Origin of the sequence: Citrobacter sp. Marseille-Q6884, from assembly GCF_945906775.1 — a bacterium.
GTDB lineage: Bacteria > Pseudomonadota > Gammaproteobacteria > Enterobacterales > Enterobacteriaceae > Citrobacter.
In genome coordinates, this window is record NZ_CAMDRE010000001.1 from 1,902,474 (window position 1) to 2,017,816 (window position 115,343).

Genomic DNA, 115,343 nt, shown 5'->3' on the forward strand with positions numbered 1-115,343 from the left:
CGTTAACGGGGCATCGCGCTGGATTGCGCTGGGACCGTTGCGTATTCAGCCTGCGGAATTTACCAAGCTGTCATTGTTTTGTTATCTCGCCAACTATCTGGTGCGTAAAGTTGATGAAGTCCGTAACAACCTGCGCGGCTTCTTAAAACCGATGGGCGTGATTCTGGTACTCGCGGTTCTGCTGCTGGCGCAGCCTGACCTCGGTACGGTGGTGGTACTGTTTGTTACTACGTTGGCAATGTTGTTTCTCGCCGGTGCGAAATTGTGGCAGTTCATCGCCATCATCGGCATGGGGATCTCAGCGGTCGTGCTGCTGATCCTCGCCGAACCGTATCGTATTCGCCGCGTAACCTCTTTCTGGAACCCATGGGAAGATCCATTTGGTAGTGGTTACCAGCTCACACAATCTCTGATGGCCTTTGGTCGTGGTGAGGTTTGGGGGCAAGGGCTGGGTAATTCGGTACAAAAGCTGGAGTATTTACCCGAAGCGCACACCGACTTTATTTTCGCCATTATTGGGGAAGAGCTGGGTTATATCGGTGTGGTACTGGCACTTTTAATGGTATTCTTCGTCGCTTTTCGCGCGATGTCGATTGGCCGTAAGGCGCTGGAAATTGACCACCGTTTTTCAGGCTTCCTGGCCTGCTCTATCGGGATCTGGTTTAGTTTTCAGGCGCTGGTAAACGTCGGCGCGGCGGCAGGTATGTTGCCTACGAAAGGTCTGACGCTACCGCTGATCAGTTATGGTGGTTCCAGTTTGTTGATCATGTCGACAGCCATCATGTTTTTGTTACGTATTGATTATGAAACGCGTCTGGAAAAAGCCCAGGCGTTTACACGAGGTGCACGATGAGTGGTCAACCGAAGCGGTTAATGGTGATGGCGGGCGGTACCGGTGGACATGTGTTCCCGGGACTGGCGGTCGCACACCATTTAATGGCCCAGGGCTGGCAGGTTCGTTGGCTCGGCACCGCCGATCGTATGGAAGCGGACTTAGTGCCGAAGCATGGCATTGACATTGATTTCATTCGCATCTCCGGTTTGCGTGGAAAAGGTATCAACGCGTTACTGGCCGCGCCAGTGCGTATTTTTAATGCCTGGCGACAGGCTCGCGCCATCATGAAGCAGTTTAAGCCTGATGTGGTGCTGGGTATGGGCGGTTATGTGTCTGGTCCTGGCGGCCTCGCAGCCTGGTCATTAGGTATCCCGGTGGTGCTGCACGAACAAAACGGCATTGCAGGCTTAACCAATAAATGGCTGGCGAAGATCGCAACGACGGTGATGCAGGCATTTCCTGGCGCCTTCCCAAATGCGGAAGTGGTGGGGAATCCGGTGCGTACCGATGTTCTGGCGCTGCCATTACCTGAGGTGCGCCTGGCTGGACGTGAAGGTCCGGTTCGCGTGCTGGTGGTCGGTGGTTCTCAGGGCGCGCGCGTACTGAACCAGACAATGCCGCAGGTTGCTGCAAAGCTTGGCGATGCGGTGACTATCTGGCATCAGAGTGGGAAAGGCGCGCAGCAGACGGTGGAACAGGCTTACGTCGAAGCCGGACAGCCGCAGCATAAAGTCACGGAATTTATCGATGATATGGCTGCCGCTTACGCCTGGGCTGATGTGGTGGTTTGCCGTTCAGGCGCACTGACGGTAAGCGAGATTGCCGCTGCAGGTTTACCGGCGCTGTTTGTGCCATTCCAGCACAAAGACAGGCAGCAGTACTGGAATGCGTTGCCGCTGGAAAAAGCGGGCGCAGCCAAAATTTTAGAGCAGCCGCAGTTTACTGTGGATGCCGTCGCCAGCACCCTTTCCGGGTGGTCGCGAGAAACTTTATTAACCATGGCAGAACGTGCGCGCGCTGCATCCATACCGGATGCCACTGAGCGTGTTGCAAACGAAGTCAGTCGGGCTGCCCGGGTGTAATTGTGGCGATGCCTTTTGCATCGCAGGATATTTCGAAGTTAATGGCGTAAAGAATGAATACACAACAATTGGCAAAACTGCGTTCCATCGTGCCCGAAATGCGTCGCGTTCGGCACATTCACTTTGTCGGCATCGGTGGTGCTGGTATGGGCGGTATTGCCGAAGTTTTGGCCAATGAAGGTTATCAGATCAGCGGTTCTGACTTAGCGCCAAATCCGGTTACGCAGCAGTTAACGAGCCTGGGTGCCACTATTTTCTTTAACCATCGCCCGGAAAACGTGCGTGATGCGAGTGTGGTGGTGGTTTCCAGTGCCATTTCAGCGGATAACCCGGAAATTGTTGCGGCGCATGAAGCGCGTATTCCGGTGATTCGCCGTGCTGAGATGTTGGCTGAATTAATGCGTTTTCGTCACGGTATCGCCATTGCCGGGACGCACGGTAAAACCACGACCACTGCGATGGTCTCCAGCATCTACGCGGAAGCGGGGCTGGATCCAACCTTCGTTAACGGCGGTCTGGTGAAAGCGGCAGGCGTACATGCGCGTTTGGGCCACAGCCGTTATTTGATTGCCGAAGCGGATGAGAGCGATGCGTCGTTCCTGCATTTGCAGCCAATGGTGGCGATTGTCACCAATATCGAAGCTGACCATATGGATACCTACCATGGCGACTTCGAAAATTTAAAGCAGACGTTTATTAATTTCCTGCATAACCTGCCGTTTTATGGTCGTGCGGTGATGTGTGTAGACGATCCGGTGATCCGCGAATTGTTACCTCGTGTCGGTCGCCAGACCACAACGTATGGTTTTAGCGATGATGCTGATGTGCGCGTTGAGGATTATCAGCAAATCGGTCCGCAGGGACACTTCACGCTGGTGCGTCAGGGGATGGCCGAACTGCGCGTTACGCTGAATGCGCCGGGCCGTCACAACGCGTTGAACGCGGCGGCGGCTGTTGCGGTAGCAACCGAAGAAGGGATTGAAGACGACGCGATTTTGCGCGCGCTGGAAAGCTTCCAGGGCACCGGACGTCGCTTTGACTTCCTCGGGGAGTTCCCGCTTGAAGCTGTGAACGGAAAAGCGGGCACGGCAATGCTGGTCGATGACTACGGTCATCACCCTACGGAAGTGGATGCAACGATTAAAGCGGCACGCGCGGGTTGGCCGGATAAAAATTTGGTGATGCTGTTCCAGCCGCACCGTTTCACACGTACCCGCGATCTGTATGACGATTTTGCTAATGTACTGACGCAGGTCGATTCACTGCTGATGCTGGACGTCTACGCAGCGGGCGAAGCCCCGATTCCAGGCGCTGACAGCCGTTCACTGTGTCGTACGATTCGTGGTCGCGGTAAGATCGACCCTATTCTGGTCTCCGATCCGGCTCAGGTTGCCGAAATGCTGGCGCCAGTCTTAACGGGCAACGACCTGATTTTGGTACAGGGTGCTGGAAATATCGGCAAAATCGCGCGTTCCTTAGCTGAAATCAAACTGAAGCCGCAAAACCCGGAGGAAGAACAACATGGCTGATAAAATCGCAGTCCTGTTGGGGGGAACCTCCGCAGAGCGAGAAGTTTCACTGAATTCCGGCGCAGCGGTACTGGCTGGTTTACGTGAAGGTGGTGTGGATGCGCACCCGATTGATCCGAAAGAGGTCGATGTCACCCTTTTGAAATCAATGGGTTTTAAGAAGGTGTTTATTGCGCTGCACGGCCGTGGTGGTGAAGATGGTACCCTGCAGGGCATGCTGGAGCTGATTGGTCTGCCGTATACCGGCAGCGGCGTCATGGCTTCCGCCATCTCAATGGACAAACTGCGCAGCAAATTGCTGTGGCAGGGGGCGGGTTTGCCCGTTGCGCCATGGGTCGCATTGACCCGCACTGAGTTCGAAAAAGGCCTGAGCGACGAGATAACGAAGAATATTTCTGCGCTAGGTTTACCGCTGATTGTGAAGCCAAGCCGTGAAGGTTCCAGCGTAGGAATGTCAAAAGTTGAAGAAGAAAATGCTTTGCATGCTGCATTAGCATTGGCTTTTCAGCATGATGAAGAAGTACTGATCGAAAAATGGCTAAGTGGCCCGGAATTCACAGTTGCGATGCTTGGCGAAGAAATTTTACCGTCAATTCGTATCCAACCGGCGGGAACCTTCTATGATTATGAGGCAAAGTATCTCTCTGATGAGACACAATATTTCTGCCCGGCAGGTCTGGAAGATGAACAAGAGGCCGCTTTGCAGGCTTTAGTCCTGAAAGCGTGGACTGCGTTGGGTTGTGAAGGTTGGGGACGTATCGACGTCATGCTGGACAGCGATGACCAGTTTTATCTGCTGGAAGCGAATACCTCTCCGGGTATGACCAGCCATAGTCTGGTGCCGATGGCGGCGCGTCAGGCGGGCCTGAGCTTCTCGCAACTGGTGGTACGAATTCTGGAGTTGGCGGACTGATATGTCGCAGGCTGCGCTGAACACGCGAAACGGTGATGAAGAAGAGGTTCTCTCCTCACGCCGCAATAATGGAACGCGTCTTGCAGGAATACTGTTTCTGCTGACAGTGCTGTGCACCGTGTTTGTGAGCGGCTGGGTTGTGTTGGGATGGATGGAAGATGCGCAGCGTTTACCTTTGTCGAAACTGGTGTTGACCGGTGAACGGCATTACACGCGCAATGACGATATTCGTCAGTCCATTCTGGCGCTGGGCGCACCGGGAACCTTTATGACTCAGGATGTGAACATCATCCAGAGCCAGATTGAACGGCTCCCCTGGATCAAGCAGGCGAGCGTCAGAAAACAGTGGCCCGATGAATTGAAGATTCATCTGGTTGAATATGTGCCGATAGCGCGTTGGAATGACCAACATATGGTGGATGCTGAAGGGAATACGTTCAGCATACCGACCGGTCGGGCTAACAAGCAGGTATTACCCATGTTGTATGGCCCGGAAGGCAGCGCAAGTGAAGTGTTGCAAGGGTTCCACGATATGGGGCAGGTGCTGGCTAAGGATAGATTCACCCTGAAGGAAGCGGCAATGACCGCTCGTCGTTCCTGGCAGTTGACGCTCAATAACGACATTAAGCTGAATCTGGGCAGGGGCGATACGATAAAACGTTTGGCTCGCTTTGTGGAACTCTACCCGGTTTTACAGCAGCAGGCGCAAACCGATGGCAAACGGATTAGCTACGTTGATTTGCGTTATGACTCAGGAGCGGCAGTAGGCTGGGTTCCCTTGCCTCCTGAGGAATCTAATCAGCAACAGAATCAGGCACAGGCAGAACAACAATGATCAAGGCGACGGACAGAAAACTGGTAGTTGGACTGGAGATTGGCACCGCGAAGGTAGCCGCTTTAGTAGGGGAAGTTCTGCCCGACGGTATGGTCAATATCATTGGCGTGGGCAGTTGCCCATCGCGAGGTATGGATAAAGGCGGGGTGAATGACCTTGAGTCAGTGGTGAAGTGCGTACAACGCGCCATTGACCAGGCTGAACTGATGGCAGACTGCCAGATTTCCTCGGTGTATCTGGCGCTTTCTGGTAAACATATTAGCTGTCAGAATGAAATTGGTATGGTGCCCATTTCCGAAGAGGAAGTGACACAGGAAGATGTGGAAAACGTTGTGCATACCGCGAAGTCGGTACGCGTACGCGATGAACATCGTGTTCTGCACGTTATTCCGCAAGAATACGCCATTGACTACCAGGAAGGCATTAAAAACCCGGTGGGGCTTTCCGGTGTGCGGATGCAGGCAAAAGTACATCTGATTACCTGCCACAACGACATGGCGAAGAATATTGTCAAAGCCGTTGAACGTTGTGGCCTGAAAGTTGACCAACTTATCTTTGCCGGGTTGGCAGCCAGTTATTCTGTTTTGACGGAAGATGAACGTGAACTGGGTGTCTGCGTGGTCGATATTGGTGGTGGTACAATGGATATCGCCGTTTATACTGGCGGGGCATTGCGCCATACCAAAGTGATCCCTTATGCAGGGAATGTGGTAACCAGCGATATCGCGTATGCCTTTGGTACGCCGCCGAGCGATGCCGAAGCCATCAAAGTTCGCCATGGTTGCGCGCTGGGTTCTATCGTGGGTAAAGATGAGAGCGTTGAAGTGCCAAGCGTGGGCGGTCGTCCGCCGCGTAGTCTGCAACGTCAGACGTTGGCTGAGGTGATTGAGCCGCGTTATACCGAGCTGCTTAACCTGGTCAACGAAGAAATTTTGCAATTACAAGAACAGCTTCGCCAGCAGGGTGTGAAACATCATCTGGCGGCGGGGATTGTGTTAACCGGTGGTGCAGCGCAAATTGAAGGCCTTGCTGCCTGCGCTCAACGCGTGTTCCATACGCAGGTGCGTATTGGTGCGCCGCTGAACATTACCGGTCTAACAGATTATGCCCAAGAGCCGTATTATTCAACGGCGGTAGGGTTGCTTCACTACGGGAAAGAATCCCATTTAAGTGGTGAAGCTGAAGTTGAAAAACGTGTAACGGCTTCAGTTGGCTCGTGGATCAAACGACTCAATAGCTGGCTGAGAAAAGAGTTTTAATTTTTATGAGGCTGGCAAAAATTACGGCCTCAGGCGACAGGCGCAATACACAAAGCTCTTCAGGTTGCATTGAAGTGGCTTAAAGAGTGAAGTGTAAAACGGAGAGAGAAACTATGTTTGAACCTATGGAACTAACCAACGACGCGGTGATTAAAGTCATCGGCGTCGGCGGCGGCGGCGGTAATGCTGTTGAACACATGGTGCGTGAGCGCATCGAAGGTGTTGAATTCTTCGCGGTGAATACCGACGCGCAGGCGTTGCGTAAAACAGCGGTTGGACAGACCATCCAGATTGGTAGCGGCATTACCAAGGGATTGGGTGCGGGCGCAAACCCGGAAGTCGGTCGCAATGCGGCTGATGAAGACCGTGAAGCCCTGCGCGCGGCGCTTGAAGGCGCAGACATGGTGTTTATCGCAGCGGGCATGGGTGGCGGTACCGGTACCGGTGCGGCACCAGTTGTTGCTGAGGTAGCAAAAGATTTAGGTATCCTGACCGTTGCTGTCGTGACCAAGCCTTTCAACTTTGAAGGCAAGAAGCGTATGGCATTCGCGGAGCAGGGTATCACCGAGCTGTCCAAACACGTGGACTCTCTGATTACAATTCCGAACGACAAACTGCTGAAAGTACTGGGTCGCGGTATCTCCCTGCTTGACGCGTTTGGCGCAGCAAACGACGTGCTGAAAGGCGCGGTCCAGGGTATCGCTGAACTGATCACCCGTCCAGGCCTGATGAACGTTGACTTTGCAGACGTGCGCACCGTGATGTCCGAAATGGGCTACGCGATGATGGGTTCTGGTGTGGCGAGCGGTGAAGATCGCGCAGAAGAAGCGGCTGAAATGGCTATCTCTTCTCCGCTGCTGGAAGACATCGATCTGTCTGGCGCGCGCGGCGTACTGGTCAACATTACTGCGGGCTTCGACCTGCGTCTGGATGAGTTCGAAACCGTGGGTAACACGATCCGTGCCTTTGCATCGGATAACGCGACTGTGGTTATCGGTACTTCTCTTGACCCGGATATGAACGACGAACTGCGCGTAACCGTTGTTGCTACTGGAATTGGTATGGACAAACGTCCTGAAATCACTCTGGTGACCAACAAACAGGTACAGCAGCCCGTTATGGATCGCTACCAGCAGCACGGTATGGCGCCGTTGACGCAAGAGCAGAAACCGGTGGCTAAAGTGGTTAACGACAATACGCCGCAGACGACAAAAGAGCCGGATTATCTGGATATCCCCGCATTCCTGCGTAAGCAAGCTGATTAAGAATTAGCTGGAATTTGGGAATTGTGGCTCTTTGTGCTAAACTGGCCCACCGAATGTGTAGTACACTTCGGTTGGATAGGTAATTTGGCGAGATTATACGATGATCAAACAAAGGACTCTTAAACGTATCGTTCAGGCGACTGGCGTCGGTTTGCATACCGGCAAAAAAGTCACCCTGACATTACGCCCTGCGCCGGCCAACACCGGGGTCATCTATCGTCGCACCGACTTGAATCCTCCGGTAGATTTCCCGGCCGATGCCAAATCTGTGCGTGATACCATGCTCTGTACGTGTCTGGTCAATGAGCATGATGTACGGATTTCAACCGTAGAGCACCTTAACGCTGCTCTGGCTGGACTGGGTATCGATAACATCATTATTGAAGTTAACGCCCCGGAAATCCCGATCATGGATGGCAGCGCAGCTCCGTTCGTTTACCTGCTGTTAGATGCAGGTATTGAAGAACTGAGAAGCGCGAAGAAATTTGTACGCATCAAAGAGACCGTTCGTGTTGAAGATGGCGACAAGTGGGCTGAATTCAAGCCGTACAATGGTTTTACGTTGGATTTCACCATCGACTTTAACCACCCGGCAATTGACTCCAGCACCCAGCGCTATGCGATGAACTTCTCTGCGGATGCGTTCATGCGTCAGATTAGTCGCGCTCGTACTTTTGGCTTCATGCGTGATATCGAATATCTGCAGTCCCGTGGCCTGTGCCTGGGCGGCAGCTTCGATTGTGCCATCGTTGTTGACGATTATCGCGTACTGAACGAAGACGGCCTGCGTTTTGAAGATGAATTCGTTCGTCACAAAATGCTCGACGCGATCGGTGACTTGTTCATGTGTGGTCACAACATTATTGGTGCATTTACCGCGTATAAATCCGGTCATGCGCTGAATAACAAATTGTTGCAGGCCGTCCTGGCAAAACAGGAAGCCTGGGAATTTGTGACCTTCGAGGACGATGCAGAACTGCCGTTGGCGTTCAAAGCACCTTCGACTGTACTGGCATAACGACACACTCTGTCGCATAAATTCGACTGGTAAATCTGGCACTCTCTCCGGCCAGGTGAACCAGTCGTTTTTTTATCTACCGATTGATCTCCGTTTTTCCCGACGCTATTTTCCGCAGCTGTTAACGAAAAATACAGTGCGACTGCTGCTTTCTTAAGCATATTTACCCGCGACTTATCGTCATTACTGCTGTGGAGCGTACGCTTTAATGATAATATTTGTGCGCAAAAGATGTTTTGCATTCGTAACCCCAAACGCAGGGTATATCAGGTGGCAATAACGTGAGTGGAATACTGACGCGCTGGCGACAGTTAGGCAGACGGTACTTCTGGCCGCATCTCCTGTTGGGGATGGTCGCGGCGAGTTTTGGCCTGCCCGCGCTCGCGAATGCTGCTGAACCGAATACGCCCGCGAAGGCGACTGCCAGCAATCACGATCAATCTGCGAAGGTTAACTTTAGCCAGCTTGCTTTGCTGGAGGCGAGCAATCGCCGCCCGAATTTTACCGTCGATTACTGGCATCAACATGCTATCCGTACGGTTATTCGCCATCTTTCCTTTGCAATGGCTCCCCAGGCGCTGCCCGTTGCTGAAGAACCCTTACCGATTCAGGCGCATCATCTTGCTTTACTGAATACGCTTAGCGCGATGCTGACGCAGGAAGGCAGGCCGCCAGCAACCGTAAGTCGCGTGACGTATGCGCATTTTACTTCTCAAGCCGCGTTTAGCATCCCTGTCTGGATTAGCCAGCAGCAGGGGATCCGCGCTGGCCCTCAACGCCTCAGCTAAAAAAGAACCTTCTAACTTATAATTTTTTGACTCCGCAACGCGGGGCGTTTGAGATTTTATTATGCTAATCAAATTATTAACGAAAGTATTCGGTAGCCGTAACGAGCGTACGCTGCGTCGTATGCGTAAAGTGGTCAACGTCATTAACGCGATGGAACCGGAGATGGAAAAACTCTCCGATGACGAACTGAAAGCGAAGACCGCTGAATTTCGCGCACGTCTGGAAAAAGGCGCAAGTGTTGAGAGCCTGATCCCGGAAGCGTTTGCCGTTGTTCGCGAAGCCAGTAAACGTGTGTTCGGCATGCGTCACTTCGACGTTCAGTTACTGGGCGGCATGGTACTGAACGATCGCTGCATTGCAGAGATGCGTACGGGTGAAGGTAAAACCCTGACCGCAACCTTGCCTGCGTACCTGAACGCGTTAAGCGGTAAAGGTGTGCACGTGGTCACCGTCAACGACTATCTGGCGCAGCGTGACGCCGAAAATAACCGCCCGCTGTTTGAATTCCTCGGCATGACCGTCGGCATCAACATGTCTGGTTTGCCTGCGCCAGCGAAGCGTGAAGCTTATGCAGCAGATATCACCTACGGTACCAACAACGAATACGGTTTTGACTACCTGCGCGACAACATGGCGTTTAGCCCGGAAGAGCGCGTTCAACGTAAACTGCACTATGCGCTGGTGGATGAAGTTGACTCCATCCTGATCGATGAAGCGCGTACGCCGTTGATCATTTCCGGTCCGGCTGAGGACAGCTCGGAACTGTACAAAAAAGTGAATAAAATCATCCCTCACCTGATTCGTCAGGAGAAGGAAGACTCTGACACTTTCCAGGGCGAAGGCCACTTCTCTGTTGATGAGAAAGCGCGTCAGGTTAACCTGACAGAACGTGGTCTGGTGCTGATTGAAGAACTGCTGGTGAACGAAGGCATTATGGATGAAGGCGAGTCTTTGTACTCACCGGGCAACATTATGCTGATGCATCACGTTACCGCCGCGCTGCGTGCTCATGTGCTGTTCACGCGTGATGTTGACTACATCGTGAAAGACGGTGAAGTTATCATCGTCGATGAACACACCGGACGTACCATGCAGGGGCGTCGCTGGTCCGATGGTCTGCACCAGGCGGTGGAAGCGAAAGAAGGTGTGGATATCCAGAACGAAAACCAGACGCTGGCATCCATCACCTTCCAGAACTACTTCCGTCTGTATGAAAAACTGGCTGGTATGACCGGTACCGCAGACACCGAAGCATTTGAATTCAGCTCTATCTACAAGCTGGATACCGTTGTCGTGCCGACCAACCGTCCGATGATCCGTAAGGATTTGCCGGATCTGGTGTACATGACCGAAGCGGAAAAAATTCAGGCAATCATTGAAGACATTAAAGAGCGTACCGCAAATGGTCAGCCAGTGCTGGTCGGTACTATCTCCATTGAAAAATCTGAAGTGGTCTCTAATGAGCTGACCAAAGCTGGCATCAAGCACAACGTGCTTAACGCCAAGTTCCACGCTAACGAAGCCGCGATTGTCGCGCAGGCGGGTTATCCGTCAGCGGTCACTATCGCGACAAACATGGCGGGTCGTGGTACGGATATCGTGCTGGGTGGTAGCTGGCAGGCAGAAGTCGCCGAGCTGGAAAACCCGACTGAAGAGCAGATAGCGAAGATTAAAGCAGAGTGGCAGGTTCGCCATGATGCGGTATTGGCTTCTGGTGGTTTGCACATTATTGGTACCGAACGACACGAATCACGTCGTATCGATAACCAGTTACGTGGCCGTTCTGGTCGTCAGGGTGACGCAGGCTCTTCACGTTTCTACCTGTCAATGGAAGATGCGCTGATGCGTATTTTTGCCTCCGATCGTGTGTCAGGCATGATGCGTAAACTGGGTATGAAGCCGGGTGAAGCCATTGAACACCCATGGGTGACTAAAGCGATTGCGAACGCCCAGCGTAAAGTAGAAAGCCGTAACTTTGATATTCGTAAGCAACTGCTTGAATATGATGATGTTGCTAACGATCAGCGTCGTGCTATCTATACTCAGCGTAACGAACTGCTGGACGTAACAGATGTCAGCGAAACCATCAACAGCATCCGCGAAGATGTGTTTAAAGCGACAATCGATGCATACATTCCGCCTCAGTCTTTGGAAGAGATGTGGGATATTCCGGGTCTGCAGGAACGTTTGAAAAACGACTTCGATCTCGACATGCCGATTTCCGAGTGGCTGGATAAGGAACCTGAGCTGCACGAAGAAACGCTGCGTGAACGTATTCTGGCGAATGCCATTGAAGTTTATCAGCGTAAAGAAGAAGTTGTGGGCGCAGAAATGATGCGTCACTTCGAAAAAGGCGTGATGCTGCAAACCCTCGATTCCCTGTGGAAAGAGCACCTTGCCGCGATGGATTACCTGCGTCAGGGTATTCACCTGCGTGGTTATGCGCAGAAGGATCCGAAACAGGAATACAAACGTGAGTCCTTCTCCATGTTTGCCTCAATGCTGGAATCGCTGAAATATGAAGTGATCAGCACGTTGAGCAAAGTTCAGGTACGTATGCCTGAAGAAGTGGAAGCCATGGAACAGCAGCGTCGTGAAGAAGCTGAGCGTTTAGCGCAGATGCAGCAGCTGAGCCATAAAGGTGATGATACTGCAGCCGCAGAAGAGTTGGCGGCACAGACTGGCGATCGTAAAGTAGGTCGTAACGATCCGTGCCCTTGTGGTTCTGGTAAAAAATACAAACAGTGCCATGGCCGTCTGAGCTAAGAAAATAACGTATTGAAAAGGCGCAGAATTCTGCGCCTTTTTTATGGACGATGAAGATGAAAATACTGCAAATTGCCGTTGGGATTATCCGTAATAAGCAAAATGAGATTTTTATTACTCAGCGTGCGGCTGATGCCCATATGGCGAATAAGCTGGAATTTCCTGGCGGAAAAATAGAAGCGGGCGAAACGCCAGAACAGGCGCTGATCCGTGAGTTACAGGAAGAGGTGGGAATTACTCCGGTTAACGCCACTCTGTTTGAGAAACTGGAATATCAGTTTCCTGACCGGCATATCATGCTGTGGTTCTGGTTAGTCGAAAGCTGGAAAGGTGAACCGTGGGGAAAAGAAGGGCAACCGGGTGAATGGATTGCCGCAGAGGTGTTGAACGCGGAAGACTTCCCGCCAGCCAATGAGCCCGTGATAGCGAAATTAATGCAAACTCCGTAGGCCGGACAGGGCGTTTACGCCGCCATCCGGCACATCATGGCGTGGGCGCGGCCTATTCTTTCTCTTCGCTCCAGTCGTCGCTTTCTGAGAGGTCGCCACTGCTTGGGATGCGTTTCTCTTCGGCGGCCCACTCACCCAAATCGATCAACTGGCAGCGTTTGCAGCAGAAGGGGCGGAACGGACTCACTTCTGCCCACACGACAGGTTTACCGCAGGTTGGACAGTTGACGATGGTTTGTTCAGACATGTTCACTCCTTAACAGCATGCAAGGTCAAAATCGAGGCGCTCGGGTATCTGGCCATTCTCGCTATCCAGCGGCATAAAACGAATGGCAAAACGGCTCTTATGACCTGAGATCTGCGGATAAAGCTGAGAGTCGAGTGGCAACTGCAAACGCAGCAAATCAGCATCTTCACCGTTGTCCTGGTAAAAGCCATTTAAACTGGTTTGCTTGCGAAACGGCGCGGAGTTACGGATTAAATCGAGAACGAGCGAGAGTGCCTGATTGAGCGGATTAAGGCTGGCAATCCAGGATTCGACCTGCGCATCGCGCTGTGATTGCGGCATATGCAACCAGATATGCAGCGTGGGTAAGTCGAAACTGCAGCACCCGCCAGGAATACTCAAACGTTGGCGCACCAGACCGATAAGACGATCTTCACGCAGCGTTTGCCCGATGCGTGGCGCTGAAATCAAAATACTGCCGGCGCTTTTTAACTGCTGGCGCAGAGAATCAATTCTGCTTTGATCGACACCGGGAACTTCAACCCAGGCCTGAAGTTTACGCTGTTGTCGCTCAAGCTCTTTCAGGAGTTCGGTACGGACTTCGCCGCGTTCGAATACATCCAGTAAATCTCCAATATTGCGGAAAAAATGCAGTGCGCCTGCATGGTCTGCAATGGGTAAATTCACGGAGAGTTGCTGAATCAGAAACTCAATACGCAGCCATGTACGCATCTTCTCATTGAGAGGGTGTTCAAAAAGGACCTGGGTGTGCATTACGGTTTTTCCTGTGAGACAAACTGCGACGCGTATTGCAAATAGAGCGCGTGCAGGCGAGCGACATCCGGGATGATGTCATCCGGTGCGCCATTATTATCAATAACATCGTCTGCCACGGCAAGACGCGCTTCACGCGTAGCCTGAGCAGCCAGAATTTGTTCTACATGTTCGCGAGTGACATCGTCGCGCTGCATGGTTCGTCTGAGCTGTGTCTCGGGAGTGACATCGACCACGAGCACACGATCGGCTTTTTTATACAACGCGTTTTCAACCAGCAATGGCACCACCCATAACAGATAAGGTGAAGTCGCTTGTTGAAACTGGCGTTGAGTCTCCTGCTGAATGAGCGGGTGGAGCAGGGCGTTCAGCCAGGCTTTTTCATCAGGAGCGGAAAAAATACGTTCACGCAAGATTCGCCGTTGTAGTGATCCATCTGCGGCAATAAGTTCAGAACCAAAATGTTCCGCGATTGCTTTTAAGGCTGGCATACCCGGTTCAACGACCTGGCGCGCAATAATATCGGCATCAATGATGTTTATTCCGAGGTCAGCGAATGCATTTGCAACGGTACTCTTACCACTGCCAATGCCGCCGGTTAAGGCTACTGTATACCTCATAGAACCCGATCCTGGAGTTTACGTTTGATTATCAAACAGTTAAAAGTTAAGCACGCGAAGGCGAGGCTGCTGCAGGATTAACCTACTATTCGCCAGGTAAATTTATGGGATTGTAGCGTAAAAAAAGAGAATTTCGCAGTCTTGCGCGGCATTGATTAGTGCGTATGATAGCGTCACTGGAGTTGTGAGTTTCGATTTTTAGCCATTAACCCCAGGAATCCGCACATGCGTATCGAAGAAGATCTGAAGTTAGGTTTCAAAGACGTTCTTATCCGCCCTAAGCGTTCTACTCTCAAAAGCCGTTCCGATGTTGAGCTGGAGCGTCAATTTACCTTTAAACATTCAGGTCAAACCTGGTCCGGCGTGCCTATTATCGCCGCGAATATGGACACTGTCGGGACGTTTGCAATGGCAACGGCGCTTGCCTCCTTCGACATCCTGACCGCTGTGCACAAACACTATTCTGTCGAAGAGTGGTCTGCTTTCATCGCGGGCGCATCTGCTGATGTTCTAAAACACGTGATGGTTTCTACCGGAACTTCTGACGCTGATTTCGAAAAGACCAAACAGATTCTGGCACTGAACCCAGGCCTGAACTTTGTTTGCATCGACGTGGCGAATGGTTACTCAGAACATTTTGTACAGTTTGTATCGAAAGCGCGTGAAGCCTGGCCGACCAAAACGATCTGTGCGGGTAATGTGGTTACCGGTGAAATGTGTGAAGAGCTGGTGCTGTCAGGTGCTGATATTGTCAAAGTGGGCATTGGCCCGGGTTCTGTTTGCACCACGCGTGTGAAAACGGGCGTTGGCTATCCTCAGCTTTCTGCCGTCATTGAATGTGCGGACGCTGCACATGGTCTGGGCGGTATGATTGTCAGCGATGGCGGCTGCACGATGCCAGGCGATGTGGCAAAAGCATTTGGCGGCGGCGCAGACTTTGTGATGCTGGGCGGTATGCTGGCCGGTCACGAAGAAAGCGGCGGTAAAGTGGTTGAGGAAAATGGTGAGAAATTCATGCTGTTTTACGGCATGAGCTCTGAATCCGCGATGACGCGTCACGTTGGTGGTGTCGCGCAGTACCGTGCTGCAGAAGGCAAAACCGTTAAGCTGCCGCTGCGTGGCCCGGTTGATAATACTGCACGTGATATCCTCGGTGGCCTGCGTTCAGCCTGTACTTATGTGGGGGCATCGCGTCTGAAAGAGCTGACCAAACGTACAACGTTCATCCGTGTCCAGGAACAAGAAAACCGCGTTTTCAATAGCCTGTAATTCACGATCGCTGGCGCAGCTTCATGCGCCAGCGTTATCCCATCCCACTCATTGCATCCCCCAAATGGAAGATCGGTAAATACATCGCGACGACCAGCGTACCGATAATCAGCCCCGTAATAACAAGCAGTGCCGGCTCAAGTAGCGCAGCCAGATTCTCAGCCTGAGACAGGGTGTTTTCGTTATGATGCCGGGCCAGATTATGCAGCATCACATCCAGTGAACCGGACGCTTCGCCTGATCTTACCAGCTGTAAACACAATGGACTGAATTCGCCGCTATTTTTCAGCGCCAGCCAGATCGGCTTACCGGCACTGATGTCGTCATGTGCCTGCGTTAAACGTGAGGACCAGAAGGGGCAGGCTAGCGTTTCTGCGACACTCTCCAGACCTTGTAAAAACGAAATACCTGCACTTTGCGTCAACGACAGGACGGTGAAGATCTGCGTGAGTTTTTGTCCCCTGACCAACGGTCCTGTGATCGGACAGCGCAGCAGAAGTCGCTGACGCAGGATAAGCCAGTACGGTTTTTTCTTTATCAGGTTGTACGTGACCCCCAGTGTCAGACTGAACGCGCCTACCAGCCATCCCCATTGGCTGCTGGAGTGCGCAAGGGCAATTATCCACTGAGTGAGCGCCGGTAGCGGAGTATTGAACGTACGATAGATGGCGGCAAACTCAGGGAGGACAAAGTGCAACATCGCGAGCACGACCATAACTGCCATCGCGAGGATGATAATGGGGTAACGCAGCGCTTTTTTAACTTTACTGGCAAGCTGCTGCTGATCTTTTTGCTGACGGGCGAGTGCGAAGCAGCAGTCGTCCAGCTTACCTGTGAGTTCCCCCGTGCGGATCATCGTCTGGTATAACGGTGGAAAAACGTGTTGCCATCGCGCCAGTGAAGTAGAAAGTGACATCCCCTGTTCCATATCGTCGGCAAGCGAGCGTAGTAGCGCCTGCCACTGACTGCTGGGGTGTTGCTCAGCCAGCAGAGTCAATCCTTCGCACAGCGTGAGTCCTGCCTTAAGTAATGTGGCCAACTGGTCAATCACTTCTGTGCTTCTTTCTCTGCGCCAGTGTGAGGTTTTTACGCACATACGTTTGATACGTATCGGCGTAATATGCCGGTGCGCCAAAGCCAATGTCAGTGACGGGCGACTCTCTGCCCAGAGAGCGCCTTCCATTGCCTGACCGTCGTGGCTTACGCCATGCCAACGCCAGAGTTGTTTACCTGGCATGGGGCATACCCAGTACGCGAATAAGCTCTTCAACGGTGGTCAGTCCTTGCTCTACGGCAAGGCATCCATTCGCAAAAAGCGTGCGCATTCCTGCCTGCTGAGCATCTGATTCCACCTCGTCTGCAGATATGCCGCTGGCAATGCGCTGACGCAATACGGGTGTGATGGGCAGAACTTCAAATAATGCGGTACGACCATAATACCCGTGATAACAGTGGTCGCAGCCGGGGGCTTGCCAGTGCGGAAGAGGCGTGGGCCAGAGTGTTTTTGGGAGTGTGAAGGTCGCACCAGGAGATTGCCGACAATGGGGGCACAGTTTTCGAACGAGTCGCTGTGCAATCACGAGCGTTAAAGCAGAGGCGATCATCCAGCGGGCAACCCCCATTTGCTGCAGGCGCACCAGTGTTTCACTGGTGGAGTTAGTGTGCAGCGTGGAGAGAACCAGATGCCCTGTTTGCGCCGCTTTAAGCGCAATTTCCGCTGTTTCGCCATCGCGAATTTCCCCGACCATGATAATGTCGGGATCTTGTCGTAGCAGTGCGCGCAATACGCCCTGGAAAGTGAGGCCGGCGCGTGGGTGAATTTGCGTCTGGTTTAGCCCCTCGATCGGAATTTCTACAGGATCTTCCACGCTACAGAGATTCACGTCAGGGGTATTTCGGGTTTGTAGCGCGCTGTAAAGCGTGACCGTTTTACCACTTCCGGTAGGTCCCGTTACCAGAACCAGTCCCTGAGGCTGCTGCAATGCCTGGGAAAAGGCTTCCAACTGCGCGTCCTGCATGCCCAGCGCTTTAATTTCCAGTGCTTGTTCAACCTGATGCAGTAATCGCAGCACCACTTTCTCACCGTATCGACAGGGCAGTGTGGAGATGCGAAAAGAGAGGGGCTCCCCGGAAATCTCAACGGTAAATTGCCCATCCTGCGGAAGTCGGTGTTCGGCTATATCCAGACTGCCTAACACTTTTAACCTGGCGGTAAGGGCAATGCCTGTCTCTTTAGGGATGTCTGGCAAGGTGTGAAGTACACCGTCTACACGTAATCTTATTCGATAACGATGCTCTGCAGGCTCAATATGAATATCTGACGCCCGTTTTGCCAGGGCGGATTGTAACGTCTGATTCAGCAACCCCGCCGTTGTGGCGCTATTTTCCGGTATGGCTGTCGCATGCTTTGGCTGTGATTTACGTGAGTAGGATTCCATTTGCTGGGGAGTCCAGCACTCAATATCGATGCGTTTTGTGGTCGCAAAATGCAGTGCGTCCAACAGTTCGTGGGATGGCGCGTCCAGGACGGCGATATGAACCGCGTCATTATCCGCATCCAGCAGTATTCCCTGATAACGATGACACAGCGCCGTCAGTTGTGTGGTGTTCATCTCTTTTCCTTAGTTTGCATCGAAACGGAACACGTCTTCACAGGCCTGTTGCAGGGCGCTGTCATTTTGAATGTTGCAACGACGATTCCAGCCGGTAATGCCGTTGGCATTTTCCCATCGTGGCGTCATGGTGATGCTGAGTCCGTTGAGGCTTTCCTGCCCGGTGAGGCTGACGACGCCTTTTTCAATACTCATGCCGGAGACATAGCGGGTCGTTGTGGGAGAGGGGATCCCATTGCTTCCACCATCACAGGTATTCGTACCGCCGTGCTCCAGCGCACAGAGTTCGACAGCCGTGCGATAGGGGATAAAGGTCTGCAGCATGTCGGTTAATGCGGCTTTGCGCAGGTAGTTTTGGTATGCAGGAATACCGATGGCGCTGAGTATGGCAATAATGCCAATGACCACCATCAGTTCAATAAGCGTAAAGCCCCGTTGCTTGTCCATCATTCGCTCCTTGAGTTAGCTGGCGCTACTTTGACAAACGAACGGGATCGCGGCGAGGGGCAAACAAATGAATGGGAAGGTAGGTTCAGAAGAGTTTAATCGGGTTGCATAATCTGAAGGCAGAATTGCGAGGCGCTACGAAAGAATGTGCCGGATAGTGGTGTAACCGACTGATCCGGCAGGGGGAGGCACTCAAGTCTGCCCGATAAAGATATGTTATCGGGCAATGCAGTCAGGTGTTAACGAAAACGCATGGAGAGATCGAGGGCGCGAACATGCTTTGTCAGTGCGCCAACGGAGATGAAATCCACGCCGGTTTCGGCAAATTCGCGCAGCGTTTCATGAGTAACGTTGCCGGAAACTTCCAGACGAGCCTGACCATTGGTGCGTTTAACGGCTTCGCGCATCTGATCGGTCTCGAAGTTGTCCAGCATGATAATGTCAGCGCCGGCCTTCAATGCATCGTCCAGTTCCTCCAGGTTTTCCACTTCGACTTCTACCGGAACATCCGGGTGCAGCCAGAACGCTTTTTCGACGGCCTGACGAACCGAACCGGAGGCAATAATGTGGTTTTCTTTAATCAGGAAAGCGTCAGAAAGCCCCAGACGATGATTCGTGCCGCCACCGCATAACACCGCATATTTCAGTGCCGTACGCAGTCCTGGCAGCGTTTTACGTGTATCGAGCAATTGGGTTTTTGTCCCGGCCAGTAAGTCCACGTATTGGCGTACTACGCTTGCAACACCGGAGAGCGTCTGCACAAAATTCAGTGCGGTACGTTCGCCTGTTAGCAGTACGCGGGAAGGACCGTCCAGCTCAAACAGCGGCTGATTTGCCTTAATGCTGTCGCCGTCTTCAACATGCCAGGTGACGCGTACGTCATCGCCAGCCAACTGGATAAAGACCTCTTCTACCCAACGTTTTCCGCAAAAGATGCCATCTTCACGGGTAATGACGGTAGCGTGGGAACGCATATTTTCGGGTAAAAGTTGTGCGGTGATATCGTTATTGGCATCAACTTCTCCGCCTAAATCTTCGCGCAGTGCCTGAGCAACAGCGGCAGGGATATCCAGATTTATACGTTCCAACAGCGCGTCACGTCGGTAGTCAGGGTTATAGCGGCGAGGCGGCATGATAAAACTCCAAATAGCTAACGAATCATAAGGTAGAAACATGCTACCCTGAACCTGATATAAGCACCACCAAAAGGAGATTCAGCATGTTGTTAGACGAGGGCTGGCTGGCTGAGGCACGACGCGTTCCCTCCCCACATTTCGATTGCCGCCCGGATGACGAAATCCCTTCTTTGTTGGTGGTGCATAATATCAGTCTGCCGCCAGGTGAATTTGGCGGCCCGTGGATAGATGCATTGTTCACGGGAACTCTTGATCCCAACGCTCACCCTTTCTTTGCAGAGATCGCCCATTTGCGCGTTTCTGCGCATTGCCTGATCCGCCGCGACGGTGAGATCGTGCAGTATGTTCCTTTTAATAAACGTGCCTGGCATGCCGGTGTGTCGAACTATCAGGGGCGTGAGCGCTGTAATGATTTTTCTATTGGTATTGAGCTGGAAGGAACGGATACGCTGGCCTATACCGATGCGCAGTACCAGCAACTGGCGGCCATCACGCAAGTATTAATTCAGTGTTATCCGAAGATTGCCAATAACCTGACTGGGCACTGCGATATTGCACCTGAGCGCAAGACCGATCCCGGTCCCTCTTTTGACTGGGCGAGATTTCGCGCGCTGGTCACCCCCTCGTCAAGCAAGGAGATGACATGACGCTGTTTACAACATTATTGGTGTTGATGGTTGAACGCCTGTTTAAGCTGGGTGAGCACTGGCAGCTTGATCACCGGGTTGAGGCTTTCTTCCGCCGGATAACACATTTTTCCATGGCGCGTACGCTGGGCATGGCCGCTATCGCGATGGCGGTGACCTTTCTGCTGTTACGTGCGCTGCAGGGGCTGTTGTTTAATGTCCCGCTGCTGGTGGTGTGGATCCTGATTGGCTTACTGTGCATTGGCGCAGGCAAGATACGCCTTCATTATCATGCGTACCTGAACGCCGCGTCACGTAATGATGCGCATGCACGTGAGGCGATGGCCAGCGAGCTTACGTTGATTCATGGCGTTCCACCGGATTGTGACGAGCGTGAGTTTTTGCGCGAACTACAAAATGCGCTGTTATGGAATAACTTTCGCTTTTACCTGGCGCCGTTGTTCTGGTTGATTGTCGGCGGTCCGTGGGGGCCGGTAACGCTGGTGGGGTATGCTTTTCTACGAGCATGGCAATCCTGGCTGGCGCGCTATCAGACGCCGCATCAACGTTTGCAGTCGGGTATTGATGCCATTCTGCATGTTCTGGACTGGATACCGGTTCGCCTGGTTGGTGTGGTGTATGCGTTGCTGGGACATGGTGAGAAAGCGCTACCGGCCTGGTTTGCCTCGCTGGCCGATCTGCATACTTCACAATATCAGGTGCTAACACGTCTGGCGCAGTTCTCGCTGGTGCGTGAGCCGCACACCGATAAAGTCGAAACGCCAAAAGCGGCGGTTTCTATGGCGAAGAAAACCTCGTTTGTGGTGGTGGTGGTTATCGCGTTGCTGACCCTTTATGGCACGCTGATCTAACGCTACGACACCTTGTCGTTTGAGAGAGTAGGGAATAGAGCGGGATTATCAGTAGACGGGATGCCTGAATCAGGCATCCCGTTTTTGTTCCTGCGTGATACAGGCGGGGATTAATGCGCTTTAACGGCTTTGGCTGTTTTTTGCTTGCACAGATAGCCGATGCCAAGAATCGCAATCCAGACTGGGATCAGGTAAACCGAGATCGCCATGCCGGGTGTCATCAGCATAATGACCAGCACTGCAGCCATGAAAATCAGGCAGACCCAGTTACCCAGCGGATAGAACAGTGCCGGGAAGCGGGTGACGACGCCCTGCTGTTGCTTCGCTTTGCGGAACTTCATGTGCGCAAGACTAATCATCGCCCAGTTGATGACCAGTGCAGAAACGACCAGTGCCATCAGTAAGCCAAATGCCGATTCCGGCGCCAGATAGTTGATCAGTACACACAACGCCGTCACCAGGGCAGAGACCAGAATAGTGTTGACCGGTACGCCACGCTTATCCACACTCATCAGCGCTTTTGGCGCGTTACCTTGCTGCGCCAGGCCGAACAGCATACGGCTGTTGCAATATACGCAGCTGTTATAAACAGACAGTGCAGCGGTCAGTACCACGACGTTCAGCGCATTCGCAACAAAGGTATCGCCCAGTTCGTGGAAGATCAGGACAAACGGACTGGTATCTGCGGTGACACGCGTCCACGGCATCAGAGAAAGCAGAACGGCCAGAGAACCCACATAGAAAATCAGGATACGGTAAATAACCTGGTTGGTTGCTTTGGGAATGCTCTGCTCCGGGTTATCGGCTTCTGCAGCGGTGATCCCGACCAGCTCCAGTCCGCCGAAGGAGAACATGATGATGGCCATCATCATGACCAGACCGGTAAAGCCGTGCGGCAGGAATCCACCCTGGCTCCATAAGTTACTGACGCTGGCCTGTGGGCCACCGTTGCCACTAAACAGCAACCAGCCGCCGAACAAAATCATTGCCACAACCGCGATGACTTTAATAATGGCAAACCAGAACTCCATCTCACCGAACACTTTAACGTTGGTCAGGTTGATGGCGTTGATAACAACGAAAAAGACCGCTGCTGAGGCCCATGTTGGGATTTCCGGGTACCAGAACTGGATATATTTGCCGACCGCGGTGAGTTCCGCCATGGCAACCAGCACGTACAGCACCCAGTAGTTCCATCCAGAAGAGAAGCCAGCGAACCCGCCCCAATATTTATAAGCAAAATGGCTGAAGGAGCCTGCAACCGGCTCTTCAACCACCATTTCACCTAACTGACGCATAATCAAAAAGGCGATAAAACCGGCGATCGCGTAACCCAGAATAATACCCGGCCCTGCAGACTGGATAACGGATGCGCTGCCGAGGAATAACCCGGTGCCTATCGCGCCACCCAGCGCGATAAGCTGTATATGGCGGTTTTTAAGGCCGCGCTTTAGCTGATCGCCATGCTGTTGACTTTCCATCATGAAACCTCGTGTGTGGTTTTACTCTTATATTCGAGTACTTATTTTTTGAACTACGCAGTAACGCGTGTGTAAGTTTGCAATTCCGTTTGTTGTATTAATTTGTTTACGGCAGTGGTCAGTAAAATGTTGCCTAAGTACTTTTGTCTTGATCAGAATAATGTTATGCGAGCGCGAATGCACTTGCTTTATGAAGGGAGGATGACGAGTTGAATAAAAAGAAACCATTTGTAAATACGGGATTATCTACCATATTATTCCTGGTATGAATTTTTATTCGATAAATATGAATGGAAAGTTGATAAATAACGAGTTGAATCGGTTCAGATGATATATTTTTTCGTTTCAATTACGTTAAAACTACTCCCTGGTGGGTAAATTTAACATTTGTGCATAGTTACATGTTTGAAACGTTATTTCTGTAATGTTGTTAAAATGTGCCCGCTTTACTGATTTCAATCAAAACCTGTATGGACAGAAGGTGAATACTTTGTTACTTTAGCGTCAAGAACATGAAATTGGTAAGACCAATTGACTCCGGGCAAATGGCTTAAGACAGGAAATCATGGCCTACAGCAAAATCCGCCAACCAAAACTCTCCGATGTGATTGAGCAGCAGCTGGAGTTTTTAATTCTTGAGGGGACACTTCGCCCCGGAGAAAAACTCCCACCGGAACGCGAGCTGGCAAAACAGTTCGATGTTTCCCGCCCCTCCTTACGCGAGGCGATCCAACGCCTTGAAGCGAAGGGCTTGCTGCTTCGTCGTCAGGGCGGTGGCACTTTTGTTCAGAGCAGCCTGTGGCAGAGCTTTAGCGACCCACTGGTAGAGCTGCTCTCCGACCATCCTGAATCCCAGTTTGACCTGCTTGAGACACGCCATGCGCTGGAAGGCATTGCCGCATATTACGCCGCATTGCGCAGCACGGATGAAGACAAAGCGCGAATCCGTGAACTCCACCATGCAATTGAGCTGGCCCAACAGTCCGGCGATCTGGACGGCGAATCTGATGCGGTTCTCCAGTATCAAATTGCTGTCACTGAGGCGGCACACAATGTGGTGCTGCTCCATTTGCTAAGGTGTATGGAGCCGATGCTGGCCCAGAACGTCCGTCAAAACTTCGAATTGCTGTATGCGCGTCGGGAGATGCTGCCGTTAGTAAGCAGCCACCGCACCCGTATTTTTGAAGCTATTATCGCCGGGAAGCCGGAGGAGGCGCGTGAAGCCTCGCACCGTCACCTGGCGTTCATCGAAGAGATTTTGCTGGACAGAAGCCGTGAGGAAAGCCGTCGTGAACGCGCCTTACGCCGCCTGGAGCAACGAAAGAATTAGTGATTTTTCTGGTAGAAAGTTAACCAGAAGATGTTGTAAATCAAGCGCTAACCAAAAGCGCGGCAACTAAACGCAGAACCTGTCTTATTGTGCTCTCTCGAACGAGAACACAATGGGACAGGTTCCAGATAACTCAACGTATTAGATAGATAAGGAATACCCCCATGTCAGAACGTTTCCCAAATGACGTGGATCCGATCGAAACTCGCGACTGGCTACAGGCGATCGAATCGGTCATCCGTGAAGAAGGTGTTGAGCGTGCTCAGTATCTGATCGACCAACTGCTTTCAGAAGCCCGTAAAGGCGGCGTGAAAGTAGCGGCAGGTGCAGGGGCCAGCAATTATGTCAACACTATTGCCGTTGAAGACGAACCGGAATACCCGGGCAATCTGGAGCTGGAACGTCGTATTCGTTCTGCTATCCGCTGGAACGCCATCATGACCGTACTGCGTGCGTCTAAAAAGGACCTCGAGCTGGGTGGCCACATGGCATCCTTCCAGTCCTCCGCAACGGTATATGATGTTTGCTTCAACCACTTCTTCCGTGCGCGCAACGAGCAGGATGGCGGCGACCTGGTATACTTCCAGGGTCACATCTCCCCGGGCGTGTACGCACGTGCTTTCCTGGAAGGTCGTCTGACTGAAGAGCAGATGGACAACTTCCGTCAGGAAGTTCATGGCAAAGGCCTGTCTTCCTACCCGCACCCGAAACTGATGCCGGAATTCTGGCAGTTCCCGACCGTATCAATGGGTCTGGGTCCAATCGGTGCGATCTACCAGGCTAAATTCCTGAAATATCTGGAACACCGTGGCCTGAAAGATACCTCTAAACAAACCGTTTACGCCTTCCTGGGCGACGGTGAGATGGATGAGCCGGAATCTAAGGGTGCTATCACCATTGCCACCCGTGAAAAACTGGACAACCTGGTCTTTGTTATCAACTGTAACCTGCAGCGTCTTGACGGCCCGGTCACCGGTAACGGCAAGATCATCAACGAGCTGGAAGGCATCTTCGCAGGTGCTGGCTGGAACGTGATCAAAGTGATGTGGGGCGGTCGTTGGGATGAGCTGCTGCGTAAAGACACCAGCGGTAAGCTGATCCAGCTGATGAACGAAACCGTTGATGGCGACTACCAGACCTTCAAATCCAAAGATGGCGCATACGTACGTGAGCATTTCTTCGGTAAATATCCGGAAACCGCTGCACTGGTTGCTGACTGGACTGACGAGCAGATCTGGGCACTGAACCGTGGTGGTCACGATCCGAAGAAAGTCTACGCTGCACTGAAAAAAGCGCAGGAAACCAAAGGCAAAGCAACTGTAATCCTCGCTCATACCATTAAAGGTTATGGCATGGGTGACACCGCCGAAGGTAAAAACATCGCTCACCAGGTTAAGAAAATGAACATGGACGGCGTGCGTTACATTCGCGACCGCTTCAATGTTCCGGTAACCGATGAGCAGGTTGAAAATCTCTCTTACATTACCTTCCCGGAAGGTTCTGAAGAGCACACCTATCTGCACGCTCAGCGTCAGAAACTGCACGGTTATCTGCCGAGCCGCCAGCCGAACTTCACCGAGAAGCTGGAACTGCCGGCCCTGGAAGACTTCGGCGCGCTGCTGGAAGAGCAGAACAAAGAAATCTCCACCACTATCGCTTTCGTTCGTGCCCTGAACGTGATGCTGAAAAACAAGTCGATCAAAGATCGTCTGGTTCCGATCATCGCCGACGAAGCGCGTACTTTCGGTATGGAAGGTCTGTTCCGTCAGATCGGTATCTACAGCCCGAACGGCCAGCAGTACACCCCGCAGGACCGTGAGCAGGTTGCTTACTACAAAGAAGACGAGAAAGGCCAGATTCTGCAGGAAGGTATCAACGAGCTGGGCGCAGGTTCTTCCTGGCTGGCCGCTGCAACCTCTTACAGCACCAACGATCTGCCGATGATCCCGTTCTACATCTACTACTCCATGTTCGGGTTCCAGCGTATTGGCGACCTGTGCTGGGCAGCAGGTGACCAGCAGGCGCGTGGCTTCCTGATCGGGGGTACTTCCGGTCGTACTACGCTGAACGGCGAAGGTCTGCAGCACGAAGATGGTCACAGCCATATTCAGTCTCTGACTATCCCGAACTGTATCTCTTACGATCCGTCTTACGCGTACGAAGTTGCCGTCATCATGCATGATGGTCTGGAGCGTATGTACGGTGAAAAACAAGAGAACGTTTACTACTACATCACCACGCTGAACGAAAACTACCACATGCCGGCAATGCCAGCAGGTGCCGAGGAAGGTATCCGTAAAGGTATCTACAAACTCGAAACCCTCGAAGGTAGCAAAGGTAAAGTTCAGCTGCTGGGCTCCGGTTCTATCCTGCGTCACGTCCGTGAAGCAGCGCAGATCCTGGCGAAAGACTACGGCGTTGGTTCTGACGTTTACAGCGTGACCTCCTTCACTGAACTGGCACGTGATGGCCAGGATTGTGAGCGTTGGAACATGCTGCACCCGATGGAAACTCCGCGTGTTCCGTACATCGCTCAGGTGATGAACGACGCGCCGGCTGTCGCATCTACTGACTATATGAAACTGTTTGCCGAACAGGTTCGTACTTATGTACCGGCTGATGATTATCGCGTACTGGGTACTGACGGCTTCGGTCGCTCTGACAGCCGTGAAAACCTGCGTCACCACTTTGAAGTTGATGCTTCCTACGTGGTTGTAGCGGCACTGGGCGAACTGGCTAAACGTGGCGAAATCGATAAGAAAGTGGTTGCGGATGCAATCGCCAAATTCAACATCGATGCAGAAAAAGTTAACCCGCGTCTGGCGTAAGAGGTAAGAGAATAATGGCTATCGAAATCAAAGTACCGGACATCGGGGCTGATGAAGTTGAAATCACCGAGATCCTGGTCAAAGTGGGCGACAAAGTTGAAGCTGAACAGTCGCTGATCACCGTAGAAGGCGACAAAGCCTCTATGGAAGTTCCGTCCCCTCAGGCAGGCATCGTTAAAGAGATCAAAGTCTCTGTTGGCGATAAAACTGAGACCGGTAAACTGATCATGATTTTCGATTCCGCCGACGGTGCAGCAGCTGCTGCACCTGCTCCGGCAGAAGAGAAGAAAGCAGCCGCTCCGGCCGCTGCTCCTGCTGCTGCGGCGGCAAAAGACGTACACGTACCGGACATCGGCGGTGATGAAGTAGAAGTTACCGAGATCATGGTTAAAGTGGGCGACACCGTTGCGGCTGAGCAGTCTCTGATCACCGTAGAAGGCGACAAAGCCTCTATGGAAGTGCCTGCGCCGTTCGCGGGTACCGTGAAAGAGATCAAAATCAACACGGGTGACAAAGTGTCTACCGGTTCCCTGATTATGGTCTTCGAAGTGGCTGGCGCAGCGCCTGCTGCTGCGGCACCGGCTCAGGCTGCGGCTCCTGCTGCTGCGGCGGCTCCGGCTGCTTCTGGCGCGAAAGACGTTAACGTGCCGGACATCGGCGGCGACGAAGTAGAAGTCACCGAAGTGATGGTTAAAGTGGGCGATAAAGTTGCCGCTGAGCAGTCACTGATCACCGTAGAAGGCGATAAAGCCTCTATGGAAGTACCGGCACCGTTCGCGGGTACCGTGAAAGAAATTAAAATCAGCACCGGCGACAAAGTGAAAACCGGTTCTCTGATTATGGTCTTCGAAGTGGAAGGTGCAGCACCGGCTGCCGCTCCGGCACAAGCCGCAGCGCCGGCTCCGACCGCAGCACCTGCACAAGCGGCCGCTCCGGCTCCGGCAGCGAAAGCGGAAGGCAAATCTGAGTTTGCTGAGAACGACGCCTACGTCCATGCGACTCCGCTGATTCGTCGCCTGGCGCGCGAATTCGGTGTGAATCTGGCGAAAGTGAAGGGCACTGGCCGTAAAGGTCGTATCCTGCGCGAAGACGTTCAGACTTACGTGAAAGACGCTATTAAGCGTGCTGAATCTGCACCGGCAGCTGCGGCTGGCGGCGGTATCCCGGGCATGCTGCCTTGGCCGAAAGTGGACTTCAGCAAGTTTGGTGAAATCGAAGAAGTTGAACTGGGCCGTATCCAGAAAATCTCTGGCGCGAACCTGAGCCGTAACTGGGTGATGATCCCGCACGTTACGCACTTCGACAAAACCGATATCACCGATCTGGAAGCGTTCCGTAAACAGCAGAACGCTGAAGCTGAGAAGCGTAAACTGGACGTGAAATTCACCCCAGTGGTCTTCATCATGAAAGCGGTTGCTGCGGCGCTTGAGCAGATGCCTCGCTTTAACAGCTCACTGTCCGAAGACGGCCAGCGTCTGACGCTGAAGAAATATATCAACATTGGTGTTGCGGTTGATACGCCGAATGGTCTGGTTGTTCCGGTCTTTAAAGACGTGAACAAGAAGAGCATTACCGAGCTGTCTCGTGAACTGACGACGATCTCCAAGAAAGCGCGTGATGGTAAGCTGACGGCTGGCGAAATGCAGGGCGGTTGCTTCACTATCTCCAGCATCGGCGGCCTGGGAACTACCCACTTCGCACCGATTGTGAACGCGCCTGAAGTGGCTATCCTCGGCGTGTCCAAGTCGGCTATAGAACCGGTGTGGAACGGTAAAGAGTTTACTCCGCGTCTGATGATGCCGATTTCTCTCTCCTTCGACCACCGCGTGATTGACGGTGCTGATGGTGCTCGCTTTATCACCATCATCAACAACACGCTGTCTGACATTCGCCGTCTGGTGATGTAAGCGAAAAAGCCGGCCCGACGGCCGGCTTTTTTCTGGTAATCTCATGAAGTCTGTGAGGTTATTGTGCGAAAGACAAATCGGTTGCCGTTTGTTGTTTCAAAATTGTTAACAATTTTGTAAAATACGGGCGGATAGAACGACCCGGTGGACGACGGGTATAAATTAAGAGGTCATGATGAGCACTGAAATCAAAACTCAGGTCGTGGTACTTGGGGCAGGCCCGGCAGGTTACTCTGCAGCCTTCCGTTGCGCAGATTTAGGTCTGGAGACCGTCATCGTAGAACGTTACAGCACCCTTGGTGGTGTTTGTCTGAACGTCGGCTGTATCCCTTCTAAAGCACTGCTGCACGTAGCAAAAGTTATCGAAGAAGCCAAAGCACTGGCTGATCACGGTATTGTTTTTGGCGAGCCGAAAACCGATATCGACAAGATTCGTACCTGGAAAGAAAAAGTTATCACTCAACTGACAGGCGGTCTGGCCGGTATGGCCAAAGGCCGTAAAGTGAAAGTGGTAAACGGTCTGGGTAAATTTACCGGGGCAAACACCCTGGAAGTTGAAGGTGAAAACGGCAAAACCGTTATTAACTTCGACAACGCTATCATCGCGGCGGGTTCCCGTCCGATCCAGCTGCCGTTCATTCCGCACGAAGATCCGCGCGTATGGGATTCTACCGATGCGCTGGAACTGAAATCCGTACCGAAGCGTATGCTGGTTATGGGTGGCGGTATCATCGGTCTGGAAATGGGTACGGTGTACCATGCGCTGGGTTCAGAGATCGACGTGGTTGAAATGTTCGACCAGGTTATCCCGGCTGCCGATAAAGACGTAGTGAAAGTCTTCACCAAGCGTATCAGCAAGAAATTCAACCTGATGCTGGAAACCAAAGTGACTGCCGTTGAAGCGAAAGAAGACGGTATTTACGTTTCCATGGAAGGTAAAAAAGCGCCTGCTGAAGCACAGCGTTATGACGCAGTGTTGGTCGCTATCGGTCGTGTACCGAACGGTAAAAACCTCGACGCAGGCAAAGCGGGCGTTGAAGTTGATGACCGTGGCTTCATCCGCGTGGACAAACAGCTGCGTACTAACGTACCGCACATCTTTGCAATCGGCGATATCGTCGGTCAGCCAATGCTGGCACACAAAGGTGTTCACGAAGGTCACGTTGCCGCTGAAGTTATCGCCGGTAAGAAACACTACTTCGATCCGAAAGTTATCCCATCCATCGCATACACTGAACCAGAAGTTGCATGGGTTGGCCTGACTGAGAAAGAAGCGAAAGAAAAAGGCATCAGCTATGAAACCGCCACCTTCCCGTGGGCTGCTTCTGGCCGTGCTATCGCTTCCGACTGCGCAGACGGTATGACCAAACTGATTTTCGACAAAGAATCTCACCGTGTCATCGGTGGCGCGATTGTCGGTACCAACGGCGGCGAGCTGCTGGGCGAAATCGGTCTGGCGATCGAAATGGGTTGTGACGCTGAAGACATCGCGCTGACCATCCACGCGCACCCGACTCTGCACGAGTCTGTGGGCCTGGCAGCAGAAGTGTTTGAAGGTAGCATTACCGACCTGCCGAACCCGAAAGCGAAGAAGAAATAATCTTCTTACTTTTGTGAAAACGCCTCTTCGGAGGCGTTTTTTTTGCGTGTCGTTATCTGTCCTACGGGGCTACTGGTTGCCAGGTTTTATCCGGGTGATATGCAGTTAACGCTTCTGCTTTTTGCTGTGATTCCGCACCGAGATCCGCCTGATAGACCTTGTCATCGCCGTTAATCATAAAACTCATCACCCCAGTGTGATCGTAGCTAACAGGCCAGGCCACCATCGCAAAGCCGCTGGTTTTGTCGGGAAGGATGCGGAAATGATAGCCGTGATACCCCGTGCCAGGTTCCTGCGGGCTGAAGGCCGGGCCAAGCGGACTTGGCGCTTCGCCGGGTGAAACCGGCCAGTACAGGCCATCTTTTTTCCCTTCAGAACTGACAATCTTTTGCGCGTATTTCTGGTTCATCGCGAAATAGCTCTGCTGAGCATCCACATAGGCGTGTAATGCCTCGATGGCCGCGAGCTCGTTGCGCCCGATCTCACGGGTCAGGATTTCATCAGCTGCCTGCTTAATGTCAAATTGCCAGCCGGACGCGGTTTTGATCACCGGGATTGGCAACTGCCAGTCGCTGTCCCCGACAACAAGGTGCGCCATATTGCCGTTGACGACAGTGTTATGGCGGACCTTCCAGTCGCGCAGGAAGCGATCAACCGCATCAGGATCGACGCCTTCTGGCGGCAGAAAATCACGCCAGTTTTCCCCGAGCAGGGTGTTCATCGCACTTTCATTTTGTTCACTGATAGCGCTTGCCAGCGCATCGGTGGCTTGATCGGGGGTGCTGAAGGATTGCTGTGCCATCGCGGTGGCCGAAACCATGAACAACACCATTCCACTGAGTAGTTTATTTTTCATGTCGGTTCCCTTAACGATGACGTAATTCACGGTGTTCAGCACGGCCGCCAGATGGCTGACGTGATGGCTGGTTGCGAGCTATCTGTCGGCTCTGGGCTCCTCGCTGCTGTTGCGACTGCCAACTGCCTGAACGGCTGTCGTTACCACTCAGCGCATTGGCGCGCGGCTGACTGGTTCGCTGTTGAATGTTGCGCTGTTGGACATTGCGTTGCTGCGTGGGTTGCGAAACCCGTTTCTCCTGTCGCTGGGTAGCGACCTGGCGATTCTCTCGTTGCTGAGTGTTAGCCCGTTTTGCCGTTTGCGGTTTGGTATCGTAACCGCGGTAGTTGTTACGCTGGGAAATTTGCTTCAACTGTTGATTCGATGCCTGACGTTGGGCGTCTTTCGTTCCCGTACGTGCCGTCTGCGGGAATGTTTTCCCCGTCGATTTCTCCATTTGGTTCATGGCTGCCTGACGCTGGCTATCACGGTTGACCGGTCTTTGTTGCTGGGTTGAACTTAATCCCGTCGCCGTATTCGTGGAGTGGAAGCGATTGTTGAGCTGGTTATTGGGGTACGGCACACCCTCACGGTAGGCCGGGTTATGCTGCCAGGTACGGTTGGCGTCCGTCAGGCGTTGCCCGCTGATTTTATTGAAGTTATCAACGTTGATATTGATGTTGTTATCACCGTTGCGGTTATAACCGCCATGGTTATCCCAGTCATCATTATGATGGTGGTCCCAGTCGTCGTCATCATCATCCCAGTCGATGTTACTGAAGATGGCATACGTTGTGGCGACACCCAGGCTGAAGCCTAAACCGTTCACGAAGCTGCTACCAAACTGCTCGCCAGGGGTAGGGGGCAGATAGGTTGGCGGATAGGCGGTGTTGGGCCAGGTACCGTACACCGTATTCGGGTTATAGGTGGGGACGTACACCACCTGCGGATCGGCGGATTCAATCTTGATAACTGTTGGACTTGTTGTGGCGGTTGTAGCGGTCGTAGTGGTGGAACTTGTCGTCGAGCCGCTGGTAACGGTTTTAGCCGGCGCCGCTTTTGCCACGGTGGTGACGGTCTGTTGCGGTGTTGATTGCAACGCTCCGGTTTGCTGCGCCAGTACACGCAGGCGTTGAACGGAATCCATAACGTCTTTCGGTTGTGCGAGGAAAGCATCACCCAGGCTTTGTACCCACGGCGGGTTCTCCCCCATCAGCGACATCAACTGAGGAAAGGCAACCAGTGATTTCACGCTGGGATCCCAGGGTTGGCTGGCAACGGCCTGAATAGCGGGATCACCCTGCATTTTGGGATTGTCTTTTGACCACTGCGCGGCCTGAATGACGTTGGCCGGGTAGGTCGATGCCATCAAAATTTGCGACAACAGCGAGTCCGGGTAGAGCGCGATAGGCGCAACCCACTGATCGATTTGTGCTGCCGTGTACGTTGGCGCAGGTGCAGGTGCAGGCGCCGGTTGGTCGGCCGGTGCTGGGGCTGCTACGGGAGCGGGCGCCGGTGTTGACGGTTGTTGTGCGATGGGGGCCGGAGCGGCAGGCTCCGTTGCGCGAATTTTAACGAACATCACGCCAGAGGCGGCAAACAGCCCGGCACTGCACAAAAGGACAAGCAGATGTGGCTTAAAGGGCAACTTCATAAAATGACTCCAACGAGACAAGCGCTGTGCCGTGAGGCGTTTCTGTTGCCGCGAGTATTATTCACCCGTGTTTGACAGTTTTGACTTTTATTGGGGATTCACCCGCCAGGTCTGGGAAAAGAGTGTGAACATTTATTACACAATTATATCTGATGGCTGAAAAGCCGCTGGAATATTCAGAGTGTCGCGCTTGCACATCGGGGCGGTATCGCGGTTTTTTGCGCGCGAATTTTGCGCTTTCTTGCCGCTATACCATTCTTAACGATTCAGCCAATTTTTTATGTTACTTTTTTGTAAACAGATTAACACGTAAAGAAATTCCTGTTATTGTGCCTTATGCGGTACCGGGCATTTACCCTACAAACTGCTGTCTCACAGGAGCGTGAAGAGAATCGCCTACCGCATATGACAATGAGAGCGAGGAGATACCGTCGTGCTAGAAGAATACCGTAAGCACGTAGCTGAGCGTGCCGCCCTTGGGATTGTGCCAAAACCTTTAGACGCAACCCAAATGGCCGCACTTGTCGAGCTGCTGAAGACCCCGCCTGTGGGCGAAGAAGAATTCCTGTTAGACCTGTTGATCAACCGCGTTCCTCCTGGCGTAGATGAAGCCGCTTATGTCAAAGCCGGTTTTCTTGCCGCCGTCGCGAAAGGCGACACAACCTCCCCGCTGGTGACGCCAGAAAAAGCCATTGAACTGCTGGGTACCATGCAGGGTGGTTACAACATTCATCCGCTGATTGACGCGCTGGACGATGCGAAACTGGCGCCGATTGCTGCCAAAGCGCTCTCTTCAACGCTGCTGATGTTTGATAACTTCTACGACGTAGAAGAGAAAGCCAAAGCTGGCAACGAATATGCGAAGCAGGTGATGCAGTCCTGGGCCGATGCCGAATGGTTCCTGAGCCGTCCTGCGCTTGCTGAAAAAATTACCGTGACCGTCTTCAAAGTGACGGGCGAAACGAATACCGATGATCTGTCTCCGGCACCGGACGCATGGTCTCGCCCGGATATCCCGCTGCATGCGCTGGCGATGTTGAAAAACGCCCGTGAAGGTATTGAGCCGGATCAGCCGGGTGCGGTGGGTCCGATCAAACAGATCGAGCGGCTTTCGCAAAAAGGTTACCCGCTGGCTTACGTGGGTGACGTTGTGGGTACCGGTTCTTCCCGTAAATCCGCAACGAACTCCGTCCTGTGGTTCATGGGCGATGATATTCCTCATGTGCCAAACAAGCGCGGCGGCGGCCTGTGTCTGGGTGGCAAAATTGCGCCTATCTTCTTCAACACCATGGAAGATGCGGGCGCTCTGCCAATTGAAGTGGACGTAACCAACCTGAATATGGGCGACGTGATTGACGTTTACCCGTTCAAAGGCGAAGTGCGCAACCACGAAACCGGTGAACTGCTGGCAAGCTTTGAGCTGAAAACCGATGTATTGATCGACGAAGTGCGTGCCGGTGGCCGTATTCCGCTGATTATCGGTCGTGGCCTGACCACCAAAGCGCGTGAAGCGCTGGGCCTGCCGCACAGTGACGTATTCCGCCAGGCGAAAGACGTGGCGGAAAGCAACCGTGGCTTCTCGCTTGCGCAGAAAATGGTTGGCCGCGCGTGTGGCGTGAAAGGCATTCGTCCGGGGGCGTATTGCGAACCGAAGATGACTTCCGTTGGTTCTCAGGATACCACCGGTCCGATGACCCGTGATGAGCTGAAAGACCTGGCGTGCCTGGGCTTCTCGGCTGACCTGGTGATGCAGTCATTCTGCCATACCGCTGCTTATCCGAAGCCGGTGGACGTGACCACACACCACACGCTGCCAGACTTTATTATGAACCGTGGCGGCGTATCGCTGCGTCCGGGCGATGGCGTTATCCACTCCTGGCTGAACCGCATGCTGCTGCCTGATACCGTTGGTACAGGTGGTGACTCCCATACCCGTTTCCCAATCGGTATCTCTTTCCCGGCTGGGTCTGGTCTGGTGGCGTTTGCGGCCGCAACCGGCGTGATGCCGCTGGATATGCCGGAATCCGTTCTGGTACGTTTCAAAGGTAAAATGCAACCGGGCATCACCCTGCGCGACCTGGTGCACGCGATCCCGCTGTACGCCATCAAACAGGGTCTGCTGACCGTTGAGAAGAAAGGCAAGAAGAACATCTTCTCTGGCCGTATCCTGGAAATCGAAGGTCTGCCGGATCTGAAAGTCGAGCAGGCGTTCGAACTGACCGATGCTTCTGCTGAACGTTCTGCTGCCGGTTGTACGATCAAGCTGAACAAAGAGCCAATCGTTGAATACCTGAGCTCTAACATTGTTCTGCTGAAGTGGATGATCGCGGAAGGGTACGGCGATCGTCGTACGCTGGAACGTCGTATTCAGGGCATGGAAAAATGGCTGGCTGACCCGCAACTGCTGGAAGCCGATGCTGACGCAGAATACGCGGCAGTGATCGACATCGATCTGGCGGAGATCAAAGAGCCTATTCTGTGTGCGCCGAACGATCCTGACGATGCACGTCTGCTGTCTGACGTTCAGGGTGAGAAGATTGACGAAGTATTCATCGGTTCCTGCATGACCAACATCGGTCACTTCCGTGCTGCGGGTAAACTGCTGGATGCGCACAAAGGCCAACTGCCGACCCGTCTGTGGGTGGCGCCGCCAACCCGTATGGATGCCGCGCAACTGACTGAAGAGGGCTATTATAGCGTCTTTGGTAAGAGCGGTGCGCGTATCGAGATCCCGGGCTGTTCACTGTGCATGGGTAACCAGGCGCGTGTGGCTGACGGTGCGACGGTCGTTTCTACTTCTACCCGTAACTTCCCGAACCGTTTAGGTACGGGCGCTAACGTCTACCTGGCTTCTGCGGAGCTGGCGGCGGTTGCGGCGCTTATCGGTAAGTTACCGACGGCAGAAGAGTATCAGACCTATGTGGCGCAGGTGGATAAAACGGCTGTGGATACTTACCGCTATCTGAACTTTGACCAGCTTTCTCAGTACACCGAAAAAGCGGATAGCGTGATTTTCCAGACCGCAGTGTAATGCACTAACCGTTTTGCCTAAAAACGCATCAATGCCCGAGGAAGCTGACTTCTCCGGGCATTTTTATTTCCATTCCTTATACCCGTCCCGCTTTTTTTCTGCCGCACTGCTGCGATAATTACAGCAAGGCGCAATGCGGTATTGGCGCATTGCCGGGAGCAGAGGAAGACGATTATGGATTACGAATTTCTGCGCGATATTACCGGAGTGGTAAAAGTGCGTATGTCCATGGGCCACGAGGTGGTGGGGCACTGGTTTAATGAAGAAGTGAAAGAGAACCTGGCCTTGCTGGATGAAGTGGAACAGGCAGCGCGTGCGGTAAAGGGTAGTGAACGCTCCTGGCAGCGGGCAGGACACGAGTACACGCTCTGGCTGGACGGTGAAGAAGTTATGGTACGTGCCAACCAGCTTGAATTCACGGGCGATGAAATGGAAGAAGGCATGAATTATTACGATGAAGAGAGTTTGTCGCTGTGCGGCGTAGAGGACTTTCTTCAGGTGGTCGCGGCCTACCGCGAATTTGTACAACAGGGTTAAGCAATCTTATCCGATCTACGCAAGTGAAGGTTACCCGTAGGTCGGATAAGGCACTGAGCCGCCATCCGGCGCATCGATGATTATTTGACGTAAGCCAGCAGACTTAGCGAGTCGCGCGCCAGCGCTTTGCATTTTTTCGCGACCGGAATACCAATGCCGCTCAAATCGCGATAGCTGTCTTCACCGAGTGATTTCATATCGAAGGTGTCGTAATTACTGAGGTCCCACTGGTTCTGTTGAGCAAAAAAGACCAGTGCGCGACGGATCTGCCCGTTGGGCAAATTCTGGTATCCGCAATCATTTTTCAGAAAGACAAAAACTGCCGTTAAATCGGCCATATCTTCGGCTTCGGACTCGCTAAGCGCGTAGCTGTTTGCGCATACGGCCATCAGGCTGCCGAATAACACTGTTCTGAAAAACGTCTTCATTGTTTCTACCACTACATTACGGAAATTAAACGTTAGCACACTGTGAGCGAAGCGACGACCTTTATTATTTGTCGTTGACTTGACCTTCCTGTAAGGGGAGGGCTTATGCTTAAAAGATCGCCTGCTTAAGCTGCTGAATATAAGGAAATGATTATGCAACGTCGTGACTTTTTAAAATACTCCGTAGCGCTGGGGGTTGCGTCAGCTTTACCTCTGTGGAGCCGTACTGTTTTTGCGGCCGAACGCCCTGCATTGCCCATTCCAGACCTGTTAACTGCGGATGCTTCCAGTCGCATTCAACTGATCGTTAATGCCGGAAAATCGACCTTTGCGGGGAAAACGGCGACGACCTGGGGATATAACGGTGATTTGCTCGGGCCTGCGGTGAAACTGAACAAAGGTCAATCGGTGACGGTGGATATCCATAACCAGCTTGCTGAAGAGACCACGCTGCACTGGCACGGGCTGGAGATACCCGGCGAAGTCGATGGCGGGCCACAGGGGATTATTCCTGCGGGCGGTAAACGTTCTGTGACCTTCACCCCGGAGCAACGGGCTGCAACCTGTTGGTTCCATCCACATCAACACGGAAAAACCGGTCGTCAGGTGGCGATGGGATTGGCTGGGCTGGTGTTGATTGAAGACGATGACATTCGCAAACTGATGCTGCCCAAGCAATGGGGTATTGACGATGTTCCGGTCATTATTCAGGACAAACAATTTTCCGCGGACGGACAGATCAACTATCAACTGGACGTGATGACCGCTGCGGTCGGTTGGTTTGGCGACACATTGCTGACCAACGGTGCCATTTATCCGCAGCATGCCGCACCGCGTGGCTGGTTGCGTCTGCGGCTGCTGAATGGCTGTAACGCTCGCTCACTGAACGTGGCGGCCAGCGACAACCGTCCCCTGTATGTGATTGCCAGCGATGGCGGGCTGCTGCCTGAGCCCGTTAAAGTGACGGAACTGCCGATGTTGATGGGCGAGCGCTTTGAAGTGCTGGTGGATATCAGCGACGGTAAAGCTTTTGATCTGCTGACCTTGCCCGTGAGTCAGATGGGAATGGCGGTTGTGCCATTTGATAAACCGCATCCGGTGATGCGTATTCAGCCATTGATCATTACGGCGTCGGGAGCGTTGCCGGATACGTTGACAACAATGCCTTCACTGCCTTCGCTGGATGGCCTGACGGTGCGCAATCTGCAGCTGTCGATGGACCCTATGCTCGACATGATGGGGATGCGCATGTTGATGCAGAAGTATGGCGACCAGGCCATGACAGGGATGGGGATGGGGCATATGGATGGCGGCAGCATGAATCATGGCAACATGAGCCACGGCAATATGAATCATGGCAGTATGAATCACGGCGACATGAGCAATATGAAACACGGCGGGACGTTTGATTTCCATAATGCCAACCGGATTAATGGCCAGGCATTTGACATGAACAAGCCGATGTTTGCCGCGACGAAAGGTCAGCATGAACGCTGGGTCATTTCCGGGCAAGGCGACATGATGCTGCACCCGTTCCATATACACGGTACGCAGTTTCGTATTTTGTCTGAGAATGGAAAAGCACCCGTCGCGCACCGTGCGGGATGGAAAGATACAGTGCGTGTAGAAGGGGGCGTTAGCGAAGTGCTGGTGAAGTTTGACCACGACGCGCCAAAAGAGCATGCCTACATGGCGCACTGCCATCTGTTAGAGCATGAAGACACCGGAATGATGCTCGGATTTACCGTGTAATCGCTGAATTGCCGGATGGGATGCCCCTCCGGCGCTTAACTTACCGACAATCCTGTTAACTATCAGAGGAACGTGGCTTCTTTACTGGTATACTTCCCTCACTGAATTGTTTGTATGCTGTCGCAAGTTTTGTGGTTAGTGCGAGCCACCGTCTGTCTGTCGGTGTATCAATATAAGCGCTTTCTTTCGATTTGCATGATGTGTCAACTGATAAAAATCAGTGAGTTATAGAGTTTATGAAACATACTGTAGAAGTCATGATCCCGGAAGCGGAGATCAAAGCGCGTATTGCTGAGCTGGGACGTCAGATTAACGAGCGTTACAAGGACAGCGGCAGCGACATGGTGCTGGTAGGGCTGTTACGCGGCTCATTTATGTTTATGGCGGATCTGTGTCGTGAAGTGCACGTCCCCCACGAAGTAGATTTCATGACCGCCTCCAGCTACGGCAGCGGTATGTCCACCACGCGCGATGTTAAAATCCTCAAAGATCTGGATGAAGACATTCGCGGCAAAGATGTGTTGATCGTGGAAGACATTATCGACTCCGGCAATACGCTGTCCAAAGTGCGTGAAATCCTGAGCCTGCGCGAACCGAAATCCCTGGCGATCTGTACGCTGCTGGACAAACCGACCCGTCGCGAAGTTGATGTTCCGGTCGAGTTTGTCGGGTTCTCTATTCCAGATGAGTTTGTGGTGGGTTACGGCATCGACTACGCTCAGCGTTATCGCCATCTGCCGTATGTTGGCAAAGTTGTGCTGCTGGACGAGTAATTCTGTGGACGTGCCTGATGGCACGTTGCTTATCCGGCCTGCACGGTAAAAGCCTGTAGGCCGGGTAAGGCGTCGTCGCCGCCCGGCAGTATCACGTTATTTATGGTTACTGTGTTTCTGGCTCAGGTTAGACAGCCCCTGCCGATAGCGTTGTTCCAGCGTCTCACGGCTGGTGGCAGTGACCTCCAGATCGCGAAGCAGGCCATCATGAATACCGTAGGCCCATCCGTGAATCGTGACTTTCTGACCACGCTTCCAGGCTGAGCGCATAATGGTTGAGTGGCCCAGGTTGTATACCTGCTCCATAACATTCAGTTCGCACAGCGTATCAATACGACGCTCCGGCGGCATCTCACCCAGTAGAGAACTGTGTTTAAACCAGATATCGCGGATATGCAGCAACCAGTTATCAATCAGCCCCAGTTCTGTATTTTCAATCGCAGCCTGTACACCGCCGCATCCATAGTGACCGCATATAATAATGTGTTCCACTTCCAGTACATCAACCGCATACTGAACCACAGAGAGGCAGTTCAAATCGGTATGAATAACCAGATTGGCGACATTACGGTGAACAAATAATTCGCCCGGTTCAAGACCGGTTAAACGTTCCGCAGGAACGCGGCTATCGGAGCATCCAATCCAGAGAAAGCGCGGATTCTGTGCTTGCGCCAGTGTTCCAAAAAATCCGGGGTCCTCTTCTACCAGCATCTTTGACCATAGTGCATTGTTGCTGATGAGTGTATCTATGTCTTTCATGGAGATTTACGACCCGATGCCAGATAAATGCGATGGGCTAATATAGGGTAACTCCGGGATTAATTAAACTATATATAAAATGTCAGAACGTAAGGTAAGTAAAAAACCATGACTATTGCTCTGGAACTTCAACAACTTAAAAAAACCTATCCCGGTGGCGTTCAGGCGCTGCGCGGCATAGATTTGCAAGTCGAAGCAGGGGATTTTTATGCGCTTTTAGGCCCCAATGGCGCAGGGAAATCCACCACTATCGGGATTATCAGTTCGCTGGTGAATAAAACCTCCGGGAAGGTCAGCGTCTTCGGATACGATCTTGAAAAAGATACGGTCAATGCTAAACGCCAACTCGGACTGGTGCCGCAGGAATTTAACTTTAACCCGTTTGAAACCGTGCAGCAGATCGTGGTGAACCAGGCGGGTTACTACGGCGTTGAACATAAAGAGGCGGTAAAGCGCAGCGAAATCTATTTAAAGCAGCTCGATCTGTGGGAAAAGCGTAATGAACGTGCGCGCATGCTCTCCGGTGGGATGAAACGCCGCCTGATGATTGCCCGCGCCCTGATGCATGAACCAAAACTGCTGATCCTTGATGAGCCTACCGCCGGGGTGGATATTGAACTGCGTCGTTCAATGTGGGGCTTTTTAAAGGATTTGAACGACAAAGGCACGACGATCATTCTGACGACGCACTATCTCGAAGAGGCGGAAATGCTGTGCCGCAATATCGGCATTATTCAGCACGGCGAGCTGGTGGAAAACACGTCGATGAAAAACCTGCTCTCCAAACTGAAATCGGAGACTTTTATTCTCGATCTGGCGGCGAAAAGTCCGCTGCCCAAACTGGAAGGGTATCAATACCGTCTGGTTGATACCTCGACGCTGGAAGTGGAAGTTCTGCGTGAGCAAGGGGTGAACAGTGTGTTCTCGCAGCTCAGCGCGCAGGGGATACAGGTATTGAGTATGCGTAACAAAGCGAACCGACTGGAAGAGCTCTTTGTGTCTCTGGTTCATGAAAAACAAGGAGATCGCGCATGATGCAGCTTTACTGGGTCGCGCTGAAAAGCATCTGGGCGAAAGAGATCCACCGCTTTATGCGTATCTGGGTTCAGACGCTGGTTCCCCCGGTCATTACCATGACGCTCTATTTTATTATCTTTGGTAATTTGATCGGCTCGCGTATCGGTGAAATGCACGGTTTTAGCTACATGCAATTCATCGTGCCGGGGCTGATTATGATGGCGGTCATCACCAACTCCTACGCTAACGTGGCGTCGTCATTCTTTAGCGCCAAGTTTCAACGTAACATTGAAGAACTGCTGGTCGCACCGGTGCCGACGCACGTGATCATCACCGGGTTTGTTGGCGGCGGCGTGGCGCGCGGTCTGTGCGTAGGGATTCTGGTGACAGCAATTTCGCTGTTCTTCGTCCCGTTCCAGGTGCATTCATGGGTGTTTGTGGCGCTTACGCTGGTCCTGACAGCCATTCTGTTTTCGCTGGCGGGTTTGCTGAATGCAGTGTTTGCCAAAACCTTTGACGATATCAGCCTGATCCCAACCTTCGTGCTGACGCCGCTCACCTATCTGGGCGGGGTTTTCTATTCGTTAACGCTGCTGCCGCCATTCTGGCAGGGTCTGTCGCACCTCAACCCGATTGTTTACATGATCAGCGGATTCCGGTACGGCTTCCTGGGCATCCACGATGTTCCGCTGGTCACTACGTTTGGTGTGCTGGTGGTCTTTATCGCCGTGTTTTATTTATTGTGCTGGTATCTGATTCAGCGTGGACGCGGGCTTCGCAGCTAATTCTTTCTTCCTCTCCCTTATCAGGAGAGGAAGACTTTTGATGCCTGTCACCGTTAGATATTTATCACACTGATAAACTACTTGCCTGCTAAGGAGGTGGGCAATGTTAGGTTGGGTAATTACCTGTCACGACGATAATGCACAGGATATGCTGCATCGTCTGGAAGAAAAGCACGGTCCGCTGGCGCAATGCCGGGCGGTGAGTTTTTGGCGTGGTCTAAGTTCAAATATGTTAAGCCGCATGATGTGCGATGCACTGCATTCGACTGACTCGGGTGACGGCGTGATATTCCTGACGGATATCCCCGGTGCAGCGCCTTATCGTGTCGCGTCGTTAATGAGCCATAAGCATTCCCAGTGTGAAGTGATTTCCGGTGTGAGTTATTCATTGCTGGAGAAAATGCTTTTATCGCGGGAGTCGTTGAGCAGTTCCGCGTTTCGCGATCGGATCGTGACGCTTGGCGGACCTGATGTTTCGAGCCTCTGGCATCAACAACAGAAAAACCCTGCCTTTGTGTTGCTGCATGATTTGTATGAGTATTAAGCATTGGTATTGATCGTGCTTTTGCTACAATAGCCGGGGTTTCTCGCCTCGGTTATTACTCATGGTTATGCGCGCTCTGCTTGTCTTGTTGCTTTTTATTTCTGCTAGCGTTGTTGCGGCTTTGCCAGCCCGCTATATGCAAACGACGGAGTCTGCGGCTGTTTGGGCGCAGATAGGCAACAAAATGGTAACGGTCGGGAATATTCGCGCAGGTCAGATCCTCGCCGTAGAGCCCATTGCGGCTGACTACTACGAATTTACCTTTGGTCTGGGTACCGGGTTTATTGATAAGGGACACCTGGAGCCGGTGCAGGGGCGACAAAAAGTTGACGATGGCCTGGGTGATCTCAACAAACCCCTGAGCAACCAGAACCTGATAACCTGGAAAGATACGCCCGTTTATAACGCCCCGGATGTCGGTAGCGCGCCGTTTGGCATGCTGGCGGACAATCTGCGCTATCCCATTATCAGTAAGCTGAAAGACCGGCTCAATCAGACCTGGTTTCAGATCCGCATTGGCGGCAGGCTGGCGTATATCAGTGCGCTGGATGCGCAGGAAGACCACGGCATCCCGGTGTTGACCTACCATCATATTCTGCGCGATGAAGAGAACACCCGGTTTCGGCACACATCAACGACGACCTCCGTGCGTGCGTTCAGTAACCAGATGGCCTGGCTACGCGACCGTGGCTACACCACGTTGACGATGTATCAACTGGAAGGCTACCTACGCAATAATATGAATCTCCCCGCGCGCGCGGTGGTGCTGACATTCGATGATGGTCTGAAATCGGTCAGCCGCTACGCTTATCCGGTTCTCAAGCAGTATGGGATGAAAGCGACGGCGTTTATTATCTCGTCGCGTATCAAGCGCCATCCGCAGAAGTGGGACCCGAAATCGCTACAGTTTATGAGCATCTCTGAACTGAATGAGATCAGAGACGTCTTTGATTTCCAGTCGCATACCCATTTTTTACATCGGGTTGATGGTAATCATCGGCCGATCCTGCTTAGCCGCAACTATCACAATATTCTGTTTGATTTTGCGCGCTCACGTCGGGCGCTTGCGCAGTTTAATCCGCATGTTCTTTACCTTTCGTATCCGTTTGGCGGCTACAACGCCACGGCGGTAAAAGCGGCCAATGACGCAGGCTTCCACATGGCAGTGACCACTGTGCGAGGGAAAGTGAAACCGGGGGATAATCCGTTCTTATTGAAAAGGCTTTATATTTTAAGAACGGATTCGCTGGAGGCGATGTCGCGGCTGATCAGCAATCAGCCGCAGGGATAGTGGCAATTATGCAACCTGTACCGGAATCGCCTTCGCGGTACGCTTCATTTCATTGTCGCCTTCAAAATAGGCCACTTTCGGTCGCCATGTACGGGCTTCTTCATCAGACATGGTGACGAAGCTGGCGATAATCACAATGTCGCCAACAGCCGCACAATGCGCAGCCGCGCCGTTCACCGAGATGATTTTGGAGCCGCGTTCAGCCGCAATCGCATAGGTCGAGAAACGTTTACCATTGGTCACGTTCCAGATATCAATGGCTTCGTTTTCAAGGATCCCGGAAGCATCAAGGAAATCCTGATCAATGGCGCAGGAACCTTCATAATGCAGGTCCGCCTGCGTGACTTTTACGCGGTGGAGCTTGCCTTGCAGCATTGTGCGAATCATAACTTCTATACCCTGTCGTTTACCGTAGCTAAGCAGGCATGAATGTCTGCTTTGAGAAATTTCTTAGGCAGTATTGCCCTATTTTTAACCCCTGTCTACTGGGCTAATGTAACGCTTTGATTATCGATTAGACGTGCCTGACCCAGCCAGGCGGCGACAAGAATGACCGCGCGTTTGCTGGTTTCGGTCAGCTCAAGCAGCGTGTCAGCGTCGCGAATCTGAATGTCGTCGGCTCGGAAGCCTTTTTCATTCAGCTCTTGTTCTGCCAGCGCGATAATCTCTTCCTGATCACGGTTACCCGCCTTCAGCTTTTCAGCGATACCATTCATGACTTTGCTCAGGCCTGGGGCAATTTTTCGCTGTTCTGCTGTCAGATAACCATTGCGCGAACTCAGGGCTAAGCCGTCTTTGGCGCGAATAATAGGGACGCCGACGATCTCGATGTCATAGCCCATATCTGCCACCATTTTGCGGATCAGCGCAAGCTGCTGGAAATCCTTCTCGCCAAAGCAGGCGATATCCGGCTGGATCAGATTGAACAGTTTGCTGACGATGGTGGCGACACCGCGAAAATGCCCAGGGCGGCTGGCGCCTTCCAGCATGGTAGACAACCCAGGAACCTCTACGTAGGTTTGGGTTTCGGTACCCTGCGGGTAGATATCCTGCATTGTAGGGGCGAAGACATAATCGACTTTGCGCTTGTTCAACTTCTCGCAGTCTTCCTGCAGCGTGCGCGGATAACGCACCAGATCGTCCGGTCGGTCAAATTGCATCGGGTTAACAAAAATACTGACCACCACGACATCTGCCCGGGCCCTGGCTTCATCGACCAGCTTCATATGGCCGTCGTGCAGGTTACCCATGGTAGGAACCAGCGCAACACGTTTGCCTTCCTGACGCAGTCTACGAATATGCTGGCGTAGCAGCGGCAGGGTTTCGATAATTAACACGACGTGACTCCTTTAGTTGTCTGATAAGCATGACGCCATCGGGGACGTTACCGGATGGCGCAGATGCCTTATCTGGCCGGGATAACGGTTAACGTTAGCCTCAGCCGACAAAATATTAATGGAAACTGTGTTCTTCACCCGGATAAACGCCGGATTCAACTTCAGCAATATACTGCCGCACTGCAGCGCGCATGTCGCCTGCTTCATTGAGGAAATTTTTCGCAAATTTCGGGATATGACCACCAGTAATACCGAACGCGTCATGCATCACCAGGATTTGGCCATCGGTGACATTCCCTGCGCCAATACCGATCACCGGAATTGACAGTGCCTCGGTCACGCGTTTTGCCAGTTCAACGGGCACGCATTCCAGCACCAGCAGTTGAGCGCCAGCGGCCTCTAACGCCAGCGCATCGTCGAGCAGGATTTGACCGGCATCACCGCGACCCTGAATTTTATAGCCGCCAAAAATGTTAACGGACTGCGGGGTTAATCCCAGATGACCGCAAACCGGTACAGCGCGGTCGGTGAGCATTTTCACCGTATCAACCAGCCATGCGCCGCCTTCGATTTTGACCATATTCGCGCCTGCGCGCATCACGACAGCGGCATTTTCAAATGCCTGCTCTGGTGTGGCATAGGCCATAAACGGCAGGTCGGAGAGCAGCAGACAGTTGGGGGCGCCACGGCGTACGGCGCGCGTGTGGTAAGCGATGTCTTCGACGGTGACGGGCAGGGTGGAATCGTGGCCTTGCACGGTCATCCCCAGCGAGTCGCCGACCAGCATCACATGGATACCTTCATCGGCAAAGAGTCTGGCGAAGCTATAGTCATAAGCCGTAATGGTGGCAAAGCGCTTCTTTTCCTGTTTGCATTTCTGCAACAGCGAGATTGTGGTTGGTTTCATCATAACCCCTGTGGCCAAAACGTTAATCAGTGTAATTCGGCTATTGTAGGGGATGAGTGTGGATTACGTTAGTGCTTTATGGCGGCAACCGATGGCGGTTACCGCCGACTGAATAGGTTAAGGATAGGTGATTGAAAACACGCCAGTCGCCTTAAAATTACCCGGCTCAATAGCGCCGCCATCGGGTTTGAGCTGAGCGGAAAAATTCAGGGTTTGAGAGGTTGATTCATTGTAATAGGAGGGGGTATAAAACATGGGAAACTGAGAGAGGGTTTCAACCTCATAATCCCGGTAGACTGAAGTGGCCATATTGGGCTGCAGCACCATTTTGGGCGAAAGAGTGGTACTTTCACCGGTGATCTGAACGCCAAAACCCGCCGCACTACCGTTTGTACCTTCATAAATATTGCCCAGCAGCATTTCATTGTGACTGTCCACCAAGGGTGTGGAGAGTCTGACCTCAATATTTTTAATTCCCATACAGGAACTCAGATTAATGGAGAACGGAATTTCCTTCGTATCATTTTTTAATTCAGGAATGGTATAGGTACCCAGATCAAGTGTATTTCCGGACGCGCTGCTTAAAATACTAAAACAGGTAGGATAGGAAATGTGAATCCCATTTGTTGAGAGACTAATACCTATACTCCCTCCTTCTTCCTCATTCTGAATAGTAAAGTAACCATTACCACTTTCATTAGGAGCTAACAAAATTTCGGGGGCAGCAGTTATGCTCCCAGTATCAGGGAGAATCAACGTACTATCGGTATAAAATTCAATTTCAACGCTCAGGGTAAACCCCCCCATATAGGCGCCACCCGTACCGCATGGATAAGAATTACTGTTTACCTTTGTCGTCACATCGGAAGTCAGGAAAAAAGTACTATTGGTGAATGTGGTATAAGCACCAGCGAAATTTTTTATCTGCAACGTGTAATACAAACCCTGTATGGATGTTTTATATAAGGTGGCATTGGGGTTGCCGGGGGCTGAACCAAACGTCACCATATTGCTACCGGGGCGGATGTGAAAGGTTAGTTTATCACTGCCGCCAACATCTTTATCGCACCAGATCCCGCCGCCATGTGGTGCGGTATCTATATTGTCAAAGAGAAAAATAACATTGCTGCTTTTTAATATCGGAGAGCGATTAATGATGAGTGCACTGTCAGCGCTACGACCTGTAGGTGTGGTTGAGGTTGAAGACACCATGGTTGCCTTGCCATAATAATCCCGTGATGTTCCCGCTGCATATTGCATTGACGCGAAAACAGGAATGGATGTCACTCCGGTACATAATAAAATTAATATTTTAAATAACTTAATCATAATACACATCCACGACAATATTGGTGGTGAACTGTCCGGGTTTGACATCGCCAGTCCCTGTTTTCTGAAAACGGGTATAAAAGGTATAGGTACTGCTTTCTAACTGTTCTGGCGTTATCGCAAAGTTTGCCTGGGATTGGCCATTCTGATCCCAAACGTTCACCACGGTGCCGTTGTTTTCAACAGCGCTAATAATGACGCCCACATTTGTGGCGGCATTAATTGATGCCGCAGCCTCGTTGGGGAAAATCTGCATCGACCCGGGTGCAAACTGCCCGCTGAGCGGGCGGAAATTCATATGTAACTGCGTTACGCGTGTATCTGCGCCGACACCACAGTCATGGAGGCTGATGGTGAAGGTTTTTCCGCCTCCCTGATACATATCCGGCGTTGATGGTGTTGCGCCACCAAAATAACCCACCCCAACGGTCCCGAGTGCGATGACACCATTGTTGCTGATGGTTGTCTGGCATGTGCTGTTAAGGATCGTGGCGGACATATCGACGTTGAGATCTGACGCGCGAGCCGCTTGCTGGCAGAGAGCTGTCAGGGCAAAAAGAAGAGATGGCAGACACATCATGAATGTTTTATTCATATCGGTCTTTTACTTGTAGGCCACCACAAACGTGGCTTTTGAAGTAAATACGCCTGCGGTGACATCCTGAATCGTACGACCCGGCTCAACGGCCATACGCGCAGTTAAGGGAACGATCACTTTCGCATTCCCGGAGGCCTGTGAGACATCCTGGCTGAAGACGTTTTGCTGGGTGCAGTTAAATTGGGTGCCGCCAGCATCCGGTGTTCCGGTCCAGACCTCGACCGACGTTGCTTTCGCGCCATCCGCGGTGGTGTTAGCAAAGTTGGCGCCAGGTGTGGTCCCGGCGCAGGTTCCATTAGGTACCAGCGTAATATCTGCCTTGTTATCCTGCAGCCCCGCACAGTTTGTAATCGCCATTTCGAAATTCTGGATTTTCGATTTATTGCTCAATTCGGGTTTGTAGACGTCGCCAAAAGCGACGGTGGTCAGCCCCGTGCCGGCGGTCGTTTGCAACGTCGCCATACAGGTTCCCACTTCGACGGTCGTCTGAATATCCAGCGTTAAAGGATTTTTATCATCACTGGCGGATGCCGTATTTGTCACGATCGACAGTGCGCAGAGAAGGGAAATAGCGAAAGCGGTATTTTTCATCATAGCGTTCCTTGCTTATTCGTAGCTGAAACTAAACGTGGCGGTTGCCTTGAAATCACCAATCTTTCCCTGACCCGGTATTGATTCGCGCAAGGCCGCCGTCAGATCCAGTCCGTTTGCGATTTCATCTGCAGTCCATATGATTTGTCCATCCTGGTTGATCTCAAACATATCGCTGCCGGTCGCTGATTTTCTGAAAAATCCCACGCCAATATTTTGTGTATATCCACTGCCTGTGGCTGTTGGCTCGATAAGCATTGTCGTGGTTGATGGTGTTTTACCGGCTATCTTGCTGCTGATTTTGCTGAGCCCGACGGTGCAATTTGAGGCGACTATCCTGAAATTAGCGCTGGCTTCGGTATCTCCGTTCACAATTTTATCCAACCCGATCTTTCCACCGGTTCCCAGCGTTAACGTCTGATGCGTATCAGAGCCTGCGCCCCCAGTAATTTTCATGGAACAGGTCGATTCTTTGATCGTTGCGGTAAAATCGATACTGATATTATCCTTTGCCGTTGTCGGGAGGGTAAAAAGCAGCAGTATTATTGTCAGAGCAGAACGCGTCATCGTGGTAAATTCCTTTTCGAGGCGCTACTTTATGGGCGCACAAATTAAGTTATCCAGATAGAGAGTTTTATTCAGCATGGTTGGGTTATCAGGCAATTGGTAATGAATCAGACATGACTGATTCGGTTGCGATCCCCACGACACTTTCAGCGTGCCGTTATTTTCGAAACCACGAATATAGGCCTGTCCACCTTGACCAAAATTCCCAATCATATGATTGCGCATATCGTAAACATCGGCCCCCAGCGGGATGGAGATATCTCCCTGGGATTTAACGGTTAATATGGCTGAGCGCTCTTCGTTGGTTTCAAAATTCACCAATGTTATGGCGCCGTAATGTGGCACGCTGGTTCCACTGGTGCTGAGAAGCTCCACATCATTTTCCATGGTGGAGATATCAAGGGTGATGTTATTTTCACGATACGGCGACAGGGTGTTGGATACGGCGTAGCCCCAGCGATCAACGGTGCTGGCGCTGGCGTTCAGTCGGGCGCCTTTCGCGCCAGGCGCTTTGACCAGCACGACAGTGTCTGTGTCATTGATGGTGTCGTTAGTGAACGTCAGCCCACCGGAATGGAGCACAAAGCTGCCGTCGGTATTTAATGACAGCTGGCGAGTGTTATCCGATGATTGTGATGCGCTGGCAGACCAGGTGCCGTAATGACTCTCATAACTACTGAAGACGCCGATACTTTCTGTTTCGGCACCCTGCCCGGAACTGTACGCGGTATTCACATTGTAATTAATTTTGTTATCGGCACTGTTACCGCTGGTACTGGCATTTAACGTACTTCCTCCTTTTAAATCTGAACCGTAGGAGGCATTAATGGTGTTAAATCCCGACTGAGGATGCTGATCATTCGACCATAGATTGAGCGGAATGCTGACGCTGAGATAGAGGCTGTCATCGCTATTATTATTTTCATCATAGCTGCGCTGTAAGTTGATACTGTAACTTCCCCACCATGCGGAATTACTGTAACCGACGGCATAGTCTCTCTGAGTGTAATCAGACTCCCAATAATCACGCCAGCTGAGGTTCATATACAATGAACCATAGTTTTCTTGTTTAAATTTCAATGGCTGGCTAACGCTTAGCGTAACTTGATTTTTAGTACGCGAATAGTTGTCCATGCTGTAACGTTCGCCATCATTATTAATCTTGTTTTCTTTAACATTAGTGATGAGGGTTAACGCATCATTCAGACCTAAATAGTTTTGCGTAGAATAACGATAGGCAGCAATATTGATCGAGGTATCGGTTTCATTTAAAAGCTTGCTGTAAGACAGACGATAACTTTCGCCAGCGTAGGTTTTATCATCAGGAATTTTTGCCTGTGAATGCGTAATATCGAATGAAAACGCACCGGCCTCTGTATTCATCCCTACGCCAAACAAGCCCGCCAGATAATGGTTATCGGTGACTTGTAGCCCCGTGTAACCCGTGAACATATTGTTCAGACCACGGTAGTAGGTTCCCTGGACTATTTTGGGTTTGTTACGGTAGGTATCCTGGTTGATTTCCCCTGCGCTGAGATCCCAGCGGGAAGTGCCGGGGCGCAGCAATTGCACAACGGATGAAAACGGGACGCTGAATGTATGTGTGCTGCCATCGGCTTCGGTGACCGTAACGACCAGATCGCTCCCGTACCCTGATGGGCTTAAGTCATCAATAGCAAACGGACCTGGCGCGACGGTTGACTCATAGATTTTATAACCATCCTGGGTGATAGTGACTTTTGCATTGCTATTCGCCATGCCGCGCACGACGGGCGCATAGCCGGTAAGCATCGGAGGTAACATGCGATCATCGCTGTAAAAGCGCACGCCACGTAAATTCACCGAATCGAAAGTTTCTCCTGTGGTATTGCTTTCTCCTAACCGTAACTGCGAGTGCAGCATGGGGATATCATGTTGTACATAGCGATCCTGATACTCAATCTGTGTTGCGCCCTGATCGTTGTTCCAGTTCATATTGCCACGGGCGCGGAAATGCCATCCCAACAGGTTTAACCCGGCGTTGAGACCAGCATATAGGGAGTCGTTTGACGTACTTCCACTCTCAGTGTGATAAGCATTGGCATTGTAGGAAAGCATGCCAGCATTGATACCTTCATCCCATAAAGCGGGATCGACGTAGTTATCGTACTGTTTTACCAGCCAGATTTGTGGGATGCTCATATCCAGACGTTGATCGCCGCTGCTATAGGTCATCGCGGATTGCGGATAAAGCGTCTCAATATTCAGACAGTTTTGTTCTGCTTCGCGATTGTCGTCTTTCTTCGTAAGCAGATATGCTTCGTTATCTACATTCTCGGGGATTTTTAAATTTAACTGGGAAAGCGTTTTGACGGTTAAGCATGGCGCAGCAGAGTGTTTATTGACGTCAACAAAATCAATAATAAGGTTCGTAACTAACTTATTATTAATATAGATGGTGGTTTTGTACTGCCCTACAGGTGTCGGGTTGCCTTGCTTATAACGCGATAAATCTAAATGGCTGGCATGTTCGCCCACCAAAAAAGTGCTGTCAAACTCCACACTTTCCGTGGCAAACAGAGCCTGTACAGGCGAAAGACTTCCGATCATTGCGATAATACAATGAAGGTACAAGTGCCTGCACGTAGGGGATTTTCCCGTAAGCATTGATCGTCTTACAACGTTACGGAACGCGTTACACTACCACCAAAGTCATTAATGGCGACATAATCGACTTTCCCTGTCGAACCCGACTTCAGGCCCGATACGGTGAAGGTTTCTTCGCTCATGGGTGGCAGCATTTTAATGGCTACACTGTATTTTTTACCTGCAGATGTAAAACTGGCATCTGAAAATGAAACATAATAAGGCGAGTTATTTTTGGCTTTCAGATAAACATGGTTATCGTCGTTGACGATGCTCCATTTCAGCTCTTTTATGGCATCAATGGCGTTCCCTGCCAGGTTGGCGGGACGATAAAAAAGCTTGATGCGCGTTTTAAACGCCAGTTGTAATAAGTTCTGGACGTTAGATTTGTCTTCAGGGAGTTTTGGCGGTATTTCTAATACGTTTAGCCAGAATACGCTTTCACGGTCTGCAGGCAGCGCTGCGCCCTGTGTGTACATTATTCTCAGCGTTTGTCCGCGTTTGGGCTCAATGCGAAAAACAGGCGGCGTTAAGGTAAACGGTACAAATAGTTTTGCCGGATCGACATTCTCCTTGCCTTTATCAATCCAGGTTTGAACAAGTAATGGTTTTCCTCCTTTGTTTTCGAGGCGCACCATCTCATCTTTATCTTTCTCATTATAAATGACACGTGTACCCGATATGACAATATCGGCACTGGCGCTAAATGAGGCGAGTAACGCACCGACAAGTGCAGCAGACTTAAAAATGCGGTATGAGATTGCCTTGCTCATTATTCGTATCCCTGAATGTGATTAAGCCATTAAAAGAAGCTCTCTCTCAATTTCCCTGGAGAGAGCTTTAACGTGATTTACTGATAGGTAACATCAAAGGTTGCAGCGGTATTCACTTGTCCACTGACGATAGTGGCGGTATCGCTGGATTTTACGTAGGAAGCGATAAACTTAAACATACCTTGCTTGGTGGTCGCGTCGATGGTTGCTGATTGAGGAACGTCATCCGGACGACCAATCAGAACCTGGCTCACGGTGGAGGTGTTGTTATGCAGGGCGACGCTGATGCCCTTGGCGGCACCGGTCAATTGAGTATTGTTTTTCAGAGTACCATCGGCAACATCGGCAAAGGAAGGGGAGCTAAAGCTGATGGCTGCTGTGGCCTTATCGCAATCTGTCAGCAGGAGTTCAAACGTGGTCGCACCGGCACCGGGCGCGGTTTTGCTCAGCGCGGTAACGTCACCTTTCGCAACGGTCGGCATTTGCAGTGTGACGTTAGTCGCCAGTTGGCCATCTTTGGTTGTGATTTTGCACGTTTGATCAGATACCGCACCGTTAATATTAATCTGGCCAGTGTCTGCGGCTATTGCGGAAGAGGCACTCAGTGCAGTGATTACTGTTATATATATCAGGCTTCTTTTCATTCTTAATATCCATATTTATTTTTAATGGTACTCATAAGTAATATTATTTATAAGTATATAAATATATCCCACTGTACTATATTTACTTTTGGCTACTCTATTTATATAGATAGGTGCTGTAAATTAATTTATTCTTAATGGGTATTTAAGATTGAGTTAAAGAAGTGGTGAATGTTTAATGAAATTAGTGAATTAAGTAATGTTTTTGTCTTTTATTTCTATACACATAAATAATTTATTGTTGAGAATGCAATTTATTAATCTATCGGTGTACCTATCTATTATTCACACTGGTATTACCAGAGTGCAGGTTTCTGCATCTTAGACTGCTCTAAAAGGGTGCTAAGTGCCGTATTGTCAGGGAAATACAGTGTCGGCGCGATCTCAAACAGCGGCCACAGCATAAAGCCACGATTTTTCATATCGTAATGCGGAACGGTCAGGCGTTCGGTGTTAATGACTTCATTACCAAACAACATGATATCGAGATCCAGCGTACGCGGACCCCAGCGTTCAGCTTTGCGTACCCGACCCTGCTGCAGTTCAATACGTTGGGTATGATTAAGTAACGCTTCAGGGGCGAGCGTTGTTTCCAGAGCGACGGCAGCATTCAGGTAATCAGGCTGATCCTGAGGACCTAATGGCGGGGTACGGTAAAAGGATGAAACTGCGATAATCTGACTGTCAGGGATCTCGCCCAGCGCCTGCACGGCAGCATTAACCTGTTCCAGTGGAGAGGCTAAATTACTGCCGATGGCGATATATACCCGTCGTCTTTCAGGCTGCATCTGTGTTGGCTTTCCTCGCTCATCCCAGTCACGTACTGATGTACGCTCCCGGGAGTTCGCTGCGTCGCCGCCTTGATGCAACCCGAAATCCATTGGGTATACGCGATTGGTCACGCGCTTCCCTCACGACGTGGTGCGCGTTTACGTGGACGGCGATGACGACGGCGTACGTCAGGTTCTTCATCAAGTTCGTTCAGCATGCCTTTCTGTTCTGGCGGCGCTGAAACCTGGAATTCACCCCACCATTTTGCCAGACGTTGCAGTTCGGCATTGTTTTCGACTTCGGCACGCAGAGCCAGCAAGTCATACGCTGCACGGAATTTCGGATGCTCCATCAGCTTCCAGGCGCGTTTACCCTGACGACGGGACATGCGCAATTGGAGCTGCCAGATGTCGCGGGTCAGCGATGTCAGGCGCTTCGGAATCGCCAGTGAACGACATGCTTCGTCCAGTACGTCATTCATCGCCAGAGCGAAGGCGTCGTAATAGGCCAGACCGCTTTCCTGGGCAATTTTCTGTGCGGCTTCCAGTAATGGATACCAGAACATGGCGGCGAACAGGAACGCGGGATTAACGCGCATATCGTTGTGAATGCGGTTATCTGTGTTCTTCAGAACCTGGGCAATAATGCGTTCCATTGCGCTGTCACCGTCTTCGGTGAAATAACGCGTAATGGTCGGGAACAGCGGCTGGAACAGGCTGTACTCACGCAGTTTTTTATAGGTTTCAAAACCATAGCCCGCCTGTAATAACTTGAGGGCTTCCTCAAACAGACGTGCGGGAGGAATATCGTTAAGCAGCGTCGCCAGACGTGGGATTGGCTCTGCGGTTTCCGGGCTGATACGCATATCGAGTTTCGCCGCGAAGCGCACTGCGCGCAGCATGCGTACAGGGTCTTCGCGATAGCGCGTCTCAGGGTTACCGATCAGGCGAATGACGCCATCTTCGAGATCCTGCATCCCACCGACGTAATCGCGAACGGTAAAGTCGGCCACACTGTAATAAAGGCTGTTAATGGTGAAATCGCGACGCTGAGCATCTTCTTCGATGGAACCGAAGATGTTGTCGCGCAGCAGCATACCGTTTTGGCCGCGCTGTGATGTCGCGCGATCGGTTTCGCTGCCTTCATGATGACCGCGAAAGGTCGCCACTTCGATAATTTCCGGGCCAAACATAACATGTGCCAGGCGGAAACGACGCCCAACCAGACGGCAGTTGCGAAAGAGCTTACGCACCTGATCCGGTGTTGCGTTGGTGGTGACATCAAAGTCTTTCGGCTTTTTGCCCAACAGAAGATCGCGCACACCTCCGCCAACCAGCCATGCCTCGTATCCGGCTTTATTGAGCCTGTACATTACCTTCAGGGCATTTTCACTGATATCTTTGCGGGAGATAGAGTGCTGCTCACGCGGGATTACCGTCATATGTGGACGGGCGACGGCGAGCTCTGCCTCGCGCTCCTCGCGGCTTAGCACCTTGCGGCAAAAATTAGCGACTCGGGTAAAAATAGTGCACCTCGGTAGTGTCAAACATCAATCAGGACAAGTGTTGTTGCGTAAAAATCGCGGCTAATCATAGCTCAGCGTGAGGCATTTGAGAATGCTGGATTTTAAGTGGCTGACTCCGGCACGCGCGCAAGACGCCAATTCTCCACCGCCATGTGCAGTAATTCCGCTACGCTCAGGTCTTGCCAGGGGATCGACGTCTCCTGACCCAGAAAGCGCAACGCCTGGATGAGAACAGGGCGCGGATCGCCTTGCGGCAGCGCAGGCGCATGATTCTGCTTGGAAAGTTTAGCGCCTTGTTCGTTGAGCGCCAGCGGCAGGTGAATATAGTCCGGCGCACGCCAGCCAAACTGTTGGTACAACGAGATCTGTCGCACCGTAGGTTCGATGAGGTCTGCGCCGCGTACGATCTCCGTGACGCCCTGGAAGTGATCGTCCACCACTACCGCAAGATTATAGGCAAACAGTCCATCACGGCGGTGGATAATAAAATCTTCACGTGCGAGCTGTGAGTCGGCCTGAATCGTGCCGCGCAGCCGGTCTGTAAACTGCAGCACGGGGTGTCGCTGTTTAATGCGCACTGACGCTTGTGTGGGTCCATGGCGTAGATCACGGCAGTGACCGTCGTAAATACCGCCGATATGCTGAATACGTGCGCGGGTGCAGGTGCAGTAATAACTCAAATCCTGCTCATGTAGCCAGGCAAGCGCCTCGCGGTAAGCGTCATGACGCCGGGACTGCCATAATACGTCGCCATCCCAGTGCAGGCCGTAATGTTCCAGCTGACGCAGAATGGTTTCTGCAGCACCGGGAACTTCACGAGGGGGATCGATATCTTCAATGCGCACCCGCCAGATTCCGTGCTGCGCACGAGCCTGCAGGTAACTCCCGAGGGCGGCAATCAGTGAGCCAAAGTGCAGTTCGCCGGAAGGAGAGGGGGCGAAGCGGCCAATATAGTGTGAATCACTCATTTTGCGGATAGACAAATAATAAGGCGGGAGAATCTCCCGCCTGTAGTATAGGTGGTAAAATGACCGGGATTAACCCGCCATTTGTTTTTCGCGGATTTCTGCCAGCGTTTTGCAGTCGATGCACAGATCGGCTGTCGGACGCGCTTCCAGACGGCGAATACCAATTTCTACGCCGCATGACTCGCAGTAGCCGAAATCTTCGTCTTCTACTTTCTTCAGCGTCTTCTCGATCTTTTTGATCAATTTGCGTTCACGGTCACGGTTACGCAGCTCAAGGCTGAACTCTTCTTCCTGCGCGGCACGGTCTACCGGATCAGGGAAGTTAGCCGCTTCGTCTTGCATATGAGTTACGGTGCGATCGACTTCATCCCTAAGTTGATTACGCCATGCCTCAAGAATACGCCTGAAGTGCGACAGCTGGGCTTCGTTCATATACTCTTCGCCCGGTTTCTCCTGGTACGGCTCCACCCCAGCGATGGCGAGAATACTCAGGGACGATGTTTTACGGTTTTGCCCTTCTTGCATGTTGCTTCTCCTTAACACGCACTATCGATCCCCATGTTCGGGGAAAAATCAGGTCGCTATAAATAGCAGATGCTTTTCCGGATAGCAATTATCTAAACGTAACACTTGACAACCCTGTGAGGAAAAGCGTATTTACTCGCGCGCCCAGAATACTAATTAACCAGTTGTTTACACCATTACAAAGTAATGGGCAACGGTTCTTTAAGAGTCATACCATGGGCAGAAAGTTCCGCTTTATAAACCAGAATTTCTACCCCCTTAAGCTGTGCTTCAACTAATAATTGCGCATATTTTTCATCAATATGGCGCGCGGGTGAAAACCGTGTAATGGCTGAATGTAGCACCGCGAAAAATATCACTGCTCGCCTGCCTTCGGCCGCTACGCTCATCAATTCCCGAAGATGTTTCTGACCTCGTTCAGTAATGGCATCGGGAAAATAACCGTACTCTTTTTCCGCCAACGTAACTGATTTCACTTCAATATAGCAGTCAGGTCGGGAATCTGCCTGTAACAAAAAGTCGATCCGGCTTCCTTCAGAACCGTATTTTACTTCACTTTTCAATATGCTGTAGTCTGAAAACTCAGGGATTAGCCTATTCTGAATAGCGTCTTTCGTTAATCTGTTTGCCCATAACGTGTTAACACAAATAAACGCGCCGGATTGGGTTTGCGTTAATTCCCAGGTATGTGGATATTTCCGCTTAGTATTTTCTGATGTCGAATACCAGACGGTATCACCTGGGGTTGCACATCCGGTCATGGCACCGGTATTGGGGCAGTGTAATGTTAACTCTGTACCCTCTGGTGTGATCACATCCGCTAAAAAACGTTTGTAGCGCTTAACTAACGTCGCGGGTTTGAGTGAAGGGGAAAACTCCATGGATAACGTCCTTAATTATTGGGCAAGCGTCCAGCGCTGTAATGCCGAATAGCGCGTGCGTCCCCGCTCGAATGACGAGGAATACAGCGCAAATTCTGTCACCGGGAACGACCAGCAAAAGCCAGGGGCGGGAATGGGCACCGCGTGGCTGGCGTCACGCAGCAACGTAATATGTGGATGAAACGGCTGTGGGCTTTGATAGCATCCGCTGCGCGCGGCCTGCGCGCGCAGCATATTCGCCAGTTGCAGCAATCCACGCGGCGGCTGACGCATTCCCAGCCACACCACTCGCGAACGCAGCCATTGTCCGGCGTCATCCAGTTTGAGCGTAAAACCAGGTTGTCGAATTCGCCCGGCCAGTTGGGAAAGTGCCTGTTGTTTCTCGGCGCTGACATCGCCTAAAAAGGCCAGCGTCAGGTGCAGATTGTCGGCGGCCACGGGACGCCCCGCCTCAGGCGGAAACTGCGCTGCCCGCCAGTGGATGAGTTGCTCCCGAACGTCTTCAGGCAATTCAATCGCAAAGAACAGCCTTTTGGGCTCAAGCATGATGGATACTCGGTTATGAATTAACGCGATGCTACAATGCAGCGCGAAGAATGTTAACCCTCTGGAGCCATTTGTGACGTCGTTGCCCGTTGCCGCCGTAATACCTGAACTGCTTTCTGCACTGGATGCTTCACCGCAGGTTCTGCTGACAGCGCCGACCGGGGCCGGAAAATCGACCTGGTTGCCGCTGCAACTGCTTGCGCATCGTGGCATTCAAGGGCGCATCATTATGCTGGAGCCGCGTCGTCTGGCGGCGCGCAATGTGGCGCAGCGCCTGGCTGAATTACTGAATGAAAAGCCTGGCGAGACCGTGGGTTACCGCATGAGAGCGCAGCATTGTGTTGGTCCGCAAACCCGGCTCGAAGTGGTAACCGAAGGTGTGCTCACGCGGATGATCCAACGCGATCCTGAGCTGAATGGCGTTGACCTGGTGATCCTTGATGAGTTTCATGAGCGAAGTCTACAGGCGGATCTGGCACTGGCGCTGCTGTTGGATGTGCAACAAGGTTTACGGGACGACCTGAAGCTTCTGATCATGTCCGCGACGCTGGACAACGGGCGCTTACAGCAACTGTTACCCGCAGCCCCCACGATTGTCTCTGAAGGACGTGCCTTTCCTGTTGAACGGCGGTACCAGCCGCTGGCGATAAATCAGCGTTTCGATGAAGCTGTCGCCATGGCCACGGCGGAGTTACTGCGCCAGGAAACGGGGTCGCTACTGCTATTTTTACCGGGCGTCGGGGAGATTCAGCGTGTGCAAGAGCAGCTGGCTTCACGGGTGGGAAGTGAAGTGCTGTTATGTCCGCTGTATGGCGCACTTTCGCTCACTGAACAACGGCAGGCGATTTTGCCCGCCCCCCAGGGGAAACGTAAAGTGGTGCTGGCAACCAATATTGCCGAGACCAGTTTGACCATCGAGGGTATCCGCCTGGTGGTGGACAGCGCGCAGGAGCGTGTGGCGCGATATGATGCCCGCACTGGTTTAACCCGCCTGATTACCCAGCGTATAAGCCAGGCCTCAATGACCCAGCGAGCGGGGCGTGCAGGGCGTCTGGAACCCGGGATCTGTCTGCATCTGCTGGCCAAAGAGCAGGCGGAGAGAGCGGCAGCCCAGGGGGAGCCGGAGATCGTACAGAGCGATGTGTCCGGGCTGTTGATGGAGTTACTGCAATGGGGATGCACTGACCCGGCCCAACTGAACTGGCTGGATTTACCACCGGCGGTCAATCTGCAGGCGGCAAAACGGTTGCTGCAGATGTTGGGGGCGCTTGAGGGAGAAAGGTTAAGTGCGGCGGGGCAGAAAATGGCCGCGCTGGGTAATGATCCCCGTTTAGCGGCCATGCTGGTCAGCGCCAAAAATGAAAACGAAGCGGCAACGGCGGCAAAACTCGCGGCTATTCTGGAAGAGCCGCCGCGCGGCGGGCAGACCGATCTGGCGGTGGCGTTTTCGCGTAATCAGCCTAACTGGGAGCAACGCAGCCAGCAATTGTTGAAACGGCTAAAAGTTCGTGGTGGGCAGCCAGACCACACAGCGATCGCGCCTTTGCTGGCGCAGGCATTTGCCGATCGTATTGCGCGGAGACGTGGTCAGGAAGGGCGTTATCAACTGGCCAACGGTATGGGGGCAATGCTGGATGCCGACGACGCATCAGGACGCCATGAATGGCTGATCGCACCTTTGTTGCTCCAGGGCAGCGCCTCGCCGGATGCACGTATTTTGTTAGCGTTACCGCTGGATATCGATACCTTTATTCAAACCTGTCCTGAGCTGTTGCAGCAATCTGACACGATTGAATGGGATGAGTCCCAGGGGACGTTAAAGGCGCTCCGGCGCATGCGAATAGGTCAGTTGACGCTAAAAGTGCAGCCGTTGGCGAAACCCTCTGAGGAAGAACTGCACCAGGCAATGCTGAATGGGATTCGCGATAAAGGGCTAAGTGTGCTCAACTGGACACCGGAAGCCGAACAGCTCCGACTGCGTCTGCAATGCGCGGCAAAATGGTTACCTGAGTACGCCTGGCCCGCAGTGGATGAGACATCGTTACTGGCGACACTGGAAAGTTGGCTGCTGCCGCATATGAGCGGTGTGCATTCTTTACGGGCATTAAAAGCATTAAATGTGGGACATGCGTTGCGCGGATTACTGGACTGGTCAATGCTGCAACGTCTGGATAGTGAATTGCCAGCGCATTACACTGTGCCGACGGGAAGCCGGATAGCCATTCGCTATCATGAAGACAACCCGCCGGCATTAGCGGTCAGAATGCAGGAAATGTTTGGTGAAGTAAATACGCCGACTATCGCTCAGGGACGCGTCCCGCTAGTGCTGGAACTCCTTTCTCCGGCGCAGCGGCCGCTGCAGATCACGCGTGATTTAAGCGCGTTCTGGCAGGGATCGTACCGCGAGGTGCAAAAAGAGATGAAAGGGCGTTATCCCAAACATGTCTGGCCGGATGATCCGGCGAATACGGCGCCAACGCGGCGTACGAAAAAGTATTCCTAAATTGAGAGATTTCTTCTTCTGTCGCAGGACGGAAGAACAGAGAATCGGGCCTTTGCGCCTGAATGTTGCGGAGAAAAAGCATGGCGGGGAATGACCGCGAGCCAATAGGACGTAAAGGGAAACCGTCGCGTCCGGCGAAACAAAAGGTGAGCCGTCGTCAACTCAGAGATGAAGAGTATGACGACGATTATGATGATGACGATGAGGATGAAGAACCGATGCCGCGTAAGGGTAAAGGCAAAGGGCGTAAGCCTCGTGGTAAGCGCGGCTGGTTCTGGCTGCTGGTTAAACTGTCGATTGTCTTTTTGGTGCTGATTGCCATTTATGGCGTTTATCTGGATCAAAAAATCCGTAGTCGTATCGACGGCAAAGTCTGGCAACTTCCTGCGGCGGTGTATGGCCGCATGGTTAACCTCGAGCCGGAAATGCCTGTCGGCAAAAACGAGATGGTGAAACTGCTGGAGGCCACACAGTATCGTCAGGTGACGAAGATGACGCGTCCGGGCGAGTTTACCGTGCAGGCAAACAGCATCGAGATGATCCGTCGTCCGTTTGACTTCCCGGACAGTAAAGAAGGGCAGGTGCGTGCGCGTCTGACCTTTGATGGCGATCATCTGGATACGATTGAGAACATGGACAACAACCGCCAGTTCGGTTTCTTCCGACTGGATCCACGGCTGATCACCATGCTCTCTTCGCCAAATGGTGAGCAGCGCCTGTTTGTGCCACGTAGCGGTTTCCCCGATCTTCTGGTGGATACATTGCTGGCGACTGAAGACCGCCATTTCTATGAACATGATGGCATCAGTCTTTACTCGATTGGTCGTGCGGTTCTGGCAAACCTGACGGCAGGACGCACGGTGCAAGGGGCCAGTACGCTGACCCAACAGCTGGTGAAAAACCTGTTCCTCTCCAGCGAGCGTTCATACTGGCGTAAGGCTAACGAAGCGTATATGGCGCTGATCATGGATGCGCGCTACAGCAAAGACCGCATTCTTGAACTGTATATGAACGAGGTGTACCTCGGTCAGAGCGGCGACAATGAAATCCGTGGTTTCCCGCTGGCGAGTCTCTACTATTTTGGCCGTCCGGTTGAAGAGCTGAGTCTCGATCAGCAGGCACTGCTGGTGGGGATGGTGAAAGGGGCGTCGATCTACAACCCATGGCGTAACCCGAAACTGGCGCTGGAACGTCGTAACCTGGTGCTGCGTCTGCTGCAACAGCAGCAGATCATTGACCAGGATCTGTATGACATGCTGAGTGCGCGCCCGCTAGGCGTACAGCCGCGCGGCGGCGTGATCTCACCGCAGCCTGCGTTTATGCAGATGGTTCGCCAGGAGTTGCAGGCGAAGCTGGGCGACAAAGTTAAAGATCTCTCCGGCGTGAAAATCTTCACCACCTTTGATTCCGTGGCGCAGGATGCGGCAGAAAAAGCGGCGGTGGAAGGTATTCCGGTACTGAAGAAACAGCGCAAGCTGAGCGATCTGGAAACCGCGATTGTGGTCGTGGACCGCTTCAGCGGTGAGGTTCGTGCGATGGTCGGTGGGGCGGAACCGCAATTCGCGGGATATAACCGTGCGATGCAGGCGCGTCGCTCGATTGGTTCTCTGGCGAAACCCGCAACCTATCTGACCGCGCTGAGCCAGCCGAAACTGTACCGCCTGAATACCTGGATTGCCGATGCGCCGATTGCGCTGCGTCAGCCAAATGGTCAGGTGTGGTCTCCGCAGAACGATGATCGTCGTTACAGTGAGAGCGGTAAAGTGATGCTGGTGGACGCGTTAACGCGTTCAATGAACGTGCCGACGGTGAACCTGGGTATGGCATTAGGTCTGCCTGCGGTGACCGATACCTGGATCAAACTGGGGGCGCCGAAAGATCAGTTGAACCCGGTTCCGGCTATGCTGCTGGGGGCGCTGAACCTGACGCCAATCGAAGTGGCGCAGGCGTTCCAGACTATCGCCAGCGGCGGTAACCGTGCACCGTTATCGGCATTGCGTTCGGTCATTGCGGAAGACGGTACGGTTCTGTACCAGAGCTTCCCGCAGGCTGAACGCGCTGTTCCGGCGCAGGCGGCGTACATGACGCTGTGGACAATGCAGCAGGTTGTGCAGCGCGGTACCGGTCGTCAGCTTGGTGCGAAGTATCCAGGGCTGCATCTGGCAGGTAAAACAGGGACGACGAACAACAACGTCGATACCTGGTTTGCCGGGATCGATGGCAGTCAGGTGACGATCACCTGGGTGGGTCGTGATAACAACCAGCCGACCAAGCTGTACGGTGCAAGCGGGGCGATGTCGATTTATCAGCGTTACCTGGCTAACCAGACGCCAACACCGCTGGTGCTGACGCCACCTGAGGATATTGTTGATATGGGCGTGGATTACGACGGTAACTTCGTGTGTAGCGGCGGTATGCGTACGCTTCCGGTATGGACAACCGATCCTGATTCACTGTGTCAGCAAGGTGAAATGCTGCAGCAGTCTGGTAATCCGTTTGATCAGTCGTCGCAGCAGCAGCCTCAACAGCAGCAGCAACAACAGCAACAACCGCCGCAGCAAGAGAAGAAAGACGGCGACGGTGTCGCAGGTTGGATCAAAGATATGTTTGGTAGTAACTAACGCTCCCCAAAACCCGCTTCGGCGGGTTTTTCTTTGCCTGCACCAGCGCCACGCAAAACAACATTTCAGCCTAAGTTATTAACCCTTTCTTTTCATCTGGTTAATTCTTAACCCCTCAGTTTTAGTAGGGATGTGTATCGCTTGCTATCTCGCCAGCGTTTCGAATATTATGCTGCCGTTATAATAATAATTCTCGTTTACGTTATCATTCACTTTCATCAGAGATATACCAATGGCGCGTCTTAAAACTGCTCAGCCAAACTCTTCGCTGCGTAAAATCGCAGTCGTAGTAGCCACAGCGGTTAGCGGCATGTCTGTCTATGCACAGGCAGCGGTTCAACCGAAAGAAGAAACTATCACCGTAACCGCAGCACCGGCCGCACAAGAAAGCGCATGGGGGCCTTCCCCGACCATCGCTGCGAAGCGTTCTGCCACTGCTACCAAGACTGATACACCTATCGAAAAAACACCTCAGTCTGTTTCGGTTGTGACACGTGAAGAGATGGATACCAAGCAACCGGGATCGGTGAAAGAGGCATTGGCCTATACGCCTGGTGCGGCAGTTTCCACGCGTGGTGCTTCCAGTACTTATGATTTTGTGATCATTCGTGGTTTTTACACGCCGGGTCCAACCCCGAACAACTACCTTGATGGCGTCAAACTCCAGGGCGATTACTACAGCTCTGCTGTTGTTGATCCTTACATGCTTGAGCGTGTAGAGCTCATGCGTGGGCCAACTTCTGTTCTCTATGGGAAAAGTAACCCAGGTGGCCTGATCTCAATGGTGAGCAAGAGCCCAACATCAGAGCCATTAAAAGAAATTCAATTCAAAATGGGGTCGGATAATCTGTTCCAGACCGGTTTTGATTTCAGCGACTCTCTGGATGATGACGGCGTTTATTCATATCGCCTGACCGGGCTTGCGCGCTCTAACGACGAGCAACAGGATTTCTCGGAGCAAAAACGTTATGCCATTGCTCCGGTGTTTAGCTGGAAACCTGATGACAGAACGAACCTGACTCTGCGTGCAAATATTCAGAATGAACCATCAACGGGGTATTACGGCTGGTTACCAAGAGAAGGGACTGTAGATCCATTACCTGATGGTTCTCGTTTGCCTGTGAGCTTTACGGATTATGCTCCGAACAATACGTATTCACGCTACCAGCGAATGGTTGGCTACAGCTTTGAACACAGTTTTGATGATACCTTCACTGTGCGCCAAAATTTACGTTATAGCCAAATCAAAACATCCCAACAGAGCGTGTACGGCTTCGGCGCAGTGGGGAATCAACTGACCCGTCAGATTATCGTCGCCGATGAACGTTATAACGATTTTGGCGTGGATACTCAGTTGGAAAGCAAGTTTGCCACAGGGGATGTTGGGCATACTCTGTTAACCGGTGTTGATTACTCGCGTTTGCGAAATGATATCGACAACGCTTACGGAAGTGCACCGCCGTTAGATATGAATAACCCTGTGTATGAGGATGTTGATTTCCCTGATGCGAAACCGTTCCAGCTTAACACGCAGCACCAAACGGGTCTGTATGTGCAGGATCAACTGGAGTGGGATAAATGGGTTGCAACACTGGGCGGACGTTATGACTGGTCTCAGCAGGCAACGACTATCCGTGCCAGCAATCAGAAAGTTGAGCGTAACGACGAGCAGTTTACCTGGCGTGGTGGGTTAAACTATCTCTTCGATAACGGTATTACGCCGTATTTCAGCTACAGCGAATCTTTTGAACCGAACCCGTCAAAAGCGTGGGCTGCGACACCGGCTGACAACGTTGCTTATGCGCCGTCCAAAGGTAAGCAATATGAAGCTGGCGTAAAATATGTTCCAAAAGATATGCCGGTTGTTGTTACTGCCGCTGTGTATGAGCTGACAAAAACAAATAACCTGACCACCGACCCGCTTAACCCCTATGCACAGGTTCCAGCAGGTGAAATCCGTTCTCGCGGCGTTGAGTTAGAAGCGAAAGCCGCAGTGAATGCGAACATTAACGTGACGGCGTCTTATACGTATACTGATGCAGAATATACGGAAGATACAACGCTTAAAGGCAAAACACCTGTTCAGGTACCCAAAAATATGGCTTCTCTGTGGGGGGATTACACTTTTTACGAAGGCCCGCTGTCAGGTTTAACGTTAGGCACTGGCGGACGTTATGTTGGTTCCAGCTACGGCGATCCTGAGAATAGCTTCAAAGTGGGCAGTTCAACAGTAATGGATGCGGTCGTGAAATACGATCTCGCACGTCTGGGCATGGCGGGTTCTAATGTTGCCGTTAATGTCACTAACCTGTTTGACCGTGAGTACGTCGCCAGCTGCTTCAGCTCTTATGGCTGCTTCTGGGGCGCGGAACGTCAGGTCGTTGCAACTGCAACCTTCCGTTTCTAATTTCTCTTTGGGCACGCTTTGCGTGCCCGTTTTACAAGTTGGCCGCTATGCAGGAAAACAGATCCCATCCCGACACCACTTTTGCACTGAGTCATGTCTCCTTTCGTGTGCCCGGTCGCACGCTTTTGCATCCTCTCTCGTTAACCTTTCCCGTGGGAAAAGTGACTGGTCTTATCGGCCATAACGGCTCCGGCAAATCAACCTTATTGAAAATGTTAGGTCGTCATCAGCCGCCGTCAGAAGGTGAGATTCTGCTTGATGAGCAACCTCTGGAGAGCTGGAGCAGTAAAGCATTTGCCCGCAAGGTAGCCTATTTGCCGCAGCAGTTGCCGCAGGCGGAGGGGATGACGGTGCGCGAACTGGTGGCGATTGGGCGTTACCCATGGCACGGCGCGCTGGGACGTTTTGGTGTGGCTGACAGAGAAAAAGTGGAAGAAGCGATCTCATTGGTTGGGTTAAAACCGCTGGCGCACCGTCTGGTCGATAGCCTGTCCGGCGGCGAGCGTCAACGCGCGTGGATCGCCATGCTGGTGGCGCAGGATAGCCGTTGCTTGCTGCTCGACGAACCTACCTCGGCGCTGGATATCGCCCACCAGGTTGATGTCCTGGCGCTGGTGCACCGCTTAAGCCAGCAACGTGGACTGACGGTGATCGCCGTGCTGCATGATATCAACATGGCTGCCCGCTACTGCGACTACCTGGTGGCGCTGCGTGGCGGTGAAATGATCGCTCAGGGAACGCCCGCTGAACTGATGCGCAGTGAAACCCTGGAACAGATTTACGGCATCCCGATGGGCATTTTGCCGCATCCGGCTGGTGCCGCACCCGTGAGTTTTGTCTATTAATGAGTGGACTACATCATATTACCCGTCGTCGTTTATTAACGGCGATGGCGCTGTCGCCGTTGCTCTGGCAGATGAGCCAGGCGCGGGCGACGGCGATTGATCCGCAGCGCATTGTGGCACTGGAATGGTTACCGGTGGAGTTGTTGTTGGCGCTGGGCATTACGCCCTACGGCGTAGCGGATATCCCCAACTACACGCTGTGGGTCAATGAACCGGCGTTACCGGATTCGGTCATCGACGTCGGGCTGCGTACTGAACCCAATCTCGAACTGCTGACCGAAATGAAACCCTCGTTTATGGTCTGGTCGGCAGGCTACGGCCCTGCGCCCGAGAAGCTGGCGCGTATTGCGCCTGGACGGGGATTTAATTTCAGCGATGGTAAAAAACCGCTGGCGGTCGCGCGTCAGTCCCTGGTCGAATTAGCCCACCTTCTGAACGTGGACGCGGCGGCCGAACGCCATCTCGCGCAATACGATAGCTTTATTGAAAGTCGGAAACCACGCTTTGTGCAGCGTGGAACACGCCCATTGTTATTGATGACCCTGATTGATCCCCGCCACATGCTGGTGTTTGGCCCTAACTGCCTGTTCCAGGAAGTCCTCGACGAGTACGGGATACAGAACGCCTGGCAGGGGGAAACGAACTTCTGGGGGAGCACCGCCGTGGGGATTGACCGTCTTGCGGCTTATAAGGACGTCGATGTATTGTGCTTTGATCATGGCAACGCTAAAGAGATGGACGCGTTGATGTCCACTCCGCTGTGGCAGGCGATGCCATTCGTTCGGGCCGGACGTTGTCAGCGGGTACCTGCCGTCTGGTTCTATGGCGCAACGCTGTCGGCGATGCACTTTGTCCGTATTCTGGATAATGCGCTGGGAGGCAAAGCGTGAGTAAACGTATTGCGCTGTTTCCGGTACTGTTGCTGACCATTCTGCTTGTGGTTGCCTGCTGGCTGACCTGGATGAACTTCTCCGTTGCCTTACCGCGCAGTCAGTGGCAACAGGCCGTCTGGTCACCCGATATCGATGTCATTGAGCAGATGGTTTTTCACTACAGCTTGCTCCCGCGACTGGCGATTGCATTGCTGGTCGGTGCCGGGCTGGGATTGGTCGGTGTTTTGTTTCAGCAGGTGCTGCGTAACCCGCTGGCCGAGCCGACCACGCTCGGTGTGGCTACCGGTGCTCAACTGGGGATTACTGTCACTACGCTGTGGGCTATCCCAGGCGCCATGACCACGCAATTTGCGGCGCTGGCGGGCGCATGTATCGTCGGGGCGCTGGTGTTTGGTGTTGCCTGGGGTAAACGCCTGTCGCCCGTCACGCTGATCCTTGCCGGTCTGGTGGTTAGCCTGTACTGCGGTGCGATTAACCAGTTGATGGTTATCTTCCATCACGATCAACTGCAAAGCATGTTTTTATGGAGCAGTGGAACGCTCACGCAGACCGACTGGAGCGGCGTGCAGCGTCTGTGGCCGCAACTGCTTGGCGGGGTGATGCTAACGCTGCTGTTATTACGTCCCATGACGCTAATGGGGCTGGATGACGGGGTGGCGCGTAATCTTGGGCTGGCGCTATCGCTGGCGCGTCTGGCGGCATTGTCGCTGGCGATTGTGCTGAGTGCTTTACTGGTCAACGCGGTCGGCATTATCGGTTTTATTGGCCTGTTTGCTCCACTGCTGGCGAAAATGCTTGGTGCGCGGCGTTTACTGGCGCGTTTGATGCTGGCTCCGCTCATTGGTGCTCTGATCCTGTGGCTCTCTGATCAAATCATCCTGTGGCTGACCCGCGTCTGGATGGAAGTCTCTACCGGCTCGGTGACGGCGCTCATTGGCGCGCCGTTGCTGCTGTGGTTGCTGCCGCGCCTGCGCAGCATGAGCGCACCGGATATGAACGTCAGTAACCGCATTGTCATTGAGCGCCAGAACGTACTGGGCTTTGCGTTGGCGGGTGGCGCTATATTGCTACTCACGGTCGTGGTGGCGCTTTCTTTTGGCCGCGATGCGCACGGTTGGAGCTGGGCCAGCGGCGCAATGTTTGATGAGCTGATGCCCTGGCGCTGGCCGCGTATTATGGCGGCGCTGATAGCGGGCGTTATGCTGGCGGTGGCGGGCTGTATTATCCAGCGTCTGACCGGTAATCCGATGGCCAGTCCAGAAGTGTTGGGTATTAGCTCCGGAGCGGCCTTTGGTGTCGTGCTGATGCTGTTTCTGGTGCCGGGGAATGCTTTTGGCTGGCTGCTGCCTGCCGGAAGTATCGGAGCGGCGGTGACATTGTTGATCATCATGATAGCGGCAGGACGTGGCGGTTTTTCTCCGCATCGGATGCTGCTGGCGGGGATGGCGCTCAGTACCGCCTTCACGATGTTGCTGATGATGTTACAGGCCAGCGGCGATCCGCGGATGGCGGGCGTGCTGACCTGGATCTCCGGCTCAACCTATAATGCTTCCGGCGAACAGGTCTTGCGTACCGGGATCGTGATGGTGATTCTGCTGGCGATCACGCCATTGTGCCGTCGCTGGCTGACCATTTTACCGCTGGGCGGAGAAACGGCGCGGGCGGTGGGTATTGCGTTGACGCCAGCGCGTGTGGGTTTACTGATGCTGGCTGCGGGTTTGACCGCCACGGCAACCATGACGATTGGACCGTTGAGCTTTGTCGGGCTGATGGCACCGCATATTGCGCGGATGTTAGGTTTTCGCCGTACCATGCCGCATATGGTGATATCGGCGCTGGCAGGCGGAATTCTGCTGGTGTTTGCTGACTGGTGCGGCAGGATGGTTCAGTTTCCGTATCAGATCCCGGCGGGATTGCTCTCGACGTTTATCGGTGCGCCATACTTTATCTACCTACTGAGAAAGCAGAGTCGATAGGAAAATCTTTTCCTTGTGAGCGCTGATAAGCGTTCAGATAAAAAAAGCCGGGTGTGGCTGACGCCTTACCCGGCCTGGAATGCTTCATCTTGTCTCTTACAGCTTCGCAAACACCCGGCGCGCAGCGTCGATCGTGTTATTGATATCTTCCATGCTGTGTGCAACGGACATAAAGCCTGCTTCAAACGCTGACGGAGCCAGATAAACCCCTTCATCCAGCATCATGTGGAAGAAACGCTTAAAGCGCTCTACGTCACATGCCATCACGTCCTGATAGCAGGTCACAGTTTCCGCATCGGTGAAGAAAATCCCGAACATCCCGCCTACATGGTTAACGACCAACGGGATATTCGTTTCCTGAGCCGCTTCCAGCAGACCTTCTGCCAGGCGCGTGGTGAGCTCGTTTAATGTCTCATGAATGCCCGGTTGAGCGACTTCATTCAGACAAGCGAATCCCGCGGCCATCGCAATAGGGTTACCGGACAGCGTACCCGCCTGGTAAACCGGACCGGTTGGTGCCAGCGCGTCCATCACATCGCGACGACCGCCAAATGCGCCAACAGGCATACCGCCGCCGATGATTTTGCCCAGACAGGTCAGGTCCGGCACGACGCCGTAGTAATCCTGCGCGCCAGCCAGCGCGACGCGGAAACCGGTCATGACTTCATCGATGATCAACAGCGCGCCAAACTCATCGCACAGCGCACGCAGGCCTGGCAGGAATTCTGGCAGTGGCGGGATGCAGTTCATGTTGCCTGCGACCGGCTCAACGATGATACAGGCAATCTCTTGCGGATATTGTTCGAATGCCGCACGTACTGAAGCGAGGTCGTTATAGGTGCAGGTCAACGTATGCTTAGCGAAATCAGCTGGCACGCCCGGAGAGTTGGGCTGGCCCAGCGTTAGCGCACCGGAACCGGCTTTTACCAGCAGGCAGTCGGCGTGACCATGGTAGCAGCCTTCAAACTTGATAATTTTATCGCGGCCAGTGAACCCACGTGCCAGACGGATGGCGCTCATAGTGGCTTCCGTACCGGAGTTCACCATGCGTACCATATCCATGGTCGGCACTAATTCAGTGACCAGTTCCGCCATTTTTACTTCCATTTCGGTCGGCGCGCCAAAGCTTAAGCCGCGCTCTGCGGCTTCAATCACCGCATTACGGATTGCCGGATGGTTATGACCCAGCACCATCGGCCCCCAGGAGCCGACGTAATCGATATACGCTTTACCATCGACGTCATACAGATACGCGCCGTCTGCTTTTTCAATAAACAGCGGAGTACCACCCACGCCGGTAAAGGCGCGAACAGGGGAGTTAACGCCGCCGGGGATAAGTTCGCGTGCTGCGCTGTAGAGGTTTTCAGACTTACTCATGGATGGGGTCCTGGTTCGATGAAAAAGTGAATGCCCGCTATTCTAGTTATTCAGAGAATGTTATGAAAGTTTTGCGCATTTGAAACAATACGATTTGCAGGGGATTTTCACGAATTGTGCGAGTAGAATGCCGATTCCGTATTTGTATTACCTATTAATGTTTATCTGATGAAAACAGACACTCCCTCTTTTGAAGCACAGCAGATTGTGCGTTTACGGCGCAGGGATCAGATTCGCCGACTTCTTGATCGTGATAAAACGCCGCTGGCGATCCTCTTTATGGCCGCTGTGGTCGGAACGGTAACGGGGCTTGTCGGTGTCGCTTTTGAGAAAGCCGTCACCTGGGTACAGAACCAGCGTATTGGCGCACTGGCGCAGGTCGCCGATCATGACATTTTGCTGTGGCCGCTGGCGTTTATTCTTTCGGCGTTGCTGGCCATGGTGGGGTATTTTCTGGTGCGTAAATTTGCGCCGGAAGCCGGAGGCTCGGGTATCCCGGAAATCGAAGGGGCGCTGGAGGAGTTGCGTCCGGTGCGCTGGTGGCGCGTATTGCCGGTTAAATTTATCGGCGGCATGGGAACCCTCGGCGCCGGTATGGTGCTTGGGCGAGAAGGGCCGACGGTACAAATCGGCGGTAATATCGGGCGCATGGTGCTGGATATTTTCCGTATGCGTAGTGCTGAAGCGCGACATACCCTGCTTGCAACGGGTGCGGCAGCCGGTCTGTCAGCCGCTTTTAATGCACCTTTGGCGGGGATTCTGTTCATTCTTGAAGAGATGCGACCACAGTTTCGCTATAACCTGGTGTCGATTAAAGCCGTCTTCACCGGCGTTATCATGTCGAGCATTGTGTTCCGTATTTTCAACGGCGAAGCGCCTATTATTGAGGTGGGGAAACTCTCCAATGCCCCGGTGAATACGCTGTGGCTGTATCTTGTCCTCGGGATTATTTTTGGCTGTGTCGGACCGTTGTTCAATACGATGGTGTTGCGGACTCAGGACATGTTTCAGCGGTTTCACGGCGGTGAAATCAAAAAATGGGTACTGATGGGCGGTGTTATCGGCGGCCTGTGCGGGCTCCTCGGCTTAATAAAGCCGGAAGCGGCAGGCGGTGGATTTAACCTGATCCCAATCGCTGCGGCTGGAAACTTTAGCGTCGGCATACTGCTGTTTATTTTTATTGCCCGGGTCATCACCACACTGTTGTGTTTCTCATCGGGCGCGCCTGGCGGGATATTCGCGCCAATGTTGGCGTTGGGGACATTACTCGGGACGGCGTTTGGCATGGCCGCTGCGGCCTCTTTCCCTCAGTATCATCTTGAAGCCGGGACATTTGCCATTGCCGGCATGGGGGCGCTATTGGCGGCTTCGGTACGCGCACCCTTAACAGGGATTGTCCTGGTACTGGAAATGACCGATAACTATCAGCTCATTTTGCCAATGATTATTACCTGTCTTGGCGCAACACTATTAGCCCAATTTGTGGGCGGAAAGCCGCTATACTCGACTATCCTTGCACGTACACTGGCAAAACAGGAAGCGGAGCAGGCGGCGAAAAGCCAGAGTACCGCCGCTGGCGAGAATACTTGAACGAAATACCAGGGTATTAGATAATGGCCCAAAATATTGGGTTGAAATTTACCCAATTGCCGATGTCGTTTGGAGCAAAACATGAGTGATGACGTAGCGCTGCCACTGCAATTTACAGAAGCAGCAGCCAATAAAGTAAAAAGCCTGATCGCTGACGAAGATAACCCAAATCTGAAATTACGCGTGTATATCACCGGCGGTGGTTGCAGCGGTTTCCAGTATGGTTTCACCTTTGATGACCAGGTGAACGAAGGCGATATGACCATTGAAAAGCAAGGCGTTGGCCTTGTGGTTGATCCGATGAGCCTGCAATATCTGGTGGGTGGTTCGGTTGACTATACGGAAGGTCTGGAAGGTTCTCGCTTTGTTGTGACGAACCCGAATGCCAAAAGCACCTGCGGGTGTGGCTCTTCCTTTAGCATCTGATTGCTGTCTGCAATATCGGTGGTCTGATTTCGCAGGCCCGGTAAGCGTTGCGCTGCCGGGCAATGTGCCGGATGGCGGCGAAAACGCCTCATCCGGCCTGCTTATTCAGCGTCGCCGTATCATCGTCCATTATCATCCAGCGCAAACGTCGGCAATTTTAAATGCCAGCGAATGGCAGCAAGCCGAATGAGCAGGGTGACGACCATCCCCATCATACTGGCGTGTTCCAACGGTACTGAAAACGTATAAAACGCCGTAGCGTGGACAATCCCACCGATAATACATGCTGTAGCGTAGATTTCTGTCCGCAAAATCATGGGGACTTCACGTGCTAACACGTCGCGGATGATGCCGCCGCCGACGCCAGTGATCACGCCCATACAAATGGCGACCAGCGGTCCGGTTCCGGCGAGAAAGGCCTTATTAACGCCAATGCCAACGAATACCGCCAGGCCTACCGCATCCAGAACCGGAAGAACCCACCGGGGCAATCGTCTTGGCTGGCGGATCAGTAAGATCGTGAGCATGCTGGTGATCATCGCCACCACCAGGTCCGTGGGATCTTTAACCCAGAACACGGGGCCGTGATCCAGTGCCATATCGCGGATCGTGCCGCCACCTACGGCAGTCACAACGCCGAGAACCAGAACCCCGAAAGGGTCCATACGCAATTTCCCGGCCAGTAATACGCCAGAGATAGCAAATACCGCAGTGCCGACAATATCCAGCCAATAGACGAGCATTTTTAAATCCTCACAACAGACCTGGTGGGGGCAGGCGCTAATTTATCTGTGAAAGCGCATTACAGAGTTGTTTTGCGGCGAGGATAATACGCGGGCTCGCGCGTTCGAACCAGTCACTATTAAGTGTAATAATGGGTATTTTTAGCTGGTTTCCCCAGTATTGCTCGATTTTAAGATGTTCGGCTGAATCTCCGGTGGCAACGATAGCCTGAGGAGCCCTTGCCAGAACCTGTTCACGGCTGACCTGTGGCCACGGAACCCGACTGCCTGCAAAGATGTTTTCTCCGCCACAGACCTCAAGAACCTGGTGTTGAATGGAACCTTTTCCACTGGTGAATAATGGATTTGCGCCAAACTGCAGGAACACGCGTTTTTTCGGTTTGTCGGCATACTGAGATTTTAGTAAAGCATATTCATCCAGCAAGTTTTGCGCGGCCTGTTTTGCCTGCTCTGGTTTGGGACTCGAGGCTGCCAGTTGGCGCAGTGCGTCGGCGACCTGCTCAATGGTGACCGCATCCACCCAAATGACCTTTATGCCCAGGGCGGTCAGTTGATTAACCTGTCGTTCGGCATTGCCTCCACGCCAGGCGATGACCAGATCGGGTTTGAGCGCCACGATGCGCTCCAGATTCATGCCTTGCCAGGTTGAGACCTCTTCAATGTTTTTGGCCTCGGGCGGGTAGTTTGAATAGCTGCTGACGCCAACAGGCGTAATGCCGGCGGCAAAGGCAAGTTCGGTGTTAGCAGGAGAAAGTGAAACAACGCGCGGTGCGGCGCAAAGCCACACCGGGAGAGTGATAAGCAGGGCGGCCAGCGCCCTGGGCAGTAATTTAGCCATGCGCCAGTTTCTGTACCAGCGTTTCAACCATCAGGCTCGACTGTTTCGCGGCAACTACCAGGAATTCGTCAAAGCTGAGATGGGACTGCTGATCGGCAACATCAGAGATGGCGCGAACCACCACGAACGGGACGTTAAAGTTATAGCAAACGTGCGCAATCGCTGTGGCTTCCATTTCAACGGCAATCGCCTGCGGGAAGTTATGCTTAATTTTTGCCAGACCCACCGAGCCATTAATGAAGGCGTCGCCGCTGACAATCAGCCCACGCACGGCGTTCAGGTTGAGTTCTGCGATGCAGGATTCCGCTGCAGTGATCAGCGTCGGGTCGGCTTTAAAACCTGCCGGGCAACCCGGAAGCTGACCAAACTCATAGCCAAACGCGGTTACGTCGGCATCGTGATAACGTGCTTCGTCAGAAACCACGATATCGCCGACCTTCAGTGTCGGCGCCAGGCCGCCTGCGGAACCGGTATTAATGATGGCATCCGGTTTACAGCGTTCGAGCAGCAGCGTTGCACCCAGTGCAGCAGCGACTTTACCGATACCTGATTTCAGTAGCGCAACCTCAATACCGTTCAGTTGGCCGGTGTAAATTTCACAACCGCCGAGGGAGAGAGTCTGACGGTTTTCGATTTTGTCACGCAGCAGCGTAACTTCTTCTTCCATTGCACCAATGATGCCGATTTTCATAGATTTACTCGCGATAAGCCAGATTTGAGGGCATAGTCTATCATGCGCTTAAGGGGTAGCGCATTTCTCAGGCGGGAGAGGACATGGCACAGATCGATTTCCGAAAAAAAATAAACTGGCATCGTCGTTACCGTTCGCCGCAGGGCGTGAAGTCTGAGCATGAGATCCTGCGAATTTTTGAAAGCGATCGTGGGCGTATTATCAATTCTCCGGCAATCCGCCGACTGCAGCAAAAAACGCAGGTCTTTCCGCTGGAACGTAACGCGGCAGTGCGTACTCGTCTGACGCACTCAATGGAAGTACAACAGGTTGGGCGCTATATCGCAAAAGAGATCCTCAGCCGACTGAAAGAGCAAAAGCTGCTGGAGCAATACGGTCTGGATGAACTGACCGGGCCTTTTGAAAGCGTTGTCGAAATGTCCTGTCTGATGCATGACATCGGTAATCCGCCGTTTGGCCATTTTGGCGAAGCAGCGATTAATGACTGGTTTCGACAGCGACTTTTTCCTGCCGATGCGGAAAGCCAGCCCTTAAGTGATGACCGCTGTCTGGTCTCTGCGCTCCGTTTGCGTGAAGGCGAGGAATCGCTGAATGGCCTGCGCCGTAAGGTGCGCCAGGATTTATGCCATTTTGAAGGCAATGCGCAAGGGATCCGCCTGGTGCATACGTTGATGCGGATGAACCTGACCTGGGCGCAGGTTGGGGGTATTTTAAAATATACACGCCCGGCATGGTGGCGTGGCGATACGCCCGCGACGCATAACTATTTAATGAAGAAGCCGGGCTATTATCTTTCCGAGGAACCGTATATTGAGCGTCTGCGTAAAGAATTATCATTAGCGCCTTACAGTCGTTTTCCATTAACGTGGATTATGGAGGCGGCCGATGATATCTCTTATTGTGTCGCTGACCTGGAAGATGCCGTTGAGAAAAGAATCTTCAGCGTTGAACAGCTTTATCACCATTTGTATGAGGCGTGGGGCCATCACGAAAAAGGTTCGCTGTTTAGTCAGGTTGTTGAAAACGCCTGGGATAAATCGCGAGCAAATACATTAAGCCGTAGCACGGAAGATCAGTTTTTTATGTATTTACGCGTGAATACGCTGAATAAACTGGTGCCTTATGCTGCTCAGCGTTTTATTGATAACCTGGCGCAAATTTTTGACGGGAGTTTTAATCACGCGCTACTTGAAGATGCCAGTAGCTTCAGCCAGTTGCTCGGCGTTTATAAAAATGTTGCGGTGAAACATGTGTTTAGCCATCCAGATGTAGAACAACTGGAATTGCAAGGCTACCGGGTCATTAGCGGATTGCTGGAAATCTATCAGCCGTTGTTAAAAATGACGTTATCAGATTTTTCTGCATTGGTTGAGAATGAAAGATTAAAACACTTTCCTATTGAATCGCGATTATTCCAGAAACTTTCAACTCGCCATCGTCTTGCTTACGTTGAGGCGGTCAGTAAAATATCGCCGGATGCCGTCGAATACCCGGTGTTTGAATATTATTATCGCTGTCGCCTGATCCAGGATTATATCAGCGGCATGACGGACCTGTATGCCTGGGATGAATACAGGCGGTTGATGGCGGTAGAACAATAAGCAGGCTTTTGTAAAGACGGACAATAAATTTTTACTTTTTCCTGAAACTTTATTCTGGAACTTCGCGCTATAAAACGACTCTGACGTACACAGCAATTTTGCGTTACCTGTTAATAGAGATCGAAACACATGAAAAAAACCACATTAGCAATGAGTGCACTGGCTCTGAGTTTAGGATTGGCGTTGTCCCCCCTGTCAGCAACGGCGGCTGAGACAGCGTCTTCAGCAGTGACGGCCCAGCAGATGCCAAGCCTGGCCCCGATGCTCGAAAAAGTGATGCCATCGGTGGTGAGTATTAATGTTGAGGGGAGCACGACGGTAAACACGCCGCGTATGCCGCGTAATTTCCAGCAGTTCTTCGGTGATAACTCGCCGTTCTGCCAGGACGGTTCTCCGTTCCAGAGTTCACCTTTCTGCCAGGGCGGTGCGCCGGGCGCGGGTAACGGCGGCGGGCAGCAGCAGAAATTTATGGCGCTGGGTTCCGGCGTCATCATTGATGCAGCAAAAGGCTATGTCGTGACCAACAACCACGTGGTGGATAACGCCACGGTGATTAAGGTTCAACTGAGCGACGGGCGTAAATTTGATGCCAAGATCGTCGGCAAAGATCCGCGCTCTGATATCGCGCTGATCCAGATTCAGGATCCGAAGAACCTGACGGCAATTAAGCTGGCCGATTCCGATGCGCTGCGCGTGGGTGATTACACTGTCGCCATTGGTAACCCGTTTGGTCTCGGGGAAACAGTGACGTCTGGTATCGTTTCTGCGCTGGGTCGTAGCGGCCTGAATGCGGAAAACTACGAAAACTTTATCCAGACCGATGCCGCGATTAACCGGGGTAACTCCGGTGGCGCGCTGGTCAACCTGAACGGTGAGCTGATCGGGATTAACACCGCGATCCTGGCGCCAGACGGCGGTAACATCGGTATCGGCTTTGCGATCCCAAGTAACATGGTGAAAAACCTGACCTCGCAAATGGTTGAGTTTGGCCAGGTGAAACGCGGTGAGTTGGGCATTATGGGGACTGAACTCAGCTCTGAACTGGCGAAAGCCATGAAAGTTGATGCTCAGCGTGGCGCGTTCGTCAGCCAGGTCATGCCAAACTCATCTGCAGCGAAAGCCGGTATCAAAGCCGGTGATGTGATCACTTCGCTGAACGGTAAACCGATCAGTAGCTTTGCCGCGCTGCGTGCGCAGGTGGGCACGATGCCGGTAGGCAGCAAAATCAGTCTTGGTCTGCTGCGTGACGGTAAACCGGTCACCGTGAACCTGGAACTGCAGCAGAGCAGCCAGACTCAGGTTGACTCAAGCTCTATCTTCACCGGCATTGAAGGTGCGGACATGAGCAACAAAGGCCAGGATAAAGGTGTCGTGGTTAGCGATGTGAAACCAAACACGCCAGCGGCGCAGATTGGCCTGAAGAAAGGGGATGTGATTATCGGTGCGAACCAGCAACCGGTGAAAAACATTGCGGAACTGCGCAAAATCCTCGACAGCAAGCCTTCTGTTCTGGCGCTGAATATTCAGCGTGGTGATAGTTCCATCTATCTGCTGATGCAGTAATCCTCTCGAATCCCTCCCTATACCGGGGAGGGATTTCTTTTTGTGACCCCCACCACAACTCCATACTTCTCTGTTCTGCTTTGTGCGTTTGCACAATGTCGCTGCGTATGATCTTCCTTATGCTTGAGCTCTGCTCACAGGAGGGTTTATGGCTGGCTGGCATCTTGATACCAAAATGGCGCAGGATATCGTGGCACGCACGATGCGCATCATTGATACCAATATCAACGTAATGGATGCCCGTGGGCGGATCATTGGCAGTGGCGATCGTGAGCGTATTGGTGAATTGCACGAAGGTGCGCTGCTGGTACTTTCACAGGGTCGGGTGGTGGATATCGACGATGCGGTTGCGCGGCATTTGCATGGTGTGCGCCAGGGGATCAACCTGCCGTTGCGCCTGGAAGGTGAGATTGTCGGGGTGATTGGTTTAACCGGCGAGCCAGAGCATCTGCGTAAGTACGGCGAGTTGGTATGCATGACCGCTGAAATGATGCTCGAACAGTCGCGGTTGATGCATCTGCTGGCGCAAGACAGCCGCCTGCGTGAAGAGCTGGTGATGAACCTGATTCAGGCAGAGGAAAATACCCCGGCGCTGGTGGAATGGGCCCAGCGTTTAGGCATTGATTTAAATCAGCCGCGCGTCGTGGCGGTTGTTGAAGTGGATAGCGGGCAGCTTGGTGTTGACAGTGCCATGGCGGAGCTTCAGCAGTTACAGAGCGCGTTGACCACGCCTGAACGCAATAACCTGATTGCGATAGTGTCGTTAACAGAAATGGTGGTGCTGAAGCCCGCGCTCAATCAGTTTGGCCGCTGGGATGCAGAAGACCATCGCAAGCGTGTGGAGCAGCTTATCGCCCGGATGAAAGAAAACGGACAGCTGCGTTTTCGGGTCTCTTTGGGTAACTATTTTACCGGACCAGGCAGTATCGCCCGTTCCTATCGCACCGCGCGTACGACGATGATGGTTGGGAAGCAACGTATGCCGGAAAGTCGCAGTTACTTCTATCAGGATTTGATGTTGCCAGTGCTGTTGGACAGTCTGCGTGGTGGCTGGCAGGCCAATGAGCTGGCGCGTCCTCTGGTAAAACTAAAAGCAATGGATAACAACGGGTTATTGCGCCGGACGTTGGCGGCGTGGTTTCGCCATAACGTACAGCCGCTGGCGACCTCAAAAGCATTGTTTATTCATCGCAATACGCTGGAGTATCGTCTGAACCGTATTTCTGAACTGACTGGTCTGGATTTGGGGAATTTTGACGACAGGTTGTTGTTGTACGTGGCACTGCAGCTGGACGAGCAGCGGTAAGCTGCAAAAAAATGCCGGGGGGCGGTTTTGCCTTACCCGGCTTGTGAACCGATTCTGAAGATTATTTGCGGGTGAGTTTTTCCAGATCGGCTTCAATTTCGCTGATCTTGTTGGTCACGACGCTTTCCAGGTGACGTAAATCATCAAGGATCTTGCGTTTAAGATCGACTTCACTGCGATCGCGCTGGCAGATCTGATCCAGTTCGTCGATCACATAGCGCAGGTTCGGACTGATCTCCTGCACTTCTTTGTAACCCTGGCCGACGCCATCGGCGACAACCGTTTTACGCTGGCGGGGATATTTGAACTTCACGCTCTTGGCAAAAAACTCGCCTTTATCCTTCTGGAAATAGATTTTCAGGATATCGTTATTGGCTTCTTGCCGCAGGCTGTAACGATCGATCTCTTCAGGATTAGTAATGCCCAGACTTTTCAGATTGTCATACATAGCGGTACCCTTAAGCTCACTATAACCATTGAATAATTAACGAAAAGCCTTGTTTGCGCCACTCGCAGATGTAAAAAAAGCGGGCTAAGCCCGCTTTTTCAAATCAGGGTTAGTCGATGGTACGTAACAGCTCGTTGATACCGACTTTGCCACGCGTTTTGGCGTCAACTTTCTTCACGATGACTGCGCAGTACAGGCTGTACTTACCGTCTTTCGATGGCAGGTTGCCGGAAACCACAACGGAGCCAGCCGGGACGCGACCATAATGGACTTCGCCCGTTTCGCGATCATAAATACGTGTACTCTGACCGATATAGACGCCCATAGAAATCACGGAGCCTTCTTCGACAATCACGCCTTCTACCACTTCAGAACGCGCGCCAATGAAGCAGTTGTCTTCAATGATGGTTGGGTTAGCCTGTAATGGCTCCAGTACGCCACCGATGCCAACACCGCCGGACAGGTGTACGTTTTTACCGATCTGCGCGCAGGAACCCACGGTCGCCCAGGTATCGACCATTGTACCTTCATCAACATAAGCGCCGATGTTCACGTAAGAGGGCATCAGCACTGTGTTACGGGCGATAAACGCACCCTGACGCACGGCTGCTGGCGGAACCACGCGGAAACCTTCTTTCTGAAAACGCGCTTCGTCGTAGTTGGCGAATTTCATCGGGACTTTATCGAAGTAGCGACTTTCCGCACCATCGATAACCTGGTTATCGTTAATACGAAAAGAGAGCAGTACCGCTTTTTTCAGCCACTGATGCGTGACCCACTGACCCTCAATCTTTTCTGCGACGCGCAGTGCACCGGAATCCAGCAGAGAAATAACCTGATTAACCGCTTCACGGGTTACGGTATCCACATTTGCCGGAGTAATGTCGGCACGGCGCTCGAAAGCGGACTCAATAACGTTCTGTAACTGCTGCATTGTTAAACTCTTTCCATATAGATAAAAAACATCACCCTTTATCGTTTGGATTGAGGGCTTCTGTCAACCGTTGATGCACTTCCTGCTGCAGCTCATTATTAAGGGCACGCCGGTCGGCTGTCGCGATTATGAATAAATCTTCTACTCGCTCGCCAATGGTTGTAATTCGGGCGCCATGCAGCGAAATTCCCAGATCGGCAAAGATCTGCCCAACCCGCGCCAGCAGCCCCGGCTGGTCGAGTGCGATAAGCTCAAGGAATGATTTTCGGTCGGTATGGGTCGGCAGAAAGGTGACCTCGGTATCGACGGTAAAGTGACGTAATTTTGCCGGCTGGCGACGGGGTTGCGGCGGCTGCCAGCTGCGTTGGGTAATGGCTTGTTCCAGCCCAAAACGGATCGCCTCATGCCGGTCTGACGACAGCGGGCTGCCATCCGGTTCCAGCACGATAAACGTATCCATCGCCATCCCGTCACGGGTGGTAAAAATTTGCGCATCGTGAACGCTAAGATTACGACGGTCCAGCTCGGCACAAACGGCAGCGAACAGATAAGGGCGGTCAGGACTCCAGATAAAAATCTCCGTTCCCCCGCGTGTTGCCTGTGGGCTGAGGAGAATCAAAGGATGACTCAGGTCATGCTGGAGCAGATGGCGCGCGTGCCAGGCTAACTGGTTTGGACTGTGGCGCACAAAATAGTTGGCGCGACAGCGCGACCAGATATGGTGCAGCGCTTCTTCATCAATATTATCCATACGCAACAACGCCAGCGCCTGAAGTTGATGATGACGCACGCGCTCGCGCATATCGGGCGTGTTTTGCATCCCACGACGCAACTGTTTTTCAGTGGCGAAGTACAGTTCGCGTAGCAGGCTTTGCTTCCAACTGTTCCACAACGTTTCGTTGGTGGCGCAAATATCAGCGACGGTCAGGCAGACAAGGAAACGCAGACGGTGTTCTGTTTGCACTTCTTCGGCGAATTGCTTGATAACCTCTGGATCCTGAATATCACGGCGCTGAGCGGTTACCGACATCAGCAGATGCTGGCGGACCAGCCAGACAACCAGTTGCGTTTCGCGAGAGTTCAGACCGTGCAATTCGGCGAACTTGAGCACGTCCTGGGCGCCAAGAATCGAGTGGTCGCCGCCGCGGCCTTTGGCGATATCGTGAAACAGGGCGGCAATCAGAATCAGTTCCGGTTGTCGCAGCCGCGGCCAGAGATCCACACACAGCGGATGACGCTGACGGGTCTCTTCCTTGGCAAAACTTTCCAGTTTCAGCATGACGCGAATAGTGTGCTCATCGACCGTATAGGCATGAAACAGGTCAAACTGCATTTGACCGACAATGTGCGACCACTGAGGCATATAAGCCCACAAAACGCTGTGGCGATGCATTGGCAGCAAACCACGACTCACCGCGCCCGGATGGCGTAACATACTGAGAAACAACGAACGCGCTTCCGGGATGTAGCACAGCGGCTGCGTTAAATGGCGGCGGGCATGACGTAAATGGCGAAGCGTTGTGGAATAAATACCGGTGATCGCGCTGTTACGCACCATCGTGTAAAACATTCGCAGAATCGCTTCGGGTTCACGGATAAACAGATCGTCGTTACGCAGATCGATCAGCGTCCCGCGCAGCTGAAAGTCGTCATCGATAGGGCGCGGCTTTTCATCGGCAGGCATGGCGAGGATCGCCTCGTCAAACAGCTGCAGCAGCATATGGTTCAGCTCACTCACCCGACGCGTAACCCGGAAATAGTCTTTCATCATCCGCTCGATTGGCTCGTTACCTTCGCCGCCGTAATGGAGTCGTTGAGCGACGCTGAGCTGACGATCAAACAGCAGACGGTTATCGTAGCGACTCACTTCCAGATGCAGTGCGAAGCGAATGCGCCAGAGGATGTGCAGACACTCGTTGAGCTCGGCGCGCTCTGCCAGCGTCAAAAAGCCGAAGCCAACCATCTCATCCAGCGAGGTGGCACCAAAATGGCGGCGGGCGACCCATTGCAGGGTATGGATATCGCGCAGGCCGCCGGGGCTGCTTTTGATGTCCGGCTCCAGATTGTAGCTGGTGCCATGATAGCGCTGGTGGCGTTGATTTTGTTCTTCCACTTTGGCGGCATAAAACTTATCGGACGGCCAAAAACCTTCGCTAAAAATATGCTTTTGCAGTTCCAGGAACAGTGCGACGTCGCCAATCAGCAGACGCGTTTCAATCAGGTTGGTGGCGACGGTTAAATCTGACAAGCCTTCCAGCAAACACTCTTCCAGCGTGCGCACGCTGTGCCCGACCTCCAGTCGCACGTCCCACAGCAGCGTTAATAGCTCGCCGACTTTCTCGGCCTGGGCGTCCGGCAATTTTTTGCGGCTCAGAATCAGCAGGTCAATATCCGAAAGCGGATGCAGTTCACCGCGCCCATAGCCGCCGACGGCAACCAACGCCAGATCGCCAATCTGGCTGAAACCGGCTTCAATCCACAGCCGTTGCAGTAGCTGGTCGATAAACTCTGTGCGGGCTTCAATTAACTGTTCAGCCGAAATACCGCTGTCAAAAGCTTCACCCAACCAGTGCTGGAAAGTATCGATATGCGCTTTAATGCCGGTACAGTTGAGATCGTTCTGCGGCCAGGTTCCCGGGTTTTGCGGTTGGCCGGGCAGGGTGGGGAGGGCAGTATTTGCGTGCTGTTCAGGAAGAGTATTCATTGTGCGCCACCCATAAAAAAGCCGGATGACAGCGCGAGCGCCTTACCCGGCCTACGAGATAGTGCAATTTGTAGGCCTGATAAGATGCGAAAGCATCGCCATCAGGCAAAAATTTATTCGTCGTGTGTGATGACCGCCGGGATGGTGTCATCCTTGCGTAACGTCAGAATTTCACAGCCGTTTTCAGTCACCACAATAGTATGCTCGTACTGTGCAGACAAGCTACGGTCTTTGGTTTTTACCGTCCAGCCGTCTTTCATGGTGCGGATGCGGTAATCACCGGCATTCAGCATCGGTTCAACGGTGAAGGTCATGCCTGGTTTCAGTACCACGCCGCCATCGTCAGCATCGTAATGCAGAACCTGGGGCTCTTCATGGAAGCCGCGACCAATACCGTGACCACAGTATTCACGTACCACAGAAAAACCTTCGCCTTCCGCGTATTTCTGAATCGCAGCACCCAATGTGCGCAGACGAATACCTGGTTTTACCATGCGCAGTGCCAGATACAGGCTTTCCTGCGTCACACGGCACAGACGCTCTCCGAGAATTGTCGGTTTGCCGACGATAAACATTTTGGAGGTATCGCCGTGGAACTCGTCTTTAATGACGGTGACGTCGATGTTGACGATATCGCCGTCTTTCAGGTGTTTGGCGTCGTCCGGGATCCCGTGGCATACCACTTCATTAATAGAGATGCACACAGACTTCGGATAACCGTGATAGCCCAGGCACGCAGAGATTGCCTGCTGCTCGTTCACAATATAGTCATTACAGATACGATCCAGCTCGCCGGTGCTGACGCCCGGTTTGATAAACGGCTCGATCATTTCCAGCACTTCCGCGGCCAGACGGCCAGCGACGCGCATTTTTTCGATTTCTTCAGGGGTCTTGATTGAGATAGCCATGAATTCTGTCCATCAGTGTCGATGATATCGACAATAATTGTGTAAGTGCTGCTAATGGTATCAGTCTGGGGTACACGCTGCCAAATTGAGAATCATTCTGAACTTCGCCTTTCGTGCCACAGGTTTGTTGGCTGTATTTTTTCACCCCAGTCGCTTACTACCTGTAAGCTCCCGGGGATTCAAAAATTCGCCGCCTTCCTGTAACACGAAATCCATCGTTCATTCAGCACAGACCGCCAACAATTATTGGTGTCTGGGGCGTATTTATGGTATAAAGCGCGCCGGACTTCTGTTCCATTTGAGATACACACGATGGGCAGAAGCGACAAATCTCACTTTGTGTAACAACACACACGTATCGGCACATATTCCGGGGTGCCCTTTGGGGTCGGTAATATGGGATGCGTGGAGGCTTAACCCCAACTTTTATATATAGAGGTTTTAATCATGGCAACTGTTTCCATGCGCGACATGCTCAAGGCTGGTGTTCACTTTGGTCACCAGACCCGTTACTGGAACCCGAAAATGAAGCCGTTCATCTTCGGTGCGCGTAACAAAGTTCATATCATCAACCTTGAGAAAACTGTACCGATGTTCAACGAAGCTCTGGCTGAACTGAACAAGATCTCTGCTCGTAAAGGTAAAATCCTTTTCGTTGGTACTAAACGCGCTGCAAGCGAAGCGGTGAAAGAAGCTGCTAACAGCTGCGACCAGTTCTTCGTGAACCATCGCTGGCTGGGCGGTATGCTGACTAACTGGAAAACCGTTCGTCAGTCCATCAAACGTCTGAAAGATCTGGAAACTCAGTCTCAGGACGGTACTTTCGAAAAGCTGACCAAGAAAGAAGCGCTGATGCGCACCCGTGAGCTTGAGAAACTGGAAAACAGCCTGGGCGGTATCAAAGACATGGGCGGTCTGCCGGACGCTCTGTTTGTAATCGATGCTGACCACGAGCACATTGCTATCAAAGAAGCAAACAACCTGGGTATCCCGGTATTTGCTATCGTTGATACCAACTCTGATCCGGACGGTGTTGACTTCGTTATCCCGGGTAACGACGACGCAATCCGTGCTGTGACCCTGTACCTGGGCGCTGTAGCTACTACCGTTCGTGAAGGCCGTTCTCAGGATCTGGCTTCCCAGGCGGAAGAAAGCTTCGTAGAAGCTGAATAATAAGGCACGCTCGTTCGAGCCCCCTTATAAACCAGGTAGTATCACGTTTGGTTAGGGGCCCTTTAGGCCCCTTTTTCACTTTTAAATCTGTGCGGTTTCAGGCCGGGCAGATCAAATCTTCCGAGGATTTTAGAATGGCTGAAATTACCGCATCCCTGGTAAAAGAGCTGCGTGAGCGTACTGGCGCAGGCATGATGGATTGCAAAAAAGCACTGACTGAAGCTAATGGCGACATCGAGCTGGCAATCGAAAACATGCGTAAGTCTGGCGCTATCAAAGCGGCGAAAAAAGCAGGCAACGTTGCTGCTGACGGCGTAATCAAAACCAAAATCGACGGCAACATCGCTTTCATTCTGGAAGTTAACTGCCAGACTGACTTCGTTGCTAAAGACTCTGGTTTCCAGGCTTTTGCTGACAAAGTACTGGACGCTGCCGTTGCTGGCAAAATCACTGACGTTGAAGTTCTGAAAGCACAGTTCGAAGAAGAACGTGTTGCTCTGGTTGCTAAAATCGGTGAGAACATCAACATCCGTCGTGTTGCTTCCCTGGAAGGCGACGTTCTGGGTAGCTACCAGCACGGTGCGCGTATCGGTGTTCTGGTTGCTGCAACTGGCGCTGATGAAGAGCTGGTTAAACAGCTGGCAATGCACGTTGCTGCAAGCAAGCCAGAATTCGTTAAGCCGGAAGACGTGTCTGCTGAAGTGGTAGAAAAAGAATACCAGGTTCAGCTGGATATCGCGATGCAGTCTGGTAAGCCGAAAGAAATCGCAGAGAAAATGGTTGAAGGCCGCATGAAGAAATTCACCGGCGAAGTTTCTCTGACTGGTCAGCCTTTCGTTATGGACCCGAGCAAATCTGTTGCTCAGCTGCTGAAAGAGCACAACGCTAACGTCACTGGCTTCATCCGCTTTGAAGTGGGTGAAGGTATCGAGAAAGTTGAGACTGACTTTGCAGCAGAAGTTGCTGCGATGTCCAAGCAGTCTTAATTTTTAAAGGAGCCGCCTGAGGGCGGCTTCTTTTTGCGCCCGCTTTGTAAATTCAGTTCACCGCTATAGTGGCGATGCTGGAAAGCGACATACAATGTCGCTGGAATTAACTCATCTCATTCGTTGACAGTCTCAGGAAAGAAACATGGCTACCAATGCAAAACCCGTCTACAAACGTATTCTGCTTAAGTTAAGTGGCGAAGCTCTGCAAGGTTCAGAAGGCTTCGGTATTGATGCAAGCATACTTGACCGTATGGCTCAGGAAATCAAAGAGCTGGTCGAGCTGGGTATCCAGGTTGGCGTAGTGATTGGTGGTGGTAACCTGTTCCGTGGTGCTGGTCTGGCGAAAGCGGGGATGAACCGCGTTGTGGGCGACCACATGGGCATGTTGGCCACCGTTATGAACGGTCTGGCGATGCGCGATGCGCTTCACCGCGCCTATGTGAACGCTCGCCTGATGTCCGCTATTCCTCTGAACGGCGTGTGCGATAACTACAGCTGGGCGGAAGCGATCAGCCTGCTGCGTAACAACCGTGTGGTTATTTTGTCTGCCGGTACGGGTAACCCGTTCTTCACGACCGACTCCGCAGCCTGCCTGCGTGGTATTGAAATTGAAGCGGATGTGGTTCTGAAAGCCACCAAAGTTGACGGCGTATTTACTGCCGATCCGGCTAAAGATCCAACGGCGACCATGTACGAACAGCTGACCTATACAGAAGTTCTGGATAAAGAGCTGAAAGTGATGGATCTGGCTGCGTTCACGCTGGCTCGTGACCACAAATTACCGATTCGTGTCTTCAACATGAACAAACCAGGTGCACTGCGCCGTGTTGTTATGGGTGAAAAAGAAGGCACGTTAATCACGGAATAATTCCCGTTGCGGCTAAATGCAGGTAATATTCCGCTCTAATGTCGCGGGATACGTCCCTCAAAATTAATCAAGACTATACTTGTCACATCTTACGTGGTGGGTATGGTCTGACTGAAACCAGCTTTCAAGGATTCGTAACGTGATCAACGATATCAGAAAAGATGCTGAAGTACGCATGGACAAGTGTGTCGAAGCGTTCAAAAACCAAATCAGCAAAATTCGCACGGGTCGTGCTTCTCCCAGCCTGCTGGATGGCATTGTCGTGGAGTATTACGGCACGCCGACTCCGCTGCGTCAGCTGGCAAGCGTAACGGTTGAAGATTCCCGTACCCTGAAAATTAACGTGTTTGACCGCTCTATGGGTCCGGCCGTTGAGAAGGCGATTATGGCTTCTGACCTCGGTCTGAACCCAAGCTCTGCGGGTTCTGACATCCGCGTTCCGCTGCCACCGCTGACCGAAGAACGTCGTAAAGATCTGACCAAGATCGTACGTGGTGAAGCTGAAGGTGCGCGTGTTGCCGTGCGTAACGTTCGCCGTGATGCAAACGACAAAGTGAAAGCTCTGTTGAAAGAAAAAGAGATCAGCGAAGATGATGATCGCCGTTCTCAGGACGACGTACAGAAACTGACTGACGCAGCCATCAAGAAAGTGGATGCGGCGCTGGCAGAGAAAGAAGCAGAACTGATGCAGTTCTGATTCGCCTGTACGCTAAAAACGCCGCCTGGAAGATCTGCAAGGGTCTGCTGGCGGCGTTTTGCTTTTATCCTGTCTCAATTCTTCTGGATGTCTCATGAAGCAATTAACCGTTCTGGGATCAACCGGTTCCATTGGTTGCAGTACATTGGATGTAGTACGCCATAACCCGGAAAAGTTTCGTGTTGCTGCGTTGGTTGCGGGTAAAAATGTTACCCGTATGGTAGAGCAGTGCCTGGAGTTTTCCCCTCGCTATGCGGTGATGGACGATGAAAAAAGCGCTGCGCTGCTAAAAGCGGCACTTCAGGAACACGGTAGCCGTACCGAAGTGATGAGCGGGCAACAAGCTGCCTGTGATATGGCTGCGCTGGATGATATCGATCAGGTCATGGCGGCGATTGTGGGCGCGGCGGGCTTATTGCCGACGCTGGCGGCAATCCATGCTGGCAAAAGCATTCTGCTGGCAAATAAAGAGTCTCTGGTGACCTGCGGACGTCTGTTTATGGATGCCGTGAAACGGCACAAAGCTCAGCTTTTACCGGTAGACAGCGAACATAACGCGATTTTTCAGAGTTTACCGCAACCTATTCAACACAATCTGGGATACGCTGACCTTGAGCAAAACGGCGTCATGTCTGTTCTGCTTACCGGGTCTGGTGGCCCTTTCCGCGAGACGCCATTGTCTGAATTGGTTTCAATGACTCCCGATCAGGCATGCCGTCATCCGAACTGGTCGATGGGACGAAAAATCTCTGTCGATTCCGCCACCATGATGAATAAAGGTCTGGAATACATTGAAGCGCGTTGGTTATTTAATGCCAGTGCAAGCCAGATGGAAGTGCTGATTCATCCGCAGTCGGTTATTCATTCGATGGTTCGTTATCAGGATGGTAGCGTGCTGGCCCAGTTGGGTGAGCCAGATATGCGCACACCTATCGCCCATACGATGGCATGGCCAGAACGCGTAGCGTCTGGTGTTAAGCCAGTCGATTTTTGCAAACTCAGCGCGTTGACGTTTTCCGCACCGGATTACCAGCGCTATCCGTGCCTGAAACTGGCAATGGATGCGTTTGAACAAGGGCAAGCGGCAACGACCGCGCTGAACGCCGCGAATGAAATTACCGTTGCCGCATTTCTTGCGCAGCAGATCCGATTTACGGATATTGCCGATTTGAATTTATCCGTACTGGATAAGATGGATTTGCAGGAACCTCAGAGCGTTGATGATGTACTGAGGGTTGATGCCGTCGCACGGGAAGTCGCCAGAAAACAAGTGATGCGACTCTCAAGCTGATGATAATCCCTCTACAGAGGATCGTGCTATTTGTTAGCGTTGGGCTTCAGTGATATAGTCTGCGCCACCCGATCGCAGGTATTTGCTTTTTTTCGGTTGGGTAAGCCGTGGTTTGACACGGCTTTTTTGTGTAAAGGCTTCAGTATTCCTGAGTACCGTTAAATCCTTTCAGGGACAAAAAACGCGTTATGTTGTCAGCAACTCAACCATTAAGCGAAAATTTGCCAGCACATGGCTGTCGCCATGTAGCCATTATTATGGATGGCAATGGCCGCTGGGCGAAAAAGCAAGGGAAGATCCGTGCCTTTGGGCACAAGGCCGGAGCAAAATCCGTCCGCAGAGCGGTCTCTTTTGCTGCCAATAACGGTATTGACGCGTTAACGCTGTATGCCTTTAGCAGTGAGAACTGGAACCGACCTGCGCAGGAAGTGAGCGCGTTAATGGAACTGTTCGTGTGGGCGCTTGATAGCGAAGTAAAAAACCTGCACCGCCATAACGTTCGTCTGCGCATTATCGGGGATATCAGTCGATTTAACTCACGTTTGCAAGAACGGATTCGTAAATCAGAAGCGCTTACCGCCCAGAACACCGGGTTAACGCTGAATATTGCTGCGAATTACGGTGGACGGTGGGATATTGTCCAGGGAGTCAGACAACTGGCACAACAGGTGCAGGAAGGTCTGCTGCGTCCTGAGCAAATTGATGAAGAGATGCTTAATCAGCAAATTTGCATGCATGAGCTGGCTCCTGTGGATTTAGTGATAAGGACTGGGGGAGAGCATCGCATTAGTAATTTTCTTCTGTGGCAAATTGCCTATGCCGAACTTTACTTTACGGATGTTCTTTGGCCCGATTTCGATGAACAAGACTTTGAAGGTGCGCTGCATGCCTTTGCTAATCGAGAGCGTCGTTTCGGCGGCACCGAGCCCGGTGATGAAAAAGCCTGATGGGGGTCGCTTTTGCTGAAGTATCGCCTGATTTCTGCTTTTGTTTTAATACCCGTTGTCATCGCGGCTCTGTTTTTGTTGCCTCCGGTGGGGTTCGCCATTGTTACGCTGGTCGTTTGTATGTTGGCCGCCTGGGAATGGGGACAGTTAAGCGGTTTTGCCACGCGTACACAGAGAGTCTGGCTGGCGGTTCTGTGCGGGCTATTGCTGGCACTGATGCTGTTTTTGCTGCCTGAATATCATCGCGATATTCATCAGCCGCTTGTTGAGGTGTCGCTTTGGGCTTCACTGGGCTGGTGGGCTGTGGCGTTATTACTGGTGTTATTTTACCCCGGTTCAGCGACAGTCTGGCGTAATTCCAAAACATTACGCATAATTTTCGGCGTATTAACCATTGTTCCCTTCTTTTGGGGAATGCTGGCGCTGCGTGCCTGGCACTATGATGAGAATCATTATAGTGGCGCGATATGGCTGCTCTATGTCATGATCCTCGTTTGGGGAGCGGACTCCGGGGCGTATATGTTTGGTAAATTGTTTGGCAAACATAAACTGGCGCCGAAGGTTTCTCCGGGTAAAACCTGGCAAGGTTTTATTGGCGGACTTGCTACTGCTGCTGTGATCTCATGGGGTTATGGCATGTGGGCAAATCTTGATGTTGCGCCTGTCACCTTACTCATTTGCTCTATTGTGGCAGCCCTGGCCTCCGTGCTGGGTGACTTGACTGAGAGTATGTTTAAGCGTGAAGCAGGTATTAAGGACAGTGGTCATTTAATTCCAGGGCACGGTGGTATTCTGGATCGTATTGATAGCCTGACGGCTGCGGTACCGGTCTTTGCTTGCCTGCTGTTACTGGTATTCAGGACGCTCTAACGGATGGTCTTATGCTGAGTATTCTCTGGAATCTGGCTGCATTCATTGTTGCACTTGGTGTGCTTATCACCGTGCATGAATTTGGCCATTTCTGGGTTGCGCGGCGCTGCGGAGTTCGCGTTGAGCGCTTTTCCATTGGTTTTGGAAAAGCGCTTTGGCGTCGTACCGACAAACTGGGTACTGAATACGTCATCGCCCTGATCCCCCTCGGCGGCTACGTCAAGATGCTGGATGAGCGTGCAGAACCGGTTGTACCGGAGCTGCGCCACCAGGCCTTCAACAACAAAACAGTGGGACAACGCGCAGCCATTATTGCCGCGGGTCCGATTGCTAACTTTCTCTTCGCAATCTTTGCTTATTGGCTGGTGTTTATCATCGGCGTCCCTGGCGTTCGTCCGGTTGTTGGTGAAATAACACCCAACTCGATTGCCGCACAGGCGCAAATTCAGCCAGGTACGGAACTAAAAGCGGTTGATGGTATCGAAACCCCTGATTGGGATACAGTGCGATTGCAGCTGGTTTCCAAAATTGGCGATGAGCACACGATCATCAGCGTGGCACCGTTTGGCAGTAACCAGCGGCAAGAGAAAACGTTGGATCTACGCCACTGGGCATTTGAGCCAGATAAAGAGGATCCGGTCTCGAGTTTAGGGATTCGTCCGCGTGGTCCACAGATTGAACCGGTGCTGTCAGAAGTGCAGGTTAATTCCGCTGCAAGCAAGGCGGGTTTGCAAGCTGGCGACAGGATCGTTAAAGTCAATGGTCAGCCGCTGACGGAATGGGCGACATTCGTGACGCAGGTGCGCGAAAACCCAGATAAACCGTTAGCGCTAGAAATTGAAAGGCAGGGGAGTTCCTTGTCTTTGACGTTAACCCCGGACTCAAAACCGGGTAACGGAAAGGCCGAAGGTTTTGCGGGCGTTGTGCCTAAAGTGATTCCTCTGCCTGATGAGTATAAGACTGTACGCCAGTATGGGCCATTCAGCGCCATCCTCGAAGCCTCGGATAAAACGTGGCAGTTGATGAAGTTGACGGTCAGTATGCTGGGAAAATTGATTACCGGTGATGTAAAACTGAACAACCTCAGTGGGCCGATTTCTATCGCTCAGGGGGCTGGGATGTCAGCGGAATTTGGGGTTATTTATTACCTGATGTTCCTTGCGCTTATCAGCGTGAACTTAGGGATAATCAACCTGTTTCCGTTGCCCGTTCTTGACGGGGGGCATCTGCTGTTCCTGGCGATTGAAAAGCTGAAGGGCGGTCCGGTATCCGAGCGGGTTCAAGACTTTAGTTATCGCATTGGCTCTATCTTGCTGGTGTTGTTAATGGGGCTTGCACTTTTCAATGATTTCTCTCGGTTGTAAGAGAGTGTTAGGAAGAACGCATAATAACGATGGCGATGAAAAAGTTGCTCATAGCGTCGCTGCTGTTTAGCAGCGCCACCGTATACGGTGCTGAAGGGTTCGTCGTGAAGGACATTCATTTCGAAGGCCTACAGCGAGTCGCCGTTGGTGCGGCTCTCCTCAGTATGCCGGTGCGCACAGGCGACACGGTTAATGATGAAGATATCAGTAATACCATTCGTGCTCTGTTCGCCACCGGTAACTTTGAGGATGTCCGCGTCCTGCGCGATGGTGATACCCTTCTGGTTCAGGTAAAAGAACGTCCGACGATTGCCAGCATCACCTTCTCCGGTAACAAATCGGTGAAAGATGACATGCTGAAGCAAAACCTCGAGGCGTCTGGCGTACGTGTTGGCGAGTCTCTGGATCGCACAACCTTGGCTGATATCGAAAAAGGACTGGAAGACTTCTACTATAGCGTCGGTAAGTACAGCGCCAGTGTGAAAGCGGTGGTAACACCGTTGCCGCGTAACCGCGTTGACCTCAAACTGGTGTTCCAGGAAGGTGTTTCGGCGAAGATCCAACAGATCAATATCGTCGGCAACCATGCCTTCAGTACTGACGAACTGATCTCTCACTTCCAACTGCGAGATGAAGTGCCGTGGTGGAACGTTGTTGGCGACCGTAAATACCAGAAACAGAAACTGGCAGGCGACCTCGAAACCCTGCGCAGCTACTATCTGGATCGTGGTTACGCTCGCTTCAATATCGACTCCACACAGGTAAGTCTGACGCCGGATAAAAAAGGTATCTATATCACCGTCAACATCACTGAAGGCGAGCAGTACAAGCTTTCTGGTGTACAGGTGAGCGGTAATCTGGCCGGACACTCCGCCGAAATTGAGAGCCTGACGAAGATCGAACCAGGCGAACTCTATAACGGCACCAAAGTGACTAAAATGGAAGATGATATCAAGAAGCTTCTGGGTCGCTATGGTTATGCCTACCCGCGCGTACAGTCGCAGCCTGAAATCAACGATGCCGATAAAACCGTTAAATTACGTGTAAACGTGGATGCGGGTAACCGTTTCTATGTACGTAAGATCCGTTTTGAAGGTAACGACACCTCTAAAGATTCCGTTCTGCGTCGCGAAATGCGCCAGATGGAAGGTGCATGGTTGGGTAGTGATCTGGTCGATCAGGGTAAAGAGCGTCTGAATCGTCTGGGTTACTTCGAAACCGTAGATACCGATACACAACGTATTCCGGGCAGCCCGGATCAGGTTGATGTGGTCTATAAGGTGAAAGAGCGTAACACCGGTAGCTTCAACTTCGGCGTCGGTTACGGTACTGAGAGTGGCGTCAGCTTCCAGGCGGGCGTTCAACAGGATAACTGGTTAGGTACCGGATATTCGGTCGGTATTAACGGCACCAAAAACGACTATCAGACCTATACTGAGCTGTCTGTAACCAACCCGTACTTCACCGTTGATGGTGTGAGTCTCGGCGGCCGCGTCTTCTATAATGACTTTGAAGCGGATGATGCGGACCTGTCCGACTATACCAACAAAAGTTATGGTACAGACGTGACATTAGGCTTCCCGATCAACGAATACAACACGTTGCGTGCGGGTCTGGGTTATGTACATAACAAACTGTCCAATATGCAGCCGCAGGTTGCAATGGATCGTTACCTTGAGTCAATGGGTGAAAACAATACCAACAGCTTTGCCGCTGATGATTTCACCTTTAACTATGGTTGGACTTACAACAAGCTGGACCGTGGGTACTTCCCAACGGAAGGTTCGCGTGTCAACCTGAACGGTAAAGTGACCATTCCGGGTTCTGACAACGAATACTACAAAGCGACGTTGGATACCGCGACCTATGTGCCGATCGATGACGATCATAAATGGGTCGTGTTGGGACGCACCAAGCTGGGTTACGGTGATGGAATCGGCAGCAAAGAGATGCCGTTCTATGAAAACTTCTATGCGGGTGGTTCAAGTACTGTACGTGGCTTCCAGTCTAATACCATCGGTCCGAAAGCGGTCTATAAACCTGGCGCCTACGCTGGAGACCCTGAGGACTATGAAGAGTGCACCAACTCTAATGGTAAATACTGTAAATCAGACGATGCGGTCGGTGGTAACGCGATGGCTGTCGCCAGCCTGGAATTTATTACCCCAACGCCGTTTATCAGCGACAAGTATGCTAACTCAGTCCGTACCTCCTTCTTCTGGGATATGGGTACCGTCTGGGATACGAACTGGCAGAATAGCGCCGCTACCCGAGATATTGGCGTACCAGACTATAGCGATCCGAGCAATATCCGTATGTCTGCGGGTATCGCGCTACAATGGATGTCCCCATTAGGGCCGCTGGTCTTCTCTTACGCCCAGCCGTTCAAAAAGTATGATGGAGACAAAGCAGAACAGTTCCAGTTTAACATTGGTAAAACCTGGTAATTGTTCTTCGCAAAGGAATGTAGTGGTAGTGTAGCGATGACTTTAGGCGATCGAGCATGATCGCCTGGCCACGCAAAGAACTGCACCTTCGGGTGCAAATGGGATGGTAAGGAGTTAATTGTGAAAAAGTGGTTATTAGCTGCAGGTCTCGGTTTAGCGATGGCAACGTCCGCACAGGCTGCTGACAAAATTGCAATCGTCAACATGGGTAGCCTGTTCCAACAGGTTGCACAGAAGACTGGTGTTTCTAATACACTGGAAAACGAGTTCAAAGGCCGTGCCAGCGAACTGCAGCGTATGGAATCCGATCTGCAATCTAAAATGCAGCGTCTGCAATCCATGAAAGCAGGCAGCGATCGTACCAAGCTGGAAAAAGACGTTATGGCTCAGCGCCAGACTTTCTCTCAGAAAGCGCAGGCTTTTGAGCAGGATCGTCAACGTCGTTCCAACGAAGAACGTGGCAAACTGGTTACTCGTATCCAGACAGCTGTGAAATCTGTTGCCAGCAGCCAGAGCATCGATCTGGTCGTTGACGCGAACACCGTTGCATACAACAGCAGCGATGTAAAAGACATCACCGCTGACGTACTGAAACAGGTTAAATAAGTAATGCCTTCAATTCGACTGGCTGATTTAGCAGAGCAGTTGGATGCAGAATTACACGGTGATGGCGATATCGTCATCACCGGCGTAGCGTCCATGCAAACTGCACAAACTGGCAATATTACGTTCATGGTGAATCCTAAGTACCGTGAACATTTGAGTCTGTGCCAGGCTTCTGCCGTTGTGATGACGCAGGACGATCTTCCGTTTGCTAAGAGTGCGGCGTTGGTAGTGAAGAATCCCTACCTGACCTATGCTCGAATGGCGCAAATTTTAGATACCACGCCTCAGCCTGCAGAAAACATTGCACCCAGTGCAGTGATCGATGCGACGGCGAAGCTGGGTAAGAAAGTCTCAATTGGCGCAAATGCGGTCATTGAGTCTGGCGTAGAGCTGGGCGATAACGTGGTTATCGGCGCAGGTTGCTTCGTTGGAAAAAACACAAAAATCGGCGCAGGTTCACGCTTGTGGGCGAATGTGACGATTTACCACGATATCCAGATCGGTGAGAATTGCCTGATCCAGTCCAGCACAGTCGTAGGCGCTGATGGATTTGGCTATGCAAACGATCGTGGTAATTGGGTGAAGATCCCGCAGCTTGGTCGCGTCATTATTGGCGATCGTGTTGAGATCGGCGCTTGTACGACGATCGACCGTGGCGCGCTGGACGATACCGTGATCGGCAACGGTGTTATCATTGATAACCAGTGTCAGATTGCGCATAACGTCGTGATTGGCGACAATACGGCTGTAGCCGGTGGCGTCATTATGGCGGGTAGCCTGAAGATTGGCCGTTACTGCATGATTGGCGGTGCCAGTGTGATCAATGGGCATATGGAAATATGCGACAAGGTCACAGTAACTGGCATGGGTATGGTGATGCGTCCTATCACCGAACCTGGCGTTTACTCCTCAGGCATTCCGCTACAACCTAACAAAGTCTGGCGTAAAACAGCTGCACTGGTGATGAATATTGATGATATGAGCAAGCGCCTCAAAGCGATTGAGCGCAAGGTTAATCAACAAGACTAACATTTCATCTGAGCACGTCATTCTTTCCGGCCTGTTGTCATTCATACGATTGCGACAGGCCGTGTTATTATTGCCTTTTAGTATATTTTGACAGGAAGAGTATTTTGACTACTAACACTCATACTCTGCATATTGAAGAGATTTTAGAACTTCTGCCGCACCGTTTTCCGTTTCTGCTGGTTGACCGTGTGCTGGATTTTGAAGAAGGTCGTTTTCTGCGCGCAGTGAAAAATGTATCCGTTAACGAGCCTTTCTTTCAGGGCCACTTCCCGGGTAAACCGATTTTCCCAGGCGTGCTGATTCTGGAAGCGATGGCCCAGGCAACGGGTATTCTGGCGTTTAAAAGCGTCGGAAAACTGGAGCCAGGTGAACTGTATTATTTTGCAGGTATTGATGAAGCACGCTTCAAGCGTCCTGTCGTGCCAGGCGATCAGATGATCATGGAAGTGACTTTCGAGAAAACGCGCCGCGGCCTGACCCGTTTTAAAGGGGTTGCTCTGGTCGACGGTAAAGTTGTGTGCGAAGCAACGATGATGTGTGCCCGTAGCCGGGAGGCCTGATACGTGATTGATAAATCCGCCTTTATTCACCCAACCGCCATTGTAGAAGACGGTGCCAGTATTGGTGCTAATGCTCACATTGGCCCATTTTGTATTGTTGGACCCCATGTTGAAATTGGTGAGGGTACCGTACTGAAGTCTCATGTTGTCGTGAATGGCCATACAAAAATTGGTCGCGATAACGAGATCTATCAGTTTGCCTCTATCGGTGAAGTAAACCAGGATCTGAAATATGCTGGTGAACCGACCCGTGTAGAAATTGGCGATCGTAACCGCATCCGCGAAAGCGTCACCATTCATCGTGGTACAGTGCAGGGCGGTGGGTTGACGAAGGTGGGCAGCGATAACTTACTCATGATCAATGCGCACGTTGCGCACGATTGTACGGTAGGCAACCGCTGCATTCTGGCGAATAACGCCACGCTTGCCGGACATGTCTCACTGGATGATTTCGTTATCATCGGCGGCATGACTGCAGTGCATCAATTCTGCATTATCGGTGCGCACGTGATGGTCGGTGGTTGTTCTGGCGTAGCCCAGGACGTTCCACCGTACGTTATCGCCCAGGGCAACCACGCGACGCCATTTGGTGTCAACATCGAAGGTTTGAAGCGTCGCGGATTTACCCGCGAAGCGATTACCGCGATTCGCAACGCCTACAAAGCGTTGTATCGCAGCGGTAAAACGCTGGACGAAGCGAAACCGGAAATCGCCGAACTGGCGAAGCAGTATCCTGATGTTCAGGCCTTCAGTGACTTCTTTGAACGCTCAACGCGTGGCCTGATTCGTTAATGACTGAGCAGCGTCCTTTAACGATTGCCCTTGTCGCCGGAGAAACCTCCGGCGATATTCTTGGTGCAGGATTAATTCGTGCACTCAAAGCGCGTGTTCCCAACGCGCGTTTTGTTGGCGTGGCGGGTCCGCTGATGCAGGCTGAAGGTTGTGAAGCCTGGTACGAAATGGAAGAGCTGGCGGTAATGGGCATTGTTGAGGTGCTCGGACGCCTGCGCCGTTTACTGCATATCCGCGCCGATCTGACACGTCGATTCACCGAACTCCAGCCGGATGTTTTTGTGGGTATCGATGCGCCGGATTTCAACATTACCCTTGAAGGGAATCTGAAAAAGCAGGGCATTAAAACCATTCATTACGTCAGCCCCTCCGTCTGGGCGTGGCGGCAGAAACGCGTTTTCAAAATAGGCAGATCCACCAATATGGTGCTGGCCTTTCTGCCTTTCGAAAAAGCGTTTTATGACAAATTTAACGTTCCGTGTCGCTTTATTGGTCATACGATGGCAGATGCCATGCCGTTGGATCCGGATAAAAACGCGGCCCGTGATGTGATAGGCATTCCCCATGACGCTCACTGTCTGGCGCTGCTGCCAGGAAGCCGTGGCGCAGAAGTGGAGATGCTCAGCGCTGATTTTCTGAGAACGGCTCAACTGCTGCGACAACATTATCCCGATCTGGAAGTGGTGGTGCCGTTGGTCAATGCGAAACGCCGGGAACAGTTTGAACGTATTAAGGCTGAGGTTGCGCCGGAGCTTTCCGTTCATCTGCTTAACGGCATGGGACGAGAGGCGATGGTCGCCAGCGATGCCGCATTGTTGGCGTCAGGTACGGCAGCGCTGGAATGTATGCTGGCGAAGTGTCCGATGGTTGTCGGCTATCGTATGAAACCCTTCACGTTCTGGCTGGCGAAGCGTCTGGTGAAGACCGATTATGTTTCGTTGCCTAATTTGCTGGCGGGAAGAGAATTAGTCAAAGAGCTGTTGCAGGATGAATGCGAACCGCAGGCGCTCGCCAACGCGCTGTTGCCGCTGCTGGCGAATGGCAACACCAGCCATGCGATGCACGATACGTTCCGTGAACTGCACCAGCAGATCCGTTGCAATGCCGATGAGCAGGCGGCGGATGCAGTCCTGGAGTTAGCACAATGATTGAATTTGTTTATCCACATACGCATTTAGTCGCGGGGGTGGATGAAGTTGGACGCGGTCCTTTGGTCGGGGCTGTTGTGACTGCAGCGGTTATTCTTGACCCGACGCGTCCGATAGTTGGTCTTAACGACTCCAAAAAATTATCGGAAAAACGTCGCCTGGCGCTTTACGATGAAATTAAAGATAAAGCACTTAGCTGGAGTCTGGGACGTGCGGAACCGCATGAAATTGACGAGCTGAATATTTTGCATGCCACCATGCTGGCTATGCAGCGTGCGGTGGCGGGTTTACACATTGCGCCTGAATATGTACTGATTGACGGAAACCGTTGCCCTGCGTTGCCGGTACCGTCGATGGCGGTCGTCAAAGGCGATAGCCGCGTGGCCGAGATTAGCGCCGCGTCTATTCTGGCGAAAGTCACTCGCGATGCTGAAATGGCGGCGCTGGATATCGTTTTCCCGCAGTATGGCTTTGCACAGCACAAAGGCTATCCAACCGCTTTTCATCTGGAAAAGTTGGCAGAACATGGCGCTACTGAGCACCATCGTCGCAGCTTTGGTCCTGTCAAACGCGCACTGGGACTCGCGTCCTGATTCTTGTGTCGAAGGAATCTGAAGATGTCTGAACCTCGTTTCGTCCACCTGCGGGTGCATAGCGACTATTCCATGATCGATGGGTTGGCGAAAACGGGGCCGCTGGTGAAAAAGGCGGCCGCGTTGGGCATGCCTGCGTTAGCGATCACCGATTTCACCAACCTGTGCGGTCTGGTGAAGTTTTACGGTGCTGGTCATGGTGCAGGGATTAAGCCGATTGTGGGCGCTGATTTTCATGTCCGTAGCGAACAGTTTGGTGATGAGCTTTGCCAACTGACGGTACTGGCGGCCAATAATACGGGTTACCAGAACCTGACGTTGTTGATATCAAAAGCGTATCAGCGCGGTTATGGTGCTGAAGGGCCGGTGATCGACAAAGAGTGGCTGGTCGAATTAAAAGACGGCTTAATTTTGCTTTCCGGTGGACGCTTGGGCGACGTGGGTCGCAGTCTGTTGCGTGGTAACAGCGCACTGGTCGATGAATGTGTCGCGTTTTATGAAGAACATTTCCCCAATTGCTATTTCCTCGAACTGATCCGTACCGGCAGACAAAACGAAGAAAATTATCTGCATGCGGCGGTAGCACTGGCTGAAACGCGGGGGCTGCCGGTTGTCGCAACCAATGATGTACGTTTCCTTGAGGCGGGCGATTTCGACGCGCATGAAATTCGCGTTGCGATCCATGATGGCTTTACGCTGGACGATCCCAAGCGCCCGCGCAACTATTCATCGCAGCAGTATATGCGTAGCGAAGAAGAGATGTGCGAGTTGTTTGCCGACATCCCGGAAGCGCTGGAAAACACCGTTGAGATTGCCAAACGTTGTAACGTGACGGTGCGTCTGGGCGAATATTTCTTGCCGCAGTTCCCGACCGGCGATATGACCACAGAAGATTATCTGGTCAAAAAATCCAAGGAAGGGCTGGAGGAACGTCTGGCGTTTTTGTTCCCGGATGAAGAGGAACGTCAAAAGCGTCGCCCGGAGTATGACGAACGTCTGGAGATCGAGCTTCAGGTTATTAACCAGATGGGCTTCCCCGGCTACTTCCTGATCGTCATGGAGTTTATCCAGTGGTCGAAAGATAACGGTGTGCCGGTAGGACCGGGACGTGGCTCCGGCGCCGGCTCGCTGGTCGCTTATGCGCTAAAAATTACCGACCTTGATCCGCTGGAATTTGACCTGCTGTTCGAACGCTTCCTGAACCCGGAACGTGTTTCGATGCCTGACTTCGACGTTGACTTCTGCATGGAGAAGCGTGACCAGGTTATTGAACACGTTGCAGAGATGTATGGTCGAGACGCGGTATCGCAGATTATTACCTTTGGTACGATGGCGGCGAAAGCGGTCATTCGCGACGTGGGTCGCGTGCTGGGGCACCCGTACGGATTTGTGGATCGTATTTCCAAACTGGTACCGCCCGATCCGGGTATGACGCTGGCAAAAGCCTTTGAAGCCGAACCTCAATTGCCGGAAATCTATGAGGCAGATGAAGAGGTTAAAGCGCTTATCGATATGGCGCGTAAGCTGGAAGGCGTCACGCGTAACGCCGGTAAACATGCCGGTGGCGTGGTTATCGCGCCAACCAAAATTACCGATTTTGCGCCGTTATACTGTGATGAACAGGGGCTGCATCCCGTAACCCAGTTTGATAAAAACGACGTGGAATACGCCGGGCTGGTGAAGTTCGACTTCCTCGGTCTGCGCACACTCACCATCATCAACTGGGCGCTGGAGATGATTAACGCCCGTCGCGAGAAAAATGGTGAGCCGCCGCTGGATATCGCGGCAATCCCGCTCGACGATAAAAAAAGTTTTGATATGCTGCAACGCTCGGAGACCACCGCCGTCTTCCAGCTTGAATCCCGCGGCATGAAAGATCTGATCAAACGTCTGCAGCCTGACTGCTTCGAAGATATGATCGCCCTGGTGGCGCTGTTCCGCCCCGGGCCGCTACAGTCGGGGATGGTAGATAACTTTATCGACCGTAAGCACGGACGAGAAGAGATCTCTTACCCGGATGTACAATGGCAGCATGAGTGTCTGAAACCGGTACTGGAGCCGACCTACGGCATTATCCTGTATCAGGAACAGGTCATGCAGATTGCCCAGGAGCTGTCCGGTTATACCCTTGGCGGCGCGGACATGCTGCGTCGTGCGATGGGTAAGAAAAAGCCAGAAGAGATGGCCAAGCAGCGTGGCACCTTTGAAGAAGGGGCGAAGAAGCGCGGCGTAGATGGCGAACTGGCGATGAAAATCTTTGACCTGGTGGAGAAATTCGCGGGTTACGGATTTAACAAATCGCACTCCGCGGCCTACGCGCTGGTCTCTTATCAGACGCTGTGGCTGAAAGCGCATTACCCTGCCGAATTTATGGCTGCGGTAATGACCGCTGATATGGATAACACCGAGAAAGTGGTTGGGCTGGTGGATGAATGCTGGCGAATGGGGCTGAAAATCCTGCCGCCGGATATCAACTCCGGGTTGTACCATTTCCACGTGAATGATGATGGTGAAATTGTCTATGGCATCGGCGCGATAAAAGGCGTGGGTGAAGGGCCAATTGAAGCTATTATTGAAGCGCGTAACGAGGGTGGCTATTTCCGCGAGCTGTTTGACCTCTGTGCTCGTACGGATATTAAAAAGCTTAACCGTCGGGTGTTGGAAAAGTTAATCATGTCCGGGGCGTTTGATCGCCTTGGTCCGCATCGCGCTGCGCTGATGAATTCGCTAAACGATGCGTTAAAAGCAGCCGACCAGCACGCGAAAGCGGAAGCGATCGGTCAGGCCGATATGTTTGGCGTACTGGCGGAAGAGCCGGAACAAATAGAACAATCCTATGCCAGCTGCCAGCCCTGGCCGGAGCAGGTGGTATTAGATGGCGAACGTGAAACGTTAGGTTTGTACCTGACGGGACACCCCATCAACCAGTATTTAAAAGAAATTGAGCGCTATGTCGGAGGCTACAGGCTGAAAGACATGCATCCGACAGAACGTGGTAAAGTTACCACGGCTGCGGGGCTCGTCATTGCGGCGCGGGTAATGGTCACCAAGCGCGGCAATCGTATCGGCATCTGCACGTTGGATGACCGTTCCGGGCGTCTGGAAGTAATGTTATTTACCGAAGCTCTGGATAAATACCAGCATTTGCTGGAAAAAGACCGCATACTTATCGTCAGCGGACAGGTCAGCTTTGATGACTTCAGCGGCGGGCTTAAAATGATGGCCCGCGAAGTCATGGATATTGACGAAGCCCGGGAAAAATATGCTCGCGGGCTTGCTATCTCGCTGACGGACAGGCAAATTGATGACCAGCTTTTAAACCGACTCCGTCAGTCTCTGGAACCCCACCGCTCGGGGACAATTCCAGTACATCTCTACTATCAGAGGGCGGATGCACGTGCGCGGTTGCGTTTTGGCGCAACGTGGCGTGTCTCTCCGAGCGATCGTTTGCTAAACGATCTCCGCGGCCTTATTGGTTCGGAGCAGGTGGAACTGGAGTTTGACTAATACAGGAATACTATGAGTCTGAATTTCCTTGATTTTGAACAGCCGATTGCAGAGCTGGAAGCAAAAATCGATTCTCTGACTGCGGTTAGCCGTCAGGATGAGAAACTGGATATTAACATCGATGAAGAAGTGCATCGCCTGCGTGAAAAAAGCGTAGAATTGACGCGTAAAATCTTCGCCGATCTTGGCGCATGGCAGGTAGCCCAGTTGGCTCGCCATCCACAGCGTCCGTACACCCTGGATTATGTCCGCCTGGCATTTGATGAATTTGATGAGCTGGCGGGCGATCGTGCCTATGCAGATGACAAAGCTATCGTCGGCGGCATTGCGCGTCTTGATGGTCGCCCAGTGATGATCATTGGACATCAGAAAGGCCGTGAGACCAAAGAGAAAATCCGTCGTAACTTCGGTATGCCGGCACCAGAAGGTTATCGCAAAGCACTGCGTCTGATGGAAATGGCTGAGCGTTTCAACATGCCGATCATTACCTTCATCGACACCCCAGGGGCTTACCCGGGTGTGGGTGCGGAAGAACGCGGTCAGTCTGAAGCCATTGCCCGTAACCTGCGTGAAATGTCACGTCTGAGCGTACCGGTTATCTGTACTGTTATCGGTGAAGGTGGCTCCGGCGGCGCACTGGCGATTGGTGTAGGTGATAAAGTGAATATGCTGCAATACAGCACCTATTCTGTTATCTCCCCGGAAGGCTGTGCGTCCATTCTGTGGAAAAGTGCAGACAAAGCACCGTTGGCTGCAGAAGCAATGGGCATCATTGCCCCGCGTCTGAAAGAGCTGAAGCTGATTGACTCTATCATCCCGGAACCGCTGGGTGGGGCACACCGTAACCCGGAAGTGATGGCCGCTTCGCTGAAAGCACAACTGCTGGCCGATCTCGCCGATCTCGATGTGTTGAGCAAAGAAGATTTGAAAAACCGCCGTTACCAGCGCCTGATGAGCTACGGTTACGCGTAAATGACAGTTTTTCTGAAAAGGGCCACATTGTTGTGGCCCTTTTTTTTACCCGCGGTTTGAACAGGCTATGATTAACTAAGGTTTTTCCAGGAGGAACGCATGAATATCATTGCCATCATGGGACCGCATGGCGTCTTTTATAAAGATGAGCCCATCAAGGAACTTGAACGTGCGCTGCAGCAGCAGGGGTTTCAGATTATCTGGCCGCAGAATAGCATCGATCTGCTGAAATTTATTGAGCACAACCCGCGTATTTGCGGCGTAATATTTGACTGGGATGAGTACAGTCTGGATCTGTGTAGTGAGATCAACCAGCTAAATGAGTATCTCCCGCTCTACGCCTTTATAAATACCCATTCAACGATGGATGTCAGCGCGCACGATTTGCGCATGGCACTGTGGTTCTTTGAGTATGCGCTTGGTCAGTCCGATGACATTGCTACGCGCATTCGCCAGTACACCGCTGAATATCTTGATAATATTACGCCTCCTTTTACCAAGGCACTGTTTACCTATGTGAAGGAAGGCAAGTATACCTTCTGTACGCCAGGGCATATGGCGGGAACCGCGTACCAGAAAAGCCCTGTGGGCTGCCTGTTCTATGATTTTTTTGGCAGCAACACGTTGAAGGCTGATGTGTCTATATCAGTCACTGAACTGGGGTCGCTACTGGATCACACGGGCCCGCATCTTGAAGCCGAAGAGTATATCGCTCGTACCTTTGGCGCAGAGCAAAGCTATATGGTCACTAACGGCACATCAACCTCAAATAAGATTGTCGGTATGTATGCCGCTCCCACGGGAAGTACGCTGCTGATTGACCGTAACTGTCATAAATCGCTGGCACATTTGCTGATGATGAGCGATGTCGTGCCCATCTGGCTAAAACCGACGCGGAATGCGCTGGGGATCCTCGGTGGAATCCCTCGTAGAGAATTTACCCGTGAAAGAATTGAGCGCAAGGTGGCGGAAGCTCCACAGGCACAGTGGCCGGTACATGCGGTGATTACAAACTCGACTTACGACGGCCTGTTGTATAACACGAATTGGATTAAGCAGACGCTGGACGTGCCTTCAATTCATTTTGATTCAGCCTGGGTGCCTTATACCCATTTTCATCCGATATATCAGGGGAAAAGTGGCATGAGCGGTGAGCGGGTGCCGGGTAAGGTGATTTTTGAAACGCAGTCCACGCATAAGATGCTGGCGGCGTTGTCGCAGGCGTCTTTGATTCACATTAAAGGGGACTACGATGAAGACACCTTTAATGAAGCTTTCATGATGCACACTTCCACTTCACCGAGCTACCCGATTGTTGCCTCAATAGAAACGGCAGCGGCAATGTTGCGTGGCAATCCAGGCAAGCGGTTAATTAATCGCTCCGTGGAGCGTGCGCTGCATTTCCGTAAAGAAGTGCAGCGGTTGCGAGAAGAGTCGGATGGCTGGTTCTTTGATATCTGGCAACCGGAAAAAGTGGATGAAGCGGAATGCTGGCCGGTTGCGCCCGGGGAAGACTGGCACGGGTTTAGTGATGCTGATGCCGATCATATGTTCCTCGATCCAGTGAAAGTCACCATTCTGACGCCGGGAATGGATGAACAAGGCACGATGAGCGAAGAAGGGATCCCCGCTGCGCTGGTGGCGAAATTCCTGGATGAACGCGGTGTCGTGGTTGAGAAAACGGGGCCGTATAACCTGTTGTTTCTGTTCAGCATTGGGATCGATAAAACCCGTGCAATGGGATTACTGCGTGGGCTGACAGAATTCAAACGTTCCTACGATCTTAATTTGCGCGTTAAAAACATGCTGCCGGATCTGTATGCCGAGGATCCTGATTTTTATCGCAATATGCGTATTCAGGATCTGGCGCAGGGGATCCATAAACTGATCCGCCAGCACGATCTCTCCGGGCTGATGCTGCGTGCATTCGATACGTTGCCGGAAATGAAAATGACGCCACATCAGGCCTGGCAGCGACAGATCAAAGGTGAGGTCGAAACGGTGACGCTAGATCAACTGGTGGGACGCGTCTCCGCGAATATGATCCTGCCTTATCCTCCTGGCGTGCCGTTGTTGATGCCGGGGGAAATGATCACCGAAGAAAGTCGGGCCGTACTGGATTTCCTGGTGATGCTGTGCTCTGTTGGTCACCATTACCCTGGGTTTGAAACCGATATCCATGGCGCTAAACTGGGTGAAGATGGTGTTTACCGTGTGAGAGTCCTGAAAATGGCATAACGACTTGCCTGAATCCGTTTCGCACACGTAACGTGCTGAGAGAAAATTAAAGAGGCGAAAACGCTATGCTGGGATTAAAACAGGTTCACCATATTGCCATTATCGCGACGAACTACGCGGCCAGTAAGGCATTTTACTGTGATGTTCTGGGGTTCACGCTCATGAGTGAAGCTTACCGGGAAGAGCGCGACTCCTGGAAAGGCGATTTGGCGCTGAACGGACACTATGTCATTGAGCTCTTTTCCTTTCCCTTTCCGCCTGAGCGTCCCAGTCGCCCGGAAGCCTGCGGCTTGCGACATCTGGCGTTCAGCGTTGATGACGTGGAAAAGGCGGTGGCGCATCTGGAAGACCATAACGTGAAATGTGAGCCGATACGTATTGATCCGTTTACCGGTAAACGTTTTACGTTTTTCAACGATCCGGACGGATTACCGCTTGAACTGTACGAGCTCTGAGACTTGTCTTTGTGGCTTCAGCCCGGTAACGTGCCGGGCAATGCGATTTTAAGTAACCAACATGATGACACTCTCGCTGAACACTTCACTGCTGACCGCTCGCCAGATCCTCGTCGCCTTTAGCGGCGGCCTTGACTCTACCGTGCTGTTGCACCAACTGGTACTGTGGCGTACACAACATCCTGATGTCACTCTGCGCGCTATTCATATCCATCATGGATTAAGTCCGCATGCGGACGCGTGGGTGACGCACTGTGAATCGGTATGCGCGCAATGGCAGGTTCCGCTGGTTGTTGAGCGGGTGCAGCTTCAGGACGATGGGCTGGGAATAGAGGCTCAGGCGCGACGTGCGCGCTATCAGGCGTTTGCCGGAGCGTTATTACCCGGTGAGGTACTGGTTACGGCCCAGCATCTTGACGATCAATGTGAAACATTTCTGCTGGCGCTCAAGCGCGGTAGCGGCCCGGCAGGGCTTTCTGCAATGGGGGAAAGCTCGCCGTTTGCCCGTACCCGGCTTATTCGTCCTTTGTTAACACAAACGCGTGACGCGCTTGAACGGTGGGCGCATACCTATGCGCTAAGCTGGATAGAGGATGAAAGTAATCAGGATGATGCCTATGATCGCAATTTCTTGCGTCTGCGTGTTCTCCCACTTTTGCAACAGCGTTGGCCGCACTTTGCCGAAGCCACCGCCCGTAGCGCCGCGTTATGTGCTGAGCAGGAGAGCCTGTTAGATGAACTGCTCGCCAGTGATTTAGCCAACGTTGTGACCGCACAAAGCACACTCATGATTGAGCCGTTAATGACGATGAGCGGTGTACGGCGTTCTGCGCTGCTGCGCCGCTGGTTGGCAGGGCTGAATGCGCCAATGCCGTCACGCGACGGGCTGGAACGCATCTGGCAGGAAGTGGCGCTGGCACGGGAAGATGCGTCGCCGTGTTTGCATCTCGGGGAGTATGATGTTCGCCGTTATCAGTCACAGCTATGGTGGGTTAAACCGCTCTCCGGGCAGAGTGAAACCGTGCTCCCGTGGCTAAGCTGGCAAACGTCGCTGGCGCTACCTGCCGGGCTGGGGACGGTGCAGCTCGTGCCTGGCGGCGAGTTGCGATTACCGCGAGCGGATGAGTCAATCAGCATTCGGTTTAAAGCCCCCGGTTTGCTGCATATTGTCGGGCGTAATGGCGGGCGCAAACTTAAAAAAATCTGGCAGGAACAGGGGGTTCCGCCCTGGCGACGAGATACCACGCCGTTGCTTTTTTATGGTGAAACGTTGATTGCGGCGGCGGGCGTCTTTGTGACGCGTGAAGGAGAAGGGGAAGAAGGCGTAAGTCTGGTATGGCATAACTGAGGGTGCTGCGCTTATCAGGCCTACGAATTTAGGCCTGATAAGGTGCAAGTAGGGTTATGATTCGCTGACCACCACAGTACCAATTTTGGGGTGGCTGAAGCTGGCAATCTTGTCGAGGCGAAGCTCGCGGGTCTCGCCGGCAACTTCTGCGACCAGATATTCCACATTTTTGCGTGAAACCAGGTCATTCGCTTTCGCCTGCAGAACTTCGCCGTCTTTTAGCGCCAGCGTCAGTAGCAGATGCTGCTGGCAGGCGAGTTCAAGATTGTCGTAATCATCACAGTTAATGGGTTGATACGTTTCATTCATTGACATAATCGCTCACCAGTAAGTTCGCGGCTGCATATGCCGCTTTTTCCCTGACCGACTCTGAAAGAGCGCTGTCTGCCGCCACTTCATTCAGTACCTTCAATACGCAACCCAGCGCATCCGGGACATACCCTAAGTCTCCGCTGGCGATTTCCGCATACCGCTTGCGTATTAACTCACAATATTTTTCCACATGCCCTCCTGTCAATACTCTGACTTAACCGTGGATGCAAGTCTAAGCCTACGAAGATAAACTCTGTTTAGCAAGGTGACTATACCATACTCATTCAAGCAATATCAGCGCCTTGATGGGAGAGGTACGTGTTACCTGTTAGCAGCCTTTTGGCGCAGTTTTCGCTACAATGTGCGCCTGATTCGAAAGGAGTTCTCTCATGGCGCTTAAAGCGACAATCTATAAAGCCGTCGTCAATGTGGCGGATCTCGACCGCAACCAGTTTCTTGACGCGGCATTGACGCTGGCGCGTCACCCCTCAGAAACCCAGGAACGCATGATGCTGCGCCTGCTGGCGTGGATTAAATATGCTGACGAGCGACTGCAGTTTACGCGAGGCTTAAGTGCCGAAGATGAGCCAGAAGCCTGGCTGCGCAACGATCATTTGGGTATTGATTTATGGATTGAGCTCGGCCTGCCGGAGGAACGCCGTATCAAGAAAGCCTGTACCCAGTCCGCGGAAGTAGCCTTGTTTGCCTATAACAGCCGTGCGGCGCAAATCTGGTGGCAGCAAAACCAGAGCAAATGCGCACAGTTTACGAACTTGTCCGTATGGTATCTGGATGACGAGCAGCTGGCTCAGCTGAGTGATTTTGCTGGTCGCACGATGACACTGCAGGCGACCATCCAGGATGGTGCTATCTGGTTATCGGATTCCCAGAATAATCTGGAAATTCATTTGAGCGCGTGGCAACAGTCTTCATGATTGTGATCTCCCGAAATGTCTCTATCCCTGATAGTGAGCTGGAGATCACGGCTATTCGGGCTCAAGGCGCGGGTGGACAACACGTTAATAAGACATCGACAGCTATCCATTTGCGCTTTGACATTCGGGCCTCTGGCCTGCCAGAGTATTACAAGGAACGCCTGCTGGCTGCCAGTCATCATCTGATCAGTGGTGAAGGTGTCATTATCATTAAAGCGCAGGAATACCGCAGCCAGGAGCTCAATCGGGAAGCCGCTATTTCCCGGCTGGTGGCGGTGATAAAAGAATTAACCGCAGTGCAAAAAAGCCGACAGGCAACCCGCCCTACGCGCGCCTCGAAAGAGCGCAGGTTGTCATCGAAAGCACAAAAATCCACAGTGAAGGCGCTGCGCGGTAGAGTTCGTCGTCCGCAGGACTGACGAATGGGAATAAAAATTCATAAGGAATTCATGGTGAAAACAGCAATATTGTCCGTCGTCGCGGCATGCACGCTTTTTTCCTTGATCGGCTGTAATAATCGTACTGAAGGTGAAGTACTACAGCCGACACGGGCGGCAGAACTAAAACCGATGCAGCAAAGCTGGCGTGGCATCCTGCCTTGTGCGGATTGCGAAGGGATTGAAACCTCTTTGTTCCTTGAAAAAGATGGAACGTGGATCATGAACGAGCGCTACCAGGGTGTGCGGAAAGAGCCGTCTTCTTTTGCCTCGTACGGTACATGGGCCCGTACGGCTGACAAACTGGTACTGACTGACAGCAAAGGTGAAAAGTCTTACTACCGGGCAAAAGGAGACGCGCTGGAGATGCTTGATCGTGAAGGTAATCCGATTGAGTCGCAATTCAACTATACGCTTCAACCGGTCTCAGCCAGTTTGCCAGTCACCCCAATGCCGATGCGTGGCATGTATTTCTATATGGCGGATGCGGCAATATTTACTGACTGCGCAACAGGAAAACGGATGCCGGTAGCGAATAATGCCCAGCTGGAACGAGACTATTTATCGGCTCGCGCGGAAACGGGACAATCTGTCCTGCTGACCCTTGAAGGGCATTTTATGTTTGAGGCGAACCCGGATACGGGCGAAAACGTGAAAACGCTGATGGCAGATAAAGACGCGAAATTTATACCCGGAAAAGGGTGTAATTGATCGAAGAAAAAAAGGCCCTGTATTTACAGGGCCTTTTGCTGGATTAGCCTTTAATGGCTTTTACCAGATAGTCGAGAATGTCACCGGTTTTAATCAGTTGCTTCTCGCCGTTACGACGGTATTTGTATTCGATATCATCGTTGTCGAGGTTACGGTCGCCCAGCACGATGGTATGCGGAATACCGATCAGTTCCATATCGGCAAACATCACGCCCGGACGCTCTTTACGATCGTCCATCAGCACTTCAATACCCTGCGCACGCAGTTCAGCGTACAGCTTCTCAGCCAGTTCCTGCACACGGTAAGACTTGTGCATGTTCATCGGCAGAATAGCTACCTGGAACGGCGCAATTGCGTCCGGCCAAACGATGCCACGCTCGTCGTAGTTCTGTTCAATCGCAGCAGCCACAACGCGCGTTACCCCGATACCGTAGCAGCCCATCGTCAGGATCTGGTTACGACCATCTTCACCCTGTACCGCAGCTTTCAGCGCTTCAGAGTACTTGGTCCCCAGCTGGAAGATGTGACCAACTTCGATACCACGTTTGATCAGCAGTGTACCCTGACCGTCCGGGCTTGGGTCACCGGCTACCACGTTACGGATGTCTGCAACTTCCGGCGTTGCCACATCACGATCCCAGTTAATACCAAAATAGTGTTTGCCGTCGATGTTTGCGCCAGCAGCGAAATCGCTCATGACCGCAACGGTGCGATCAATAACCACTGGGATCGGCATATTTACCGGACCGAGTGAACCTGGGCCTGCTTTCACCACCGCGCGAATTTCTTCTTCGGTAGCGAAGGTCAGCGGGCTGGCAACCTGCGGCAGTTTCTCTGCTTTTACTTCGTTCAGCTCGTGATCGCCACGAACCAGCAGAGCAACCAGCGGGTAGCTGCTGCCTTCAACGGCTTTCACCAGCAGCGTTTTAACGGTTTTTTCAATTGGCAGATTGAACTGCTCAACCAGCTCGGCGATGGTTTTCGCGTTAGGCGTGTCAACCAGCGTCATTTCCTGAGTTGCTGCAGCACGAGGGGTTTTCGGCGCAACGGCTTCAGCAAACTCGATGTTGGCAGCAAAATCAGAGCTGTCAGAGAACACCACGTCATCTTCACCGCTTTGTGCCAGCACCTGGAACTCGTGAGAAGCGCTACCGCCGATTGAGCCGGTATCAGCCTGTACAGCACGGAAATCCAGCCCCATGCGGCTAAAGATTTTGCTGTACGCGGCATACATTGCGTCGTAGGTTTCCTGCAGCGATTCCTGAGAGGTATGGAAAGAGTAAGCATCTTTCATCAGGAATTCGCGGGAACGCATAACGCCGAAACGTGGGCGCACTTCATCACGGAATTTGGTCTGGATCTGATAGAAGTTCAGCGGCAGCTGTTTGTAAGAGCTCAGCTCGTTACGAATCAGGTCAGTGATGACTTCTTCATGCGTTGGACCGAGCACGAACGAACGATCGCCACGGTCAGCGATACGCAGAAGTTCCGGGCCGTACTGTTCCCAACGGCCACTCTCTTGCCACAGTTCAGATGGCTGAACAACCGGCATCAACACCTCGATTGCACCGGCGTTGTTCATCTCTTCACGCACGATGTTTTCGACTTTTTTCAGGACGCGCACGCCGGTCGGCAGCCAGGTGTATAACCCGGAGGCCAGCTTGCGGATCATCCCGGCGCGCAGCATCAGCTGGTGGCTGATAACCTCGGCGTCGGCAGGTGTCTCCTTCAAAGTGGAGAGCAGATATTGGCTAGTACGCATGTTGTTACGGTTCCAGTTGGACGATCGAACAGGCTCAACGCGAGCCTGACACAAAAAAATAGTGAGTTAGTTTACCAGCGAGAAAGGGATGTCAAAAGAGAAGGGCGCTAAATTACCGGGGTTCAAGCGCAAAGACTTCGAAACCCTCTTCTGTTACGCGCCAGCGCACGTTGAAATCATGTAACCAGACGGCATACGTCTTGCCTGTCTCTTCACCCTTACGATACGCAGGACGTGGGTCCTGTGCCAGTACTTCACCAATAAATGTTTTCAGCAGTGGATAACGTTTTTCCAGTGCCAGAAGCTGTTGCTCTACCTCTGCGGTGAAACTCACCGCCATTTCGGCAACCGGGGCATGTTGCGCGTAGCTTGCGGTGGCATCGGGTAACGCCTCGGCAAAGGGCAGATAGGGTTTGATATCGACAACCGGCGTGCCATCGACCAGATCCAAACTGCCCAGCTTTAATATGACGCTCTCTTTCTGGCAGACGATGCCTTTCAACTCAACCAGCGACATGCCGACAGGGTTAGGGCGAAAGGTCGAACGCGTTGCGAAGACCCCCATTCTGGCGTTGCCGCCAAGACGAGGTGGGCGCACGGTTGGACGCCAACCGCCTTCCATCGTCTGGTGAAAAACAAAAATCACCCACAAATGGCTGAACGCTTCCAGGCCGCGCACAGCATCGGCCTGGTTATAAGGTGCGAGCAAATGTAGTTCGCCGTTAGCACTTTTCACCAGACCCGGCTGGCGTGGCACAGCGAACTTTTCTTTATAAGGAGAGCGGATAACGCCTATTTGCTCGAACTGAAAATGACTCATTTAGACGAAATGTTCAGAGCAGAACCAATACAAACCGCCTGACGGTAGCAACCTGGCGTACCGCTGGTCACCTCACAGCTATGCTGCAGTACCGCATTTGCTTTCATTTTAGATGCGTTAATCTGCATGCGTTTACGCGCGGTTGGAATGCTCGGAGGAGAATCCTGATTCGATGCCTGGCAGGACTCACCGCTGACTTCGCCAAGATCGCGGAATGGTTTACCCACCAAATCTTCAGCGTTGGTAATAATTCTGACCGGCGTCGCACGCGGTGCTTTGGGTTTTTCCGGCTCCGCTTTAGGCGGGGTTGCGGTGCTTTGAACGGGTTCAACAGGGGATCTGCTTAACATAGAACAGCCGCTCAGCATGAGTGCTACTAAACAGATCGGTAAAGCACGCATAATATTTCCTCAATGAATGATCTAAACGTCAGATATTGAATCAGGTGCTTGCATAAATGACAAGACGGGCAAGCGCCCGTCCTGATGATATTACAGATTCTGGAAACAGCCTAAAATTACCAGCCTTTAACAGCACCGCCGTTAAAGACTTTGTTTGCTGCTTCGTAAACTTCGTCAGACTGATATGCTTCAACGAATTTCTTCACGTTCTCAGCATCTTTATTGTCTTCACGGGTGACGATCAGGTTTACATACGGGGAATCTTTATCTTCAACAAAGATGCCGTCTTTTGCCGGCGTCAGGCCAATCTGGCTGGCATAGGTGGTGTTGATAACCGCCAGAGCGATCTGCGCATCATCCAGTGAACGCGGCAGCTGTGGCGCTTCCAGCTCAACCAGTTTCAGGTTTTTCGGGTTTTCAATGACGTCCAGTGCGGTCGGCAGCAGACCAACGCCATCTTTCAGCTTGATCAGACCCACTTTTTGCAGCAGCAGCAGGGAACGGCCAAGGTTAGTCGGGTCGTTTGGAATCGCGACCTGAGAGCCTGGCTGCAGCTCATCCAGTGATTTGATTTTTTTGGAATAGCCCGCAATCGGGTAAACAAACGTATTGCCTACGGCAACCAGTTTGTAACCGCGATCTTTGATCTGCTGATCCAGGTACGGTTTGTGCTGGAAAGCGTTGGCATCAATGTCGCCTTTGCTCAGTGCTTCGTTAGGCAGAACGTAATCATTGAACGTCACCAGTTCAACGTCCAGACCGTATTTTTCTTTCGCGACTTTCTGCGCGACTTCTGCAACTTGCTGCTCTGCGCCAACAATAACGCCCACTTTGATGTGGTTAGGATCTTTTTCATCCTGGCCGCAACCCACAAGTGCCAGAGAACCGATCAGGGCTCCAACTGCCGCAAAGGTTTTGAATTTGAACGCCATGCTTATTTCCTTTTCTTAATGAGTTTTTTGTGTTGTGTGCAACGTTATTTGTGCGTGACAGCCCGGACGATACGATCGCCGGATAACTGAATTAAATAAACCAGAACGACGAGCAATACCAGTACTGTATTCATCACGGTAGCGTTATAACCAATATAACCGTACTGATAGCCAATCTGTCCAAGACCGCCTGCGCCAACGGCACCGCCCATCGCTGAATAACCGACCAGGGTAATCAGCGTGATCGTCGCCGCATTTACCAGACCCGGCAATGCTTCAGGCAGTAACACCTTACGCACGATCT

The 115,343-nt window shown here is 52.3% G+C and carries 104 protein-coding genes (2 of these 104 cut by a window edge); 61 read left to right on the forward strand and 43 right to left on the reverse strand.

Going from position 1 to position 115,343, the window contains the following annotated elements; translation table 11 throughout:
* From ftsW to mutT, 11 genes are all read left to right on the forward strand, one after another.
* On the forward strand, positions 1–853 hold the 3' portion of the coding sequence (ftsW, locus tag N7268_RS09015) for a cell division protein FtsW (RefSeq protein ID WP_260862573.1). Its footprint begins 392 nt before the window's first position; 853 of the gene's 1,245 nt are visible here — the last part of the coding sequence; the start codon falls outside the window, past its left edge; its stop codon occupies positions 851–853.
* Positions 850–1,917, forward strand: a complete 1,068-nt coding sequence (gene murG / locus N7268_RS09020) for an undecaprenyldiphospho-muramoylpentapeptide beta-N-acetylglucosaminyltransferase (protein ID WP_260862574.1) — start codon at positions 850–852, stop codon at positions 1,915–1,917. The genes ftsW and murG overlap by 4 nt, the downstream gene beginning before the upstream one ends.
* A 53-nt stretch (positions 1,918–1,970) precedes the next feature.
* A complete protein-coding gene (gene murC, locus N7268_RS09025) occupies positions 1,971–3,446 on the forward strand; it encodes a UDP-N-acetylmuramate--L-alanine ligase (protein WP_260862575.1) in 1,476 nt (491 codons plus the stop codon).
* Positions 3,439–4,359: a D-alanine--D-alanine ligase gene (locus N7268_RS09030; RefSeq protein ID WP_260862576.1), complete on the forward strand. Its 921-nt coding sequence runs from the start codon at positions 3,439–3,441 to the stop codon at positions 4,357–4,359. The genes murC and N7268_RS09030 overlap by 8 nt, the downstream gene beginning before the upstream one ends.
* Position 4,360: 1 nt before the next feature.
* Positions 4,361–5,194: a cell division protein FtsQ gene (gene ftsQ / locus N7268_RS09035; protein ID WP_260862577.1), complete on the forward strand. Its 834-nt coding sequence runs from the start codon at positions 4,361–4,363 to the stop codon at positions 5,192–5,194.
* A complete protein-coding gene (gene ftsA, locus N7268_RS09040) occupies positions 5,191–6,453 on the forward strand; it encodes a cell division protein FtsA (protein ID WP_003018755.1) in 1,263 nt (420 codons plus the stop codon). The genes ftsQ and ftsA overlap by 4 nt, the downstream gene beginning before the upstream one ends.
* Positions 6,454–6,566: 113 nt before the next feature.
* On the forward strand, positions 6,567–7,718 hold the full coding sequence (gene ftsZ / locus N7268_RS09045) for a cell division protein FtsZ (protein WP_198906464.1): 1,152 nt from the start codon (positions 6,567–6,569) through the stop codon (positions 7,716–7,718).
* Between the two features lie 100 nt (positions 7,719–7,818).
* The gene (lpxC, locus tag N7268_RS09050; protein WP_260862578.1) at positions 7,819–8,736 is read left to right on the forward strand and encodes a UDP-3-O-acyl-N-acetylglucosamine deacetylase; all 918 of its coding nucleotides are present in this window, start codon (positions 7,819–7,821) and stop codon (positions 8,734–8,736) included.
* A gap of 281 nt (positions 8,737–9,017) precedes the next feature.
* The gene (secM, locus tag N7268_RS09055) at positions 9,018–9,524 is read left to right on the forward strand and encodes a secA translation cis-regulator SecM (protein ID WP_198906462.1); all 507 of its coding nucleotides are present in this window, start codon (positions 9,018–9,020) and stop codon (positions 9,522–9,524) included.
* A 61-nt stretch (positions 9,525–9,585) separates the two neighbouring features.
* Positions 9,586–12,291 carry a preprotein translocase subunit SecA gene (gene secA, locus N7268_RS09060; protein ID WP_260862579.1) on the forward strand — a complete coding sequence of 902 codons (2,706 nt, stop codon included), beginning with the start codon at positions 9,586–9,588 and terminating at the stop codon, positions 12,289–12,291.
* Between the two features lie 56 nt (positions 12,292–12,347).
* On the forward strand, positions 12,348–12,740 hold the full coding sequence (mutT, locus tag N7268_RS09065) for an 8-oxo-dGTP diphosphatase MutT (protein ID WP_260862580.1): 393 nt from the start codon (positions 12,348–12,350) through the stop codon (positions 12,738–12,740).
* A 52-nt stretch (positions 12,741–12,792) separates the two neighbouring features.
* Here the strand turns inward: mutT and yacG are convergent, their stop codons facing one another.
* From yacG to coaE, 3 genes are read right to left on the reverse strand one after another with little or no spacing between them, the layout of a single operon-like run.
* Entirely contained in the window at positions 12,793–12,987 is a 195-nt protein-coding gene (gene yacG / locus N7268_RS09070; protein ID WP_260862582.1) for a DNA gyrase inhibitor YacG, read from the reverse strand.
* A gap of 9 nt (positions 12,988–12,996) precedes the next feature.
* Positions 12,997–13,740 (reverse strand): cell division protein ZapD, encoded by a 744-nt coding sequence (gene zapD / locus N7268_RS09075; protein WP_198906458.1) that lies wholly within the window; start codon positions 13,738–13,740, stop codon positions 12,997–12,999.
* A complete protein-coding gene (gene coaE, locus N7268_RS09080) occupies positions 13,740–14,360 on the reverse strand; it encodes a dephospho-CoA kinase (RefSeq protein ID WP_260862583.1) in 621 nt (206 codons plus the stop codon). Before coaE ends, zapD begins: the two co-directional genes overlap by 1 nt.
* Before the next feature lie 225 nt (positions 14,361–14,585).
* Here coaE and N7268_RS09085 point away from each other — a divergent pair, with 225 nt between their 5' ends.
* The gene (locus tag N7268_RS09085; protein ID WP_260862584.1) at positions 14,586–15,629 is read left to right on the forward strand and encodes a GMP reductase; all 1,044 of its coding nucleotides are present in this window, start codon (positions 14,586–14,588) and stop codon (positions 15,627–15,629) included.
* A 34-nt stretch (positions 15,630–15,663) separates the two neighbouring features.
* Here N7268_RS09085 and hofC read toward each other — a convergent pair whose 3' ends face one another.
* From hofC to nadC, 4 genes are all read right to left on the reverse strand, one after another.
* Complete coding sequence (gene hofC, locus N7268_RS09090) at positions 15,664–16,866, reverse strand: protein transport protein HofC (RefSeq protein ID WP_260862586.1); 1,203 nt, start codon at positions 16,864–16,866, stop codon at positions 15,664–15,666.
* Positions 16,856–18,241: a type II secretion system protein GspE gene (gspE, locus tag N7268_RS09095; protein ID WP_260862587.1), complete on the reverse strand. Its 1,386-nt coding sequence runs from the start codon at positions 18,239–18,241 to the stop codon at positions 16,856–16,858. The genes hofC and gspE overlap by 11 nt, the downstream gene beginning before the upstream one ends.
* A 9-nt stretch (positions 18,242–18,250) precedes the next feature.
* A complete protein-coding gene (ppdD, locus tag N7268_RS09100; RefSeq protein WP_260862590.1) occupies positions 18,251–18,688 on the reverse strand; it encodes a prepilin peptidase-dependent pilin in 438 nt (145 codons plus the stop codon).
* Between the two features lie 239 nt (positions 18,689–18,927).
* A complete protein-coding gene (nadC, locus tag N7268_RS09105) occupies positions 18,928–19,821 on the reverse strand; it encodes a carboxylating nicotinate-nucleotide diphosphorylase (RefSeq protein WP_198906453.1) in 894 nt (297 codons plus the stop codon).
* 86 nt (positions 19,822–19,907) lie between these two features.
* Here nadC and ampD point away from each other — a divergent pair, with 86 nt between their 5' ends.
* Both ampD and ampE read left to right on the forward strand, forming a co-directional pair.
* Positions 19,908–20,471, forward strand: a complete 564-nt coding sequence (ampD, locus tag N7268_RS09110) for a 1,6-anhydro-N-acetylmuramyl-L-alanine amidase AmpD (RefSeq protein ID WP_260862592.1) — start codon at positions 19,908–19,910, stop codon at positions 20,469–20,471.
* Positions 20,468–21,322, forward strand: coding sequence for a beta-lactamase regulator AmpE (ampE, locus tag N7268_RS09115; RefSeq protein WP_260862593.1), 855 nt, complete (start codon positions 20,468–20,470; stop codon positions 21,320–21,322). Before ampD ends, ampE begins: the two co-directional genes overlap by 4 nt.
* A gap of 110 nt (positions 21,323–21,432) precedes the next feature.
* On the opposite strand, the gene aroP is transcribed toward ampE, so the two are convergent.
* Positions 21,433–22,806, reverse strand: a complete 1,374-nt coding sequence (gene aroP / locus N7268_RS09120; RefSeq protein ID WP_260862594.1) for an aromatic amino acid transporter AroP — start codon at positions 22,804–22,806, stop codon at positions 21,433–21,435.
* A 562-nt stretch (positions 22,807–23,368) separates the two neighbouring features.
* On the opposite strand from aroP, the gene pdhR reads away from it, so the two are divergent.
* The 4 genes from pdhR (at position 23,369) to lpdA (ending at position 30,468) form a co-directional block, all read left to right on the forward strand.
* Positions 23,369–24,133, forward strand: coding sequence for a pyruvate dehydrogenase complex transcriptional repressor PdhR (gene pdhR / locus N7268_RS09125; protein ID WP_198906449.1), 765 nt, complete (start codon positions 23,369–23,371; stop codon positions 24,131–24,133).
* A gap of 164 nt (positions 24,134–24,297) precedes the next feature.
* Entirely contained in the window at positions 24,298–26,961 is a 2,664-nt protein-coding gene (gene aceE / locus N7268_RS09130; protein WP_198906448.1) for a pyruvate dehydrogenase (acetyl-transferring), homodimeric type, read from the forward strand.
* Between the two features lie 14 nt (positions 26,962–26,975).
* Positions 26,976–28,868 (forward strand): pyruvate dehydrogenase complex dihydrolipoyllysine-residue acetyltransferase, encoded by a 1,893-nt coding sequence (gene aceF / locus N7268_RS09135; RefSeq protein WP_260862595.1) that lies wholly within the window; start codon positions 26,976–26,978, stop codon positions 28,866–28,868.
* Between the two features lie 175 nt (positions 28,869–29,043).
* Entirely contained in the window at positions 29,044–30,468 is a 1,425-nt protein-coding gene (gene lpdA, locus N7268_RS09140) for a dihydrolipoyl dehydrogenase (protein ID WP_198906808.1), read from the forward strand.
* 61 nt (positions 30,469–30,529) lie between these two features.
* Here lpdA and N7268_RS09145 read toward each other — a convergent pair whose 3' ends face one another.
* Positions 30,530–31,324, reverse strand: a complete 795-nt coding sequence (locus tag N7268_RS09145) for a DUF2950 domain-containing protein (protein ID WP_260862598.1) — start codon at positions 31,322–31,324, stop codon at positions 30,530–30,532.
* 10 nt (positions 31,325–31,334) lie between these two features.
* Positions 31,335–32,957, reverse strand: coding sequence for a DUF3300 domain-containing protein (locus N7268_RS09150; protein WP_260862600.1), 1,623 nt, complete (start codon positions 32,955–32,957; stop codon positions 31,335–31,337).
* Positions 32,958–33,390: 433 nt separating this feature from the next.
* On the opposite strand from N7268_RS09150, the gene acnB reads away from it, so the two are divergent.
* Both acnB and yacL read left to right on the forward strand, forming a co-directional pair.
* Complete coding sequence (gene acnB / locus N7268_RS09155) at positions 33,391–35,988, forward strand: bifunctional aconitate hydratase 2/2-methylisocitrate dehydratase (RefSeq protein ID WP_260862601.1); 2,598 nt, start codon at positions 33,391–33,393, stop codon at positions 35,986–35,988.
* A gap of 174 nt (positions 35,989–36,162) precedes the next feature.
* Complete coding sequence (yacL, locus tag N7268_RS09160) at positions 36,163–36,525, forward strand: protein YacL (RefSeq protein WP_260862603.1); 363 nt, start codon at positions 36,163–36,165, stop codon at positions 36,523–36,525.
* A gap of 80 nt (positions 36,526–36,605) precedes the next feature.
* Here yacL and N7268_RS09165 read toward each other — a convergent pair whose 3' ends face one another.
* Positions 36,606–36,953, reverse strand: coding sequence for a YacC family pilotin-like protein (locus N7268_RS09165; protein WP_000846617.1), 348 nt, complete (start codon positions 36,951–36,953; stop codon positions 36,606–36,608).
* A 153-nt stretch (positions 36,954–37,106) separates the two neighbouring features.
* Here N7268_RS09165 and cueO point away from each other — a divergent pair, with 153 nt between their 5' ends.
* Together cueO and hpt are read left to right on the forward strand one after the other, a co-directional pair.
* Complete coding sequence (gene cueO, locus N7268_RS09170; protein WP_260862605.1) at positions 37,107–38,705, forward strand: multicopper oxidase CueO; 1,599 nt, start codon at positions 37,107–37,109, stop codon at positions 38,703–38,705.
* Between the two features lie 236 nt (positions 38,706–38,941).
* Positions 38,942–39,478, forward strand: coding sequence for a hypoxanthine phosphoribosyltransferase (gene hpt, locus N7268_RS09175; protein ID WP_260862606.1), 537 nt, complete (start codon positions 38,942–38,944; stop codon positions 39,476–39,478).
* 96 nt (positions 39,479–39,574) lie between these two features.
* On the opposite strand, the gene can is transcribed toward hpt, so the two are convergent.
* Positions 39,575–40,237 (reverse strand): carbonate dehydratase, encoded by a 663-nt coding sequence (gene can / locus N7268_RS09180; RefSeq protein WP_260862608.1) that lies wholly within the window; start codon positions 40,235–40,237, stop codon positions 39,575–39,577.
* A 108-nt stretch (positions 40,238–40,345) separates the two neighbouring features.
* Here can and N7268_RS09185 point away from each other — a divergent pair, with 108 nt between their 5' ends.
* From N7268_RS09185 to N7268_RS09200, 4 genes are all read left to right on the forward strand, one after another.
* The gene (locus N7268_RS09185) at positions 40,346–41,272 is read left to right on the forward strand and encodes an ABC transporter ATP-binding protein (protein WP_260862609.1); all 927 of its coding nucleotides are present in this window, start codon (positions 40,346–40,348) and stop codon (positions 41,270–41,272) included.
* Complete coding sequence (locus tag N7268_RS09190) at positions 41,269–42,039, forward strand: ABC transporter permease (RefSeq protein ID WP_260862611.1); 771 nt, start codon at positions 41,269–41,271, stop codon at positions 42,037–42,039. The genes N7268_RS09185 and N7268_RS09190 overlap by 4 nt, the downstream gene beginning before the upstream one ends.
* Before the next feature lie 103 nt (positions 42,040–42,142).
* Complete coding sequence (locus N7268_RS09195) at positions 42,143–42,583, forward strand: PTS sugar transporter subunit IIA (protein WP_260862613.1); 441 nt, start codon at positions 42,143–42,145, stop codon at positions 42,581–42,583.
* A gap of 61 nt (positions 42,584–42,644) precedes the next feature.
* Positions 42,645–43,874 carry a polysaccharide deacetylase family protein gene (locus tag N7268_RS09200; protein WP_260862614.1) on the forward strand — a complete coding sequence of 410 codons (1,230 nt, stop codon included), beginning with the start codon at positions 42,645–42,647 and terminating at the stop codon, positions 43,872–43,874.
* 6 nt (positions 43,875–43,880) lie between these two features.
* Here N7268_RS09200 and panD read toward each other — a convergent pair whose 3' ends face one another.
* From panD to thpR, 16 genes are all read right to left on the reverse strand, one after another.
* Positions 43,881–44,261 carry an aspartate 1-decarboxylase gene (gene panD, locus N7268_RS09205; protein ID WP_198906432.1) on the reverse strand — a complete coding sequence of 127 codons (381 nt, stop codon included), beginning with the start codon at positions 44,259–44,261 and terminating at the stop codon, positions 43,881–43,883.
* 95 nt (positions 44,262–44,356) lie between these two features.
* The gene (gene panC, locus N7268_RS09210) at positions 44,357–45,211 is read right to left on the reverse strand and encodes a pantoate--beta-alanine ligase (protein ID WP_260862616.1); all 855 of its coding nucleotides are present in this window, start codon (positions 45,209–45,211) and stop codon (positions 44,357–44,359) included.
* Between the two features lie 115 nt (positions 45,212–45,326).
* Positions 45,327–46,118: a 3-methyl-2-oxobutanoate hydroxymethyltransferase gene (gene panB / locus N7268_RS09215; protein WP_198906807.1), complete on the reverse strand. Its 792-nt coding sequence runs from the start codon at positions 46,116–46,118 to the stop codon at positions 45,327–45,329.
* Positions 46,119–46,235: 117 nt separating this feature from the next.
* Entirely contained in the window at positions 46,236–47,447 is a 1,212-nt protein-coding gene (locus N7268_RS09220) for a fimbrial protein (protein WP_260862619.1), read from the reverse strand.
* A complete protein-coding gene (locus N7268_RS09225; protein ID WP_260862620.1) occupies positions 47,440–48,042 on the reverse strand; it encodes a fimbrial-like protein in 603 nt (200 codons plus the stop codon). The genes N7268_RS09220 and N7268_RS09225 overlap by 8 nt, the downstream gene beginning before the upstream one ends.
* 9 nt (positions 48,043–48,051) lie before the next feature.
* Positions 48,052–48,636: a fimbrial protein StaE gene (locus tag N7268_RS09230; RefSeq protein ID WP_260862621.1), complete on the reverse strand. Its 585-nt coding sequence runs from the start codon at positions 48,634–48,636 to the stop codon at positions 48,052–48,054.
* A 15-nt stretch (positions 48,637–48,651) separates the two neighbouring features.
* Positions 48,652–49,203 (reverse strand): fimbrial protein, encoded by a 552-nt coding sequence (locus N7268_RS09235; RefSeq protein WP_260862623.1) that lies wholly within the window; start codon positions 49,201–49,203, stop codon positions 48,652–48,654.
* 24 nt (positions 49,204–49,227) lie between these two features.
* Positions 49,228–51,849: an outer membrane usher protein gene (locus tag N7268_RS09240; protein WP_260862624.1), complete on the reverse strand. Its 2,622-nt coding sequence runs from the start codon at positions 51,847–51,849 to the stop codon at positions 49,228–49,230.
* An 8-nt stretch (positions 51,850–51,857) separates the two neighbouring features.
* Positions 51,858–52,601, reverse strand: coding sequence for a fimbrial chaperone (locus N7268_RS09245; RefSeq protein WP_260862625.1), 744 nt, complete (start codon positions 52,599–52,601; stop codon positions 51,858–51,860).
* Positions 52,602–52,678: 77 nt separating this feature from the next.
* Positions 52,679–53,245, reverse strand: coding sequence for a fimbrial protein (locus N7268_RS09250; RefSeq protein ID WP_260862627.1), 567 nt, complete (start codon positions 53,243–53,245; stop codon positions 52,679–52,681).
* A 296-nt stretch (positions 53,246–53,541) separates the two neighbouring features.
* On the reverse strand, positions 53,542–54,033 hold the full coding sequence (gene folK, locus N7268_RS09255) for a 2-amino-4-hydroxy-6-hydroxymethyldihydropteridine diphosphokinase (protein WP_260863538.1): 492 nt from the start codon (positions 54,031–54,033) through the stop codon (positions 53,542–53,544).
* Between the two features lie 110 nt (positions 54,034–54,143).
* The gene (gene pcnB, locus N7268_RS09260) at positions 54,144–55,541 is read right to left on the reverse strand and encodes a polynucleotide adenylyltransferase PcnB (protein WP_260863539.1); all 1,398 of its coding nucleotides are present in this window, start codon (positions 55,539–55,541) and stop codon (positions 54,144–54,146) included.
* 101 nt (positions 55,542–55,642) lie between these two features.
* Positions 55,643–56,509 (reverse strand): tRNA glutamyl-Q(34) synthetase GluQRS, encoded by an 867-nt coding sequence (gene gluQRS / locus N7268_RS09265; RefSeq protein WP_260862628.1) that lies wholly within the window; start codon positions 56,507–56,509, stop codon positions 55,643–55,645.
* A 69-nt stretch (positions 56,510–56,578) separates the two neighbouring features.
* A complete protein-coding gene (gene dksA / locus N7268_RS09270; protein WP_003829221.1) occupies positions 56,579–57,034 on the reverse strand; it encodes an RNA polymerase-binding protein DksA in 456 nt (151 codons plus the stop codon).
* Between the two features lie 176 nt (positions 57,035–57,210).
* The gene (gene sfsA, locus N7268_RS09275; RefSeq protein ID WP_260862630.1) at positions 57,211–57,915 is read right to left on the reverse strand and encodes a DNA/RNA nuclease SfsA; all 705 of its coding nucleotides are present in this window, start codon (positions 57,913–57,915) and stop codon (positions 57,211–57,213) included.
* 15 nt (positions 57,916–57,930) lie between these two features.
* The gene (gene thpR / locus N7268_RS09280; RefSeq protein ID WP_260862631.1) at positions 57,931–58,461 is read right to left on the reverse strand and encodes an RNA 2',3'-cyclic phosphodiesterase; all 531 of its coding nucleotides are present in this window, start codon (positions 58,459–58,461) and stop codon (positions 57,931–57,933) included.
* Between the two features lie 73 nt (positions 58,462–58,534).
* Between thpR and hrpB the strand changes: the two genes are divergently transcribed.
* The 6 genes from hrpB to fhuB all read left to right on the forward strand — a co-directional run bounded on the left by hrpB (position 58,535) and on the right by fhuB (position 69,706).
* The gene (hrpB, locus tag N7268_RS09285; protein ID WP_260862633.1) at positions 58,535–60,964 is read left to right on the forward strand and encodes an ATP-dependent helicase HrpB; all 2,430 of its coding nucleotides are present in this window, start codon (positions 58,535–58,537) and stop codon (positions 60,962–60,964) included.
* Between the two features lie 80 nt (positions 60,965–61,044).
* Entirely contained in the window at positions 61,045–63,585 is a 2,541-nt protein-coding gene (gene mrcB / locus N7268_RS09290) for a bifunctional glycosyl transferase/transpeptidase (protein ID WP_198906418.1), read from the forward strand.
* A 232-nt stretch (positions 63,586–63,817) separates the two neighbouring features.
* A complete protein-coding gene (gene fhuA, locus N7268_RS09295) occupies positions 63,818–65,992 on the forward strand; it encodes a ferrichrome porin FhuA (RefSeq protein ID WP_260862634.1) in 2,175 nt (724 codons plus the stop codon).
* A 47-nt stretch (positions 65,993–66,039) separates the two neighbouring features.
* A complete protein-coding gene (fhuC, locus tag N7268_RS09300; RefSeq protein ID WP_198906416.1) occupies positions 66,040–66,837 on the forward strand; it encodes a Fe3+-hydroxamate ABC transporter ATP-binding protein FhuC in 798 nt (265 codons plus the stop codon).
* Positions 66,837–67,727 carry a Fe(3+)-hydroxamate ABC transporter substrate-binding protein FhuD gene (gene fhuD, locus N7268_RS09305; protein ID WP_260862636.1) on the forward strand — a complete coding sequence of 297 codons (891 nt, stop codon included), beginning with the start codon at positions 66,837–66,839 and terminating at the stop codon, positions 67,725–67,727. Before fhuC ends, fhuD begins: the two co-directional genes overlap by 1 nt.
* A complete protein-coding gene (gene fhuB, locus N7268_RS09310; RefSeq protein WP_260862637.1) occupies positions 67,724–69,706 on the forward strand; it encodes a Fe(3+)-hydroxamate ABC transporter permease FhuB in 1,983 nt (660 codons plus the stop codon). The genes fhuD and fhuB overlap by 4 nt, the downstream gene beginning before the upstream one ends.
* A 96-nt stretch (positions 69,707–69,802) precedes the next feature.
* Here the strand turns inward: fhuB and hemL are convergent, their stop codons facing one another.
* Positions 69,803–71,083 carry a glutamate-1-semialdehyde 2,1-aminomutase gene (gene hemL, locus N7268_RS09315; RefSeq protein WP_198906413.1) on the reverse strand — a complete coding sequence of 427 codons (1,281 nt, stop codon included), beginning with the start codon at positions 71,081–71,083 and terminating at the stop codon, positions 69,803–69,805.
* 168 nt (positions 71,084–71,251) lie between these two features.
* Here hemL and clcA point away from each other — a divergent pair, with 168 nt between their 5' ends.
* Genes clcA through erpA form a run of 3 tightly spaced genes read left to right on the forward strand, consistent with a single transcriptional unit; the run spans position 71,252 to position 73,099 of the window.
* Positions 71,252–72,673 carry a H(+)/Cl(-) exchange transporter ClcA gene (clcA, locus tag N7268_RS09320; RefSeq protein WP_260862639.1) on the forward strand — a complete coding sequence of 474 codons (1,422 nt, stop codon included), beginning with the start codon at positions 71,252–71,254 and terminating at the stop codon, positions 72,671–72,673.
* 23 nt (positions 72,674–72,696) lie between these two features.
* Positions 72,697–72,762 (forward strand): small protein YadW, encoded by a 66-nt coding sequence (gene yadW, locus N7268_RS25180; protein ID WP_409929195.1) that lies wholly within the window; start codon positions 72,697–72,699, stop codon positions 72,760–72,762.
* A complete protein-coding gene (gene erpA / locus N7268_RS09325) occupies positions 72,755–73,099 on the forward strand; it encodes an iron-sulfur cluster insertion protein ErpA (RefSeq protein WP_012904541.1) in 345 nt (114 codons plus the stop codon). The genes yadW and erpA overlap by 8 nt, the downstream gene beginning before the upstream one ends.
* A gap of 119 nt (positions 73,100–73,218) precedes the next feature.
* On the opposite strand, the gene N7268_RS09330 is transcribed toward erpA, so the two are convergent.
* The 3 genes from N7268_RS09330 to mtnN are packed head-to-tail and all read right to left on the reverse strand — an operon-like array spanning position 73,219 to position 75,371.
* On the reverse strand, positions 73,219–73,842 hold the full coding sequence (locus N7268_RS09330; protein WP_198906411.1) for a TRIC cation channel family protein: 624 nt from the start codon (positions 73,840–73,842) through the stop codon (positions 73,219–73,221).
* Positions 73,843–73,879: 37 nt separating this feature from the next.
* Positions 73,880–74,680, reverse strand: coding sequence for a vitamin B12 ABC transporter substrate-binding protein BtuF (btuF, locus tag N7268_RS09335; protein ID WP_260862642.1), 801 nt, complete (start codon positions 74,678–74,680; stop codon positions 73,880–73,882).
* Entirely contained in the window at positions 74,673–75,371 is a 699-nt protein-coding gene (mtnN, locus tag N7268_RS09340; protein ID WP_260862643.1) for a 5'-methylthioadenosine/S-adenosylhomocysteine nucleosidase, read from the reverse strand. The genes btuF and mtnN overlap by 8 nt, the downstream gene beginning before the upstream one ends.
* Before the next feature lie 83 nt (positions 75,372–75,454).
* Between mtnN and dgt the strand changes: the two genes are divergently transcribed.
* The 3 genes from dgt to cdaR all read left to right on the forward strand — a co-directional run bounded on the left by dgt (position 75,455) and on the right by cdaR (position 79,841).
* On the forward strand, positions 75,455–76,972 hold the full coding sequence (gene dgt / locus N7268_RS09345) for a dGTPase (RefSeq protein WP_260862645.1): 1,518 nt from the start codon (positions 75,455–75,457) through the stop codon (positions 76,970–76,972).
* Positions 76,973–77,101: 129 nt separating this feature from the next.
* Positions 77,102–78,535, forward strand: coding sequence for a serine endoprotease DegP (gene degP / locus N7268_RS09350; protein WP_198906407.1), 1,434 nt, complete (start codon positions 77,102–77,104; stop codon positions 78,533–78,535).
* 148 nt (positions 78,536–78,683) lie between these two features.
* The gene (gene cdaR, locus N7268_RS09355; RefSeq protein WP_260862646.1) at positions 78,684–79,841 is read left to right on the forward strand and encodes a DNA-binding transcriptional regulator CdaR; all 1,158 of its coding nucleotides are present in this window, start codon (positions 78,684–78,686) and stop codon (positions 79,839–79,841) included.
* A gap of 61 nt (positions 79,842–79,902) precedes the next feature.
* On the opposite strand, the gene N7268_RS09360 is transcribed toward cdaR, so the two are convergent.
* The 4 genes from N7268_RS09360 to map all read right to left on the reverse strand — a co-directional run bounded on the left by N7268_RS09360 (position 79,903) and on the right by map (position 84,835).
* Complete coding sequence (locus N7268_RS09360; protein ID WP_003018562.1) at positions 79,903–80,289, reverse strand: DUF3461 family protein; 387 nt, start codon at positions 80,287–80,289, stop codon at positions 79,903–79,905.
* Between the two features lie 109 nt (positions 80,290–80,398).
* Entirely contained in the window at positions 80,399–81,223 is an 825-nt protein-coding gene (dapD, locus tag N7268_RS09365) for a 2,3,4,5-tetrahydropyridine-2,6-dicarboxylate N-succinyltransferase (RefSeq protein WP_198906405.1), read from the reverse strand.
* A gap of 31 nt (positions 81,224–81,254) precedes the next feature.
* The gene (gene glnD, locus N7268_RS09370; protein ID WP_260862648.1) at positions 81,255–83,927 is read right to left on the reverse strand and encodes a bifunctional uridylyltransferase/uridylyl-removing protein GlnD; all 2,673 of its coding nucleotides are present in this window, start codon (positions 83,925–83,927) and stop codon (positions 81,255–81,257) included.
* 113 nt (positions 83,928–84,040) lie between these two features.
* Positions 84,041–84,835: a type I methionyl aminopeptidase gene (map, locus tag N7268_RS09375; protein ID WP_198906403.1), complete on the reverse strand. Its 795-nt coding sequence runs from the start codon at positions 84,833–84,835 to the stop codon at positions 84,041–84,043.
* Between the two features lie 447 nt (positions 84,836–85,282).
* On the opposite strand from map, the gene rpsB reads away from it, so the two are divergent.
* From rpsB to tilS, 20 genes are all read left to right on the forward strand, one after another.
* Positions 85,283–86,008: a 30S ribosomal protein S2 gene (gene rpsB, locus N7268_RS09380; RefSeq protein ID WP_003018553.1), complete on the forward strand. Its 726-nt coding sequence runs from the start codon at positions 85,283–85,285 to the stop codon at positions 86,006–86,008.
* Between the two features lie 134 nt (positions 86,009–86,142).
* Positions 86,143–86,994, forward strand: a complete 852-nt coding sequence (gene tsf, locus N7268_RS09385; RefSeq protein WP_198906402.1) for a translation elongation factor Ts — start codon at positions 86,143–86,145, stop codon at positions 86,992–86,994.
* Positions 86,995–87,139: 145 nt separating this feature from the next.
* Entirely contained in the window at positions 87,140–87,865 is a 726-nt protein-coding gene (pyrH, locus tag N7268_RS09390) for a UMP kinase (protein WP_003018549.1), read from the forward strand.
* A gap of 139 nt (positions 87,866–88,004) precedes the next feature.
* Positions 88,005–88,562 (forward strand): ribosome recycling factor, encoded by a 558-nt coding sequence (frr, locus tag N7268_RS09395; protein ID WP_003018547.1) that lies wholly within the window; start codon positions 88,005–88,007, stop codon positions 88,560–88,562.
* A gap of 94 nt (positions 88,563–88,656) precedes the next feature.
* Positions 88,657–89,853, forward strand: coding sequence for a 1-deoxy-D-xylulose-5-phosphate reductoisomerase (gene ispC / locus N7268_RS09400; protein WP_260862651.1), 1,197 nt, complete (start codon positions 88,657–88,659; stop codon positions 89,851–89,853).
* A gap of 188 nt (positions 89,854–90,041) precedes the next feature.
* A complete protein-coding gene (gene ispU, locus N7268_RS09405) occupies positions 90,042–90,800 on the forward strand; it encodes a (2E,6E)-farnesyl-diphosphate-specific ditrans,polycis-undecaprenyl-diphosphate synthase (protein ID WP_198906400.1) in 759 nt (252 codons plus the stop codon).
* 12 nt (positions 90,801–90,812) lie between these two features.
* Positions 90,813–91,670, forward strand: a complete 858-nt coding sequence (gene cdsA / locus N7268_RS09410; RefSeq protein ID WP_198906399.1) for a phosphatidate cytidylyltransferase — start codon at positions 90,813–90,815, stop codon at positions 91,668–91,670.
* Between the two features lie 11 nt (positions 91,671–91,681).
* Positions 91,682–93,034 carry a sigma E protease regulator RseP gene (rseP, locus tag N7268_RS09415; protein ID WP_260862653.1) on the forward strand — a complete coding sequence of 451 codons (1,353 nt, stop codon included), beginning with the start codon at positions 91,682–91,684 and terminating at the stop codon, positions 93,032–93,034.
* Between the two features lie 29 nt (positions 93,035–93,063).
* Positions 93,064–95,481 carry an outer membrane protein assembly factor BamA gene (gene bamA / locus N7268_RS09420; RefSeq protein WP_260862655.1) on the forward strand — a complete coding sequence of 806 codons (2,418 nt, stop codon included), beginning with the start codon at positions 93,064–93,066 and terminating at the stop codon, positions 95,479–95,481.
* Positions 95,482–95,601: 120 nt separating this feature from the next.
* The gene (gene skp / locus N7268_RS09425) at positions 95,602–96,087 is read left to right on the forward strand and encodes a molecular chaperone Skp (protein WP_198906396.1); all 486 of its coding nucleotides are present in this window, start codon (positions 95,602–95,604) and stop codon (positions 96,085–96,087) included.
* Between the two features lie 3 nt (positions 96,088–96,090).
* Entirely contained in the window at positions 96,091–97,116 is a 1,026-nt protein-coding gene (gene lpxD, locus N7268_RS09430; protein ID WP_260862657.1) for a UDP-3-O-(3-hydroxymyristoyl)glucosamine N-acyltransferase, read from the forward strand.
* A gap of 104 nt (positions 97,117–97,220) precedes the next feature.
* Positions 97,221–97,676, forward strand: a complete 456-nt coding sequence (gene fabZ, locus N7268_RS09435; RefSeq protein ID WP_003018528.1) for a 3-hydroxyacyl-ACP dehydratase FabZ — start codon at positions 97,221–97,223, stop codon at positions 97,674–97,676.
* A 3-nt stretch (positions 97,677–97,679) separates the two neighbouring features.
* Positions 97,680–98,468 (forward strand): acyl-ACP--UDP-N-acetylglucosamine O-acyltransferase, encoded by a 789-nt coding sequence (gene lpxA, locus N7268_RS09440; RefSeq protein ID WP_045440007.1) that lies wholly within the window; start codon positions 97,680–97,682, stop codon positions 98,466–98,468.
* On the forward strand, positions 98,468–99,616 hold the full coding sequence (gene lpxB, locus N7268_RS09445; protein WP_260862660.1) for a lipid-A-disaccharide synthase: 1,149 nt from the start codon (positions 98,468–98,470) through the stop codon (positions 99,614–99,616). Before lpxA ends, lpxB begins: the two co-directional genes overlap by 1 nt.
* The gene (gene rnhB / locus N7268_RS09450) at positions 99,613–100,209 is read left to right on the forward strand and encodes a ribonuclease HII (RefSeq protein ID WP_260862662.1); all 597 of its coding nucleotides are present in this window, start codon (positions 99,613–99,615) and stop codon (positions 100,207–100,209) included. The genes lpxB and rnhB overlap by 4 nt, the downstream gene beginning before the upstream one ends.
* A 24-nt stretch (positions 100,210–100,233) precedes the next feature.
* Positions 100,234–103,716 (forward strand): DNA polymerase III subunit alpha, encoded by a 3,483-nt coding sequence (dnaE, locus tag N7268_RS09455; RefSeq protein WP_260862663.1) that lies wholly within the window; start codon positions 100,234–100,236, stop codon positions 103,714–103,716.
* A gap of 12 nt (positions 103,717–103,728) precedes the next feature.
* Entirely contained in the window at positions 103,729–104,688 is a 960-nt protein-coding gene (gene accA / locus N7268_RS09460; RefSeq protein WP_061067282.1) for an acetyl-CoA carboxylase carboxyl transferase subunit alpha, read from the forward strand.
* Positions 104,689–104,787: 99 nt separating this feature from the next.
* Positions 104,788–106,926 carry a lysine decarboxylase LdcC gene (ldcC, locus tag N7268_RS09465; RefSeq protein WP_260862665.1) on the forward strand — a complete coding sequence of 713 codons (2,139 nt, stop codon included), beginning with the start codon at positions 104,788–104,790 and terminating at the stop codon, positions 106,924–106,926.
* Positions 106,927–106,991: 65 nt separating this feature from the next.
* Positions 106,992–107,381 (forward strand): VOC family protein, encoded by a 390-nt coding sequence (locus N7268_RS09470; protein WP_260862667.1) that lies wholly within the window; start codon positions 106,992–106,994, stop codon positions 107,379–107,381.
* 61 nt (positions 107,382–107,442) lie between these two features.
* Positions 107,443–108,729: a tRNA lysidine(34) synthetase TilS gene (tilS, locus tag N7268_RS09475; RefSeq protein WP_260862668.1), complete on the forward strand. Its 1,287-nt coding sequence runs from the start codon at positions 107,443–107,445 to the stop codon at positions 108,727–108,729.
* A gap of 54 nt (positions 108,730–108,783) precedes the next feature.
* On the opposite strand, the gene rof is transcribed toward tilS, so the two are convergent.
* Entirely contained in the window at positions 108,784–109,044 is a 261-nt protein-coding gene (gene rof / locus N7268_RS09480; protein WP_198906386.1) for a Rho-binding antiterminator, read from the reverse strand.
* Positions 109,031–109,231, reverse strand: a complete 201-nt coding sequence (locus tag N7268_RS09485) for a YaeP family protein (protein ID WP_005132083.1) — start codon at positions 109,229–109,231, stop codon at positions 109,031–109,033. Before N7268_RS09485 ends, rof begins: the two co-directional genes overlap by 14 nt.
* Before the next feature lie 199 nt (positions 109,232–109,430).
* Between N7268_RS09485 and N7268_RS09490 the strand changes: the two genes are divergently transcribed.
* The 3 genes from N7268_RS09490 to nlpE are packed head-to-tail and all read left to right on the forward strand — an operon-like array spanning position 109,431 to position 111,124.
* Complete coding sequence (locus N7268_RS09490) at positions 109,431–109,976, forward strand: YaeQ family protein (protein ID WP_260862671.1); 546 nt, start codon at positions 109,431–109,433, stop codon at positions 109,974–109,976.
* Positions 109,973–110,395 (forward strand): alternative ribosome rescue aminoacyl-tRNA hydrolase ArfB, encoded by a 423-nt coding sequence (gene arfB / locus N7268_RS09495; protein ID WP_260863540.1) that lies wholly within the window; start codon positions 109,973–109,975, stop codon positions 110,393–110,395. Before N7268_RS09490 ends, arfB begins: the two co-directional genes overlap by 4 nt.
* Before the next feature lie 30 nt (positions 110,396–110,425).
* Positions 110,426–111,124: an envelope stress response activation lipoprotein NlpE gene (gene nlpE / locus N7268_RS09500; protein ID WP_198906805.1), complete on the forward strand. Its 699-nt coding sequence runs from the start codon at positions 110,426–110,428 to the stop codon at positions 111,122–111,124.
* A gap of 43 nt (positions 111,125–111,167) precedes the next feature.
* On the opposite strand, the gene proS is transcribed toward nlpE, so the two are convergent.
* The 5 genes from proS to N7268_RS09525 form a co-directional block, all read right to left on the reverse strand.
* The gene (proS, locus tag N7268_RS09505) at positions 111,168–112,886 is read right to left on the reverse strand and encodes a proline--tRNA ligase (RefSeq protein WP_198906383.1); all 1,719 of its coding nucleotides are present in this window, start codon (positions 112,884–112,886) and stop codon (positions 111,168–111,170) included.
* Between the two features lie 112 nt (positions 112,887–112,998).
* Complete coding sequence (gene tsaA, locus N7268_RS09510; protein ID WP_260862672.1) at positions 112,999–113,706, reverse strand: tRNA (N6-threonylcarbamoyladenosine(37)-N6)-methyltransferase TrmO; 708 nt, start codon at positions 113,704–113,706, stop codon at positions 112,999–113,001.
* On the reverse strand, positions 113,703–114,107 hold the full coding sequence (rcsF, locus tag N7268_RS09515) for an Rcs stress response system protein RcsF (protein WP_198906381.1): 405 nt from the start codon (positions 114,105–114,107) through the stop codon (positions 113,703–113,705). The genes tsaA and rcsF overlap by 4 nt, the downstream gene beginning before the upstream one ends.
* 116 nt (positions 114,108–114,223) lie before the next feature.
* Positions 114,224–115,039 (reverse strand): MetQ/NlpA family lipoprotein, encoded by an 816-nt coding sequence (metQ, locus tag N7268_RS09520; protein WP_198906380.1) that lies wholly within the window; start codon positions 115,037–115,039, stop codon positions 114,224–114,226.
* A 44-nt stretch (positions 115,040–115,083) separates the two neighbouring features.
* Positions 115,084–115,343: the 3' portion of a methionine ABC transporter permease MetI gene (locus N7268_RS09525; RefSeq protein WP_005132073.1), read on the reverse strand. The gene runs 394 nt beyond the window's last position; only the last 260 of its 654 coding nucleotides appear in the window; its start codon lies off the right edge, out of view; its stop codon occupies positions 115,084–115,086.

Bases quoted from the DNA above. Each gene is read 5' to 3' on its own strand.
- murG (WP_260862574.1), top strand. From the start codon at position 850: ATGAGTGGTCAACCGAAGCGGTTAATGGTGATGGCGGGCGGTACCGGT.
- murC (WP_260862575.1), top strand. From the start codon at position 1,971: ATGAATACACAACAATTGGCAAAACTGCGTTCCATCGTGCCCGAAATG.
- N7268_RS09030 (WP_260862576.1), top strand. From the start codon at position 3,439: ATGGCTGATAAAATCGCAGTCCTGTTGGGGGGAACCTCCGCAGAGCGA.
- ftsQ (WP_260862577.1), top strand. From the start codon at position 4,361: ATGTCGCAGGCTGCGCTGAACACGCGAAACGGTGATGAAGAAGAGGTT.
- ftsA (WP_003018755.1), top strand. From the start codon at position 5,191: ATGATCAAGGCGACGGACAGAAAACTGGTAGTTGGACTGGAGATTGGC.
- ftsZ (WP_198906464.1), top strand. From the start codon at position 6,567: ATGTTTGAACCTATGGAACTAACCAACGACGCGGTGATTAAAGTCATC.
- lpxC (WP_260862578.1), top strand. From the start codon at position 7,819: ATGATCAAACAAAGGACTCTTAAACGTATCGTTCAGGCGACTGGCGTC.
- secA (WP_260862579.1), top strand. From the start codon at position 9,586: ATGCTAATCAAATTATTAACGAAAGTATTCGGTAGCCGTAACGAGCGT.
- mutT (WP_260862580.1), top strand. From the start codon at position 12,348: ATGAAAATACTGCAAATTGCCGTTGGGATTATCCGTAATAAGCAAAAT.
- yacG (WP_260862582.1), bottom strand. From the start codon at position 12,987: ATGTCTGAACAAACCATCGTCAACTGTCCAACCTGCGGTAAACCTGTC.
- zapD (WP_198906458.1), bottom strand. From the start codon at position 13,740: ATGCACACCCAGGTCCTTTTTGAACACCCTCTCAATGAGAAGATGCGT.
- coaE (WP_260862583.1), bottom strand. From the start codon at position 14,360: ATGAGGTATACAGTAGCCTTAACCGGCGGCATTGGCAGTGGTAAGAGT.
- N7268_RS09085 (WP_260862584.1), top strand. From the start codon at position 14,586: ATGCGTATCGAAGAAGATCTGAAGTTAGGTTTCAAAGACGTTCTTATC.
- hofC (WP_260862586.1), bottom strand. From the start codon at position 16,866: ATGCCAGGTAAACAACTCTGGCGTTGGCATGGCGTAAGCCACGACGGT.
- gspE (WP_260862587.1), bottom strand. From the start codon at position 18,241: ATGAACACCACACAACTGACGGCGCTGTGTCATCGTTATCAGGGAATA.
- ppdD (WP_260862590.1), bottom strand. From the start codon at position 18,688: ATGGACAAGCAACGGGGCTTTACGCTTATTGAACTGATGGTGGTCATT.
- nadC (WP_198906453.1), bottom strand. From the start codon at position 19,821: ATGCCGCCTCGCCGCTATAACCCTGACTACCGACGTGACGCGCTGTTG.
- ampD (WP_260862592.1), top strand. From the start codon at position 19,908: ATGTTGTTAGACGAGGGCTGGCTGGCTGAGGCACGACGCGTTCCCTCC.
- ampE (WP_260862593.1), top strand. From the start codon at position 20,468: ATGACGCTGTTTACAACATTATTGGTGTTGATGGTTGAACGCCTGTTT.
- aroP (WP_260862594.1), bottom strand. From the start codon at position 22,806: ATGATGGAAAGTCAACAGCATGGCGATCAGCTAAAGCGCGGCCTTAAA.
- pdhR (WP_198906449.1), top strand. From the start codon at position 23,369: ATGGCCTACAGCAAAATCCGCCAACCAAAACTCTCCGATGTGATTGAG.
- aceE (WP_198906448.1), top strand. From the start codon at position 24,298: ATGTCAGAACGTTTCCCAAATGACGTGGATCCGATCGAAACTCGCGAC.
- aceF (WP_260862595.1), top strand. From the start codon at position 26,976: ATGGCTATCGAAATCAAAGTACCGGACATCGGGGCTGATGAAGTTGAA.
- lpdA (WP_198906808.1), top strand. From the start codon at position 29,044: ATGAGCACTGAAATCAAAACTCAGGTCGTGGTACTTGGGGCAGGCCCG.
- N7268_RS09145 (WP_260862598.1), bottom strand. From the start codon at position 31,324: ATGAAAAATAAACTACTCAGTGGAATGGTGTTGTTCATGGTTTCGGCC.
- N7268_RS09150 (WP_260862600.1), bottom strand. From the start codon at position 32,957: ATGAAGTTGCCCTTTAAGCCACATCTGCTTGTCCTTTTGTGCAGTGCC.
- yacL (WP_260862603.1), top strand. From the start codon at position 36,163: ATGGATTACGAATTTCTGCGCGATATTACCGGAGTGGTAAAAGTGCGT.
- N7268_RS09165 (WP_000846617.1), bottom strand. From the start codon at position 36,953: ATGAAGACGTTTTTCAGAACAGTGTTATTCGGCAGCCTGATGGCCGTA.
- cueO (WP_260862605.1), top strand. From the start codon at position 37,107: ATGCAACGTCGTGACTTTTTAAAATACTCCGTAGCGCTGGGGGTTGCG.
- hpt (WP_260862606.1), top strand. From the start codon at position 38,942: ATGAAACATACTGTAGAAGTCATGATCCCGGAAGCGGAGATCAAAGCG.
- can (WP_260862608.1), bottom strand. From the start codon at position 40,237: ATGAAAGACATAGATACACTCATCAGCAACAATGCACTATGGTCAAAG.
- N7268_RS09185 (WP_260862609.1), top strand. From the start codon at position 40,346: ATGACTATTGCTCTGGAACTTCAACAACTTAAAAAAACCTATCCCGGT.
- N7268_RS09190 (WP_260862611.1), top strand. From the start codon at position 41,269: ATGATGCAGCTTTACTGGGTCGCGCTGAAAAGCATCTGGGCGAAAGAG.
- N7268_RS09195 (WP_260862613.1), top strand. From the start codon at position 42,143: ATGTTAGGTTGGGTAATTACCTGTCACGACGATAATGCACAGGATATG.
- N7268_RS09200 (WP_260862614.1), top strand. From the start codon at position 42,645: ATGGTTATGCGCGCTCTGCTTGTCTTGTTGCTTTTTATTTCTGCTAGC.
- panD (WP_198906432.1), bottom strand. From the start codon at position 44,261: ATGATTCGCACAATGCTGCAAGGCAAGCTCCACCGCGTAAAAGTCACG.
- panB (WP_198906807.1), bottom strand. From the start codon at position 46,118: ATGAAACCAACCACAATCTCGCTGTTGCAGAAATGCAAACAGGAAAAG.
- N7268_RS09220 (WP_260862619.1), bottom strand. From the start codon at position 47,447: ATGATTAAGTTATTTAAAATATTAATTTTATTATGTACCGGAGTGACA.
- N7268_RS09225 (WP_260862620.1), bottom strand. From the start codon at position 48,042: ATGAATAAAACATTCATGATGTGTCTGCCATCTCTTCTTTTTGCCCTG.
- N7268_RS09230 (WP_260862621.1), bottom strand. From the start codon at position 48,636: ATGAAAAATACCGCTTTCGCTATTTCCCTTCTCTGCGCACTGTCGATC.
- N7268_RS09235 (WP_260862623.1), bottom strand. From the start codon at position 49,203: ATGACGCGTTCTGCTCTGACAATAATACTGCTGCTTTTTACCCTCCCG.
- N7268_RS09240 (WP_260862624.1), bottom strand. From the start codon at position 51,849: ATGCTTACGGGAAAATCCCCTACGTGCAGGCACTTGTACCTTCATTGT.
- N7268_RS09245 (WP_260862625.1), bottom strand. From the start codon at position 52,601: ATGAGCAAGGCAATCTCATACCGCATTTTTAAGTCTGCTGCACTTGTC.
- N7268_RS09250 (WP_260862627.1), bottom strand. From the start codon at position 53,245: ATGAAAAGAAGCCTGATATATATAACAGTAATCACTGCACTGAGTGCC.
- folK (WP_260863538.1), bottom strand. From the start codon at position 54,033: ATGCAGCCTGAAAGACGACGGGTATATATCGCCATCGGCAGTAATTTA.
- gluQRS (WP_260862628.1), bottom strand. From the start codon at position 56,509: ATGAGTGATTCACACTATATTGGCCGCTTCGCCCCCTCTCCTTCCGGC.
- dksA (WP_003829221.1), bottom strand. From the start codon at position 57,034: ATGCAAGAAGGGCAAAACCGTAAAACATCGTCCCTGAGTATTCTCGCC.
- sfsA (WP_260862630.1), bottom strand. From the start codon at position 57,915: ATGGAGTTTTCCCCTTCACTCAAACCCGCGACGTTAGTTAAGCGCTAC.
- thpR (WP_260862631.1), bottom strand. From the start codon at position 58,461: ATGCTTGAGCCCAAAAGGCTGTTCTTTGCGATTGAATTGCCTGAAGAC.
- mrcB (WP_198906418.1), top strand. From the start codon at position 61,045: ATGGCGGGGAATGACCGCGAGCCAATAGGACGTAAAGGGAAACCGTCG.
- fhuA (WP_260862634.1), top strand. From the start codon at position 63,818: ATGGCGCGTCTTAAAACTGCTCAGCCAAACTCTTCGCTGCGTAAAATC.
- fhuC (WP_198906416.1), top strand. From the start codon at position 66,040: ATGCAGGAAAACAGATCCCATCCCGACACCACTTTTGCACTGAGTCAT.
- fhuD (WP_260862636.1), top strand. From the start codon at position 66,837: ATGAGTGGACTACATCATATTACCCGTCGTCGTTTATTAACGGCGATG.
- hemL (WP_198906413.1), bottom strand. From the start codon at position 71,083: ATGAGTAAGTCTGAAAACCTCTACAGCGCAGCACGCGAACTTATCCCC.
- clcA (WP_260862639.1), top strand. From the start codon at position 71,252: ATGAAAACAGACACTCCCTCTTTTGAAGCACAGCAGATTGTGCGTTTA.
- erpA (WP_012904541.1), top strand. From the start codon at position 72,755: ATGAGTGATGACGTAGCGCTGCCACTGCAATTTACAGAAGCAGCAGCC.
- N7268_RS09330 (WP_198906411.1), bottom strand. From the start codon at position 73,842: ATGCTCGTCTATTGGCTGGATATTGTCGGCACTGCGGTATTTGCTATC.
- btuF (WP_260862642.1), bottom strand. From the start codon at position 74,680: ATGGCTAAATTACTGCCCAGGGCGCTGGCCGCCCTGCTTATCACTCTC.
- mtnN (WP_260862643.1), bottom strand. From the start codon at position 75,371: ATGAAAATCGGCATCATTGGTGCAATGGAAGAAGAAGTTACGCTGCTG.
- dgt (WP_260862645.1), top strand. From the start codon at position 75,455: ATGGCACAGATCGATTTCCGAAAAAAAATAAACTGGCATCGTCGTTAC.
- degP (WP_198906407.1), top strand. From the start codon at position 77,102: ATGAAAAAAACCACATTAGCAATGAGTGCACTGGCTCTGAGTTTAGGA.
- cdaR (WP_260862646.1), top strand. From the start codon at position 78,684: ATGGCTGGCTGGCATCTTGATACCAAAATGGCGCAGGATATCGTGGCA.
- N7268_RS09360 (WP_003018562.1), bottom strand. From the start codon at position 80,289: ATGTATGACAATCTGAAAAGTCTGGGCATTACTAATCCTGAAGAGATC.
- dapD (WP_198906405.1), bottom strand. From the start codon at position 81,223: ATGCAGCAGTTACAGAACGTTATTGAGTCCGCTTTCGAGCGCCGTGCC.
- glnD (WP_260862648.1), bottom strand. From the start codon at position 83,927: ATGAATACTCTTCCTGAACAGCACGCAAATACTGCCCTCCCCACCCTG.
- map (WP_198906403.1), bottom strand. From the start codon at position 84,835: ATGGCTATCTCAATCAAGACCCCTGAAGAAATCGAAAAAATGCGCGTC.
- rpsB (WP_003018553.1), top strand. From the start codon at position 85,283: ATGGCAACTGTTTCCATGCGCGACATGCTCAAGGCTGGTGTTCACTTT.
- tsf (WP_198906402.1), top strand. From the start codon at position 86,143: ATGGCTGAAATTACCGCATCCCTGGTAAAAGAGCTGCGTGAGCGTACT.
- pyrH (WP_003018549.1), top strand. From the start codon at position 87,140: ATGGCTACCAATGCAAAACCCGTCTACAAACGTATTCTGCTTAAGTTA.
- ispC (WP_260862651.1), top strand. From the start codon at position 88,657: ATGAAGCAATTAACCGTTCTGGGATCAACCGGTTCCATTGGTTGCAGT.
- ispU (WP_198906400.1), top strand. From the start codon at position 90,042: ATGTTGTCAGCAACTCAACCATTAAGCGAAAATTTGCCAGCACATGGC.
- rseP (WP_260862653.1), top strand. From the start codon at position 91,682: ATGCTGAGTATTCTCTGGAATCTGGCTGCATTCATTGTTGCACTTGGT.
- bamA (WP_260862655.1), top strand. From the start codon at position 93,064: ATGGCGATGAAAAAGTTGCTCATAGCGTCGCTGCTGTTTAGCAGCGCC.
- lpxD (WP_260862657.1), top strand. From the start codon at position 96,091: ATGCCTTCAATTCGACTGGCTGATTTAGCAGAGCAGTTGGATGCAGAA.
- lpxB (WP_260862660.1), top strand. From the start codon at position 98,468: ATGACTGAGCAGCGTCCTTTAACGATTGCCCTTGTCGCCGGAGAAACC.
- rnhB (WP_260862662.1), top strand. From the start codon at position 99,613: ATGATTGAATTTGTTTATCCACATACGCATTTAGTCGCGGGGGTGGAT.
- dnaE (WP_260862663.1), top strand. From the start codon at position 100,234: ATGTCTGAACCTCGTTTCGTCCACCTGCGGGTGCATAGCGACTATTCC.
- accA (WP_061067282.1), top strand. From the start codon at position 103,729: ATGAGTCTGAATTTCCTTGATTTTGAACAGCCGATTGCAGAGCTGGAA.
- ldcC (WP_260862665.1), top strand. From the start codon at position 104,788: ATGAATATCATTGCCATCATGGGACCGCATGGCGTCTTTTATAAAGAT.
- N7268_RS09470 (WP_260862667.1), top strand. From the start codon at position 106,992: ATGCTGGGATTAAAACAGGTTCACCATATTGCCATTATCGCGACGAAC.
- tilS (WP_260862668.1), top strand. From the start codon at position 107,443: ATGATGACACTCTCGCTGAACACTTCACTGCTGACCGCTCGCCAGATC.
- rof (WP_198906386.1), bottom strand. From the start codon at position 109,044: ATGTCAATGAATGAAACGTATCAACCCATTAACTGTGATGATTACGAC.
- N7268_RS09490 (WP_260862671.1), top strand. From the start codon at position 109,431: ATGGCGCTTAAAGCGACAATCTATAAAGCCGTCGTCAATGTGGCGGAT.
- arfB (WP_260863540.1), top strand. From the start codon at position 109,973: ATGATTGTGATCTCCCGAAATGTCTCTATCCCTGATAGTGAGCTGGAG.
- nlpE (WP_198906805.1), top strand. From the start codon at position 110,426: ATGGTGAAAACAGCAATATTGTCCGTCGTCGCGGCATGCACGCTTTTT.
- proS (WP_198906383.1), bottom strand. From the start codon at position 112,886: ATGCGTACTAGCCAATATCTGCTCTCCACTTTGAAGGAGACACCTGCC.
- tsaA (WP_260862672.1), bottom strand. From the start codon at position 113,706: ATGAGTCATTTTCAGTTCGAGCAAATAGGCGTTATCCGCTCTCCTTAT.
- rcsF (WP_198906381.1), bottom strand. From the start codon at position 114,107: ATGCGTGCTTTACCGATCTGTTTAGTAGCACTCATGCTGAGCGGCTGT.
- metQ (WP_198906380.1), bottom strand. From the start codon at position 115,039: ATGGCGTTCAAATTCAAAACCTTTGCGGCAGTTGGAGCCCTGATCGGT.